Raw genomic sequence first — 115,343 nt, 5'->3', positions numbered from 1 at the left:
CGGCAGCAGGAACAGGTACGGGGCCACCCGGATGCCCCACGGCCTGCTGCGTCGGCGGGGCCCGCCCCCACCCCGGCCGGGGGTGAGGGCAGGCGCGACGCCGGGTGCGGCTGTCACCACGAGGTGACCTCGTCGAGGATCGACTGGGTCGAGGTCCTGAGGTCGGCCATCGCGGTCGGGAGGTCCTTGTTGCCCGCGACGACCTCGGAGATCTGGTTGACGAGCTCGGTGGCGGAGCCGGAGAAGGCCGGGCTCGCGTTCGACTCGTAGCCGAAGGTCGGCGTCCGGCCGAGGTCGAGGTTGAACACGTCCATCGCCGCCTGGCGGGACTCGGGGTAGGTGACGCCCGACTCCTGCAGGTCGACCCGGGTGGGCAGCGAGCCCGCCGCCTGGAGGAAGATCTCCTGGTTCCCGGTCTCGTTCATGAACCGGATGAACTCGGCCGCCAGGGCCGGGTTCTTGCTCTCGCGGAACGCCGCCATGTACTTGCCGCCGGGGAACCCGCCGCACTCGGCCTCGCAGGCGTTCGGCGCGACGGCCCACTCGAACTCGGCGTTCTCGTCGATGAGCCCGACGTTCCACGTGCCCGAGAGGTAGATCGGCGTCTCGCCAGCGAGGAAGATCTCGTTGGCGCCCTCGTACCGGCTGCCGCTGCCGAGCCAGAAGTCCCGGGGCATGTCGTCGACGGCCATCATGTCGACGAGCGGCTGCATCGCGGCGACGGCCTTCGCCTCGTCGAGGGCCACCCCGTCCGCGCTCAGCAGGGCCGTGCCGTACTGGGACAGGACCGTGGAGAGCCGGTGCCCCGACTTGTCCATCGCGAACGCGTAGGCGGTGCCGGTCGCGGCCTTGACCTTCGACGCGGCGTCGAGCATCTCCTCCCAGGTCCACGGGTCCTCGGGGTCGGGCAGCTCGACGCCCGCCTGGTCGAAGAGGTCGACGTTGACGAACAGGCCGTTGAGGGTCTGGTCGGACGGGACGGCGATGATGTCGCCGTCGTCCTCGACGACCGCCTGGAGCGGGCCCTCGAGGAACTCGTCCCTGTAGTCGGCGCCCAGGTACTGGCCCAGCGGGAGCAGGTCGGCGCGGAAGTCCTGGAGCGTCGAGAGCCGGGCGACGTCGGGGGCGTTCCCGCCGGTGAGCCGCTGCGTCACCGAGGTGACGAGGTCGGCGTACGGCAGGATCTCGAGGTTGACCGTGACGTCGTAGGTCTCCTCGAACGCCGTGATGAGCTCGCGGGTGGCCGCCTCGTCGGGGCCGTCGGTGAAGTAGACGTAGTTGAGCGTCTTGCCCGCGAACTCGCTCGGGTCGACCGACTCGACCTCGGTCGGGTCGGACCCTCCCGTGTCGGACGACCCGCCCTCGACCTGGCCCGGGGCGCACGCCGCGAGCAGCATGGCGCCGGACGCGGCGACGACTGCCACGACACCAGCTGTCGACCTGATTCTCATCGCATCCTCCTTGATGTGGGGCGGGGCCGGGTTTCGCCGAAGGACCGGACGGATGTCCGGCCGACTCCTGGGAGCCCCGCCGTCGGCGCCAATACAACCCAGCGGACCAGGGGCCCGCAAGACCCTCGCTGGCGGCCGAAAACCGAGACGGGACAACAGGTGACTCGTAAAACCAAGATGCGAGTAGGGCCCGTGGCCCACAAGTGCACGGACAACCACCTCGAAGCCGGTCGGGTGCACGTTTGCGCTGTCCGGCCTCCGCTCGCGGACGCGACGTCGCCGGATCGCGGGGCGTGCGGCGGCCCCGCGGCGGCCGTGGCGCGGCGCTGGTGCGGCCCTGGTGCGGCACGGGGCGGGAGTCCGGAGGCCGCTCCGGGCGCCGGCGCGACGGAGGAGCGCGGGGCGCCGCGGCGGTCACCGGCCGAGGGGACCTTGGCTACCGTGACACCATGCCGAGCCCGTCGATGCCACGCCCTGCGACCAGCAAGGACGTCGCACGCCTGGCGGGCGTCAGCCAGACGACGGTCTCCTACGTCCTGCGCGGCACGGGCCGCATCTCACCGCAGACCAGGAGGCGCGTCGAGGAGGCGTGCGAGACGCTGCACTACCGGCCGAACCTCGCGGCCCAGTCGATGCGGACCGGTCGCACCGGCCGGCTCGCCATCCTCACCGCGACGCCCGGCATCAGCCCCGGCGGGCTCCTATCGGCCGCGGCCGCCGCGACGGTCGCCGTCGCCGAGCGCTACGCCCCCGAGATCCGGGTCGTGGCGGTCGAGCCCGAGCTGCGCGCGGAGTCGGTCCACGACGTGCTCGGCTCCGGCTCCTTCGAGGGGATCCTCAGCTTCATCCCGCTCGACCTGGAGCACGACCCGACCCGCGCCCGCGTCGTCGTCATGTCCGAGGCGTTCGACGACCAGATGCGCGTGACCGACGAGCGGATCGGAGCCCAGCCGGTCCGGCGGCTCATGTCGGGGCTCGCCGCGCGCGGCCACCGGCGCTTCCTCCACCTGGCCGGCGACCTGGAGTACCTCTCCGCCCGCAAGCGGCGCGACGCCTACCTCGCGGCGGTCGCGGAGCTCGGGCTGACCGACCTCGGCGTCCACGAGTGCGGCTGGTCCGGCGAGCGGACCCTCGAGGTGGTGCGCTCCATCGGTCCGGACCTCGACCTCGAGGGCGTCGCCGTCGTCGCAGCGAACGACATCCTCGCCTCCGCGGCGATCCGGGGCCTCCTCGAGCGCGGCGTGCGCGTGCCCGACCACGCCGTCGTCACCGGCTGGGACGACATGCCGACGTCGGCCTTCCAGGTGCCGGCGCTCACGACCGTTGGCGTCGACTTCGCCGCGTTCGGCGCCTGGGCCATGCGGACGCTCATCGCGCGGGTCAGGGACGAGCCGGAGCCCGCGGACCCCGGGGAGCTCCAGCGCATCCACTGGCGCGAGTCGACCGGAGACGTGCCGGAGGGCGCGCCGCACCCTCCGACGTCGGGGTGAGCCGCTAGCGCAGGAACGCGGCGGCGACCCCCGAGTCGACCGGGACGTGCAGGCCGGTCGTCTGGACCAGGTCCGGACCGGTGAGCGCGACGACGGCGGCCGCCACGTGCTCCGGCAGCACCTCCTTCTTCAGGAGCGTGCGCTGGGCGTAGTACGCGCCGAGGTCCTGCTCGTCGACGCCGTAGACGGCCGCGCGCTGGGCGCCCCAGCCGCCGGCGAAGATGCCCGAGCCGCGGACGACGCCGTCGGGGTTGATCCCGTTGACCCGGATGCCGTGCTCACCGAGCTCGGCCGCGAGCAGCCGCACCTGGTGGGCCTGGTCGGCCTTCGTCGCGGAGTAGGCGATGTTGTTCGGGCCGGCGAAGAGCGAGTTCTTCGACGCGATGTAGACGATGTCGCCGCCGAGCCGCTGGGCGATCATCGCGCGGGCGGCCTCGCGGGCGACGAGGAACGAGCCGCGCGCCATGACGTCGTGCTGCAGGTCCCAGTCCCTTGTCGTGGTCTCCAGGAGCGGCTTGGAGATGGAGAGCCCCGCGTTGTTGACGACGAGGTCGACGCCGCCGAAGGCGAGGCAGGCCGCGTCGATCATCGCGGCGACGGCCGCCTCGTCGGTGACGTCGGCGGCGATCCCGACGGCGACGTCGCTCGTCCCGATCTCGGCGGCGGCGGCGCGCGCCTTCTCCGCGTCGAGGTCGGCGACGACGACGCAGGCCCCCTCGGCCGCGAGCCGCTCCGCGATGGCCTTTCCGATGCCGGACGCCGCCCCGGTCACGACGGCGACGCGGGTCGCCAGCGGCTTGGGCGCTGGCATGCGCTGGAGCTTGGCCTCCTCCAGCGCCCAGTACTCGATCCGGAACTTCTCCCGCTCGTCGATCGGCGCGTAGGTCGACAGGGCCTCGGCACCGCGCATGACGTTGATCGCGTTGACGTAGAACTCGCCGGCGACGCGCGCCGTCTGCTTGTCCTTGCCGAACGAGAACATCCCGACGCCCGGGACGAGCACGATCGCCGGGTCGGCGCCACGCATGGCCGGCGAGCCGGGCTCGGCGTTGCGCTCGTAGTAGCCGGCGTAGTCGGCCCGGTACGCCTCGTGCAGCTCCCTGAGCCGGGCGACGACGTCCTCCAGCGGCGCGTCGGCCGGCAGGTCGACGACGAGCGGCTTCACCTTGGTCCGCAGGAAGTGGTCGGGGCAGGACGTGCCCAGCTCGGCAAGCCGCGCCAGCTTCTCGCGGGAGAGGAAGTCGAGCACGACCTCGCTGTCCGTCACGTGGCCGACCTGCGGCCGGTCGGCCGACGCGAGGCCACGGACGACGGGCGCGAGGGCGGCGGCGCGACGGCGGCGCTCGTCGTCGGGCAGCGCCTCGAAGCCCGGACGGACGGGGCCGAACGGGTGCTCCCCGCGCTCGGCGAGTGCCGCGGTCGCGGCGTCGATCGCCTGCTCGGCGGTGCGGATGATCTCGAGGCTGCGGGCCTCGACCTCGTCGGAGTCCTCACCCCACGCGGTGATGCCGTGCCCGCCGAGGATGCAGCCGATCGCCTGCGGGTTGGCCGCCTTGATCGCGGCGATGTCGAGGCCGAGCTGGAAGCCGGGACGGCGCCACGGGACCCAGACGACCCGGTCGCCGAAGATCTCCGACGTGAGGCGCTCGCCGTCGGCGCTCGTGGCGATGGCGATGCCGGAGTCGGGGTGGAGGTGGTCGACGTGCGGGGCGTCGACGAGGCCGTGCATGGCCGTGTCGATCGACGGCGCGGCACCGCCCTTGCCGTGGAGGCAGTAGTCGAAGGCCGCGACCATCTCGTCCTCGCGCTCGACGCCGGGGTAGACGCCGGTGAGGGCGCGGAGGCGGTCGAGGCGGAGCACCGCGAGGTTCTTCTCGGTGAGCGTGCCGAGGTCGCCGCCGGACCCCTTGACCCAGACCAGCTCGACCGGCTCGCCCGTGACGGGGTCGGTCTCCACGCCCTTGGCCGAGGTGTTGCCGCCGGCGTAGTTGGTGACGCGGGGGTCCGAGCCGAGCCGGTTCGAGCGAGCGACGAGCTGCTCGCGGGGGGCGGGGGCTGGGGCACTGGGCTGCGTCATCGACGTCTCTCCTGCGGGGTCCCGGCGTGGCCGGAGGGGATTGTGAATCGTTTCAGCGTCACTGTAGCCCGGGACGAAGGTCCCGGTCAACGCCCCGCGGGTTCTGCCCTTCCCGGCTCGACCGTCGGTCCGTGCCGCCCGCACCGCTCCGCCTCGCCCCGCACCGCGACCTCACACGCCGCGTGCCGCGGCGACCTCCCGCCACCACCGCTCGCAACTATCGGAGCCGCTCGCGATACCGGGGCCGACCCTTTCGGGCGAGCCAGGCGGCCAAACCCCCCGTCCCCGCTCTGGCAACGGATAGACTCCAGGCCAGTTTCGAGTCATCGACCAGCACCGGACCCCGGGAAGGCACGACGTGGCAGCTGAACGACCGACGATCGCGATGATCGCTCGCGAGGTGGGCGTGTCCGTGCCCACGGTCTCCAAGGTGCTCAACGGGCGCACGGACGTCGCTCCCGCCACCCGCGCCCGCGTCGAGGAGGTCCTCGCGCGCCACCAGTACCGCAAGCCGACGGCACGCAGCCTGACCCGCAGCGGCCGGCTCATCGAGCTGGTCATCCACGAGGCCGACACGATCTGGGCGATGGAGCTCATCAAGGGCGTCGAGCGGGTCGCCGGGCCGGCGCGGATCGGCGTCGTCCTGTCCGAGCTGGGCGGCTCGCACCGGCCGCGTCAGGAGTGGATCGACGACGTCATGGCGCGCCGCCCGCTCGGCGTCGTCTTCGTCCTGTCCGAGCTGGACGGCCGCCAGCGCGAGCAGCTCGCGTCCCGCGGCATCCCCTACGTCGTCGTCGACACCCAGGGCGAGATCCCGCGCGGCGTCCACACGGTCGGCTCGAACAACTGGAACGGCGGCCTCATCGCGACCCGCCACCTCATCGCGCTCGGCCACCGGCGGATCGGCGTGGTCGCGGGGCCGCGCGACATTCTCTGCTCCCGGGCCCGCGTCGACGGCTACCGCTCGGCGCACGACGAGGCGGGCATCCAGCTCGACCCCGCCATCGCGCGCTGGGGGAACTTCCGCTCGGAGGCCGGGTACGAGCACGGCGGGGCCCTGCTCGACCTGCCCGAGCGGCCGACGGCGATCTTCGCCGGTTCGGACCTCCAGGCGCTCGGCGTCGTGCGGGCGGCCCAGGAGCGCGGCCTGCGCATCCCCGAGGACCTCTCGCTCGTCGGGTACGACAACCTCCCGATCACCGAGTGGCTCAACCCCCCGCTCACCACCGTCACCCAGCCGCTCCAGGAGATGGCCGGTCTCGCGACGCGCCTCGTCCTCGAGCTGGCGCAGGGCGAGACGCCGAGCTCGACGCACGTCGAGCTCGGGACGGAGCTGGTCGTGCGCGGGTCGACGGGGCCGGTGCCGGCGGCCTGACCGGCGCTCGGCCCCGCGGGGAGGACGACCGGGGCTTCCCCACCGAGTTCCCCGGCCCGGTCGGCCACGCCGCCGCGGGTCGAGGCCGACCGGGACCCGCGCGCCGGCGCCGGCGTGCTCGCTGCGCGGGGTCCACCCAGCTCACCGGCTACCCGACCCGGAGCACCACGACCTCCGTCGGCTCCAGCCGCAGCCGCTCCCCCGCCGTCAGCTGCCGCCCGGTGAGCAGGTCCGTCCCGCTCGCGTGCAGGGCGACGGTGACCGGCTCCGCGCCGTGGTGCAGGAGGAAGTCGACGCGGCCGCCGTCGGCGCGCACCCGGGTCGCCAGCTCGAGTCCCGGCACGTCGGCGTAGGGCCCGACGAGCCCGTGCCGGTCGAGCGCGCAGCGCACGATCGCCGCGATGCCGTCCTGCGCCAGCTCCGTCCCGACGTACCAGACCTGCCCCGGGGCGGCGCCGGCCGCACCACCGGCCGCCGGGTGCGTGCGCAGGGTGACGGCTGGCTCGCCGGCGTAGAAGTCGTCGCCGTAGCGCGCGACCACCTCGGCGCCCTCGGGCACGAGCACCTCGACGACCATCCCGCCGGTCGTCTCGAGGCCGGACCCGTCCGGCAGCACGCCGGACACCCGGGTGCGCACGCCGGGCTCCGCCGCGTCGGTCTCGGCCACCCGCACCCCGGCGAGGTCGGCCAGCGGGCCGGGGAAGTCGGCGAGGAAGCGCCGGTCGTCCTCGTCGCGCCGCCCGGACAGGTACCCGGTCACGACGGTGCCGCCGCGCTCGACGACCGAGGCGAGCGACGCCACCGCGTCGCCGCGGACCAGGTGCAGGAGCGGCGCGAGCACGACGTCGTACGCGCCGAGGTCCGCCTCGACGGGCACGACGTCGACCTGCGCGCCCGCCTCGAAGAGCTCACGGCCCCAGGACAGCAGCGTCGGCAGGTAGCGCACGAGGCGGTTCGGCCCGTCCGACATCTCGACCGACCACCACGACTCCCAGTCGACGACGAGCGCGACCCGCGCCGGGGTGCGCGCCCCCGTCACCTCCGCCCCCACGCGGCGCAGCCCCTCGCCGAGCGCGGCGACCTCGCGGAACACCCGCGTGTCGAGCCGGCCCGACCCCTCGAGCACCGCGCCGTGCGTCATCTCGCACGCCCCGCGGGACTGGCGCATCTGGAAGAACAGCACCGAGTCCGACCCGTGCGCCACCGCCTGCCACGACCACAGCGGCATGACACCGGGCCGCCGGACCGGGTTGACGTCGCGGGAGGCCGTCACGCTCGGCGTCTGCTCCATCAGCCAGAACGGCGCGCCGTCCTTGAGGCCGCGCACGAGGTCGTGCGTCAGCGCCGTCCGCCACGGCTCGTCGACGCGCGGCGGGTAGTTGTCCCACGAGGCGAAGTCGAGGTGCGGCGCCCACCGGTGGTAGTCGAGGGGCTGGAAGAAGCCCATGAAGTTCGTCGTCGCCGGCAGGTCGGAGTGCTCGCGGATCGCGGCCTTCTCCTCGCCGTACTGCCGGATCGCGTTGTCGGTGGTGAAGCGGTAGAAGTCGAGCGTGATGCCCTGGAAGGCGGTGTGGCCGCGCCCGCGCCAGTGCTCCGAGAGCGCGCTCGGTACCTGGATCTCGTCCCAGTCGGTGAACCGGTGCGACCAGAACGTGGTGTTCCACGCCTCGTTCAGCTCCTCGAGCGTTCCGTACCGCTCGCGCAGCCAGAGCCGGAACTCCGCGGCGCACAGCTCGCAGTAGCAGGCCCCGCCGTCGCCGCCGTACTCGTTGCCGATGTGCCAGGCGACGACGTTCGGGTGGCTCCCGTACCGCTCCGCGAGGCGCCCGGCCAGCCCTCGCGCGAGCCGGCGGAACTGCGGCGAGCTCCAGCAGGCGTTGTGCCGCTGGCCGAACACGTGCCGACGTCCGTCGAAGTCGACCCTGGTCACCTCCGGGTAGGCGCGCACGAGCCACGGCGTCAGCGCGCCCGTCCCCGTGCCGAGGACGAGGTGGCGACCCTCATCCGCCGCGCGCTGGACGATCTCGTCGAGCACGGTGAAGTCGAGGACGTCCTCCGCCGGCTGGATCACCGACCAGGCGAAGACGCCGACGGTGAGCGTCGTGATGTGCGCGGCGTCGAACGCCTCGTAGTCGGCGTCCCAGACGGCCTTGTCCCACTGCTCCGGGTTGTAGTCGCCGCCGTACGCGATGCCCGGGACGGCCGGCAGCCGCGCCGGGGTCGGCCCCGGGCGCGGCCGCCGCAGGGGCGGCACGAGCGCGGCGGAGGGCTGCGGGGCGGACGGCTGCGGGGCGGAGGAGGTCGTGGCGTCGGGGTCAGGCATGGCGGGTGAAGGTCTCCGTGACGAGGGTGAGGACGCTGCGGGCGTTGAGGTGGGCGAGCCGGACGAACGCGAACAGGAGGAGCAGGGCGAGGACGTCGCCGCCGAGCACCGCGAGCCCGACGCCGGCGACGACGAGCGCGAGCACACCGAGGCTCGCCGTCGGGCACCGGCCGAGGCAGTACAGCGCGATCCGGGCGGCGTCGAGCGTGCGGAAGGAGAAGAACGTCGTGACGACGAGCAGGTGCCCGGCCACGACCGTGAGGACGGCGAGCAGGAGGACCGCGGCCGGCCGCAGCGCGGCTCCGCCGGGGACGTGGTCGGCGAAGGCGACGTCGAGGACGAGGATCGCCGCGAGCGCAAGCGCCGGCGTCCACCACCGCAGGACGGGCCAGAACCCGCGGACGTAGCCGCGCCAGAACGCCGCCGCCGGACGCTGGTCGCGCTCGAGCGCCCAGGCCCGCGACGCGTACAGCCCCGCCGAGAGCGCCGGGCCGATCGCGAGGCCGGACAGCGCGTAGAGCCACACGTTCGTCGGGTCGGGGACGAGCAGCGTCCACACCACGATCGTCGGCGCGAGCGTCAGCAGGAGGAGCACCTCGAGCACGAGCGCGCGGTAGACGGCGAGGGCCGCCGTCGACAGCGGTCCACGGCCGACCTCGTCAGCTCCGTCGACACGCACGGTCACGACCCTGCCACCTCGCCGGCATCGCCCGCGCCGCCGAGCAGCCGCGCGTCGTCGTCCCACGGCAACCGCAGGTCGGGCGCCGCGGCCACCTCGACGAGCGCGATCCCGTGCGCCCCGACGGCGAGGTCGAGGTCGAGCGCGCCGCCGGCCGTCGTGACGCCGCGCGACGTCAGGACCGGCTCGGACAGCGCGTGCAGGTCGTCGAGCTGGGCCGGCGTCGGCTCGGGCGGGCTGCCGATCGCGCGCCACGCGGCGCGGACGTTGCCGCGCTCGTCGTCGACGTGGCGCTCGACGAGGCTCACCCGCCCCGGCAGCCCGGTGAGCGCGAGCCGGACGCGGTGCCCGCCCGTGTGCCAGGTGACGCCGTCCTGCGGCTGCCAGGCGAGGATCGCGAGGGACCCGTCGGGCCGCCGCGTGACGACGTGGTCGGGGCCCTCGGCGAGCACGTCGGCGCCGAGCCGGGCCAGGAAGGCGTAGAGGTGGAAGACGGGCTTGCGGAGCTGGCGGTGCCCGAGCAGCCCGAAGCCGCCGTGCAGGATCGACGTCGGGATACCGACCTCCTCGAACACGTCGCACAGCGTCCAGTAGGAGAACGACGCGGCGTGGGCGTCGCCGCGCAGCAGGACCGGGGCGAGGTAGGCGGCCTGGTAGGCCGTGTCGTGGATCGCGTTGTCCGGTCGGTAGGAGGAGGAGAACTCCGTGATGTGCAGCGGGAGGCCGGCCAGGGCGGTGCCGGCGAGCAGGTCGCGCGGCGTCGCGAACTGCTCGAGCAGGTGCTCCGGCGCGCGCAGGGTCTGGTTGACGCCCCACACCGGCAGGTGCTCGGCCGGCCCCGAGGTGTAGGCGTGCTTGGAGACGAAGTCGCACGGCACGTCGCGGGCGGCGACCATCTCGGCGAACCGGGGCAGCCACTCGTCCGATCCCGGCGAGATCGCCGGGCCGCCGACGGGCAGGTCCGCGTCGACGTCCTTGACCGCGCGCGCGGTGATCTCGTAGAGCCGGTGGTAGGCGGCCTCGTCGGCGTCCTTCCAGAAGACGCTGAGGTTGGGCTCGTTCCACACCTCGACGGGCCACGTGCGCACCTCGTCGATGCCGTAGCGCGCGACGAGGTGCCGCAGGAGCCCCTGGACGAGCTCGACCCACTCGGACTCCTCGCGCGGCGGCGTGATGTTGCCGCGCCACCAGAAGACCGTGTCCGGCCCCGAGGCGAGCGCGTGCGGCATGAAGCCGAGCTCGAGGAAGGGGCGGACACCGGCGTCGAGCCACGTGTCGATCACCTGGTCGACGTAGCCGAACGAGAGGTGCAGCCCCGAGCGGCCGTCGCGGTCGTACCGGGTGACGACGCCCATGTCGTCGTGCAGGATCCCGTGCGCCCGCGCGTACCGGAAGCCGATCTCCTGCTGCGCGACGCGGAGGCTGTCGCGGTAGTCGGCGTGCAGCACCTCGCGCGTGCGACCGGTGCCGATGCAGGAGCGCCAGGCGTCGGTGAGGACACGACGGGCCGGCGCGGTGGCGTCGACGACGCCGGGGTGGGTGGGGGTGGTCGGGCTCATGGGACTCGCGATCGTGGTGGGGGGACGGGCGCGGTGTCGCGGCGGGGACGGCGACGGCCCGCACCGCGCGAGGACTCGCGCGGTGCGGGCCGGGCCGATCAGCCCTGCGTCCGCTGGTAGGCGGTGTTGTAGGTGTCGATGAGCTGCTGCGCGCCGAGACCGTTGATCTCGGAGACGTACGCGTCCCACGTGTCGAGCGAGCGCTGACCCGTGATGAACGCGGCCGTCGCGGCCTGGACCGCGTCCTTGAGCTGGGAGTCGAGCAGCGACGAGCTCTCCAGCTCCAGGTCGTCGAGGCCCGCGGCCGGCTTGACCGGAAGGGTCTCCTTCTTGGCGAGGACGTCGTTCGTCCAGTCCTTGATCTCGTCCGTCATGACGGACTGGAGCAGGTCCTTCGTCGAGCCGTTCGCGAGGAGGAAGACGCCGTTGAAGAACCCGAAGTCGGCGTTGAGCTTCTTCGGGGCGTCCGGGTTGAGCGAGCTCCAGCCGATGTCGTCCATGAGGTGACGGGTGCCGTCGGCGTCCTTGGTGTAGGTGGTGCCCTCGACGCCCCACGCCGCGAACTCGATGCCCTCGTCGGAGTAGTACAGCCAGTCGACGAACTGCAGCAGCGCGAGGAGGTTCGGGCTGTCGGCGACCTTGCTCGAGAGCAGGAGGCCGGAGGAGAGCTGGCTGCCGGCGAGGTTGTTGCCGGCCGGGCCGTCCGGGATGGTGAGCAGGCGGACCGTCGCCTCGGTGTTGCCGGAGTCGGCGAGCTTGGTGCGGTACTCCGACAGCGTCTGGGTGTTGCCGGAGATGGCCGCGGACTTGCCGCTCACGAACTTCTGGACGGCCTGGTCGTCGCTCTGCGTGATCTCGGGGTCGAGCACGCCGGCCTCGACGAGGCTCGCCGCGTAGGTGACGAGCTCCTTGTAGGCGTCCGAGGTGCCGGTGAAGACGAACTCGCCCGAGTCGTGGTCGAACCAGGTGTTGTTGTAGTCCCAGCCGCCCGTCGTGCCGAAGTTGGGGGCCATCATGTTGAGGAAGGCGCCGAGCGTCGTCGAGTCCGTCCAGCGGTCCGACATCGCGTAGCTGAGGTCGGGGTTGGCCTCCTGGACCGTCTTGAGGTCCTCGAGGAACTCGTCCCACGTCGCCGGGTCGTCGGTGATCCCGGCCTTCTGCCAGAGGTCGTCGCGGATCGCGACGGTGTACTGGACGTCGGGGATCTCGCGCAGGCCGGGGAGCTGGTAGATCTTGCCGTCGGCCTGCTTGTGCGTGTCGAGCTCGTCCTGCAGACCCCAGTCGGCGACCTTCTGGGTGAAGTTCGGCATGTACTCGAAGTAGTCCGAGACGGGCAGGAGCGCGCCGCCGGAGACGAACTGCGTCTCCTGGCCCGGGTAGGTCACGGAGATGATGTCCGGCGCGTCACCGGCCGAGATGAGCAGGGCCTTCTTCTGGTCCCAGTCCGACAGCGGGACGTCGGTGCGGGTGAACGTGACGTTCTGGTTCGCCTCGATCTCGCTGAGCACGAGCCAGTCATTCTTCACCGGGTAGTTCGGGTGGTCCCGGTACAGGAGCCCGAAGTCGACCGGCTCCGTCGCCTTGAACGTGGTGCCGACACCGTAGTCCGTCATGGCGCCGACCATCTGGTCCTCGCCGATGAGGCCGGCGGCCTCGCCGGACCCGGTGTCGGTGCCGTCGCCCGAGCCACCGCTCGTCGACCCCTCGCCGCCTCCCCCGGTGGAGCAGGCTGCGAGCAGGACCGCGAGCGCGGCCGCGGCGGCCAGCCCGGTCGTGCGGATGGTTCTCATGTGAATCTCCTTCTGTGAACGCCGTCGTTCGACGATCTGGTGGACACCGTGGTGAGGGACGCCCCGGGGGCGCGCGTCGGTCAGCCCTTGACGGAGCCGAGCATCACGCCCGAGACGAAGTACTTCTGGATGAAGGGGTAGAAGCAGATGATCGGCAGCACCGTGAGGAGCATGGTGACCGACTGGATGTTGGCGCCGATCTGCACGGCGTCGGCCCCGGCGCCGCCGGTGACCTCCTGCGCGCCCGTCGCCGCGGCGATGAGGTTGCGCAGGTAGACCGTGACCGGGAAGAGCTCCTTGCGGTCCATGTAGAGGTAGGCGCTGAACCAGGAGTTCCACAGGCCGACCGCGTAGAAGAGCGTCATCGTCGCGAGCACGGCCTTCGAGAGCGGGATGACGACGCGGCCGAAGATCCCGTAGGTGGTGAGCCCGTCGATGGCGGCGGCCTCCTCCAGCTCCGCGGGGAAGTTCTCGAAGAAGGACTTCATGACGAGCAGGTTGAAGACCGACAGCGCCCCCGGCACCACGACCGCCCACATCGAGTTGCGCCAGCCGAGGAAGTTCGCGATGAGGATGTAGTTCGGGATGAGCCCGCCGCCGAAGAACATCGTGAACACCGCGAGGCCGATGAAGAACGTCCGGCCCTTGAGGCGGGGCCGGCTGATGGCGTACGCGTAGGTCGTCGTCAGCAGCATCGCGATGATGGTCCCGACGACCGTGTAGACGAGCGTGTTCTTGTAGTTCGTCCAGAACATCGGGTCGCCCATGACGGCCTGGAACGTCGTGGTGTTGAACCCGCGCGGCCACAGGTTCACCTGGCCGGCGGCGATGTAGCCCTCCGAGGAGAACGCCTTGGCGACGAGGTTGACGAACGGGTAGAGCGTCACGACGCAGACGAGGAGCAGGACGGCGACGTTGACCACGCGGAACGCGCGGTAGCCGGGGGTGTCCCTGACGGCGCCGCCCTGGGTCCGGACGGCCGCGATGTCCGGCGCGACGGCGAGGGGATCGGTCACCACAGCGATGCTCCAACCATCTTGCGCGAGAAGAAGTTCGCGGAGAGGACGAGGGTCAGGCCGATGAGCGCCTCGAACAGGCCGATCGCGGTCCCGTAGGAGAACTGCGCCGACTGGATGCCGACGCGGTAGAGGTACGTCGAGATGACGTCGCCGGTGGAGTAGATGAGCGGGTTCTGCAGGAGCAGCACCTTCTCGAACCCGACCGCCATGAAGGACCCGATGTTGAGGATGAGCAGCACCATCATGGTCGGGCGGATGCCGGGCAGGGTGATGTGCCAGGTCTGCTTCCACCGGTTGGCGCCGTCGATCCGGGCGGCCTCGTAGAGCTGCTCGTCGACGGTGGTGAGCGCGGCCAGGTAGAGGATGGTCCCCCAGCCGACCGTCTGCCACACCTCGGAGGACACGTAGATCGTCCGGAACCACTCGGGCAGCTGCATGAACGGGATCGCGTCCCCGCCGACCGCCCGGATGATCTGGTTGACCGTCCCGTCGATCGACGTGAGCTGGAAGACGATGCCGACGACGATGACGATCGACATGAAGTGCGGCAGGTAGGAGACCGTCTGGACGATCCGCTTGAACCGCCGCGACCGCAGCTCGTTGAGCAGCAGGGCGAGCACGATCGGCAGCGGGAAGCAGACGAGGAGCGACAGCCCGCCGAGGATGACGGTGTTCCAGAACACCTGCCAGAACTGCTGGTTGTGGATGAACTGCTCGAAGTAGTACAGCCCGACCCACTCGTCCCCGAAGATCGACCCGCCGGGGCGGAACCGGCGGAACGCGATGACGTTCCCCGCCATCGGCAGGTACCGGAAGATCAGGAGGAAGACGAGGGGGACGACGAGGAACGTGTAGAGCCGCCAGTCACGGCGCAGGGCGCTGCCCCAGCCGTTCTTGCGCGCTCGGTCGACATCGACCGACCGCGCCGTTCGAGCCGCTCGCGCCGTGCGCGCGGGCGGATCCTCCGTTGTGGTCATGCGGGACTCACCTCCTTGTGTCATGCCCGCGCGCCGAGGTCGGCATCGACCGCGACGGCGGAGGTGGACAGGTGGCGCCGGTCGAACCCGACCCGGCGCTCGGGACCCACGAGAACGAGTGGGATCGCGTGGTGGACGTCGGCGGCGGACCGAGCCACACGCAGCTCGACCTCCCCCGGCTCCACGATGCGGTGCCCCGCGAGCCCCGGGAAGGACGCGACGTCGGCGGGGACCGTGAACGTGACGCGGGCGCGCTCGCCGGGGGCGAGCGTCACGCGCCGGTACCCGACGAGCCGGACGTCGGGTCGGGTGACCTGGGCGACCGGATCGTGCAGGTAGAGCTGGACGACGTCGGCGGCCTCGCGCTCGGTCTCGTTCGCGAGCTCGACGCCGACCTCGACGTCGCCGGAGACCGACCACTGGATGGCCTCGCACGTCACCTCGCCCCAGGTGAGCTCGGCGTAGGACCGACCGAACCCGAACGGGAACAGGGGCGTGGGGTCGAGGTTGCTGACGTCGGTGCGCAGGCCGAGCGGCGGCGCGAGGTACGTGCCGGGCTGGGCGCCGGGCTCGCGCGGGACCTGCACGGGCAGGTGTCCCGACGGGTTGACGGCACCCGCGAGGACCTCGGCGATCGCCCGGCCGCCGCGCTCGCCGGGGAAGAACGTCTGGACCAGCGCCGCCCGCCCGGCGTACGCGCCGAGGGCGTAGGGACGACCGGACAGGACGACGAGGACGACGGGGGTGCCCGTGGCGAGCACCGCCTCGACCAGCGCGGCCTGCTCCCCCGGCAGCGCCAGGTCCGCGGCGTCGCACCCCTCGCCCGACGTGCCCCGGCCGAACAGCCCGGCGCGGTCGCCGACCGCCACGACGGCGACGTCCGCGTCCCGGGCCAGCTCGACGGCGCGCTCGAAGCCGTCGCGGCCGGGCGCCTGGACGTCGCAGCCGGGCGCGTGGGTCACGGGCCCGTCGTGGACGGCGGTCAGCTCGGACAGCAGCGACGGGATCTCGATGCCGAGACCGGCCTCGGGGTGGTGGACGCCGACGTGCGCCGGGAAGGAGTAGCAGCCGAGCATGGCGAACGGGTCGTCGGCGAGCGGGCCGACGACCGCGAGGCGAGCGCCCGGCGCCAGCGGGAGGACGTCGCCGGCGTCGAGCAGGACGACGGCCTCGCGGGCGAGCCGGAGCGCCAGCTCCTGGTCGGCGGGCGGGTCGAGGTCGACGACGTCCGGCGAGGCGGGCGCCCAGTCGGGGTCGAGCAGGCCGAGCTCGGCCTTCTGCCGCAGCACCCGGACGAGTGCGCGGTCGACCAGCTCCTCGCTCACGCGCCCGGCGCGGACCTCGGCCGCGAGCGGGCCGGTGTAGGCGAAGGGCGAGGGCAGCTCGACGTCGATCCCGGCGCGCAGCGCGAGGCCGGCGGCCTCGCCGTCGCTCCCCGCCACCCGCTGGAGCGTGCGGAGGAAGGCGACGGCGAAGTAGTCGGCGACCACGACGCCCTCGAAGCCCCACTGCTCGCGCAGGAGCCCGGTGAGCCGCGCCTCGTCGGCGGCCGCGGGGACCCCGTCGACCTCGGCGTAGGAGTTCATCACCGACCGCGCCCCACCCTCGCGCAACGCCATCTCGAACGGCGGGTAGAACACCTCCGCCAGCTCCCTCGGCCCCGCCGAGACCGGCGCATGGTTACGCCCCGCCCGCGACCCCGAGTAGCCCGCAAAGTGCTTGAGCGTCGCCACGACGCCGGTGCTCTCCAGCCCGTGCACGTAGGCCGAGGCGATGGTCGCGACGAGGTGGGGGTCCTCGCCGATCGTCTCCTCCACGCGCCCCCACCGGTAGTCGCGCACGACGTCGAGGACGGGCGCGAGCCCCTGGTGCACCCCGACCGAGCGCATCGCCCGACCGATCCGTGCCGCCATGTCCTCGACCAGCTCGGGGTCGAACGTCGCGCCCCAGGACAGCGGGATCGGGTACGCCGTCGCGCCCCAGGCGGCGAACCCGGCCAGACACTCCTCGTGCACCTGCGCCGGGATGCCGAACCGGCTGGCGGCCCGGACGGACTCCTGCGCCCGGGCGAGCGAGCGGGCGCCGAGGACGGGGTCGACGGGGGCGGTGCCGAACGGGCGGGTGAGCTGCCCCAGACCGTCGACGATCGCGTCGCCGAAGGACGGGCCGTTCTCCGTCATGTCACCCTGGTGGGGTGCGACGTCCTCACCGGAGGCATCCGCCCCGACCCACAGGCCGACGAGCTGCGCGAGCTTCTCCTCCAGCGTCATCGCCGCGACGAGCGCGCGGGCGCGCTGGTCGGGCGTGGCCGTGACGTCGTGCCACGGCCCGGTCACGAACCCGGGGGCTCGTTCCTCGTCCATCATCCTGCCGTCCACTCCCTCGTGGGTCGAAAGTATCGACGTAGTTTCGCTACCTGCTGATTTCGGAGGTTAGGGAACTAGTATGTAAGTTGTCAAGGGGCCGACACGGCCTGCAAGATCACGGCTAGATCACGATTCCGACCGCGACGCGCCGCCGCGCATCGCCGGACCGATAGTTTCGAGAGAGTGGAACCGTCATGGACGACGACCCCATCGCCACCCCCGCCATCGCACTGCGCAAGCTCGCCGCGGACCTCGGTCCGGCCGGCCTCGACCCGCACGCGCTCCTCGTCCTGCACCGCGGCCGCGAGCTGCTGCGGGGGTCCTGGGCCCCGTACCGGATCGACCGTCCGGCGCTCGTCTACTCGGTGTCGAAGACGTTCACGTCGCTCGCCATCGGCTGCCTCGTGGCCGACGGGCTGGTCGACGTCGACGCCCCCGTCGACACCTACCTCGACGCCCCCAACCCGTACGGCTGGACGGTGCGCGACCTGCTCACCATGAGCACCGGCCACTCGCGCGAGCAGACCCTCGACCTGCCGTTCGACGCGCGCGCGTTCCTCGCGACGGCGCCGGAGCTGCCGCGCGGCACGTTCGCCTACAACTCCCCCGCGAGCTTCCTGCTCGGCGCGATCGTCCGGGCGGTCACGGGCGGCGAGCTCACCGACCTGCTGCGACCGCGCGTCCTCGACCCGGTGGGGGTCGAACCGGTCTGGTGGCGCACGCTCGGTGGCGTGCAGCAGGGGTTCTCCGGACTGCACGTCCGCGCGACCGACCTCGCCCGGATCGGCCGCCTGCTGCTCGGCGACGGCGTGTGGGACGGGCGAGAGCTGCTGTCCGCCGACTACCTGGCGGAGCTGCGCCGGGCGCAGGTGCCGACGGTCGAGCCGGCCGCCGACGCGCAGAACGCGGACCTCGATCTCGGCGGCGAGCCGGACACCCACGACGACGACTGGGCGCTCGGCTACGGCTTCCAGGTCTGGCGCAGCCGGCACGGGTACCGGCTCGACGGCGCGTACGGGCAGTTCGTGCTCGTCGTCCCCGACCGCGACCTCGTCATCTCCTACCAGGGGGCGACCACGACGACGCAGGCGACGCTCGACCTGCTCTGGCGGTTCGTCGAGTCCGTCCCGGTGACGGGCGACGCGCCGGGCCCCGAGCGGGGGGCTGGCGACGCCACGGGCGACGCGCCGCGCGACGCGGCGGGCGAGGCGCCGCGCGACGCGGCGCAGGGCGCCGAGCCCCCGCTCGTGCTCGCGCTCGACTCGTGGGCGGACCGGGACGCGCTGACGTTCCCGGCCGACGGTGCGCTCGACGTCACCGGCTGGACGCTCACCGACCTCGCCGAGGGGGGCGGGGCCGAGGGGGGCGCCGACGCCGTCTGGGAGCTCGCGCTGCCGGCCGCCGGGCACGCCGCGGCGCGGGTCCGCGTGCCCGCCGACCGGTGGGCGCACACGGTCGTCGGGGCCGCCGCCGGACCGGACGCCGATGGCGTCGGCGCGGCGGGTGCCGCCCAGGGGGCCGAGGGTCCGGCGACCCGGGCGAGCGCGACGCCGGGCGCCGCGGCCGACAGCCTCGCGCTGGCGGTGCGGGGCGAGCGGCGAGCTGACGGCTCGGTCCGCGTCCACGTCGTCGTGCCGACGACGCCGCACCGGATCGTCCTCGAGCGCGGCGCCGCCGGCGACCTCACCGCGAGCTGGCACACGGCGCCGCTGTGGCGACCCGAGCTCGCCACGCTGCTCACGCCGCGCTGGCTCTCCGATGGCGCCGCCCCGGCGTGAGCCCGACCGACCCCCACACCGAGCACGACCCACCCGCACCGCGAGTTCGACCGAGGAGCACGTCCCGTGAGTTCCACCCCGTCCCGTGTCCACCCCGCCTGGCTGCCGCCCGAGGCGCTGGCGCCCCTGACGTCCGGCACGGCCGCCGTCGTCGGGGACGGGCCCTGCCTCGACACCGCGCGCCGCGAGCTCGCCGGCGCCCGGCCGGCGCCGGCGCGGGAGGCGGACGTCGTCGTCGCCACCGGCGACGCCTGCGCCGACGACCTCGGCCTGGCCGAGCTGCCCGCGCCGCCGCCGCGGGGCGCCGTCACCGTCCGGACCGGCGGGCGGCTCGTCGTCGTCGGTCACGACGGCGCCGCGGCGCTGCGCGGCCTGTACGCCGCGGCGCGGACGGCGGCGCGCGCCCGGCTCGCGGGCCGGAGCACGCCGGACGGGGTGAGCATCGACGCGCCGGAACAGCCGCGGCGGATGCTGGACCACTGGGACAACATGGAGGTCCACCCCGTCATGGGGCAGGTCGAGCGCGGCTACGCCGGCGGCTCGCTCTTCTTCGAGGCTGGCCGCGTCCGCGACGACCTCGCCCGCGTGCACGAGTACGCCCGGCTGCTCGCCTCGATCGGGATCGACGCGGTCGCGGTGAACAACGTCAACGTGCACGAGCGCGAGGCGCACCTGCTCACGGACGACCTCGCGGACGTCGCCCGCCTGGCCGACGTGTTCCGCGCCTACGGCATGGTCACCTACCTGTCGGTGTCGTTCGGCTCGCCCCGGCTGCTCGGTCACCTGGCGACGAACGACCCGCTGGACGAGGACGTGCGGGCGTGGTGGCGGCAGGCGACCGACCGCGTCTACGCGACCATCCCGGACTTCGGCGGCTACGTCGTCAAGGCGGACTCCGAGGGACAGCCGGGGCCGTTCGCCTACGGCCGCACGCACGCCGACGGCGCGAACCTGCTCGCCGAGGCGCTGCGTCCGCACGGCGGCACCGTCGTGTGGCGGGCCTTCGTCTACGACCACCGGCAGGACTGGCGGGACCGCTCGACCGACCGGGCCCGCGCGGCCCACGACCACTTCGCCCCGCTCGACGGCCGGTTCGCCGAGAACGTCGTCCTCCAGGTCAAGCACGGTCCGATGGACTTCCAGGTCCGGGAGCCGGTCTCGCCGGTCATCGCGGCGATGCCCCGCACGCGGGTCGCGGTCGAGCTCCAGGTCACGCAGGAGTACACCGGGCAGCAGCGCCACGTCGCCTATCTCGCACCGGCCTGGCGGGAGTACCTGGGCTTCCGGCTCGACGGAGAGCACACCGTCGCCCAGCTCGCGGCGGGCGAGACCTCCCCGGACCGGCCGCAGCCGGCCGGCGGCCTCGCGGCGGTGTCGAACGTCGGGACGGACGCGTTCTGGACCGGGCACCCCCTCGCGCAGGCGAACCTCTACGCGTTCGGGCGGCTGGCCTGGGACTCCTCGCTCACGGCGGAGGAGATCCTCGACGAGTGGGTCGCGCTCACGTTCGCGGGCGCCGACGACGCCGCGCTCACCCGGATCGCCGCGGCGCTGCACGCGATGATGGACGACTCGCTCGCGCGGTACGAGGCGTACACGGCTCCGCTCGGGATCGGCTTCATGGTGACGCCGGGCGTCCACTACGGGCCGTCGGTCGAGGGGTACGAGTACTCGCCGTGGGGGACCTACCACTTCGCCGACCGCGACGGGATCGGCGTCGACCGGACCGTCGCGACCGGGACCGGGTACACCGGCCAGTACCCGTCACCGTGGCGCGAGACGTACGAGTCGCTCGAGACCTGCCCGGACGAGCTGCTGCTGTTCTTCCACCACGTCCCCTACACGCACGTGCTGCACTCCGGGAGCACGGTCGTGCAGCACGTCTACGACTCGCGCGCCGACGCCGTCGAGCAGCTCGACGACGTCGAGGGCGCGTGGGCGTCGCTCGCCGACCTCGTCGGGACGGCCGTCCCCGAGGCGTACGACGCGCGGGTCCGCGAGCGCCTGGCCGAGCAGCGGCGCAGCGCGGTGGAGTGGCGCGACCAGCTCCGCACGTACTTCCACCGGGCCTCCGGCATCCCGGACGCGACGGGGCGCGCGATCTACTGAGGCGCGGGCGCGGCGCCGTCAGACCCCCGACTCGTCAGCTGCGGCGAGCTGCTCCTCGAGGTTGAACACCTCGGGCAGGTAGACGAACTCCTCGTCGGGGCTCCCGTCGCCGACGAACAGCCGGGCCATCTCGGCCTGCCAGCGCGCGTTCACCTCGGTCGCGGCCATCGCGGCCTGGGCGGCCTCCCGGTCCTGCGCCTCGAACTGCCCGACGAGCAGCCCGTCGTCGGACAGGAACAGGGAGTAGTGGCGCCAGCCCGCGTCACGCAGGGCGCGGAGCATCTCGGGCCAGACGGCGGCGTGCCGCTCCCGGTACGCCGCGAGGTGCTCGGGCGCGACCCGCGAGACGAAGCAGTAGCGAGGCATCCCGGCTCCTCAGACCCAGGGCGAGTCGATGTCGAACTCGCGCGCGACGGAGGCGATCTCCTCGCGCGTGAGCCCCTCGGCCAGACGTCCGGCGGCGAGGTCCATGTACTCGTACTTCGCGCCGGTCTCGGCGTACTCGATCCGGTCGACGGCCCGCGTCACCGACAGGTCCGACCGCGCCATGACGCCGTGCTTGCCCCAGAGCGTGATCTCGCGCTCGCGCAGGCCCGCGACGTTCGCCGCCATCATCTGCTCCGAGCCGGGGATGTAGAACGGCAGCACCTCGACGCCCTGGGAGAGCGAGACGATCGACTCCGGCTCCCAGCGCAGGATGTGCCGGTTGAGGTACTCGGTGTCCTGGTAGGCCGGGATGTGCGAGAGGTAGGTGAGGTGCGGCGGCTGCGCGTGGACCACGGCCTGGAACGCGACGCCCCGACGCGCGACCTGGTCCTCGTGCACGCCGAGGTGGGAGTTGAACTCGCTGGTCAGCCGCTCGAACAGCCGCTTCGGGGAGGTGTACATCGTGGCGTGCAGGCCGTCGTCGTGCACCTTGACGGCGGCGACGCAGGCCTCGGGGTCGGCGACGATCTGCCGCAGCCGCCGGCCGGAGCCGGTGACGAGCAGCGTCCCGCCGACGAGGTGCGGGGCCGCCAGCGGCAGCTCGATCTCCTCGGCGATCGGGAACCGGCGGCGCACCTCGGTGTCCCAGCCGAGGTAGACGGAGATGTTGCCGGCGCCGGCCTCGGCCGCGTCGATCTCGCTGATCCGGGCACCGGCCTCGCCCATGCTGTCGAGGGTCTCCCCGAGGCTGGGGCGGATCGGGTGGTCGTCGTTCATGGTCGCTCCTGGGTGGTCGCGGACGGGTGACGCCCGCGGGATGGCCGCGGGTCGTCGATCGGGTCGGTGGGGGCGCCGCCGTGCGCCCGGGTCTCGGCGTCGTCCCACGCCGCGGCGCCGGCGCCGCCGGTCGCGCCGGGGGTGAACGTGACGAGCGTGGTCGAGCGCTCGACGACGCGGCGCAGGTCGGCCAGCGTCCCCGCCAGGAGTCCGGCGGCGCGCGCCTGGACGAGGACGTTGCCCAGCGCCGCGCCCTCGGCGGGGCCGGCGACGACGGGCACGCCGAGCGCGTCGGCCGCGAGCTGCATGAGGTCCGCGTTGTGCACGCCGCCGCCGACCACGTGGACGACGTCGACCTCGCGCCCGGCCAGCGTCCCGACCTCGCGGACGCTGCGCCGGTAGGCGAGCGCGAGCGAGTCGAGGATGCACCGCACGACCTCGCCGACGTCGGACGGGACGGGCTGACCCGTCGCACGGGCGAGCACGGCGAGGCGGCCCGGCATGTCGCCGGGCGGCAGGAGGGTGGCGTCGTCGATGTCGACGACGGTCCGCAGGGGCCGCACCGCGCGGGCCGCGGCGAGGGCGTCGGCGAGCTGGACGGGCTCGCCGACGCTCGCGTACCAGCGCAGCGCCTCGGACAGGACCCACAGGCCCATGACGTTCTTGAGGTAGCGGACCGTGCCGTCGACGCCCGCCTCGTTCGTCACGTTCGCGGCGCGCGAGGCCTCGGTCAGGACGGGCTCGGGCAGCTCCAGCCCGACGAGCGACCAGGTGCCGCACGAGACGTAGGCGGCGCTCGGCGTGCTGAGCGGGACGGCGACGACGGCGGAGGCCGTGTCGTGCGAGCCGACCGTCCAGACGGGCAGCGTCGCCTGCCGCTCGAGCCCGAGCCGCGCCGCGATCGCCGGGCGGACCGCACCGAGGAGCTCGCCGGGTGCCACGAGGTCGGGCAGCAGGTCCGACGGCAGGCCGAACCGGGCGAGGAGGTCCGTCGACCAGGTCCGGGTGGCGGCGTCCAGCAGCCCGGTGGTCGAGGCGTTGGTGAGCTCCGCGCGCTCGACGCCGGTGAGCCAGGCGCCGAGAAGATCGGGCAGGAGGAGGACGCGAGCGCCACCGGCGGGGGTGCCGGCCGGGTGGCCGCCGCCGGTGGCGTCGCTGATCGGGGGGCGGGCGGTCGGCGCCGCGGCGCCCCCGTCCGTCGGGGTGCTCGCGACGCGGGTCGCGACGACGGGGTCGGCGAGGAGCTGGAACGCCGTGGTGAACGGCTGGACCTGGAGCCCGTTGACGGCGTACTGGTCGGGGGCCGGAACGCGGTCGAAGACGCGCGCGAGCACGGGCGTCGTGCGGGCGTCGCGGTAGCAGACGGGGGCGGCGAGGAGCCGCCCGGCGTCGTCGACGATCCCGTAGTCGACAGCCCAGGAGTCGATCCCGACGCCGGCGAGCCGGCCGAACCGGGCGACCGCGTCGCGCAGCCCGTCGAGGATGCCGCGCCACAGCGCCGGGAGGTCCCAGGTGAGGACCTCCGGGCCGTCGCCGCGGGTCGGCGGGAGGAGGACGGGCTCGTTCGCGAACCGCGCGACCTCGGTCAGCTCGACGCGCTCGCTCCCCGGCCCGCCCGTGACCTCGCCGACGATGACGCGACCGGACGTCGCGCCGAGGTCGACGGCGGCGAAGGCGCGGCAGGTCGGGGCGGGTGCGGCGGACGGGGCCGTCGGGCCCGGTGGGTCGGTCGGGCCCGGTGGGTCGGGATCGGCGGGGCGGTCGGTGGAGCCGTCGGACATGGGGGTCAGGCGCCCCAGCTCGCCTGCTGGCCGCCGACCCGCTCGGCCGCGATCCGCTCGGCGTAGCCGGAGGCGGCGTAGGCGCGCATCGGGTCGGGGTCGAGGCCCTTCTCCTCGCGGACCTGCGCGACGAGCGGGCGCACGTCGGTGGCGTAGGCGTCCATGAGGATCGCGTTGGCCCCGAGGACGTCACCGGCGACCTGCGCGTCGGCGAGGGCGTCGGCGTCGACGAGGAGCGCCTTGGCCGTCGCCTCCTGGACGTTCATGATCGACCGGATCTGGCCGGGGATCTTGTCCTCGATGTTGTGGCACTGGTCGAGCATGAAGTTGACGCCGACCGCGGGGTCGAGGGCGCCGGCCTGGACGATCTCGTGCATGATCCGGAAGAGCTGGAACGGGTCGGCGGCGCCGACGATGAGGTCGTCGTCCGCGTAGAAGCGGGAGTTGAAGTCGAACGCGCCGAGCCGGTCGAGCCGCAGGAGCTGCGCGACGATGAACTCGATGTTGGTGCCGGGGGCGTGGTGGCCCGTGTCGAGCACGACCATGGCCTGGTCGCCGAGCTCGAGGCAGTGGACGAGGGACGTGCCCCAGTCCGGGACGTCCGTCGTGTAGAAGTACGGCTCGAAGAACTTGTACTCCAGGAGGAGCCGCTCGTCCGGGCGCAGGGCGGCGTAGATCTCGGCGAGGCCGTCGGCAAGCCGGTCCTGCCGCGCGCGGATCGAGTCCTGGCCCGGGTAGTTGGTGCCGTCGGGCAGCCAGATCTTCAGGTCCCTCGAGCCGGTCTCGCGCATCACGTCGAGGCACTCGAGGTGGTGGGCGACGGCCTTGGCGCGGATGGCGGCGTCGGCGTTGGTGAGCGAGCCGAGGCGGTAGTCGTCGTCCTGGAAGACGTTGGAGTTGATGGTGCCGATCTCGACGCCGAGGTCGCGGGCGTACTGCGCGAGGGCGGCGAGGTCGTCGACGCGGTCCCACGGGATGTGCAGCGAGACGCGCGGGGCGGCACCGGTGAAGAGGTTGACCTGGGCGGCGTCCGCGATCTTCTCGAACGGGTCGCGAGGCGTGCCGGGCGAGCCGAACACCTTGAACCGCGTGCCGGAGTTGCCGTAGGCCCACGAGGGGACCTCGATGGCCTGGGCGGCGAGCGCGTCCTTGACGGCGTCGATATCCACGATGACGTACCTCGATCCGGGTCGGGCGGACGCTCCGCCGCGCGGGAAGCCACGCCCCGGTCGCCTGCTCGGGGGTCGAGCACTCGCCACGGGTCGGGTGTGTGTGAATCGTTTCATAGCGTACGGGTCGGCAGATTCTGGTGTCAACACGTCCCACGACTGGGCGGCGCCGGCCGGGGCGGTCTCGCCCGGCGCCGCCCCGTGGCCATCGGGGCCCCGTGGCCATCAGTGCCCCCGGTGGCCAGCAGGGCCCCCGTGGACACCAGGGCCCCGGTGGCCACCACCCGACCGCTTCACCCCCGACATCCGGCCCCACCGTGGCCACTGCGAGCCCCGCGGCCACCACCAGCGCGCCCCAACAGCCATGACCACCACCGGACCGGATCAACCCGGACACCCGGCCCCACCGTGGCCACTGCGAGCCCCGTGGCCACCACCGGACCGGATCCACGCGAACACCCGGCCCCACCGTGGCCACCACGACCCCCGTGGCCACCACCGGACCGGATCCACGCGAACACCCGGCCCCACAGTGGCCACCACGACCCCCGCGGCCACCACCAGCCCGGATCGACGGCCATGACCACCACCGGACCGGATCGACTCAAGCACCCAGCACCACCGCGGCCAGAAGGACCCCCATGGCCACCACCAGCCCGGCCCAGCAGCCACGGGGCCCCCGCATCGCGTCAGCCCCGGCAGCCGGCAGCACGGTGACCACCACGACCGCCGCGGCCATCGCCGGTGCGGATCGACCCGAGCACCCGGCCTCACGGTGGCCACCGCGAGCCCCGCGGCCACCGTCACGCCGCCGCGGCCACCGTCACGCCGCCGCGGGCACCTCGACCAGGGGCGACCTACCGCGCGGGCCGGAGTCGAACAGCGACCGCGCCCGACGGCAGCTCCCGACGGTCGACCAGCTCGAGCCGGATGCGCTCGCGCAGGCCGGCGAGCAGGGTCGGCCCGTGGCCGGCGAGAACCGGGTGGACGAGAAGCTCGTACTCGTCGATCAGCCCGAGGTCCGCCAGCGCCAGGGGGAGCGTCACGCCGCCGACCCACAGGTCCCCCTCGCCCGGAGTCTCCTTGAGCCGTCGAACCGCGAGCTCCAGGTCGCCGCGCAGCAGCTCGGCGTTCCAGTCGACGCGCTCCAGCGTGCTCGACACGACGTACTTCCTCGCCCCATCGATCGCGGCGGCGAACGGCAGGTCCCACTCCTGCATCCAGTCCGGCCAGTCACCCGTGACCGGCCGGCGCCAGGCCGACTCCATCATCTGGTACGTCACCCGGCCGAGCAGCAGAGCGTCGGCGCGCGCCATCTGGTCGGTCCAGTAGCGCATCGAATCCTCGTCCGGCGGGAGCCCCGCCTCGTGGTGACAACAGCCGTCGAGGGTGACGTTGATCGAGTACCGAAGCTGCCTCATCTGCGTAGGGTGCCACCGATCGTCCGCGCTCGACAGAGCCGGTCGACCGCCCGCCCGTCCGGGCCAGCCCAGCCGGGCCAGCCCAGCCGGGCCGGGCCGGCCCTGGCGGCCGACGCCACGGCGACCACGTCGCCGCGCCCGCCCGACGCGACCACGTCGCCGCACCCACCCACCGCGCCCGCCCGCGCACCGATCTCACCCGCCCCACCACAAGAGCCGGTCTCGTTGACGACTGTAACGATTCACTCCTACCGTGACCCCATGTCGACCTCGACCCCGGCCACCACCCGCACCATCCACCTCGCCGGGGACTCCACGGTCGCGCCAGGGCCGCTCGACGACACCGGCGTCGCCGGCTGGGGCGCGGCCCTGCACGAGTACGTCGACCTGCCCGTCGCCAACCGCGCGATCGGCGGCGCGACCACCGCGTCCTTCGTCGCCGACGGCCGGTGGCGAGCGACGCTGGACGCGATCGAGCCCGGCGACCTCGTCCTCATCCAGTTCGGTCACAACGACCAGAAGGAGGAGTCCCTGGACGCCGAGGGCGGCTACCGCGCCAACCTCGCCCGCTTCGTCGCGCAGGTCGGGGACCGCGGCGGACGCCCGGTGCTGCTGACCAGCGTCGAGCGGTGCCTGTTCACCGACGCGGGCGAGCTGCGCGTCTCGCACGGCCCCTACCCCCGCGCCGTCCGGCGCCTCGCCCGCGACGCCGACGTCCCCCTCATCGACCTCACCGTCTTCACCCGGTGGCTCTACCAGCACCTGGGTCCGGCCGGGAGCGAGCGGCTGTTCGGCCACCGCAACCCCGACGACGGCTCCCCCGACCACACCCACTTCGGCGCGGCCGGCGCGCGCACGGTCGCGGCCTACGTCGCGCAGGAGTTCCGCGCCATCCTCGGGCTCGACGACGACGTGGCCCCGCTCGGCTCCTGGACCCACCGGCCGTAGCCACCCGCGAGCCTCAGCACGAGCCACCCCGCGAGCCCCAACGCGACGCGCGCCGATACGATCACCTCGCACCGTCCGACCAGCCAGGAGCCAGCCATGAGGTCTCGCCCGTCAGTCACGGACGTCGCGCGCCTCGCCGGCGTCTCGGTCGGGACGGTGAGCAACGTCCTCAACCGCCCGGGCCGCGTCTCGCCGGCCACCCGGGAGCGCGTCGAGCGGGCGATCGCGCAGCTCGAGTTCGTCCCGAGCGGCTCCGCCCGCCAGCTCCGCGCCGGCGTGGCACAGAGCGTCGGCGCCGTCGTCCTCGACCTCGGCAACCCGTTCTTCACCGCCGTCACGCGCGGCATCGAGGACCGGCTCACGCCGGAGGGGATCGCGCTCATCGTCGCCTCGTCGGACGAGCTGCCGTCGCGCGAGTCCGAGCGGCTGGTGCTCCTGGAGCAGCACGGCGTCCGCGGCATCCTCGTCACCCCCTCGAGCGACGACCTCGACCAGTACGAGGCGCTCCGCCGCCGCGGGACCCCCGTCGTGCTCATGGACGCGGGGCTCGGCACCGGCTTCCCGACCGTCGCCGTCGACGACGTGCTGGGCGGCCGCCTCGCCGTCCAGCACCTGCTCGACCTCGGCCACCGCCGGATCGCCGTCGTCACGGGCCCGAGCACGATCCGCCAGTGCGTCGACCGCGTCGTCGGCGCCCGCCTGGCCGTCGCCGACGCGGGGCTCGACCCCGACGAGGTCCTCGTCGAGGTGCCCGTCCCCGCGCTCAACGCCGACGAGGGCGAGGAGGTGGCGCACCGCCTGCTCGCCCGGCAGGAGCAGTGGCGTCCCACCGGCATCTTCTGCGTCAACGACCTCCTCGCGCTCGGCGCGCTGCGCACGCTGCTGCGCGCCGGCGTCTCCGTCCCGGGTCAGATGGCGGTCGTCGGGTATGACGACGTGCCGTTCGCGAGCATGCTCATGGTGCCGCTCACCACCATCCGGCAGCCGACGCACCAGATCGGCTGGTCCGCCGCCGACCTCCTGCTCACCCTGAACGCGAGCGACGCCGGCGCGGACGACGCGGGCCGCCCCGCGCCCGAGGTCCAGTTCGCGCCCGAGCTCGTCGTGCGCCTCTCCTCCGACCCGTCCCGCGACCCCGAGCGCGCCTCGGAGCGCGACCCCGAGCGCGCGCCGACGCGCGACCGCGGGCCGGCCCAGGCCGACTGACGCCGGCGCCCACCACCGGACACCACGTCGGCGTCGATGCGCTATCGTGATTGAATCGATTTACACAGCCCGGTGACGAGGGAGGCTCGGTGACGGTCGAACGCCAGCCCGCAACGCTGCGGGACGTCGCGCGGCTCGCCGGCGTCTCCCCGGCGACGGTCTCCAACGTCATGCAGAACCGCCCGCGCGTGGCCGCCGAGACCCGCCGACGCGTCCGCGAGGCCGCCCGAGCCCTGCAGTACGAGCCGAACCCGCTCGCGCGGTCGCTGCGCTCCGGCCGGACCGGGACGGTCGCGCTCATCACGCCCGGGCTGCGCAACTCCTTCTTCGCCGAGCTCGCTAGCGAGCTGATCCGCGCCGCCGGCGCCTACGACCTGCGCGTCTCCGTCGAGGTGCTCGACGGAGACCGGCACCGCGAGGAGTCGACGCTCACCGGGGTCTGGACCTCCTACGCCGACGGCATCCTCTACATCCCGCAGGAGCTGAACGGGCACGAGATCGACTACGTCCTCGCCTCGCGGGCCGGCCGCCGGCCACCCGTCGTGCTGCTCGGCGAGCGCGGCGCCGACGCCGCGTGCCCCCAGGTCACCTACCGCAACCGCGACGCGAGCCGGGCCGCCGTCGAGACCCTCATCGCGGGCGGTGCGCGACGGATCGCGGCGATCGGCCCGCACGAGCGTCCGGGCTCGGCGACGCCGCGTTTCGAGGGCTACGCCGCCGCGCTCGTCGAGGCCGGGCTCGTCCCCTCCCCCGAGCTCGTCCGCGAGACGACGACCTGGCACCGCTCCGCCGGCATGGAGGCCGTGCGCGACCTGCTCGCCGACGGCGTCGAGTTCGACGCCGTCTTCGGGTTCAACGACATGATCGCGCTCGGCGCGCTCGCTGCCCTCGCGAACGCCGGTGTCCGCGTCCCGCACGACGTGCAGGTGGTCGGCTTCGACGACGTCGACGAGGCCACCTACAGCGTGCCGGGGCTCACGACCGTCGACCCCGGCAAGGCCGCCGCCGCCGACCTCGCCCTCGGCCTGCTCGACTCCCTGCTGCGCGGCGACGACGTGCCGGAGCAGGGGCACGTGAGCCCCGACTTCACCGTCGTCGTCCGCGACTCCACCCGGACCTGACGCCCACCACGCACCACACGCCCAGCACGACCCACCAGCCACCCGCACGACCCGCCGCACGGGACGACGACCGTCCCGCCCGCTCGGCTCGACCCACGACCACGGAGAAGGAACCCGCATGATCCGCCTCAGCCTCGATCGCGACCTCGTCACCCGGGACCTCGACGCGATGGTCCGCAAGACGATGTCGATGGACCTCACGTGGGACTGGCCGTGCGGCGTCGCCTACTACGGCGTGGCCGAGGCGTTCGGCGCGACGCAGGACTCCGAGTACCTCGACCTGCTGCGGGGGCGCGTCGACGAGCTCGTCGCGCTCGGGCTGCCGGGCTGGACCGTCAACACGTGCGCGATGGGGCACGCGCTGCTCACGCTCACCGAGGTGACGGGCGACGAGCGGTACTGGGCGATCGTCGAGAGCAAGCTCGACTACCTGCGCCACCGCGCCCTCCGGTTCGGCGAGCGCGTCCTGCAGCACACGGTCTCGGCGAGGAACGACTTCCCCGAGCAGGCCTGGGCCGACACGCTCTTCATGGCCGCGTTCCTCATGCTCCGCGCCGGCGTCCGGCTCGGTGACCGCGACCTCGTCGACGACGCCCTCAACCAGTACTACTGGCACGTGGAGTACCTGCAGGACCCCGCGACCGGGCTGTTCTACCACGGGTACGACAACGTCGCCGGCGACCACATGTCCGGCTTCTACTGGGCGCGCGCCAACGCGTGGGCCGCCTACACGATGAGCCAGGTCGGGTCGACGCTGCCCGAGCCCTACCTGTACCCGCGGTTCATGGACGTCGACTGCGCACTGCGCGACCAGCTCGCGGCCCTGCGCGCCCTGCAGACGCCGGACGGCCTGTGGCGCACGGTGCTCGACGACGCGGAGTCCTACGAGGAGCTGTCGGCCGCCGCCGGCATCGGCGCCGCCATGCTCGCCTCGGGCAACCCGCTCCACACCTCGACCGTCCAGCGCGCGCTGGACGGCGTCCTCGCGAACGTCTCCCCCGACGGCCGGCTGCTCAACACCTCGGCCGGGACCGCCGTCATGCGCGACCTCGACGGCTATCGGTCGATCTCGCGCAAGTGGACGCAGGGCTGGGGGCAGGGCCTCGGGCTCACGTTCCTCGCCGGCGCCCTGCGCGCCGAGCGCGCCGACACGGCCGAGCGGGCCGACACGGCCGCCGCCGAGGGAACGGCTGCCGCGGACGAGCCGGCCACCGGCCTCGTCGCCGCACCGGTGGACTAGCAACGGTGGACTAGCACCGCTGGAGCACGACGCGGGGTGGCCGCCCCCGAAGGACGGCCACCCCGCGTCGCGCGCGCTCCGGGCGGCTACCTCCGGCGGTTGAACGCGACGTCGACCGCCACCGCGATCACGATGATCGCGCCCTTGAGCACGCCCTGCCAGTACGTCGCGACCTGGAGGATCACGAGCGCCGACGTGAGGCTGGTGAGGATGAAGACGCCGATCAGCGTGCGCGGGATCGATCCGAAACCGCCGCTCATCCGCGTCCCGCCGATGATGACGGCGGCGATCGCGTCGAGCTCGACCCCCGGCAGCGCCGACGGCGACGCCGTGCCGAGGCGCGACGTCAGCAGGATGCCGGCCAGCCCGGCGAGCAGCCCGGCGACGACGTAGACGACCACGAGCACGCGGTCGGTCCGGATCCCCGACAGGCGCGCCGCCTCGAGGTTGCCGCCGACCGCGTACACGTGCCGGCCGAACCGGGTGAAGCTGAGCACGAGGTGGACGACGAGCGCGGCCCCGAGGAACCAGAACACGACGGAGCTGAACCCGCCGACGTTCCACGACGTCAGGCCCGTGAGCCACGACGGCAGGTTGCTCACCGACTGGCCGTTGTTCACCAGCAGCGCCACCGAGCCGAGGATGGTGAAGCTGCCCAGCGTCACGATGAACGGGTTCACCCGCCCCTTGGCCACGAGCGTCCCGTTGACCAGCCCGATCCCGGTGGCCACGGCGAGCGCCAGCAGCATCGCGAGCGGACCGGACGGGGCGGCGAGCGCGACCACGAGCCCCGCGACGACCGCGTTGCGCGCGATCGAGAGGTCGAAGCCGCCGGTGAGCATCACGACGGTCTGCCCGCACGCGAGGATGCCGACGATCGCGGCGCTCTGAAGGATGTTCTTGATGTTCGCCTCGGACAGGAACTCCGGACGCAGGACGGCGAAGACGACGACCAGGAGGGTGAAGAAGACCAGGAGACCCGACTGCCTGATCGTCCGGGAGAAGGTCAGCCGCCAGGCGTCCCCACGCGAGGGCGCGGTCGAGACAGCGGAGCCGGTTGTGGTCATGAGTTGTCCTTGTCTGGAGCGAGGGAGGAGATACGGGCGGCGAGGACGGCCTCCTCCGTCGCCTCGGCCGATGGCAGCTCGGCGACGGCCCGGCCGTCGGCGAACACCACCACCCGGTGACTCATCGCCTGCAGCTCGGCATGGTCGGAGGAGACGAGCACGACCGAGGTGCCGTCAGCCACCTTCTCCGCGATGAGGTCGTAGATCTCGCGGCGGGCGCCGACGTCGACGCCGAGAGTCGGCTCGTCGAGCACCACGACCCGCGGGTCGATGCCGGCCCAGCGCGCGATGAGAACCTTCTGCTGGTTGCCACCGGACAGCGTGCCGATCGGCTGGGACAGGTCGTTGGCGCGCACCCGGTAGGCCTCCGCGAGCGCCGTCCCGGCTCGCCGCTCGGCGCGCCCGCTCAGCACCCCGAGACGACGGCTCAGCCGCGGCCAGAGCCCCACGGCCGCGTTGCGCCAGACCGAGAGCTCGGGGAACGCCCCCTCCGCCCGGTCCCCGGACACGTACGCGATGCCGCACCGGATGGCGCCGGCGACGTCACCGGGCGGGACGCGCCGCCCGGCGACGGTGACGGTGCCCGTCGAGCGCTCGATGCCCGCGAGCGCGCGGGCGACGACACGCTGTCCGGCACCCGCCGCGCCGGTGAGCCCGACGACCTCGCCGCGGCGCACGGAGAGCGAGAAGGGCGCGGTGCTCCTCGTCCGCACGTCCACGGCCTCGAGCGTCACGTCCTCGCCGGGCGCCGGCAGGCTCGGGAAGAGGTCGTCCATGGCCCGCCCGGCCAGCAACGGGATGATCTCGTCCGGCACGCAGCGCGCACCGTCGAGCTCGCCGACCTTCTGGCCGTCGCGGAGCACGACGACGCGGTCGCAGATCTGGGGGATCTCGTCCAGCCGGTGGGAGATGTACAGGATCGCGATCCCCCGGTCCCGCAGGTGCCGGATCGTCGTGAACAGCTCCGCGACCTCGGTCGGTTCGAGAGCAGCGGTCGGCTCGTCGAGGATCATGACGGACGTGGCGAGCGAAGCGGCTCGCACGATCTCGACGCGCTGGCGGTCGGCGAGCGAGAGGCTGTCGACGGTCGCGTCGAGCGGCAGGTCGAGGCCGACGCGCTCGACGACCTCACGGGCACGCTCCCGGATCCCGGCGGTGGTGACGACGCCGTGGCGGCGCGGCTCGTCCCCCAGGATGAGGTTCGCCGCCACCGTCAGGTTGCCGGCGAGCATCGAGTGCTGGTGCACGGTCGCGACCCCGGCGAGCAGCGCCTCGCGCGGCGAGGAGAGCGTGACCTCCTCGCCCCCGAGGCGGACCGTCCCCGCGGAGGGTCGGTACACGCCGGCGAGCACCTTGATGAGCGTGGACTTGCCGGCGCCGTTCTCGCCGAGCAGCCCCACCACCTCACCGGGACGGATGCTGAGGCTGACGCCTCGCAGGGCGCGGAAGGAGCCGAAGGTGACCACGAGGTCGCTGACGCCGACCGCCTCCTCCCCGTCCACTCGGGTGGGAGCGTCCATCACCACTCGCCCGGGTAGTCCGCGGCGTTCTCCTGCGTCACCTGGACGAGCCCGACGGGCAGGGTCGGCCGGCCGTTGATCTCCTCGATCCCCGCCACCTCCTCGCCGCGCAGGATCGCGACGAGCGCCTCGAGCGCGTCGGCGCCGTCCGTGCGGGGCGAGACCCAGACGGTCCCGGCGAGCGTGCCGTCGACGATCGCCTCGACGCCGGACTTGGACCCGCCGATGCCGTACACGTCGATCGTGTCGGCGAGCCCGGCCTCGCCGACGGCCTGGGCCGCAGCGACCGCCGTGTCGTCGTACTGGGACGCGATGAGCGTGAGGTCGGGGTTCTGCTGGACGATCGTCCGGGTGAGCTCCATCGCCGTGTTGGCGTCGAGGTTGTCGGACTGCTCCGCGACGATCGTGATGCTCGGGATGGCCGCGACCACCTCCTTGAAGCCGGAGGTGCGCTCGATCTGCGGGGTGGAGCCGAGCGGCTGCATGAGCAGGGCGACCTTGCACGGGTCGATCCCCTCGCAGGCGTTCACCACCATCTCGCCCTGCTGCCGCCCGATCTCGACGTCGTTGAAGCCGACGTGGATCTTCGGCGAGGCGCCGTCCACCCCGCCGTAGGTGGTCTCGAGCGCGCGGTTGGACGTGATGAGCGGGACACCGGCGTCCTCGGCGGCCGTCGCCGCGCCGAGCAGGGAGGTCGTGTCGACCGGCGGCAGGACGATGCCGTCGACCCCGCTGACCAGCAGCGAGTTGACCTGCTCGAACTGGGTGTTCGTGTCGTTGCGGGCATCGGTGAAGGTCACCGAGACGCCGAGCTCCTCGGCCTTCTCCTCGACCCCGTTGACGTACGCGGTCCAGTAGGTGACCGACGCGTCGGGCATGGCGAAGCCGATCGTCAGGTCGCCGTCGCTCCCGCCGCCCCCGTCACCCGAGGAGCAGGCGGCGAGGACGAGGGCGAGGCAGGTCGCGCCGACGAGCTGGGCGCGGCGCGGGGTGGTGCGGTTCATGGATCTCTCCTTCGAGACGGTCGAGGTTCCGGGACGGGTCGTCTCGGAGCCGGTACTGCGGGGACGGGCCGGCGGTCGCTCACGACCGCTCGCGAAGCACACGCGTGCCCCACGGCGCGAGCGCGAGCCGCTCGCCGGCGGCGAGCGACTGCCCGGTGAGAAGGTCCTCGAGGGCGGTGGGAGCGACGGCGTCGCCCTCGTCCCAGGACCAGTTGAGGACGACGTGGATCCGGTCGCCGTCCCGGTTCAGGGCCGACGAGCGGCGCACGCCGGGGGTCGCCTCCCACGCGGAGACACCGGTCGCCCAGGTCACCAGGTCACGGGCGAGCGCGTCGTTGGGGACGACGCCGACGGTGGTGACGCGGCCGCTCCCCGACTGCCGGGTGGTGACGGCGGCCCAGCGCCCGTAGTGGCGGTGACCGACCCGGGCGAGCACGTCCGCGTCCGCGACCTCCAGGCACTCGAGCCAGTCGACGGCGGCTGCGTCCTCGCTCACCCAGGGGGCGCCGGCCTCACCGACGACGCGGACGGGCGATCGCAGGTTGGCGTACTCCTGGTAGCTGACCCCGGCGACCTCGCTCAGCAGGGAGGGCTTCGGCGTGACGCGGATGCAGGCGTCCGTGTCGGCGACGCCGGTGCGCGGGCCGATGACGAGGTGGCCACCGGCGCGGACGTACCGGTCGAGCCAGGTGAGCAGCGCGTCGCTGGCGACGTAGAGACCGGGGACGACGAGGACGGGGTGAGCTGCGACGGCCGCGTCGGGCGCAAGGAGCTCGGCGCCGTCGGCACCGACGACCTGCGTGTCGTGCAGGAGCCGGACCTGCGCCCCTGCCTCGTGGGCGCCGCGGTAGAACGCCTCGAGGATCGAGGCGTAGGCCCGTTCGTTGCGCTGGTTGTGCGGGTCGGCGTCGGAGTCGGAGACGTGCGGCTGGAAGGCGAGGCCCCACTTCGACGCCACCGAGTAGAGGATCGTCAGGTCGTGCTCGGGCGTGAGCCCCACCACGGCCGGACCGGCCGTCGCGAGCTGGCGGCCGACCTCGGCGACCTCGCGGTAGATCCGCCCCGGACGCTGGTCGTGCGGAAGAACACCGCCCCAGTAGGTCTCGGTCCCGTAGTGCAGCGACTGCCAGTGCCAGTACTCGATCATCTCGGCGCCCCGCGCGACGAAGGACCACGCGCACTGGGCGAGCTGGCCGTCGTAGGCGGGGTAGTTGGTCGCGGGGCCGCCGATCGGACCGGCGTCCGTCTCGAAGACGAGGAACGGCTCCTGGCGCGTCGCGAACACGCGGTCCGCCGCGAGCGAGACCGACCAGGCACCGCTGGTGAGCCACGACTGCTCCCCCGGCCCGGCGCTCGGCGCGGCCAGGTCGTCCTGCATGAAGTAGTAGGGGTTGGCCGCGGTGACGTCCAGCGACGCGGCGAGCTCCTGCTCGTGGAACGCGGGCCGGTCGAGCGAGAGGCAGGTCGTGACGAACTGGTCCTCACGGATCAGCGGATCGACGATCTCCCGCTGCCACGCGATGTACTCACGAGTGATGGCAGCCTGGAACGAGCGCCAGGCCAGGTCGTACTGCGGCTGGCCGTTGCCGTCGGGCAGCCACAGGTCCTCCCAGGTGGAGAGCCGGTGCGACCAGAAGGTCAGGCCCCAGGCGCGGTTGAGCTCCTCGACCGTTCCGAAGCGACGACGCAGACGGTCCTTGAACTCCTCAACGACCGCGGGGCTGTAGATCTGGTGGAGGCCCGGCTCGTTGTGGACCTGGAAGCCGATCACGGCCGGGTGGGACGCGTAGCGGCCGATGACGGCGCGGATCACCCGCTCGGCGTGGAACAGGAAGGCGGGGTGGGTGTAGTCCATCTCCTCGCGGGTTCCCCACGGGGTCCGCGAGCCGTCCTGGCGCCGGATCGCGATCTCGGGGTACTTGCGCGCCAGCCACATGGGGACGGCGAAGGTCGGGGTGCCGAGGACCACCGCGATGCCGCGCTCGTGCGCCCCGTCGAGGACGGGCTGCATCCAGTCGAGGTCGAACGTGCCGTCCTCGGGCTCCCACGACGACCAGGTCGCCTCGCCGACCCGGATCACGGAGAAGCCGGCGTCGACCATGAGGTCGAGGTCGGCCTGGAGGCGCGGCGTCGGCTGGTACTCGTGGTAATAGGCGGCGCCGAAGAGCACGCGGTCCCGGGCTCTCGAACGGGCAGGGGTGGCATGGGCTTCCACGAACGTCGCAGTCACGTCGACGGCTCCTCATCGATCCGTCACCGCTCCGTGTGAGCGGTCACATGGAGACCATATGGTCGTCCAACATGACTGTCAACAGGGCGGGAGGCCAGCGGAAGGAAACAATGTGACCGGTCTCATCTGACGACCGGAGGAGTGCTAGTCTCGTGGCATCGCGACCGATCAGAGCGAAGGAGCACGATGGCGGGAGCCACCATGGCGGACGTCGCCCGCGCCGCTGGCGTGTCGAAGCAGACCGTCTCCCGCGTCATCAATGCCCACCCCAGCGTCACGGAGGCGACGCGGACGCGCGTGAAGGACGCGATCGACCGCCTGGGCTACCGGCCCAACGTCGCCGCGCGCCAGCTCGCGATGCGCGACTCCATGACGGTCGGGGTGCTCACCGCCGACCTCGCGCTGTACGGGCCGGCCCAGCTCGTCCAGGGGGTCGAGGAGGCCGCGCGGGCGCGCGGCTACTTCACCTCGATCGCGGGTATCGCCAGCACGCCGTCGAGCGGGACGGACGAGATCCTCGAGCGGTTCTTCGCTCAGCGGTTCGACGCCGTCATCCTGCTCGACGTCAACGACCAGCTTCTCGCGAGGACCAGCGGGCTCTCCGGGACACGGCACGTGATCTCCGCGCCGCTCGGGTCGACCCACGACGACTTCTGGCAGCACGACCGGACCGCCGTCCGCGAGGCGACCGAGTACCTCATCTCGCTCGGGCACACGAGAATCGCCCACATCGGCGGCCCGTCGATGTGGCCGTCGGCTCGCGAGCGGGAGCGCGGCTGGCGCGACGCGCTGGATGCCGCCGGCCTGCCGGCGATCCCGGTGGTCCGCTCGACGTGGTCGGCCGAGGGCGGGAGCAGCGCCGGCGAGGAGCTGGCGGCGAACGGCGCGGTCACCGCGGTGGTCGCGGCCAGCGACGACATCGCGCTCGGCGCGATCTCCGCCCTCACCCGTCATGGCAGGAGGGTGCCGGACGACGTCAGCGTCATCGGCTTCGACGGCACGCCCAGCTCCGCGTTCTTCGTCCCGTCGCTCACGACGGTGAGCTGCGACTTCCGCGCCCTCGGCGCGCGCTACGTCGACGCGCTCTCCGTCGAGCTGGGCGAGGAGGTCGGCCCGCACGAGGAGTCGTGGACCGAGCTCGTGGTGCGGGGCTCGACCGCCCGGCGGCTCGAGCGGGTCTAGGCGGGCGGCCCTCGGGCGCCGCGGGTCGCGCGGGGCTCCCGAGCCGCCGAGCCTCAGAAGGCCGAGGGGCAGCTCATGCCCGGCGGCGGAACGGCGCCGTCGATCAGGTAGTCCTCGACGAACCCGTCGACGCACCACGAGACACCGCCGTAGACGGCGTGGCCATCACCCTCGTAGGTGAGCAGCGTCGCCGACTCGAGCTGACGCGAGAGCGAGACCGCCCACGCGTACGGCGTGGCGGGGTCGAACAGCGTGCCGACGACGAGGATCGGCGCGGCACCGGTCCCGCTGACCGGCACGCGCTCGTCGCGGGCCTTCGCCGGCCAGGTCGCGCACTGGATCTCCGCGATGCTGCCAGCGCCGAACACGGGCGAGCCCGCCGCCAGCTCGCGCGCGTGCGTCACGGCCTCGTCGAAGGTCCCGACCGGGTAGTCGACGCAGTCGATCGCGGAGAACCAGAACGGGTAGTTGAGGGCGCCGCCGTACCACTCGCCCTGGAGCTCGTCGAGCGCCGAGCCGTCGGGGTCGGAGTCCGCCACCGCGTCGGCCAGGTCCTCGACGACGACGTCCCAGTCCCACGGCGCGTACAGCGCCGACGCCAGGGCGGCGACGAGCTCCTGGCCCGTCAGCTCGCCGTCCTCGGCGTCCGACGGCACCGGGGAGACGTCCAGCTCGTCGATCCAGTCGAGCACCTGCGTCTCGGCCGCGCGGGGGTCGGCGTCGAGCGGGCAGTCCGCGTCCTCCCGGCACGTCGTGACGAACCGGGCGAACGCTCGCTGGAAGGTCCAGGTCTGCTGCGCCTGCAGGTCGGTGTAGCCGACCGACGGGTCGATCGCGCCGTCGAGCACCATCCGCCCGACCCGCTCGGGGTAGGTGTCGGCGTACACCGCGCCGATGAGGGTGCCGTAGGAGTAGCCGAGGTAGTTGAGCTGCTCGCCCGTGAGGGCGCGCAGCGCCTCGAGGTCCGCGACGGTGTCCGCGGTGCTCACGTGGTCGAGCAGCGCACCCGACCGCTCGCGGCACAGCTCGCCGAGCGCCGTGAACCCGGACTCGACCCGGGCGAGGCCCTTGGGGGTGTCGAGGTCGAGATCGACCCACGACGGGTCGTCCTCGCCGTCGAGCAGGCAGACGACGTGCGTCGAGGCCCCGACGCCGCGCGGGTCGAAGCCGACGACGTCGTACCGCTCCAGCAGGTCGTCGCCGAAGAAGGACCCGACCATGGTGACGAGGTCGATGCCGGACTCCCCCGGCCCGCCCGGGTTGATCCACAGCGTCCCGAGCCGCTCCTCCTCCGGGCCGCCGGCCGGCAGCCGCCTGAGCGCGATCCGCACCTGGTCGCCGCCGGGGTCGGCGTGGTCGAGCGGGAGCAGCACCTCGGCGCAGTCGAACCGGGCGTGGTGGTCGCAGGGGCGCCAGTCGATCGCGGTGGAGCTCGGCCCGGGGTCGAGCACGACGGGCGCCTCGGCGGCATCGCTCGGGTCGTCCGGGTCGGTGGTGTCGTCGGCGTCCGACGGGTCGGTGCTCGACCCGTTCCCGCCGGCGAACGGGTCGATCAGTCCCGGGACGCAGGCCGTGAGTCCGAGGCAGACCCCGAGCGCGACGATGGCGGCGAGGACGCGCGACGACGAGGTCCTCACCGGGTCACCCGTCGGCGGGCGTGAGGGTTGGCACGGGCGCGACCGGCTGGAGCATCGGCGCCTGCGACCGGCAGCCGGCCATCGCTCCGGCGAGGGCCAGGAGCACCCCGGCCGTGGCGAGCGCGCGCGCCGCCCCGGCCCGTCTCCCGGTCCGCCCACGTCCGTCCACCATCGGCGCTCCCTGCCCGTTCCCGTGTCGCTTCCCTAACCGCGCGGCCACCGCCCGAGGGCCGCCAGCGTCGTCGTCGACCATCATGGCAGCCGTCCTCAGCCCTGCGGTCGCAACGAGACGGTCATCGCCTCGACCGCGAGCAGCGGCGCGACGTTCCCGGCCAGCCGGGTCCGGGCGGTCTGGATCGCGTCCATCCGGCGGAGCGTCTGCTCCGGCCCCGAGGACGCGGCGGCGACGCTGCGGACGTCGGCGGCCTGCTCGGTGTTGACCAGCGGGACGTCGGCGCCGACCTGGACGGCGAGCACGTCGCGGTAGAAGGAGAGCAGGTCGGTCATCGCCCGGTCGAGTCCGTCGACGACGGCGCGGCGCGAGCGGCGCTTCTGGTCGTCCTCGAGCTGACGGATCTGGGCGCGGACCGAGGGCGGGAGCGTCCCCTCGCCGTCGGCGCCGAGCGCGCGCAGCAGCTCGGCCTTCTCGGCCGCGTCACGCTCGGTGGCGGCCGCGGTCGCCTGCGCCGTGGCGACCTCGACCAGCTCACCCGCCGCGATGACGGCGTCCCCGACGCCGCGCACGCTCGTCGCGATCTCGAGGGCGCGGGCGCGCCGCTCGCGGACGGACTCGTCGAGCGCGAGGCGCGTGGCGAGACCGATGTGGCTCTGCGCGGCGAGCGCGGCGGTGAGCGCCCGGTCCTGGGAGACGGCGTGGCGCCGGACGAGCAGGTCGGCGACGGCCTGCGCCGGCGGCACGCGGAGCGCGACGTGCCGGCAGCGGGAGCGGATCGTCGTGATGACGTCCTGCTCGCTCGGCGCGCACAGCACCCACACGGTCCGCGGCGGCGGCTCCTCGATGGCCTTGAGCAGGGCGTTCGCACTGCGCTCGACGATCCGGTCCGCGTCCTCCACGACGATGACGCGCCAGCCCGACTCCGCCGGGGCGCGCTGCGCGAGCGTGACCAGCTCGCGGACCTCCGCGACCGTGATGACGGTCTTGTCCGTCGCCACGACCGTCGCGTCGGGATGGGTGCCGCGCAGGACGCGGGCGGCAGCGGCGTCGGCCACGTCGGGACCCTGGCGGTCCCGGACGGAGTCGGCGATGAGCTCGGCGGCGAACGCGCGCGCCGCGACGGAGCGACCTGAGCCGGGCGGGCCGGTGACGAGCCACGCGTGGGTCATCGCGGCGGGGTCGGCGACCGCGCGGCGCAGGACCGCGACGGCCGCGTCCTGACCGACGACGTCGGACCAGATCGCGGCGTCCGGCTCGTCGAGGTCGTCGACGACGCCGCCCGGGGCGCTCACGGGGCCACCGTCGACGCGTCGAGCCGCCCGCCGGGACGCGGCGCAGCGCCCGGCTCGCCGCCGGTACCGCCGCCGGCACCGTCGACCGGGTCGCCAGCGGCGCCCGCCGCGCGTGCGCGAGCCCGGTCGAGCAGCGGCGCAACGGCGGCGCGGACCTGCTCCGCGATCTCCTCGATGCCGGCCGAGGCGTCGAGGACGCGCCAGCGCTCCGGCTCGGCCGCAGCGAGCGCGAGGTAGGCCTCGCGCGTGCGGCGGTGGAACTGCTCGCCGCTGCGCTCGAGCCGGTCCGGCGCGAGGCCGGTCGCCGAGAGCCGCTGGGGCAGGAGGGCCGGGTCCAGGTCGAGCAGGATCGTGACGTCCGGCAGCAGCCCGTCGACGGCCCAGAGCTGCATGTCGCGCAGCCGCGCGAGGTCGAGCTCCCGGCCCCCCGCCTGGTAGGCGAGCGAGGAGTCGAGGTACCGGTCCGTGATGACGACGGCGCCGCGCTCCAGCGCCGGTCGGACGAGGCTCGCCACGTGGTGCGCCCGGTCGGTCAGGTAGAGCAGCACCTCGGTCCGGGGGTCCACGTCCTCCCCGTGCAGCACGAGCTCGCGCATCGTCCGACCGAGCTGGGTGCCGCCGGGCTCGCGCGTCCGCACGACCTCCCGGCCGAACGCCTGCTCCAGCCACTCGCCCAGCAGGCGCGACTGCGTCGACTTGCCCGACCCGTCACCGCCCTCGAACGACACGAACACGCCCCGCGCGGGCAGGCCGGTGGTCGCGTCGTCGTCCGGCGTCGTGCTCATGGCTTCACCCTACGGTCGCCCACCGACAACGACGCGCTGCGTCCACAGCCGCCTCGGCCCGGCCGGCGACCGCACCCGTCCGTCCCGCGACGGGCGCGACTACTCACCGGGGTAGACGACCCCGAGCTGCGCGCGGACCTCGTCCATGATCTCCATGACCTCGACGGTCGCCTGCCACGACATGAGCCGCGAGCTCAGCTCGCCGGCGGCGAGGCAGCGCGCCACCTCGGCCGCCTCGTACTGGAAGCCGCCGGGGACCCGGCCGTGCACCGAGGCCGTGGTCCCGTCGTGCCGGACCAGCTCGACGTCGGACGGGGCGTAGAAGGTCCGCTCGACGTCGATGCGGCCGAGCGTCCCGGCGACGCTCGCGTCGTTCGCCAGCGCCGTCTCCAGGTTGGCGTGCGCGACGGCGACGGCCCGGTCGCCGTAGCGCAGCACGACCGTCTCGGCCGCGTCGACGCCGAGGTCCGTGAGGGTGCCGAACGCGTGGATGGAGTCGGGGACGCCGAGCAGCGCGTGCGCGAAGGAGAGGGGGTAGACGGTCAGGTCGAGCAGGGCGCCGCCGGCGAGCTCGGGGAGCCAGAGGCGGTCGTTGCCGCCGACGAGCATCTGCCCGTGCAGCGCGTCGACCGAGAGCACCTCGCCGATGACGCCGGCGTGCACCGCGTCGACCACCGCGCGGTAGTGGGGCAGGAACCGCGCCCACATCGCCTCCATGACGAACAGGTCGCGGCTCGCCGCGAGGTCGAGGACCTCGCGCGCCTCGGCCGCGTTCCGCGTGAACGCCTTCTCGACCAGGATCGGCTTGCCGGCCTCGAGGGCGAGGAGCGCGAGGTCACGGTGCTCGCTGTGTGGGGAGGCGATGTAGACGGCGTCGAGGTCGGGGTCGGCGACCAGCTCGGCGTAGCTGCCGTAAGCACGCGGGACGTCGAACTCGGCGGCGAACGCCTGGGCGCGGCCGAGGTCGCGGGAGCCGACGGCGTCCACCGTCGAGGCCGTGTGCCCCGGGACGTCGGTGGCGAACTTCCGCGCGATGCCGCCCGGGGCGATGATGCCCCAGCGGATGGCGGGGGCGTCGGCGGGGTCCGGGTAGGAGCTCGGCTGGGTGAGGGCGGGCGCGGCGTCGGTGCTCATGCTCCGAGCCTAGGTCCAGCGCCGGGACGAAGAGCGGCGGACCCCAGGCGGTGGCGCCGTGGCCACGGCCCACGCCGAGGCCACGCTCACGCCGGATGCTCGGAGCTACCCGGTCCCACGGTGGCCACGGTGTCCGCCGAGACCACGCCTGGCCCGGCAACGGGAGCAACCGACGCCGCGGTGGCCACGGTCACCGCCGTGGCCACGCTCACGCCGGATACCCGAAGCAACCCGCTCCCACGGTGGCCACGGCGAGCACCAGCGGCGGCGCCGACGCGCCCCCGGGACCGCCGCTACTTCTTCTTCGCGGTGGCGCGCGAGCGCGTCGTCGTCGAGCGGGTGGCCCGCTTGACCGGCCCCTTGGCGCGCTTGTCGGCGAGCAGCTCGTACGCCCGCTCGGGCGTCAGGTCCTCGACCGTGTCGCCGCGCGGCACCGTGACGTTCGTCGTGCCGTCGGTGATGTACGGGCCGAACCGGCCGTCCTTGACGACGACGGGCTTCTCGCTCACCGGATCCGTGCCGAGCTCGCGCAGCGCACTGGCCGCGGCGGCGCGCTGACCGCGCCGCTGCTTGGGCTGGGCGTAGATCGCGAGCGCCTCCTCGAGGGTGACGTCGAAGAGCTGCTCCTCGCTCTCGAGCGAGCGCGAGTCCGTCCCCTTCTTGAGGTAGGGGCCGTACCGGCCGTTCTGCGCCGTGATCTCGTCGCCGGACTCGGGGTCGACGCCCACGACGCGGGGCAGCGTGAGGAGCTGCAGCGCCTGCTCCAGCGTCACGGTGTCGAGCGCCATCGACGCGAACAGCGAGCCCGTGCGCGGCTTCGGCTTCGCCGGGGCCTTCTTGCGCCCCTTCGCCGGAGCCGCACCGCCCTCCGCAGCACCCTCCGCGACGGCCGGCGCGTCGTCCGGGATCACCTCGGTCACGTACGGGCCGTACCGCCCGTTCTTCGCGACGATCGCGTACCCGGTCGCGGGATCGACGCCCAGCTCCCGGTCGGAGTCGTTGCGCGTGAGCAGCAGCTCGCGCGCCTTCTCGGCCGTGAGCTCGTCGGGAGCGACGTCCTCGGGGACGGAGGCGCGCAGCGGCTCGCCCGCCTCGCCCGTCCCCTCGAGGTAGGGCCCGTACCGACCAACGCGCAGCGTGATGCCGTCGCCGACGGGGATCGAGTTGATCCCCCGGGCGTCGATCTCGCCGAGGTCGTCGACGAGCGGCTTGAGCCCCGGCGTCCCCGACGCCCACGGGCCGAAGTAGAACTCGCGCAGCCACGCGACGCGGTCCTGCTCCCCCCGCTCGATGCGGTCGAGGTCGGACTCCATCGCGGCCGTGAAGTCGTAGTTGACCAGCGGCCCGAAGTGGTCCTCGAGGAGCCGGACGACCGAGAACGCGAGCCAGCTCGGCACGAGCGCCTGCCCGCGGCGCAGCACGTAGCCGCGGTCGACGATGACGGAGATCGTCGCGGCGTACGTCGAGGGCCGGCCGATCCCGCGGTCCTCCAGCGCCGCGGTGAGCGAGGCCTCGGTGTAGCGCGGCGGCGGGGACGTCTCGTGGCCGTCGGCCTCGAGGCCGTCGACGCCGAGCGCGTCGCCCAGCTCCAGCTCCGGCAGGCGCGACTCCCGGGCCGCCCCGGTGCCCGAGCCGGCCCCCTCGGCCTGCGCCGATGCCGGGTCGCGGTCGTAGCGGCTGGCGTCGCGGCCCTCCTCGTACGCGGCGAGGAACCCGCGGAAGGTGATGACGGTGCCGGACGCGCTCAGCTCGGCCGGCGTGCCGACCGCGAAGGTCCCCGAGATCTCGGACGCGACCGGTGCCGTCGTCGACGCCGCGACCTTGACGGACGCCGTCGAGCCGCGGGCGTCGCCCATCTGCGAGGCGACCGTGCGCTTCCAGATGAGCTCGTAGAGCTTGAACTCGTCGCCGCGCAGCTCACCGGCCACCTGCGCCGGCGTGCGGAAGTGGTCGCCGGCGGGGCGGATCGCCTCGTGCGCCTCCTGCGCGTTCTTCGACTTGTTCGCGTAGAACCGCGGCGCCTCCGGCACGTACTCGGCGCCGTAGAGGTCGGCGGCCTGGCGGCGCGCCGCCGTGATCGCCTCGTTGGACAGCGTCACCGAGTCGGTGCGCATGTAGGTGATGTAGCCGCGCTCGTAGAGCGACTGCGCCGTGCGCATGGCCGCGCGCGAGTTGAGCCGCAGCTTGCGGCTCGCCTCCTGCTGGAGCGTCGAGGTGGTGAACGGCGGCGCCGGGCGACGCGTGTACGGCTTGGTCTCGACGGAGGACACCGCGAACGACGCCGGCTCCAGCGCCGTGACGAGCTCACCGGCCGCGACGGCGTCGAGGTGGACCGTGTCCGGGGAGCGCAGCGCGCCCGTGTCGTCGAAGTCGCGGCCCGTCGCGACGCGGCGGCCCGCGAGCGAGGTGAGCCGCGCCGTGAAGGCGTTGCCGGCCGTCGAGCGGCCCGTGTCCCGCGGGGCGACCAGGTCGGCCGAGACGTCCCAGTAGGTCGCGCTGCGGAACGCCATCCGCTCGCGCTCGCGCTCGACGACGAGCCTCGTCGCCACCGACTGCACGCGACCGGCGGACAGGCCGGGGCCGATCTTGCGCCACAGCACGGGCGAGACCTCGTAGCCGTAGAGCCGGTCGAGGATGCGGCGCGTCTCCTGGGCGTCGACGAGGCCGGTGTCGAGGTCCCGGGTGGCCGTGAGCGCGCGCTCGATCGCCTCCTTGGTGATCTCGTGGAACACCATCCGCTTGACCGGAACCTTGGGCTTGAGCACCTCGAGCAGGTGCCACGCGATGGCCTCGCCCTCGCGGTCCTCATCGGTGGCGAGGTAGAGCTCGTCCGCGTCCTTGAGCTTCTTCTTGAGCTCGGCGACCTTCTTGCGCTTGTCGGCGTCGACGACGTAGTAGGGGTCGAACCCGTTCTCGACGTCGATCGCGAACTTCCGGTACGGACCCTTCTTCATGTCCGCCGGAAGCTCGGAGGGCTGGGGCAGGTCGCGGATGTGCCCGACGCTCGCCTCGATCTCGTAGCCGGAACCGAGGAACCGCGAGATCGTGCGGGCCTTCGTCGGCGACTCGACGATGACGAGCTTGGTGGGCGTGCTGGCCAAGGACATACCTTCCATCGACCGGCGGATCGGCCGGTGACTGGTGCGTGCTACGTGTTCGAGGCGTCCCGCGCGAGCGGCGGGACTCGGACGCTCGCGCGGCGGTCGCCGCGGCGGAGGTCCTGCGCGGACGATACCCCGGTTCCCTGGACCCGGCGCAACCGCCGGCCGAAACCTGTGGACGGACCGGCGACGTCAGCGTCGGGCGAGGAGCTGCCACCAGACGAAGAACGCGGCGGCCCCGCCGGTCCCCGCGCACGCGCCGACGTAGGCGGCCCGTCGGGTGACGGGTTCCAGCAGCGCGCTGCCGCTCGACAGGTCCCCGCCCGCCCGGGCGAACGCCACCGACAAGGCGACGAACCCGACGGTCAGGCCCGCCACCGCCGCGACGCCGAGCAGCCAGGACACGAGGATCCGCAGCGGGTTCACGACCACGTCCGGGACCGCGCGCCCCCGGTTCGGGATGAGCACGAGCAGCGACCACGCAGCCACGACCGCGAACGCCGCCACCGCGTCGGACGGGCGGTGCCAGGCGAGCGCCAGCGTCGCGATGCCCGTCGCGCCCGCGTAGAGGACACCGAGCAGCGCGACGAGCGGCCGCCACGACCGTCCGACGACGATGAGCAGGATCGCCACGACCGAGGCCGCGACGGTCGTGTGCCCGCTCGGGAGGGAGTTGCCGTAGGTGGCCTGCGGAAGGTCGTCGATCGGACGCTCGATGACCCCCTTGAGGAGCTGCGTCGTGAGGTTCGCGCCGACCACGACGACGACGGCGCGCACCGCGTCCCCGAACGCCTTCCGGGCCAGCGCCAGGACGACCGCGACGATCGTGGCGCCGACGAGGAACAGCGGCGACACGACGCCCAGCACCACCTTCGCGTACGGCTCGACCTGCTCGCGCCCCAGGGTCGAGCCGAGGAACGCCGCCTGGTCGACCATCCGCCAGGCCGGGGTCAGCACGAACAGTCGGACCGAGGCGACGACCACGGCGATCGACAGGATCAGCCCGGCGACGCACCAGAGCCAGCGCGTCTCGGTCCTTGGCACGTACCGACCGGTCGCGAACGGCGACCCGACCGGCTGCCCCGGCGATCCCGGCCCGCCCGACGGCGCGGCGGGTCGGGGGGCGTAGCCGCCGGGCTGGTAGGCCGGAGGTGTGGCCGGGGAGGTCGGGTCGCTCACGGAACTACCGTAGGTGCGCCGACCGACACGTTCCCGGTTCCTCGCGAGTTCTCCACAGGCCCCGACCGCCGCGTCGTCACTCGACCGGTTCGACGTCACCCTGCCAGCGGGGCAGCCGCAGCCGGCCACCGTCCGTCCACTGGTCGGCCAGCACCTCGCCGCCCAGCTCCGGACGGACCCAGGTCGCCGTGCGCGCATCGGCCCGCGGCACGGCGTCGAGCCCGCCGGCGAACGGCGGCTCCGCGACCTCGAGCCGGCGCAGCCGCGCGAGCAGGCGCTCCAGCGCGGCGGTGGAGAAGCCCGTCCCGACCTTGCCCGCGTACCGCAGGCGACCCCCGTCGTCCCGCGTCCCGACGAGCAGCGCGCCGATCCCGCCCGCGCGGCGACCCTGACCGGCCGTGAAGCCACCGATGACGACGCGCACCTCGAGCAGGTGCTTCACCTTGACCCAGCTCCCGCTGCGCCGCCCGGGCTGGTAGCGGGAGTCGCGGCGCTTCGCGAGCACCCCCTCCCCGTCGAGCTCCCGGCTCTCCCGCATCGCTGCCGCCAGGGTGTCCGCGAGCGGCTCGGTCTGCACCCAGGCCCCGGGCCCCGTCGCCGCGAGACGGCCGGGATCGGCCGGCGGCAGGTCCAGCGCGGAGAGCACCTCGAGGCGGGCGTCCAGGGGGTGGCCGACGAGGTCGACGCCGTCGAGCTCGAGCACGTCGAACAGCATGAGCCGCAGGCGGTCGCCGTTGAACGTCCGGTTCTGCAGCGTCTGGAAGCTGGGCCGACCGGCCTCGTCGAGCGCGACGACCTCCGCGTCGAGGATCCCCACGTGCCCGGCGAGCGCCGGCGGCACCGCGGCGACCGGCCCGAACTCGGCCGTGACGTCGCGGCCCGATCGGGTGACGAGGGCGACGGCGGTCGCCTCCTCGTCAGCTCCGCCCGACGGGCCGACGTCCGCCGCCCCGGCCGCCGGGCCGACGACGACGAGCACCCGGTACCCGTCCCACTTCGGCTCGAACCGCCACCGCGTCCCGGCGTCGGGGGCGGCGAGCTCGGCCTCGCGGGCCGGGTCGAGCGTCGAGGCGAGCATCGGGTCCGGGAGCGCGGGCATGCGCGCGAGGGTGGGCGGTGGCGGTGTCGAGGGCACCACGGGCTGGCTCGGTCGCGGCCGGCGCGCCGCCCGCGGCCGGGCCGGCCCCGGCGAGGCGGCGCCCGGCGAAGGCGCTCCCGACGACTCCCCCGCCGGCAGCAGCGGCGCGAGCAGGTCACCGTCCCGCGCCACCCGCTCCAGCACCTCGGCCATCGTGAGCTGCGGCAGCCCCTCGCCCTCGGCCGCGGCCTCGATCTCGGCCCAGGTCCGTGGCGCCGCCACCCACGGCCGCGCCCGCCCGCGCACCGAGTAGGGCGAGACCGTCGTCTTCGCCGGGTTGTTCTGCGAGTGGTCGACGAAGACCTTGCCGTCGCGGATCGCCCGCTTCATCGAGGTGACGACGAGGTCGGGCAGCTCGGCGGCCAGCGCCCTGGCCAGCTCCGCCGAGACCTCGCGGGCCTGCGCCGAGGAGATGGCGTGAGCGCCGCCGAGGCCGGCGTACAGGTGGAGCCCCTTCGACCCCGACGTCACGGGGAAGACCGCGAGGCCGGCGCCCTCGAGGATGTCGCGGGCCGCGAGCGCCACCCGCGCGACGTCCCGCATCGTCGTGCCGGGGCCGGGATCGAGGTCGACGACGAGCCGGTCCGGGTCGGCCGTCGCCTCCTCCAGGACGTACGGCGAGCCGCCCGGCCGCTGGTCGCGCGCCGCCTCCGGCAGGCGCCACTGGGGGACGTGCAGCTCGATCGCGGCGAGCTGCGCCGCCCACGCGAGCGCCGCCTCCTCCTCCACGAGCGGGTAGGTCGCCACCCGGTGCTGGTGCTCGACCGCCGCGCGCGGCACCCAGTCCGGCGTCCCGGAGTCGAGGTTCTTGGTGAAGAAGGACTGCTGCTCGGTCCCGTTCGGCCACCGCTTGCGCGTGACGGGCCGACCCGCGAGGTGCGGCAGCATGACCGGGGCGATCCGGCGGTAGTAGTCGACGAGCTCGCCCTTGGTCGTCGGCCCGTGCTCGTCGTCGCCCGGGAAGAGGACCTTGTCCGGGTTGGTGAGCCGCACGCGGCGACCGCCCACGTCGAGCGTCTGCGCGTCACCACCGGACCTCGCCGCGGCCGAGCTGGCGGCCATGGCTCAGGACGCCTTCGGCTTCTTGGCCGGGGTCTTCCTCGTCGAGGTCTTCGCGGTCGAGCTCTTCGCAGTCGAGGCTGTGCCGGTCGAGGCGGCCGGCTTCTTCGACGCGGCCCTGCCCATCGTCGAGCCGGACGACCCGGACCCGCCCGCCTTCTTGCGCTCCTCGACGCTGCGGCGCAGGGCGGCGACGAGGTCGACGACGTCGCCCATCTCCTCCTCCTGCTTCTCCTCGGTCGCGAACGCCTCGCCGCCCTTGAGCTTGGCGTCGATCAGCTCGCGGAGCTCGTCGGTGTAGGTGTCCGGGTACTCGGCGGGGTCGAAGTCGCCGGCCATCGACTCGACGAGGGCGGTCGCCATGGCGAGCTCCTTGGCCGTGACGTCCGGGGCGTCGGCCAGCGCGGCGGTCGCGTCGGTCTCCAGCGCGCGCACCTCGTCCGCCCAGTGGATCGCCTGGACGACGAGGACGCCCTCGCGCACCCGCATGATGCCGAGCCGGGCCTTGCCGCGCAGCGCGAACGACACGACGGCGACGCGGCCCGTCTCGCCCAGCACCCGCTCCAGCAGGGCGTAGGCCTTCGGGGACCGGCCGGCGGGCTCGGCGTAGTAGCTCGTCTCGAACAGGATCGGGTCGACCTGCTCACCCGGGACGAACGAGAGCACCTGGATCTCGCGCTTGGCGGCCGTCGGGAGGGTCGCCAGGTCGTCCTCGGTCACGATGACGCGCTCACCCTCGTCGTCGTAGGCCTTCGCGATGTCCTCGTAGGAGACGACCTTCCCGCAGACCTCGCAGCGCCGCTCGTACCGGACACGGCCGCCGTCCTCGACGTGCACCTGGTGGAAGGAGACGTCGTGGGAGGAGGTGGCCGAGTACAGCTTGACGGGCACGCTGACCAGGCCGAACGCGATGTCGCCGCTCCACAGGGGTCTCATCGGGCCATCTTGCCCCGCCCGGGCGTCCCTGGCGAGGGTCGGGGGCGCGGCTCGGGCAGGATGACGACCATGACGGACGCCGAGATCCCCCTGCCCGGCGGCGACGTCACCGACGGGGTCGTCCGCGTCGGCGACACGGTGCGCCGGCCGATCGGCGACCACTCCGCCCTCGTGCACCGCGTCCTGCGCCACCTGGAGGACGCGGGGTTCGCCGGTGCGCCGCGACTCCTCGGGGTCGACGACCGCCAGCGCGAGATCCTGACCTTCGTCGACGGCGAGGTGGCCGGCCGGCCGTGGCCGGCCTGGGTAGCCGACGACGCGCGAGCCGAGTCCGTCGCACGGCTGCTGCGCCGGCTCGACGACGCGATGGTCCCGTTCGGCCTGCCGTCCGACGTGCCGGTGGATGCCCCAGAGCGACCGGGGGTGCCGCCACGGCCGGGGCCACCACCCACGTTCCTCGGCCACCGGGACGTGACGCCGGAGAACACGGTGTTCCGCGAGGGGACGGCCGTCGCGCTCATCGACTTCGACCTGGTTCGGCCCTCGACCCGCGTCGACGAGGTGACGAACCTGCTGCTCTGGTGGGGCGCGTGGATGCCGCCCGAGGACCGCGCGGAGGTCGTGCGCGACGTCGACGCCGCCGCGCGCGGCCGCCGGCTGCTCGACGCCTACGACCTGGAGGAGGACCTGCGCCGGTGGGTGGTGCCGGTCTCCGTCTCGACGGCCCAGCGGTCCTGGCACTCGATGCGCGAGCGGGCCGAGACCCTCGGCGGCGGGTGGGCCCGCATGTGGCGGGCGGGCGTCGGCGACCAGATCCGGCGTCGAGAGCGGTGGCTGCGCGAGAACGAGGCGGTGCTCACGGCCGCCGTGATGGGCTGAGACGGCGACCGCTGCGCGCGGATCGGTGCACGACCCACTCGCGCGCGCCGCGCGTCACCGCTGGTCAGCGCGGCGGGGTGAGCGACGAGGGGGCGTGGCGGGGGCGACGATCCGCAGAGAGCGGACGGCTCCGGCCGCCGGAGGCTCAGGCAGGCTGCGTCGGGTAGCGGCGCACCCGGCGGACCGCGATCGCGTACGCGATGTCGCGGTACTGCGCGCCGCGGTGGAGGTAGCCGCGCAGGTTGGTCCCGCTCGCCCGGTGCCGCAGGTCGCACGGGACCTCGACGACGGCGAAGCCCTGCTCCAGCAGGTCGATCGTCATGCCGGTCTCGACACCCCAGCCGCGGGCGAGCGGCAGCGCCGCCTCGAACGCCTCGCGCGCGAGGCACCGCTGCCCGGACAGGGGCGCGCGCGGCGTCCAGCCCGAGACCTTGTGGATCGCCCGACGGGCCAGCCCCAGCACGATCCCGTGGCCACCAGCGCCCTCCTGGGCCGGCAGGACCGCGATCGAGAGGTCGGCCTTGCCGGCGAGGACCGGCGGGACGAGCGGCGCAGCGTTGACGGCGGTGTCGCCGAGGTCGGCGTCGAGGAAGAGGAGCAGCCGGGCGGGCTCGCCGTCGGCGTCGCGCATCGCGGCCACCGCCGCCCCGGTCTCCATCGCCGCGGCCTTGCCGCGGTTCTGGGAGTGACGCACGACGACGGCGCCCGCGGCGCGGGCCACGTGCTGGGTGTCGTCAGCCGACCCGTCGTCCACCACGATGACGAGGTCGACGTTGGGGATCGCCCGCGCGGCGCGGACGGTGGCGGCGATGCGCTCGGCCTCGTCCTTGGCGGGCAGGACGGCCGCGACACGGCGCGACCGGACGGCAGCCGAGGACGCCTCCTCGTCTGCCCCCCGCTGGCTCGCGGGCCTCGCACGCACCACGCGCAAGGGGTCCCGAGCCGCGCCCTCAGCGTTCACAGGCCTTACCTTACGTCTATCCGGACTTGTGCGGCTTTTGACCCGCGGTGTGAGATGCCCGAACCGTCTCGACCGACGCGACGACCCGCCGCGCGTCAGCGCAGGCGAACCTGGCGCGAGACGAGGCCGTTGCGCGCGCCCCGCTCGGCCGCGGTGAGCTGGTCGGTCGTCGCGAGGGCGTCGGCCAGGCGCTCGGCGAACGCGGCGACGGGGGCGGTGAGCTCGTCGGCCTCCGTGCCGCGGGCCAGCTCCCAGACGGGGACGAGCACGCCGCAGGTGCGGAAGGCGCCGATGAGGCGCGTGCCATCCTCGAGCGCCGAGGCGCGCCTGGCGTGCAGGCGGGCCAGCGCGTCGAGGGTCGCCTCGTCCTGCGCCGGGACGATCCAGCGGAGGAACTCCTTGCCGTTCATCCGGCACCAGTAGGCGGTGCCGAGGCCGGCCTCGGGCGCGGTCGCGAGCGCCGGGAGGGGGACCTCGACCGTCGGGACCATGAGCTCGTTGGCGTTGTCGAGGGCCGCGGCGATCTCGGGGTCGCCGTCCGCCTCGTCGCCGACCCAGTAGCCGAAGGAGTCCTGGACCTGCGCCGCGAAGTCGCCGGGCTCCAGGACGTCCTGCAGGCGCGGGCCGGGGCCGGGCAGCTCGGAGAGCTGGAGCACGTCGCCCGGCTCGAGGTCGAGGGCGTGCAGGAGCGTGTTCGCGACGTCGCGGCTCACGTCGCCGCTCGTGCCGACCGTCTGGAGGCCGATGAGCAGCTCGCCGTCCTGGCGCCGCAGGGCCGGGACGAGGTCGGGCAGGAGGCTGACGACCGTGACGTCACGGGCTCCGTGCTCAGCGGTCGTCCTCACGCGGGCGGTCCCGGCCGGGATGATCTCGCGCAGCGCGACCCAGTCCGACTCGCCGGGGAGCCCCTCGAAGGGGCGCGCGACGAACTCGACGGCCTCGCGCCGGGGAGCCGCGGCGGCCGCCTCGGGGGACGGGGAGCCGGCGTGGTCGGAGCGCGGGGCGCGGCCGGCCGGACGGGTCGTCCGCGCGGACGCGGACGCGGGGCGCGAGGAGGGACGGCGGTTCTTCTTGGCCATGGTGCCCAAGACTAGTTGTGCGGCCGCACGACCGAACGCGCCGCCGGAACGACAGGTTGTCCACACCCCCTCGCGCGGGCGCCGCCCCTGCTGGCAGGATCGGGCCATGCACGAGCGCGCCGGCCAGCTGGCTCTTCCCGAGGACCTCATCGACGTCGACCGTCTCGTCGGTCTGTACTACGACGGCGTGCCGGACATCGACGATCCGGGGCAGCAGGTCGTCTTCGGCACGTCCGGCCACCGCGGCACGAGCCTGACCACGTCGTTCACCGAGACCCACGTCGCGGCGATCACGCAGGCGATCGTCGAGTACCGCCGCGCCCAGGGGATCGACGGCCCGCTCTACGTCGGCCGGGACACGCACGCGCTGTCGCACCCGGCGGAGAAGACGGTCGTCGAGGTGCTCGTGGCGTGCGGCGTCGAGGTCCGGGTGGACGCGCGCGACTCCTGGACGCCGACGCCGGCCGTGTCGCACTCGATCCTCACGCACAACGGCGCCGGCACCTCCGAGGGGGTGCGGACGTCCGGCCCCGGGATCGCCGACGGCATCGTCATCACGCCGTCGCACAACCCGCCGACGGACGGCGGCATCAAGTACAACGCGACGGACGGCGGCCCCGCCGGCGGGGACGTCACCGGCTGGATCGCGCGCCGGGCCAACGAGATCGCCCGCGCCGGCCTCGCCTCCATCGAGCGGGTGCCGTACGAGCGGGCGGTGACGTCGGAGCTGGTCGTCAAGCACGACTACCGGTCCTCCTACGTCGACGACCTCGACGCCGTCATCGACATGGAGCTGATCGCCAGGGCCGGCGTGAAGATCGCGGCCGACACGCTGGGCGGCGCGGCGATCGAGTACTGGGGTGCCATCGCCGAGCGCTACGGGCTCGACCTCACGGTCATCCACCCGGACTACGACCCGACGTTCTCCTTCATGACGCTGGACTGGGACGGCAAGATCCGGATGGACTGCTCCTCCCCGTACGCGATGGCGTCGCTGCGCGGCCTCATGGACGCCCCCGAGGGCGACGACCTGCGGATCGCCTACGACCTCGCGACCGGGAACGACGGCGACGCCGACCGCCACGGCATCGTGACGCCCGACGGCGGGCTGATGAACCCCAACCACTACCTCGCGGTGTGCATCGACTACCTGTTCCGCAACCGCGAGCAGTGGCCGGCGACGGCGGCGGTCGGCAAGACGCTCGTGTCCAGCTCGCTCATCGACCGCGTGGCCGAGGGTCTCGACCGTCGGCTCATCGAGACCCCGGTCGGGTTCAAGTACTTCGCCGACGGCCTGCTGTCCGCGCAGATGGGCTTCGGCGGCGAGGAGAGCGCCGGGGCCTCGTTCCTGCGCAAGGACGGCACGGTCTGGACGACGGACAAGGACGGCTTCATCCTCGACCTGCTCGCGGCGGAGATCATCGCGCGGACGGGCGAGTCGCCGTCGGCGTACCACCGCCGGCTGGTCGCGTCGTACGGCGAGAGCTGGTACGCGCGCGTCGACGCGCCCGCCACCCGCGAGGAGAAGGCCAAGCTCAAGGACCTCTCCCCCGCCGCCGTCACCGCGACGACGCTCGCCGGGGAACCGATCATCGACCGGCTCGTCACGGCGCCCGGCAACGGCGAGCCCATCGGCGGCCTCAAGGTGACGACGCAGAACGCGTGGTTCGCCGCGCGCCCGTCCGGGACCGAGGACGTCTACAAGATCTACGCGGAGAGCTTCGTCTCGCCCGAGCACCTGCTCGAGGTCCAGGCGGCTGCCCGCGAGGTCGTGAACGACGCGATCGGCGCCTGAGCGCCCGCGGGCTCGTCCCGCGCGTGCGCCGGTTCGGGCGGTCGGACGCCTGGTTCGCGCCGCGCGCCCACCGGGTTCGACCCGCGGACGTGACGTTCGCCATCGTCACCACTCGTAACGATTCGACCGAGACCCGGCGGATGGGAGAATCAGGACGTGCTCGCCCCCTACCGTGACGTCCTCTCGCGGCCGAACGCGTGGAAGTTCTCCCTCGCCGGCGTCCTCGCGCGCCTGCCGATCTCGATGGTCGGGATCGGCATCGTGCTGCTCGTCAGCGACCAGCGCCTCTACGGCTCCTACGCGCTCGCCGGGCAGGTCAGCGCGGTCTACGTCATCGCCCAGGCCGTCGCCGCCCCGCAGATCGCGCGGCTCGTCGACCGCTACGGCCAGGCCCGGATCATGCGTCCCGCCATCGCCCTCTCGATGACGGCGCTCGCCGCGCTCGCGGTCGCCGGCGCGCGTCTCGCGCCGCCCGTGCTGCTCATGGTGCTGGCCGCGGTCGTCGGCCTCACGATGGGCAGCATCGGCTCGCTCGTGCGGACGCGGTGGAACGCGGTCGTGCGCACGCCGAAGGAGCTGCACACGGCCTACAGCCTGGAGTCGGTGTTCGACGAGGTCGTGTTCGTCATCGGCCCGGTGCTCGCCACCATCCTCGCGACGTCCTTCCACCCGACGGTCGGGATCGCCGTGGCGATCACGGCGGCCGTCGTTGGCGGCTACCTCTTCCTCGCGCAGCGCGCCAGCGAGCCGCTGCCGACCGGGCGCGCCGTCGATCCCGAGCACCGGGGATCGCTGCTGCGCTCGCCCGCGCTGCTCGTCATCATCGTCGTGTTCGTCTGCATGGGGACGATCTTCGGCGCGACGGACGTCTCCACCGTCGCCTTCGCCGAGGAGGTCCACCGCAAGGACCTCGCCGGCGTCATCCTCGCGTGCTTCGCGTTCGGCTCCGGCATCGGCGGCCTGCTCTACGGCGCACGGCACTGGCGCAGCCCGCTGTGGGCGCGGTTCGCGATCGGGAACGTGGCGCTCGCGGCCGGCGTCTCGCTGTTCTTCTTCTCCTCCTCGCTGTTGACGCTCGCGGGGACGATGGCGGTGGTCGGCCTCGTCATCGCTCCGACCCTGGTCAACGGGAACGCGCTCGTCCAGGAGATCGTGCCCGGGCCGCGCCTCACCGAGGGGCTCACCTGGATCGGGACCGCCCTCGGCGTCGGCGTCGCGACGGGGTCGGCCATCGCCGGCCCGCTCATCGACGCCCACGGGTCGCACGCCGGCTTCCTCGTCTCGACGGGCGCCGGCGTCCTCGCGACGCTCGTGACGGTCACCTCGATGGCCGCCCTGCGTCGCCGTCGGGCGGCTCGGGCGAACGTCGCCGCCGTCCTCGATGCGGTCGAGCCGTCCGACGGGGTCGAGCCGGTTGGTCCGGTGGGGCCGAGCGGTTCAGCAGACGTGGTGGGGCCGACCGGTCCGGCCGACGCGGTCGAGCCGGCAGACGCGGTCGAGCCGGTCCTCGGCGCGGCCGATCTGCCTGACGCGTCGCCCGATGCCGCGCCGGGCGACGCCCGCCCCTAGCCGCCGACCCCGCCCTGCCCCGCCAAGGGCCGCCCGCGGCTGCCGGGACGAACCTCCGGGCGGTCGCCCGCGCGACCGCCCGGCCCGTCTCGGCACCACGGCTCAGGACGAACCGGACCCGGCTCCCCACCCCGATACCCTCGGGGGCATCCGGGAATGACGGGGCGCGTGCGTCCGTTGTACCCGGTGGAACCACGCGCCCGGGCTCGGGCGCACCATCGACCCGAGGAGCACCATGGCCACCGTCAACCTGGGTGAGCAGACCTTCATGCCGGCGATCGAGAAGAACGGCACCGTGATCGTCGACTTCTGGGCGGAGTGGTGCCCCCCGTGCAAGCGGTTCGCCCCCACCTTCGAGGCCGCCTCCGAGAAGCACGGCGACATCCTGTTCGGCAAGGTCGACACGGAGGCCGAGCAGAACCTCGCCGCCCAGGCCGGGATCACCAACATCCCGACGCTCATGGCGTTCCGCGACGGCATCCTCGTCTACCGCGAGGCCGGCGCGCTGCCGCCGCCGGCGTTCGAGAAGCTCATCGCGGAGATCGAGGCGCTCGACATGGACAAGGTCCGCGCCGACATCGCCGAGCGCGAGGCCGCTGAGGCCACCGAGGCCTGAGCCTCCCCAGCGGACACGCGACGAGCGCGGGGTCCGGCACCTGATCGGGTGCCGGACCCCGCGCTCGTCCCATGCTCGGCCGATGTCGATGCGCGACGTCGGGTGCGCGACCCGATGCGCGACGGCACCTCACGCCGCACTGCCGGACGCACGACGTCACGGCTCCGACGGTCCGGCTCCCGACGCCACGCATCCCGTTCCCGAGGCCCAACGCCGGACGCGCGCCCCGCGGGTGTGAACCCGCGAGGCGCGCGCCTCGGTCATCGCGTCATCGCGCCCGCATCACCTCTGCTGGAGCGACCGACGTCGCGCGGCGAGCGCCGCCCCGACGCCGACGGCCGCGAGGGCCACGACCACGATCGGCAGCACCGACGCACCCGTCCCCGGCATCGAGCCGCCGGGCTTCGTCGACGTCCCGCTCGGCGTCGGCGACCCACCGTCGGTCGGCGTGTCCGTCGGGGTGGGCGAACCGGTGTCCGTCGGGTTCGGGTCCTGCGCCGGCACGATGGTCAGCGGCAGGTTCGCCGTCGTCCCCGACTCCGTCGCCACGACCGTGAGCGTCGATCCGCCCCCGGCCAGCGCCCGAGCGGCGAGCGGCGCGGGCGCCGTCCCCTTCGGGATGGTCACGGAGATCGCGGCCTTGCCGTCGACGACGTCGAACGTGCCCAGCTCCGCGCCGCCGAGCGACACGGTGACGGACGTGTTCTCCGGAGCACCGAGCGACGTGAGGTTGAGCGAGCCGACCTCGAACTCGAGCGTCGAGCCCTCCTCGACCTCGCCGAGCTCCGGGGCGGTCACGCCCTGGCGGGCGAAGTCCGGGTCGATCGGGGCGTCGGCGCTGTTGTCCCTGAGGTACTGGATCCACGCGTCACGGTCGATGAGACCCGAGTCGCGCGTCCCGGTGCCCTCGGCCAGCGTGCGGAAGTTGTCGCCACCCTCGAGCAGGAAGCTGAACGACCCCACGCGGTACTCGGCCTCGAGGTCGAGCGCCACACCGTCGACCGTCACGGACGTGATGTGCTTGCCCTGGTCGTCCAGGTCGCCGAACAGCACGCCGTCACCGTCGGGGTCCGGGTCCCAGGTGTAGGACACGTTCTCCGACAGGCTGAGCTGCAGGTACGGCCGCGAGGGCACGTTCCCGTTGCCGTCGACCTGCCACTGCTCCTCCAGCGCGTCCACGAGCTGCTGCCCGGTGAGCGTGGTGGTCCAGAGGTTGTTGACGAACGGCAGCACCGCGTTGGCCTCGGCGTAGGTGATGACGCCGTCCTCGCCGTAGAAGAGCTCGGCGCGCAGGCCACCCGGGTTGACGATCCCGATCGTCGCCCCGCCTCGGTCGGCGTCCGACAGCGTCGCGACGAGCGAGTCCGCCACGAGGTCGCCGAGCGCCGACGCGGCGGCGCGGTTGTCCCGGCCGCTCGTCGGGAGCGGGCCGGGGCCGACGTACCGGCCGTCGACGTAGGAACCGCCCGAGAACGCCGTCGTGATGTCGGCGCTCACCTTGCCGATCGGCTGGCCGCCGATCTCCGAGGCGTAGGCGATCGCCGCGTCGACGATCTGCTTGACCTCCGCCACCCGCGGGAACGCGGAGACCAGAGCGGCCTCGGACGTCGTGGTCCGCGGGATGTTGCGGGCCTCGTAGGCGACGACCTCGCCGGTGGTCGGGCTGACCACCAGGTCGACGCGGCCGAGGTACTCGCCGTAGGAGCCGGTCTGCAGGATCGGACGGGTCTTCCCCTCGACCCCGGGAACCGGGGCGTCCCACGCGTACTGCTTGTGCGTGTGACCGGTGAAGATGACGTCCACCGCGGCGTCGGTCTTGGTGACGATGTCGGCGAACGCACCGCCCGCGTCGACCTCCTGCTCCAGCGTGGCGCCGTCCGGCGTCCCGGCGCCGGCACCCTCGTGGTACTCCGCCACGATGACGTCGACCTCGGGGTGCGTGGTCGCGAGCTCGCCGACCACCCGGTTGACCGCCTCGACCGGGTCACCGAAGGTCAGACCCTCGATGCCGCCGGGAGAGACGAGCGCCGGGGTCTCCTCGGTGATGGCGCCGATGACGGCGACCGTCAGACCGTTGACCGTGTGCAGCGAGTACTCGGGCAGCACCGTGTTGCCGTCGGCGTCATAGACGTTGGCGCCGAGGTAGGGCCACTGCGCGTTGTTCCCGCCGTCGATCACGCGATCGATCAGGTCGTCGATCCCCTGGTCGAACTCGTGGTTGCCCACCGCGGACGAGGCCAGCCCGAGCGCGTTGAGCACGTCGATCGTCGGCTGGTCCTGCGCCACCGACGAGGTGAACAGCGACGCACCGATGTTGTCGCCGGCCGAGAGGAACAGGTCCTCGCCGGCGTCGGCGCGGATCGCGGCGCGCTGCTGCTCGACCGTCCCGGCGAACTGGACCGTTGCCCCGTCGTTCACCGGCCCGATCCGACCGTGGAAGTCGTTGATGTTGAGGAACGACGCGTTGACGTACTCGGACTCGATCGCGATCGGGACCCGGATCTCGGTGCCCGAGGGGGCCGCCGTGACGACGAGCTGGCGATCGCCGCCGGCCGCCGTCGCCGGGATCTCGACGTCGACCGACGCCGACCCGTTCGCCACCGGGAAGGTGCCGAGCACGTCGAAGCCGAGCGTCACCGTCACCTCCGTGTTCTGCGGCGAGCCGAGCGAGGTCAGGTCGAGACCGCCGACCGTGAAGGCCACGCGGTCCCCCGCCGCCGCGTCCTCGAGCGCCGGCACCTGGGTGGCGCGGCGGGCGAAGCTCGGCGAGACGGGCTTGTGCGCCTTCAGGTAGTCGATCCACGCGTCGCGGTCGACCAGGCCGGAGTCCTTCGTGTCCGTGCCCTGCGTGAAGATCCGGAAGTTGTCACCGCCGGTCGCGAGGAACGAGAAGGTGCCGATCCGGTAGCTGGCCGCGGGGTCGTAGGGAGCTCCGTCGATCGTGATCGACGTGATCCGGTCGCCCTCGGCCCGGCTGTCGTCGTACGTGTAGGACACGTTCGACGAGAGCCCGAGCTGCAGGTACGGCCGCGACGGCACGTTGCCCGCCGCGTCGCGCTGCCACTGCTGCTCCAGCATCGTCTTGAACTGGTCGCCGGTGAGCGTCGTCGTCCACAGGTTGTTGACGAACGGCAGCACCGCGTTGGCCTCGGCGTAGGTGATGACGCCGTCCTCGCCCCGGAACAGCTCGGCCCGCAGGCCACCCGGGTTGACGACGCCGATCGTCGCGCCGCCGAGACGCTCGTCGGACAGGGTCGCGACGAGGGAGTCGGCCACGAGGCCGCCCAGCGTCGACTCCTTCGCCCGGTCGTCCCGACCCGTCGTCGGGAGCGGACCGGAGCCGACGTACGTGCCGTCGACGTAGGAGCCACCGGCGAACGCCGTCGTGATGTCGGCGCTCACCTCACCGATCGGCTGGTTGCCGATCTCGGCGGCGTGCGCGATCGCCGCGTCGACGATCCCCTTGACCTCCGCGACCCGCGGGAAGGCCGAGACCAGCGCGGCCTCCGCCGTCGTGGTCCGCTTGACGTTGGTCGCGGTGTAGTCGACGACCTCCCCGCTCGACGTGTCGTAGGTGAGGTCGACGCGGCCGAGGTACTCGCCGTAGGAGCCGGTCTGCAGGATCGGACGCGTCTTGCCCGCAACGCCCGGGACGGGAGCGTCCCACGCGTACTGCTTGTGCGTGTGACCGGTGAAGATGACGTCCACCGCGGCGTCGGTCCCGGTGACGATGTCGGCGAACGCACCGCCCGCGTCGACCTCCTGCTCCAGCGTCGCCCCGTCGGGGGTGCCGGCGCCGGCGCCCTCGTGGTACTCCGCCACGATGACATCGACCTCGGGGTGCGACGTCGCGAGCTCGCCCACGACCCGGTTGACCGCCTCGACCGGGTCACCGAAGGTCAGACCCTCGATCCCGGCCGGGGTCACCAGCGCCGGCGTCTCCTCGGTGATCGCGCCGATCACGGCGACCGTCAGGCCGTTGACCGTGTGCAGCGAGTACTCCGGAAGGACGGTGTTGCCGTCGGCGTCGTAGACGTTGGCCCCCAGGTAGGACCACTGCGCGTTGTCACCGCCGTCGATCACCCGGTCGATCAGGTCGTCGATCCCCTGGTCGAACTCGTGGTTGCCCACCGCGGACGACGCGAGGCCGAGCGCGTTGAGCACGTCGATCGTCGGCTGGTCCTGCGCGACGGAGGAGGTGAACAGCGACGCACCGATGTTGTCACCGGCGGAGAGGAAGAGCGCCTCGCCCCCGGCGTCCTCGATGTCCTTGCGCTGCTCCTCGACGGTGCCAGCGAACTGCACGGTCGCCCCGTCGCCAACCGGCCCGATCCGACCGTGGAAGTCGTTGATGTTGAGGAACGACAGGTCGACGTTCGGGTTGTCATCGGCGGCCTCAAGGCCGACGATCACCGGGTCGTGGTCGGAAGAGCGGTAGGCGTTCGGCTCGTAGTAGATCGCGCCGTGGTAGTTGTACCGGCTGTACTCCAGCGCCAGCGGCTCGCCCGAGTTGATCTGCCAGATGTCGGCGCCCGTCGCGCGGCCCAGGGCCACGTCGTTGAGGAGCACGTGGTCGAGCGACCCGGACAGCCCCTGGAAGCTGTAGGAGGACTCGTCGAGGTCGAAGTGCTGCTCGACGTCGGCGTACCCGGCCGTGTAGAGGACCTGGAGCGGGTCCTCCTGCCCGTAGGAGTTGAAGTCGCCGAGCAGCACGACGGCGTCACCGTCGTCGGTCTGGTCCGCGACCCAGTCGCGCAGCGCGGTCGCCTGCAGGACTCGCGAGCCGTTCGACGCACCCTGGCCGTTGCCCGTGTCCGTGTCCCCGGGGAACGGTCCGGCCGACCCCTTGGACTTGAAGTGGTTGACGACGACGAAGACCTCGTCGGCCGCCGTGCCACCGACCGGCACGAAGGTCTGGCCGATGGGCTCGCGGGCGTTGACGAAGGGCTGGCCCGACCCGCTCAGGTTGCCCAGCGCCCGGGCGTCGCCGACGGGCGTGACCTCGGCGGGCTGGTAGATGATCGCGTTCGTGATGACGTCCTGCTGGGCCGTGCTCGGCAGGTCGGCCGAGGACGGGACGTAGGCCCACCTCGTCGTGCCGGCCCGCTCGTTGAGCGCGTCGACCAGGGTCGCGGTCGCCTCGTCGGGCGTCTCGCCGAGCTTCGCGGAGTTCTCGATCTCCATGAGGCCGACGACGCTCGCGTCGAGCGCGTTGATCGCCTCGACGATCTTGACCTGCTGCCGCGCGAGGTTGTCCGCGTCCCAGGCCCCACGGGCGTTGCAGCCGGTGTTGACCGTGATGGGGTTGCCGTCGCGGTCGGGGTAGGCCTGGCAGCCGGCGACGTCCTTGCCCAGGGTGGTGAAGTAGTTGAGGACGTTGAAGGAGGCGACCGTGATGTCGCCGCCGACGGCCGCGGGTGCGGGCGTGCGGGTCTGCTCCCAGGTCACGGGGTAGTCGCCCGGCTCCTCGGCGGTCACCTGCGTCGTGGGGTTGAGCTTCCACGCGTTGTTGCGCCAGTCGACGATCACCGGGGCGACGAACGTGATCGCCGCACCGACGCGGAGCTGGTTGTCGGCCGCGATGTACGTCGGCTTCAGCGCGCTGTTGGCGGGGGAGAGGAAGTTCGTCGACGCACCGTCGTCGACGGCGACGGCGCGCGCCGCGTTGTCCGCGACCACGGCCGCGGCCTCGGGGGTACCGGGAGGCGCGATGTCGGTCGGCTGGAGCAGCGGCTCGGTGCCGGACGCGATGCCGATCTCGCCGTACTGGTTGGTCGAGTACGTGTTGCTGATCGTGTAGTCGCCGTCGGGCTGGAGGAGCATCGACTCGATGGCCTCACGCTCGGGGTTCGTCGCCGGCCACGCCATGGCGAGCGGCTTGGGCGCCTCCACGACGTCGGACAGGATGCTGACGCCGCCGGATGCGACCGTGATCTGGCCGAGGCCGTTGTACTCGCCGACCTGACCGGTGACCTCGACGTAGTCGCCGAGCTCGACGTCACCGACCGTCGCGGAGGAGAAGACGAAGATCGCGTCGGAGACCGTGCGGTCCTCGGTGTCGTCGCCGCCCGTCCCGGGGGTCTGGATGACGTAGCCGTTGAAGCCGCCGGTCGGGTAGTGCGCCGTCACGACGCCGCGCGTCGTCACGGTGCGCGCCGTGAAGCCGGCCGCGCGGATGTCCGCGATCGGGGCGTCCTGCGGCTCCGGCTCCGGCGGCACCACGACGTCGCCGCCCTGGGGGGTCGGCGGGTTCGCGACCGTGAAGTCGGCCGCGTTGTTGGCCGTGTTGGTGCTGTCCGCGTCGCGGGTGATCGACGTGGTGTTCGACGGGGCCGGCGCCGCACCGGTTCCCGCGTAGGCGGCACCGGTCCCGAAGCCGACGAGGTCGACGACCCGCGCGTCGCTCGCGCACGCCGTGGTAGCGCAGCTCAGCGCCGTCGTTCCCGTCGCGAGCGCGACGTTGCCGTTCGTGCCGGAGAGGTTCACGGTGCCCGACGCGTCCGGCGTCGGGAGCGCCGCGCCGACGGCTCCGCCCGAGGCGCCCTGGACGAGGTAGTAGCCCCCGGCCTCGAGGACTCCGGTGAGCGGGATGATGCCGCTCCAGTTGGTGCCGGCGGCCGAGGCGTACTGGACGGACCAGCCCGAGAGGTCGACGTCCGACGTGCTCACGTTGCGCAGCTCGATGAAGTCGTGGGTGAGGACGGCGTTGGCGTTGCCGCCCCCGCCGTAGACCTCGTTGATGACGACGGGCGCGGAGGTCGACACGGAGAACAGGCCGATCCCGGGGACGTCGTCGTCCTCGGTGGTGGGCTCATCCGCGGGTGCGTCCGTCGGGGTGCCGGTCGACTCGTCGGACGAGCCGTCGCCAGCGCCGTCCGCGGGCAGGTCCGCGGGTGTCGGCAGGGTGGGGGTGGAGGACTCCGGCGTGGCCGGGTTCTCCGGATCGGTGGTCTCCGCCGAGGCGGAGACCTCGGGCGCCTCGACCGCGTCGGGAGCTGATGGCTCCGCTGCGGCGGGTACGGCAGCGGCCAGGGCGGAGGCGGCGACGAGCGCGCCGCTTCCGGTGGCCGCGATCACGCGCACCAGGGTGCGGCGACGTGACTGTCGACTCATGGTCAGGAACCTCTCGGATCAGGATGCCCCCTGACCCGATCGACCGTAGAGCGTTCCCCTGACCCGGGGGAACCCTTTGGTGGCGCTCCGGCAACAATCGCATGAACTCTGCCGTCTGCCACGCACGATCCCGCGCGAAAACGCGCGGCGCACGCAGGCGCGACGAGCCGGGCGCGGGTCGCTGAACGATGACCGCGCCCGGCTCGGCGAGCTCAGTCCTCCCGGTGCGCGAGGTAGTACGCGACGAGCTCGCGCGTCGAGGCGTCCTGGCCGGCGAGCGCCGCCTCGTCGCCGCCGAGCGCGGGCGCGATCTCCAGCGCGAGCTTCTTGCCGAGCTCGACGCCCCACTGGTCGAAGGAGTTGATGCCCCAGACCACGCCCTGGACGAACGTGATGTGCTCGTACAGCGCGACGAGCTGGCCCAGCGCCGCCGGCGTGAGCGCGGGGGCGAAGATCGAGGTCGTCGGCCGGTTGCCGGCGAACGTCCGCGCGGGGACGAGCGCACCGGTCGTGCCCTCGGCCTCGACCTCAGCCGACGTCTTGCCGAACGCGAGCGCCTTCGTCTGCGCGAGGAAGTTGGCGAGGAACAGCTCGTGCACGTCCTGCCCCCCGTCCTCCAGCGGGTACGCCGGGTTCACGAAGGCGATGAAGTCGGCCGGGATGAGCAGCGTGCCCTGGTGGATGAGCTGGTAGAACGCGTGCTGGCCGTTCGTCCCGGGCTCGCCCCAGAACACCTCGCCCGTCCCCGTCGCGACCGGCGAGCCGTCCCAGCGCACCGACTTGCCGTTCGACTCCATGGTGAGCTGCTGCAGGTAGGCGGGGAACCGGTGGAGCTGCTGCGCGTAGGGCAGCACGGCGTGGGTCTGCGCGCCGAGGAAGTTGACGTACCAGATGTTCAGCAGCCCCATGAGGACGGGGACGTTGTCCTCGAGCGGCGTCGTCGCGACGTGGTCGTCGACCGCGTGGAAGCCCGAGAGCAGCTCCCGGAACACGTCGGGCCCGAGCGCGATCGCGAGCGTGAGCCCGATGGCCGAGTCGACCGAGTAGCGCCCGCCGACCCAGTCCCAGAACCCGAACGCGTTGGTCGGGTCGATGCCGAACGCTGCGACCTTGTCCAGGGCGGTGGACACCGCGACGAAATGGTGCGCGACGGCCTCCGCCCGCGCCCCGTCCGCGTCGCCGAGCGCGCCGCGCTCCGCCAGCCCGGCCCACAGCCAGTCCCGCGCGAGCCGCGCGTTCGTCAGCGTCTCCAGCGTCGTGAACGTCTTGCTGGCGACGACGAACAGCGTGGTCTCGGGATCGAGGTCCGCGGTCTTCTGCGCGAGGTCCGTCGGGTCGATGTTGGAGACGAACCGCGCCTCGATGCCGGCCGTCGCGTACGGCTGGAGCGCCTCGTAGACCATGACGGGGCCGAGGTCCGAGCCGCCGATCCCGATGTTGACGACGTGCGTCACGCGCTTGCCCGTCAGGCCGCGCCACTGCCCGTCGCGGACCCGCTCGGCGAAGGCGTCGATGCGCGCGAGCACCTCCTGGACGTCGTGGTCGACGTCCTGCCCGTCGACCACGAGCCCCGGCTCGGCGCCAGCCGGACGACGCAGCGCCGTGTGCAGCACGGCGCGGTCCTCCGTCGTGTTGATGTGCTCGCCGACGAGCATCGCGCGGTAGCGATCGAGCACCCGGGTCTCCTCCGCGAGCGCCACGAGCGCGGCGAGCAGCTCGTCCGTCAGGAGGTTCTTCGACAGGTCGACGTGGAGGTCGGCGAGCTGCTTGGTGTAGCGGGTGGCCCGGGTGGGGTCGGCGGCGAACCAGGCGCGCAGGTCCGGGGCGAAGGAGGCCTCGAGGTCGGCCAGGCGGGCCCAGGCTGCGGTGGTCGTGGGATCGATCGGAGCGCTCATGTCCGTAACGCTAGTGGCCTCCACCGACGGTGACCTCCGACGTACGACCTACCTGTGGACGAGCGCCCGGGGGCTGTGGACGAGCCCCGCCACCGTCGTCGCGCGGCACCGGACGAACCGCCGTCGCCCGCGTCCCACCCGGATCGGCGCGGCGGGCCGGAACGAGCGACGCGGCGGGGTCGGGGATCACTAGGGTGTTCTCGGCCATCGACCCGAAGGACACCGCCATGTCGCAGCAGACAACGCCCCCGTGGGGCACCCGCCCGGGCATCTTCTCCTGGAACCTCTACGGCGACGGCCGTCACATCGCGGGCGGGCAGGTGGTCGGGCCGCACCAGCGCCTGAGCTGGCCGCGCACCATCGGCATCGGGATGCAGCACGTCGTCGCCATGTTCGGAGCGACCTTCCTCGTGCCGCTCATCACGGGCCTCCCGCCGGCGACGACGCTGTTCTTCTCGGGCATCGGCACCTTCCTGTTCCTGCTCATCACGCGCGGTCGCGTGCCGAGCTACCTCGGCTCGAGCTTCGCGTTCATCGCGCCGATCGCGGCGGCGAACGAGCAGGGTGGGATGGCGGTGGCGCTCGGCGGCGTCGTGGTGGCGGGCGTGCTGCTCGCCCTCGTCGGGCTGCTGGTCAACTGGATCGGGCACTCCTGGATCGACCGGGTGATGCCGCCGATCCTCACGGGCACGATCGTCATGCTCATCGGCTTCAACCTCGCGCCGGCCGCGTGGAACAACGTGCAGGTCGCGCCCGTGACGGCGATCGTCACGATCCTCGCCGTCATCCTCGCGACGGTCCTGTTCAAGGGCATCCTCGGGCGGCTGTCGATCCTGCTCGGCGTCCTCGTCGGCTACGCCTGCGCGCTCGTCCGGGGCGAGGTCAGCTTCGACCTCGTCCGCGAGGCCGGCTGGGTCGGGCTGCCGCACTTCCAGACGCCGCAGTTCTCCGTGGCCGTGCTCGGGCTGTTCGTCCCCGTCGTCCTCGTCCTCATCGCCGAGAACATCGGCCACCTCAAGTCCGTCGCCGCGATGACCGGCGAGGACCTCGACCCCATGACCGGGCGCGCCCTGTTCGCCGACGGCCTCGCCACGACCCTCGCCGGCGCTGGCGGCGGGTCCGGCACGACGACCTACGCCGAGAACATCGGCGTCATGGCGGCCACGCGCGTCTACTCGACGGCCGCCTACCTCGTCGCGGCGATCACGGCGTTCCTGCTCTCGCTCTCGCCCAAGTTCGGTGCGCTCATCGCGACGATCCCCGGGGGCGTGCTCGGCGGCGCCGGCACCGTGCTCTACGGCATGATCGGCATCCTCGGCGCGCGCATCTGGGTGCAGAACAAGGTCGACTTCGCCGACCCGGTGAACCTCACGACGGCCGCCGTCGCGCTCATCGTCGGCATCGCCAACTTCACCTGGGGCTGGGGTGCGCTCACGTTCGAGGGCATCGCGCTCGGCTCGTTCGGCGCGCTCGCGATCTACCACGCGATGCGGTGGATCGCGCGGTGGCGCGGCACCCACCAGGAGCCGGCGTCGCCCGCCTCGGTCCCCGCGGACGAGGCGGTCTGACCGAGCCGGCGCCGCGGCGCAGAGGCTCAGCACGGACGGGTCGGGCCTGCACTCGCGCGAGTGCGGGCCCGACCCGTTGCGTCTGCCCCGTGCCGTCGCTCCCGCGGCGGACGACGGCGCCGGATCAGCCGGCCGCGGATCAGCCGGCGGCGACCTCGACGGGCCGGCTCTCGCCGGCGACGGCTCCGGCGTTCTCCGCGTCCGTCGCCGCGGCGAGCACGGTCGTCGGGGCGCCGTGCTGGACCTCGATCCGGCGCGGCTTGGCCTCCTGCGCCACCGGGATGGTGAGCGTGAGGACGCCGTCGCTGTAGGAGGCGCTGATCTGGTCGAGGGCGAGGCCGCGACCGACGGTGAGCTGGCGGGCGTACGTGCCCGACGGGCGCTCCTTGGCCAGCCACTGGACGTCGCCGGTCTCGGGGGTCGTCCGCTGAGCGCGGATCGTCAGGGTGCGGTCCTCGACGTTGACGTCGATGCTGCCGGGGTCGGCCCCGGGCAGGTCCATCGCCAGGACGTAGTGGTCACCGGACCGGTACAGGTCCATCGGCATCTGGGTGCTCGCGCGCTCGGCGGTGAGCATCTGGCCCATGAGTCGGTCGAGCTCACGGAACGGGTCGTACGTGCGTGCCATGTCTCCACTCCTTCAGGTCGGGGGGACCGGGTTCGGTCCCGCTCACACCCACAGTTCTAGCACTCTCGCCCGACGAGTGCCAGTCAAAGTTGAGTCGGGTTCGCTCAAGGCGAACCGGGGCCGCTCGACTCCCCTGACGGCCATCAACCACGTGACATCGCACGGAGCATGCTGTAGAGTTGACTGTTCGCCTGCGGCAGCGTCCCACCCTTGGGGCAGCAGCCGCGCGACCCCGGCCCCCGCCAGCGGCCGGGCGCGCAACGAGAGCGCGCCGCCGCGGCCCGAGACCGGGTCACTCGATCAAGGAGCAGTACCCATGTCCATCTCTCACTTCGACAACCACACCATCGACCAGGCCTTCCCGGCACGCGATGCCGAGACCGCCCGCGCCGTCCGCGAGACCGAGGCCCTCGTCGCCGCCATCGTGCGCGGCGAGATGTCCTCGCCCGACGCGTTCGCCCGCCCGGTGCCGGTCGCGTTCCTCGACGACGGCCGTCGCGTCTTCCTCCTGGTCGACCGCGGCCGGACGACCTCGCGCACCGATCGCGAGCGTCCGCTCGACAAGCCCCGCTCGTGGGGCATCGAGGTCGCGACCGACGGCGACCTGGTCGACAACACTCCCAGCCACGTCGCGGTCCGCTCGACCCGGCGACTCACGCCGCAGGCGGCCGCCGACGCCGTGCGCTACGCGCTGGCGACCACCGCCTGACGGACCGCGTCACCGGGCCCGGCCCGGTGGACCGTCCGCTCGCTCGGCGTCGTCGGGTTCGCCCGGTGTCACCGGGCTTGCGCCGCGTCTCGGGCTCGCCCGGCGTCGTCGATCCGTCCGGCCGACCCACTCGGCTCGGCCGGGCGGCCCGCTCGGTGTCCCAGCGGCCGGCCCCGCACCGTCGGCTCGCTCGGCGTCGGTGTCGTCCGAGCGGTGAGCTCGGTCGGCGGCGTCGCCGGATCTCAGGCGTCGCCGGATCTCAGGCGGCGCCGGATCTCAGGCGGCGCCGACGGCCGACGACGTCACGTCGCTCGTCCCAGCGGACTCGTCGGTGCCCGAGCCGTCGGCTCCGCCCGGGCTCGGCACGTCGCCGGGACGCTGACCGTCCTGCTGACGACCACCGCCGGCCATGCCCGAGGCCTCGGAGCTGCCGCGTCCGTCCTCGTAGGCGATGATCGCGTCGGCCTCGGACCGCAGCGTCTCCTCGGCGACGAGGCCCGACGGCGCCACGGCCGCGAACCAGGCCTCGACCGAGGCGGCGAGCACGCCGGAGTCGAGGAGCGAGGTCGTCAGCTCGGCCTTCTTCTCCTCGATGAGCGCCGACCACTCCTCGCTGCTCTCCATCGCGGTCGCGAGTGCGCTGCCACCGCCCATGCCGCCACCCGGTGCCGTGCCGCCGAAGCCCGTCCCGGGCGCCTCGCCGTCGACCCCGGTCGGAGGCTCGAAACCCTCGGGCGGCTGGACCCCGTCGGGAAGCTCGGCGCCGTCGGGAAGCTGCATGCCGCCCGGCGGCTCCATCCCGCCCGGTCGTCCACCCGCGGCGCCGTCGGGCCCGCCGGCGGCCCCGTCCGTCCCGTCGGCGCCGTCGGCGGCTCCGCCGGGCGCGCCGCCGGGGAAGCCACCGGCACCCCCCGCGCCTCCGCCCCCGAGCTGGACGCCGAACGCGCGGTCGTGGTCCCAGGCGACCACCGTGAACATCCGCGTCTCCGAGTCCCAGAACAGGTAGCCGTTGTTCCCCGGTCCGTCGATCGTGTCGAAGTTGCCCATCAGCTCCTCGAGGGCGAGATAGGTCGCGAACGAGTCGAGGTCCACCAGCTCGGGCAGCCGCTCGGCCAGCTCCTCCTCCGAGCCGTTCGCCAGGAGGTCGAGCAGCTCGGCCAGCGGCGCATAGTCGTCGGGCCCGGCCTTGACCTCGAACGACTCCGAGTAGTCCGCGTCGTCGCCCAGGTAGGACCAGCTCGCCGTCGACTCGATCTTGTAGAGCACCGAGTCCTCCCCGGCGTCGGGGAACTCGTCCGCCACCCACGCCTCGTCGAGGTTCTGGACCGTGAGGCGCAGGACCGCGTCGTCGCCGTTGACCGAGAACGCCGTCGCCACCGCCTTCTCCGTCGCGAGCCCGGCATCGGCCAGCAGGTCGAGCGCGACCGCCTCGTTGAAGGAGGACTCCGAGCCGTTCGGTCGCACGGCGAAGTCGGTGTAGCCGTCGAGACTCTGCCCGTCGACGTACTTGTCGAGCCGGATCCGCCACGGCAGCGACGTCGGGTCGGACTCGGCCGTCACGCCCTGGAGCGAGGAGTTGCCCTTGAGCTTGATGCCGACGTTCTCGAACGTCTGCCCGTCGATCGTCACGGTGGCGCTCGCCCAGTCCTTGGCCGAGGAGTCCTCGTACGTCGCGAGCAGCCCGGCGAGCACGTCGGGGTCGATCTCGACCTCGATCGTGTGCACGGAGCTCGCGTCCCAGACCGTGCCAGCGGTCGCGGCGGCGGCGGACGACGCGGAGGCGGCTTCCGTCTGGCCCGTCTGCTGGCCGACCGCGCAGCCGCCGAGGACGAGCGCGGCGGCGGTCACGGTGGCAGCGGCGCGGGCACCGATCCTGCCGCGCACGGGGAACCGGAAGGGTGAGGCGGGGGAAGGCGTCATGTCGACACTGTGAACACCACACCTTGGCCGGACGCCTGGGAGACCTGTGGACAGCCTGTGCGGGCATGCTGAGGTCATGGAGATCGAGCGCGTCGTCATCCCCGCCGCCGGTGACCCCGGCTTCACGAACAACGTCTGGATCGTCGGCGACCCGCGTGGCTCGGGCGGCGAGTGCGTCGTGATCGATGCCTCCCACGACGCCGACGCGATCGCCGAGGCCGTCGGGGACCGGACCGTCGTGGCGATCGTGCTCACCCACGGGCACGGCGACCACGTCGGTGCGGCGCCCCGGTTGCGCGACCTGACCGGCGCGCCCGTGCTGCTGCATCCCGCCGACCGCTTCCTCTGGGACGTCGCGCACCCGGACGCGACGCCCGACGGCGACCTCACCGACGGCCGCGACCTCACCGTCATCGCGGTCTCCGACGGCGTGGTCGAGGTGCGCCACACTCCCGGCCACACGCCGGGCGCGTGCGTCGCCGTCGTGTGGCCCGACCTGACGGACGACAGCGCGGAGCACGACGTCGTCGACGTCAACCCGCCGCTCGCCGTGCTGAGCGGCGACACCCTGTTCGAGGGCGGGCCGGGGGCGACGCGCTGGGACTACTCGAGCTTCCCCACGATCATCGCCTCGATCCGCGACCGCATCCTCACGCTGCCGCCCGCGACGCCCGTCCACCCCGGGCACGGCCCGAGCACGAGCGTCGGTCGCGAGGCCGCCGACGTCGAGGAGTGGATCGCCCGCGGCTGGTGAGGCGGGTGCCGTTCGGGAACCGTCCGCTCTCCGCGGATCGGACGCGACCTCATCCGGCGAGGTCCGGTGTCGCCGCAGGTGACGGCGGCGCAACGCTCGAGGCGAGGTGGTGGCCGGTGCGCGGATCCGCAGAGAGCGGACACCCTGCCCGCGTGCGCTCTGCTGTGAGCAGAGGGGCGGGCCGCGGGTCACCGGCGCTGGCTACCATCGCGTATGGCCGGAGCACCGCACGAGTCGACCGCCCCCAGCACGACGACCGCCGCACCGCGACGCGACCCGCGCCCCCTGCCGCTGTGGCGTCACCTGCTCGGTGAGGAGCTCCGGCGACGGCGACGGGAGCGCGGCGAGACCCTCGGCGACACGGCCGCCAGCGCCGGCATCTCACCGCAGTACCTGTCGGAGATCGAGCGCGGGGTCAAGGACCCGTCCTCCGAGATGATCGACGCGGTCGCGGGCGCCCTCGGCCTCTCGCTCGGCGACCTGGCCGGCTCGGTCGCGACGACCCTGCGCGAGGAGGACCGGCGACGCGACGCGGCCCGGCTCACTGCGACGCACCCCGACACGACGTACACGACGCGGCTGCGCGCCCGGACGCAGCAGGCGCCGTCGTCCTCCCCCGGCGCGTTCCTCCTCGCGGCCTAGCCTCGAGGACACCGGCGTCGCAGCTCACCGCTGCTCGATGACGTGGTCGAGCAGTCCGTACGACACCGCCTCGGCCGCGGTGAAGACCCGGTCGTGGTCGGTGTCCGCCCGGAGCCGCTCCACGTCCTGACCGGTGTGCCGGGCGAGGACCAGCTCGAGCTCGGCGCGGATCCGCACGGCCTCGTCGGCCTGGAGGATGAGGTCGGGGATCGTCCCGCGGCGGCCGGAGCTGCTCGGCTGGTGCAGGACGACGCGCGCGTGCGGGAGGGCCGATCTCCGGCCGGCCGTTCCCGAGGCCAGGAGCACGGCGCCGACGCCGACCGCCTGGCCGACGCACGTGGTCGCGACGTCGGAGCGGACGTACCGAATGGTGTCGTAGATCGCCAGCATCGCGCTGGGATCGCCGCCGTCGGAGTTGATGTAGACCTGGATCTCGGTGTCGGGGCTCGCGGACTCCAGGTGGAGCAGCTGCGCGATGACGGTGTTCGCGACACCCGCGTCGATCGCCGTGCCGAGGTAGATGATCCGCTCGGTCAGCAGGTGGGAGTAGACGTCCATGATCCGGTCGCCGCGCGGGTCGCGGGACAGGACGTTGGGGATCGTGTAGCTGCCGCTCATGCCACGTCACCGCCCCGCGCAGCCGCCGGCGCCGTTGACACCCCGAAGCCGGCCGTCCGACCGGTGACGGGCGGCACGACCTCGTCGAAGCTCGTCACGATCGCGTCGACGAAGCCGTACTCCCTCGCCTCCTGGGCCGTGTACCAGTGGTCGTGCAGGGAGTCCTCGTAGACCCTCTCGACCGGCTGGCCGGTGTCCTCGCTGGTCAGCCGCAGGACCGTGTCGCGGGTGTGCCGCAGGTCGTCGGCCTGGAGCTCGACGTCGACGGTCGAGCCGCCGATGCCGGCCGAGCCCTGGTGCATGAGGACGCGGGCGTGCGGCAGCGCCCGGCGCTTGCCCGGCGTGCCCGAGGTCAGGAGGAACTGCCCCGCGCTGTAGGCGATGCCGAGCGCGAGCGTCGAGACGTCGTTGGGGACGAGTCGGATGAGGTCGCGGATGGCCAGCATCGCGGGGACCGACCCGCCCGGTGAGTGGATCCACAGCGCGATGTCGCTCACCGGGTCTGCGGCGGCGAGCGCGACGAGCTGGGTGGCGAGCAGCGTTCCGTTGTCGTCGTCGAGGGGGCCGTCGAGCACCAGGACCCGGCGCTCGAACAGCTCGCGCCGGACGGACTCGGAGAACACGGGAGGGGAGGAGGTCTCGCTCATGTGGCGATCCTGACGCCGGGTCGCCGGGCGAGCAGGTCCACGCTGCCCAGGGCGGAGCGGCTGTCAGCAGCGGGGGTGTTCCCGGCACCCCGCGGGTCGTCGCCGCGGGCCGTCCTCGCGGGTCGTCGGGGCGAGCCGTCAGGGCGTCGGGTGCCGCGCGTCGTAGCGCAGGAAGCCCCGCTGCCAGGCCGCGAGCGCGAGCACGATCGCGACGCAGGCGAGCCCGCCGCCGAACGCCGTCAGCGCCTCGCCGAACCGCTCGGCCGAACCGCCGAGCACGAGGTCGCCGAGCCGCGGCCCACCGGTGACGACGACGATGAAGATCCCCTGCAGCCGCCCGCGCAGGTGGTCCGGCGTCGCGGCCTGGAGCACGGTCTGGCGGAACACGGCGGAGATCGCGTCGCACGCACCGGCACCCACGAGGCACAGCCCGCCGACGACGAGCCCCCACACCACGACCCCCGGCCGCTCGCCCGAGGACCGCCCGAGCAGGAGCAGCACGATGCCGAACGCGCTCGTGCACAGGCCGAACGCCACGATGGCCACGACGATCGCGACGCCCTGCCGACGCACCCGCGTAAGGCCGCCGGAGAACGCGCTGGCCAGCAGCGAGCCGATCGCGATGGCGGCGGTGAGCTGCCCGGCCGTCGTCTCGCCGCCCCCGATGAGGACGGCACCGACCGCGGGGAAGAGCACGCGCGGCATCGCCGTCACCATGGCGACGATGTCGAGCACGAACGTCATCCGGATGTTCGGCCGGTCGGCGAGGAACCGGAACCCCTCCCACACCGCCCGGAACCCGACCCGCCGGCTGGGCTCGTCGGCCGCGTCGGCGACCTCACTCACGTCACCCGCGTCACCGGCGTCGTTCGTGTGGTGCCCGACGGTGGCCCGCTCGGGCGGCATCGGCGGCAGTCGGACCAGCGCGTAGAGCGCGAACATGAACAGGGCGAGGTCGACCGTGTAGGTCCAGCCGTAGCCGACGAACGCCGCGAGGAAGCCGCCGAGCATCGGTCCGACCGTGAGCGCGATCGACCCCGTCATCGTCCCGAGCGCGTTCGCCGCCGGCAGCAGGTCGTTCCCGACGAGCCGCGGGATGATCGCCATCCGCACGGGCGCCGACATCGAGGCCCCCGCCGCCGTGACGGCCGCGAGCACGTAGAGGACGACCGTCGAGGTGAGCCCGAGGATCGAGTGCAGCACGAGACCGCCGGTGCCGACGACGGTGACGCCCGCCGCGGCCAGCGCGACCTTCTTCCGGTCGAACGCGTCGGCGAGCGCGCCGCCGTACAGGCCGAGCAGGATCGTCGGGACGAGGGCGAAGATCCCGAGCAGCCCGACCGCGAACGTCGAGCCGGTGAGGTGGTAGACCTCCAGCCCGACGGCCATGACCGTGACCTGCGCGCCGATCTGGGAGAGCCCGAGCCCCCACCACAGCCGCGCGTACGCCGGCGACGCCCGCAGCGGGCGGGTGTCGACGAGCAATCGGGGCACCCCAGCACGCTAGTTCAGCCGCGGGCGGGATCGCTCCGTCGTCTCGCGATTCCGCTGACCGAGACCGCGGGCCGCCGCGTCGTCAGGTGACGGTCGTCCCGAAGGCGAGGCCGAGCAGGTAGGTGACGGCGGCGGCACCCCAGCCGATCGCGAGCTGACGCAGGCCGCGGCGCAGCGGCGGACCGCCGGAGAGGATGCCGACGATCCCGCCCGTCACGAGCAGCGCGACACCGACCAGCCCGGCGGCGAGGAACACCGCCGGCAGTCCCGACATGCCGAACAGGTAGGGCAGCACCGGGATGATCGCCCCGGCAGCGAACAGGCCGAAGCTGGAGAACGCCGCGGTCCACGGCGAGCCGATCTCCTCGTACTCACCGGTGAGGTGACGCGGCTGGACCGCGTCGGGCCGGTAGTTGCGGATCGAGCGCTCGGCGTGGATGCGGGCGTCCTGCGGCGACTCGCCGCGCGCGCGGTAGACGAGGGCGAGCTCGTTGTCGTCGATGTCGAGGTGGGGGTACATCGTGCGGGCGAGCGGGTCGGGGGTCGACGCCTCGAGCAGCTCGCGCTGGGACCGGACGCTCACGTACTCGCCCGCACCCATCGAGAGCGCGCCGGCCAGGAGGCCGGCCAGACCGGTGACGAGGACGACGCCGGGGGCGACCCCCGTCGCACCGATCCCGAGGACGAGAGCGAGGTTGGAGACGAGACCGTCGTTCATCCCGAAGACGGCGGCGCGGAAGCCGCCCGACATCGAGGCCCGCCCGCGGGCCGCCAGCGTCCGGACGACCTCGGCGTGGATGCGCTCGTCCGCGACCATCTGGGGCGTGGCGTCACGCTCGGTCGCGTACTCCGACCGGGTCTCGGCGCGCTGGACCAGGGCGAGGACGAAGACGGAGCCGAACCGGCGGGCGAACCAGCCGAGGACGCGGGTGCGGATCGGCAGACGGGTGGGCTTGGCGCCCGCGGGCCCGAGGAGGTCGAGCCAGTGCCGCTCGTGCCGCTTCTCGGCCTCGGCGAGCGCGAGGAGGATGTCGCGCTCCTCGCCCTCGCGGCGGCTGGCGAGGTCGCGGTAGACCGCCGCCTCGGCGCGCTCGGCGGTGAGGTAGCCGCGCCAGCGCCGGACGTCGGCGGACGACGCGGCCGTCCGCAGCCCCTCGGCGCTCGGGTTGGGGGTGGGGTCGGGCAGGTTCGGGGAGTCCGGGACGTGCTCGGGGACGCGGCGGGGGCTCGCGGTACTCGCCGCGGCCAGCGGGTCGGGGGCACCGTTCGTGCTGGGGGCGCCGGTGAGTTCCTCCGGAGTCGGGGAACCCGCGCCCGGCTCTGGGGAGGTCATGTCGGCCAGCATGACTGCCCAAACCGGTGAAAAGCAACGTATAGGGCCGCCGAACTCGACCATGAGTGCAGGCAAAGACGTCGGGGGCGACGACGGGCGCCGTCCACAGGGGCTCGGGCCGATGTCGGTGTCCGGGGATACCGTGCTCACGTGTTCCTCCTCGACCCCGCCGACGTCGCGTCGCCGATCGTCTACTCGCCGACGGACATCGAGTCCGCGCGGTGCCCCTACCTGCTGCTGCGCACGCTCGACGCCAAGCTCGGTCGCGCCCCGGAGCTCCAGGAGCCGGACGACCCGATGATGCGCCGCGCGGCCCGGCTCGGGGAGGCGCACGAGGAGCGGGTGCTCGCGGCGTACGTCGAGCGGTTCGGGCTGCACGTCCCCGGGGCGCCGGGCGGCGTCGCCGTCATCGGTCAGGCGTCCGCGCCGGTCGACGGGGAGACGGACGACGAGCGCCGGCGCCGCTACCGGGACGGCCTCGGCACCGACCGCGAGGAGACGATCGCGGCGCTGCGCGACGGCGCGGACGTGGTGTTCCAGGCGACGTTCTTCGACGGGCGCCTGTCCGGGCGCGCCGACTTCCTCGTCCGCGAGGACGTCGCGGGGAGCGACGACGCGACCCCGCGATACCGGTGGCAGGTGGTCGACACGAAGCTCACCGAGCGTTCGCGCGCCTCGGCCCTCCTGCAGCTCGCGGCGTACGCCGACCAGCTCCTCGCGCTCGGCTTCGAGGTCGCGCCCGAGGTGGTCATCCACCACGGCTCGGGCACCCGGACGGGTCACCGGCTCGCCGACCTCATCGAGGTGTTCCGCGCGGAGCGCGTCGCGGTGGAGGCCCTGCTCGACGCGCACCAGGGGCTGGCGGGGCCGGCGTCGTGGGCCGAGTGGGGCGACCCGCTCGGCGAGCCGGCCGAGCTGGCCGTCCTCGCCGAGCTGTCCTCCGGCGTCGAGGTGCTGCGACGCGCGTGCGGCCGGTGCGCCGCCTGCCGGCCGGAGGTGGAGCTGACGCGGGACGTCGCGCTCGTCCACGGCATCCGCACGCTGACGCGCACGCGCCTGTGGGCCGAGGGCGTCCGCACGATCGACGACCTCGCCACGCTCACGCGCCCCCTGCCGACGCTCAAGCCGGCGGTGCAGGAGCGGCTCGTCCGCCAGGCGCGGCTGCAGCGCGGCCAGCTCGCGCGCGAGGCGCTGACCCAGGCCAACGGCGAGCGCGCCGGGGCGCCCGGAACGCTCGTCGAGCACGAGGTGATCGACGCCCACCTCCTCTCGCTCCTGCCCGCACCGAGCGAGGGCGACCTGTTCTTCGACTTCGAGGGCGATCCCCTGTGGACGGAGTCGGGTGCGATCGAGGGCGGCCTGGAGTACCTGTTCGGGCTCGTCGACGCCCGCGAGGACTACCTCGCGTTCTGGGCGCACGACCGCGCCGCCGAGAAGCAGGCGCTCGAGGACTTCCTCGCCTACTTGCGCGAACGCCGTCGCGCCCACCCCGACCTGCACGTCTACCACTTCGCCGCCTATGAGCCCCAAGCGCTGACGCGGCTGGCCGAGCGGCACGACGTGGGTCGCGGGGAGGTCGCGGCGCTCCTGCGGGACGGCGTCTTCGTCGATCTCTACCCCGTCGTCCGGCACACGCTCGCGATCTCCCAGCCCTCCTACGGGCTCAAGTCGCTCGAGCCGCTCTACCTCGGGACGCGCGACGCCGACGGTCTCGCCGACGGCGCGGCCTCGACCGAGGTCTATGCCGCCGCGTGCGCGGCCCGGGCGGCCGGAACGCCCGACGAGGCGGCGCGCGCCGACGAGCTCCTCGGACGGATCGAGGAGTACAACCGGCTCGACTGCGTCTCGACCAAGCGACTCCTGGAGTGGCTGCGCTCGCTCGCCCCCGCGGCCGGACGGCGTGCGCCCGCGCTGTCCTCGCTCGTGGAGGAGGACGACGTGGACGGGACGCCGCGCACCTTCCCGTTCCCGCTCCGGCGCACGACGCGGCACCTCGCCTGGCAGCTCGCCACGGCGGCCGGGCCCGCGCCGCGCGACGCCGACCACGAGGCCCTCGCACTCCTCGGCGCCGCGCTCGAGTACCACCAGCGCGAGGAGCTGCCCTACTGGCGCGCGCACGGCGAGCGGCTCGCCTTCCCCGTCGACTACTGGGCCGACCAGCGCGACGTCCTGACGCTCGACGGCGGCGCGGCCGCGGGCGACCCAGCCCTCGACGGCGGCGTGGCCCCGGGTGGCCCGGCCCGGGGGACGACGGCGGGTCCGTGGGAGCCCCGGCGGACGCGTTTCGCGCGTGAGCTGCGCGTGCGCGGAACCCTCGGGGCGGGCACGACGCCGGAGAGCTGGGGCGACATCGTCCTGCTCTACCGCGCTCAGGACGTGCCGGGGATCGCACCCGAGGCCGGCGCCCTCCACCTCACGACGACCGCGCGCGCCACGGAGGCGTCGACGGACGGGGACGTGGCGACGCTGGTGCTGGAGGAGTCGGCCCCGGCCGCGTTCGTCGCGCGGGTCGGTGACGCGCTGCCGGTCGCGGTCGTCCCGGGCGCGCCCATCCCGACGACGAACATCCACCGGGCGATCGTGTCGCTGGCGGAGCGGGTGGCCGAGGCCAGGGGCGAGCTCGGGCCGGACGCGGGGCTCGATCTGCTGCGTCGGGCGCTGCCGCGGCTGTCGGCAGCGTCGGGCCTGACGGAGCTGCCCGTCGCCGACCCGGCCGACCCCGTCCCGGCGATCACCGCGGCGACGGCGGCCCTCGACCGCTCGGTGCTCGCCGTCCAGGGTCCGCCGGGGACGGGCAAGACGTACGTCGGCGCCCGCGTCATCGGCGCGCTCGTGCGGGAGCACGGGTGGCGCGTCGGCGTCGTCGCCCAGTCGCACGCCGTCGTCGAGCACCTGCTCGACGAGATCGTCACAGGCGCCGGCGTGCCCCCGGAGCGCGTGGCGAAGTACGTGCGCGGGGAGCCCGAGCGCGCCTGGACGGTGCTGCGGCAGGGCGAGCAGGCGGCGTTCCTCGAGCGCTACCGCGACGGCTGCGTGCTCGGCGGGACGCTCTGGGACCTGACCAACCGCCGCCGGGTCGGCGAGAAGCAGCTCGACCTCCTCGTCGTCGACGAGGCCGGCCAGCTCGCCCTGGCAAACGCGGTCGCGGCCTCGACCTCGGCGCTGCGCCTGCTGCTCCTCGGCGACCCGCAGCAGCTCCCGCAGGTGACGCAGGGCGTGCACGCCGAGCCGGTCGACAGCTCGGCGCTGGAGTGGGTGGCTGGCGGGTCGCGCACGCTGCCGGCGGACCGCGGGTACTTCCTCGAGCGGTCCTGGCGGATGCACTCGGCGCTCACCCGGGCCGTGTCGGAGCTGTCCTACGACGGGCGGCTCGGCTCGGCGCCGGTCACGGACACGCGCTCGCTCGCGGGGCTCGCGCCCGGGGTGCACTCGATCGTGCTCGACCACCACGGCAACGCGACAGCCTCGCCCGAGGAGGCGGCCGAGGTCGTGCGCGTCGTGCGGGACCTGCTCGGGCGCGCGTGGACGGACCCCGCCTCCCCCGCCGGGTCACGCGAGCGACCGCTCGGGCAGGACGACGTGCTCGTCGTCGCGCCGTACAACGCCCAGGTGTCGCTCGTGCGCTCGATGCTCGACGCGGCGCGCCTCGACGCGGTCCGCGTGGGGACGGTCGACCGGTTCCAGGGGCAGGAGGCGGTCGTCGCCGTCGTGACGCTCGCGGCCTCCTCGGGCGCGGAGGTGGCGCGCGGGCTCGGCTTCCTCCTCGACCGGAACCGGCTCAACGTCGCCGTCTCGCGTGCCCAGTGGGCGGCCGTGGTGATCCGCGCCCACGGCCTGACGGACGTGCTGCCCGTCGACGGGCAGGCCCTCGCGGATCTGGGTGGCTTCCAGCGCATCGTCGGCCCCTGACGCCGGCCTCGTTCCCGGCGCGCTCCGACCTGGAGCTCCCGGCAGGCCCTCGCCGTCCGACCGCCCCACCCCGAGACGCGGGACGACCCCCGTGCAGCTAGGGCACGGGGGTCGTCTCGGACCGCGCGGGGTCGCGCTCGGCGACTACCCCTTGACGGAACCCGCGAGGAGACCGCGCACGAAGTAGCGCTGCAGCGCGATGAACACGACGATCGGGACGATCATCGAGATGAACGCGCCCGCGGTGAGCAGGTGCCACTGCCCCCCGCGCGAGCCGGCGAGCTCGGCGATCGCCACCGTGATCGGCCGCGACTCCGTGTTGGTGAACGTGAGCCCGACGAGCAGGTCGTTCCACACCCACAGGAACTGGAAGATCCCGAACGACGCGATCGCCGGGACCAGCAGCGGCAGGAGTACCTGGAAGAAGATCTTCACGTGCCCGGCGCCGTCCACCCGCGCGGCCTCGACGAGCGCCGGCGGGATGTCCTTCATGAAGTTGTGCAGCAGGAAGATCGCCAGCGGCAGCCCGAACATGGCGTGGGAGATCCACACCGTCCAGAAGGACCCGCCGATCCCCGCCTGGTTGTAGGCCTTGAGCAGCGGGACGAGCGCCACCTGGATCGGCACGACCTGGAGCGCGAAGATCGCGACGAACAGGACGTTGCGCCCGGGGAACTCGATCCACGCGAACGCGTAGGCCGCGAGCAGCGCGATGGCGATCGGGATGAGCACCGCCGGCAGCGTGATGACGATCGAGTTGATGAAGAACTTGCCGAGGCCACCGGACCCGGACAGGGCCGCCTCGTAGTTGTCCAGCGTGAACGGCCCGGTCAGCCCGAGCCACCAGCCCGAGCGGGAGAGCTCGACCTGTGGCCGGAAGGACGTGACGAGCAGGCCGAACGACGGCACCGTCCACAGGATCGCGATGACGATCGCGATCCCGGACGCCCACGGCGACGACAGCCTCGACGCGGCCGACTCGGCGCGCTCGCCGACCGCCGCCCCGCGCCGACGCCGGCCGCCGCTACGCAGCGGCTCCACGACTGCAGACTCGCTCATCGGATCTCCTCCACCTTGCGCATCTGCCCGACGTTGTAGATGACGATCGGGATGACGAGAACGAACAGGATGACGGCGAGCGCGGCCGCGAGGCCCTGGTTGGCCTGCCGGAACTGCTGTGTGTAGAACTCGTTCGCGACCACGGAGGTCCCGAACTGCCCACCGGTCATCGTGCGGACGACGTCGAAGACCTTGAGCGTGCCCATGGCGATCGTCGTGATGACGACGACGAGGGCCGGCCGGATCGACGGGACCGTGATGTAGCGGAACATGCCGATGCCCTTGAGGCCGTCGAGCCGAGCCGCCTCGATGATGTCGTCCGGGATCGCCTTGATCGACGCGGACAGCACCGTCATCGCGAACCCGGTCTGGATCCAGATCATCACGACGATGAGGAAGAACGTGTTCCACGGCTGCGTCGAGAGGAACTGCTGCGGCTCGCCGCCGAGCCACACGATGACCTGGTTGAGCAGGCCCGTCTGCTTGACGCCGGGCTGGTTCGGCTTGAACTCGTAGACGAACTTCCAGATGATCGACGCGCCGACCATCGAGATCGCCATCGGCAGGAAGACGAGCGCCTTGGCGAGCTTCTCGAACCGGGTGCGGTCGACCAGGACGGCGTAGATCAGGCCGATCACCGTCGCGATGATCGGGACGAGGATGACCCACAGCGCGGTGTTGCGCAGGACGAGCTGAAGGTCGGACGTGCCGAACGTCTGCGCGTAGTTGTCGAGGCCGACCCAGGTGCGGCCGGTCTTGTCCTTGAACGAGTTGATGACGGTCAGGATGCCGGGGTAGACGAGCCCGACGGTGACGAGGATGAGCGCCGGACCCGCGAACGCGGCGGCGACGAGCCAGCCGGGGATGCGCTTGGGTCGATCGACGAGGAACAGAATGAGACCCATCACGACGACGAACGCCACGATGGCCAAGGCCATCACGAGGAGCTTTCCGCCGGTCGTGCTGGGGGTGAGCAACCAGTCCATCAGGACCCCCTTCTGACGACGGGCAACGATGCCCGCCGTCGCGGTTGAGAGATCGGGTCGTGGGTGACGCGAGCGGCTCGACGCGGCGACCCGCACGCCGCAGCCGCGTAGCGGCGGGGGCCCACCCGATGCCTCGGGTGGACCCCCGCACTGCTGTGAGGCGCTGGCGGGCCGATCAGCCCTTCGGCCAGGACGCCTCGATCGCGTCGACGACCTGCTGCGTCGACTGGCCGGTGAACCAGTTCACCATGCCCGTCCAGAACGTCCCCGCGCCCACCTCGCCGGGCATGAGGTCGGAGCCGTCGAACTCGAGCACCGTGTTCGGGTCGGCCAGGACCTCCCACGCCAGCTTGTCGAACTCGGAGGCCAGGTTGTCCGGGTCGAGGCCGTTGTTGGCGCTCACCCAGCCGCCGCCCGGCGTCGCGATGGCCTTCTGGTTGGCCCAGTCGGCCGAGGACAGGTAGGTCTGGAAGGCCTGGACCTCGGGACGGTCGTTGAAGGCGGCGACGAACTCGGCGCCACCGAGGACCGGCTTGATGTCCGTCTGGTCGGTCGGCAGGTAGAACGCCCACACGTCGCCGTCCGGCGCGACGACGGTGCCCTCGGGCCACTGCGTCGCGTAGAAGTTGGCGGCGCGGTGCATCCAGCACGCCTGGTCGAGGATGCCGTAGCCGGCCGTCGTCCACGACGTCGTGGCGATCGAGTCGACCCCACCGAGGCCCGCGTTGACGAAGTCGGGGTTCTGGAGGATCTCACCGGCGGTGTCGAACGCCTTGACGATCTGCGGGTCGTTGAACGGGATCTCGTGCGTGTACCACTGGCGGTAGACGTCCGGGCCCGCCGTGCGGAGCACGACGTCCTCGATCCAGTCCGTCGCCGGCCAGCCGGTCGCGTCACCGGACTCGATGCCGGCGCACCACGGCATGGCCGTGCCGTCGGTCTTGGCCTTGTCCGCGATCGTCTGCGAGAGCGTGATCATGTCGGTCCAGGTCTCGGGGACCTCGTAGCCCGCGTCCGCGAACATCGAGGGCGAGTACCAGACGAACGACTTGGCGTTGGCGCCGAGCGGTGCGGCGTAGAACGTGCCGTCGACCGTGCCGTAGCCCTTCCACGCCTCGGCGAAGAACTCGTCGACGTTCTTCGAGGTCGCGTCGGGCGCCGGGACGAGCGCGTCCGGGTACGTCGTCACGATCGTGTTGAGGAGACCGGGCTGCGGCAGGTACGCGATGTCCGGCGCCGTGCCGGCCTGGATGCGGACCAGGAGCTGCGCCTCGAACTCGCGGGACCCCTCGTAGTCGACCGTGACGCCGGTGCAGTCCTCGAACGGCTTGTAGGACTCGATCTGCTGGTCCGACTCCGGCTCGACGATCGACGTGTACACCGAGACGGACGTGCCGTCGAGGTCGCCGAACTCGTCGAACACGGAGCAGTCGATGGCGGACTCGGCGGTACCGCCACCGTCCGTGCCGTCGCTGCCACCGGTGGTCGAGTCGCCACCTCCGCCGCCGTTGTCGGTGCCGCAGGCACCAAGGACGAGCGCGAGCGCGCCGACGGCCGCAAGGGCTGCCCCGCGCCGCGCACGCGAGCGGGAAACCGATGTGGTCATGAATTACCTCCACGACTATGGGGATGACGTCGGAGTCCAGAAACCCTGGCCCCGACAGCTGCTCGGTGAGGAGCGCTGAGGGCTATATAGCCCATAGTCGACGCGCGTCCGCAACCGCCGAATCGATTCGACGACCATCACAGTTTGGTCACGGAGTGAGGGCTGTTGCAGTCCTGAACTGGTGGTTTGCCGCGCTATGCCTGCTGGATGGTCGCTGGACGCGGGGATTGATCGAGGTCTTGTTGCAGGGTCGGCGGCTGCTGAAATCGACGCGCGTCCGCGTCATCGGTTCGGCACCCGGTTTCCGTCGGGGTCGACGGGCGTCGACGGGGGCGACGGGCGCGACCGCGCGGGAGCCGCCCTGGGGGTGGACGGGCGCGACGGCGCGGGTGGGCACGGCGGGCTGCTCGAGAGGCGACCCGCGCTACCGGACGTCACCGTCGACGTAGCGCCACTCGCCGTCGACCCGCTCGAACCGGCTGGTCTCCTCCAGGACGCCGCGACCGGTCGGGCTCCGGTACGACGCGCGGAAGTGCACCGTGCCGACCGGGCCGTCCGGCCCGCCGTCCGTCGCGCTCACGATCTGGAGCGCGACCCACGCGAGGTCGTCGTCGAGCACCAGGTCGGCCGGGCGTGTGCGGGGATGCCAGGTGCGCAGGACGTGGTCGACGTCGCCGCGGGCGTAGGCGGTGAACCGCGACCGCATGAGCGCCTCGGCCGTCGGAGGGGTGGCCGCGCCGGCGAGGACTGGCCCGCAGCACTCGTCGAACGGGCGACGGCTCCGGCACGGGCAGGGGTCGGCCTTGGCCTTGGCCTGACCGTCGGCGGCAGGGCGGTGGGCGTCGACGGGTCGGCGCTCGTCGGCGGGTCGGTCCGGCATGGGGCGGCTCCTCTCGGCACCCCCATGCTCTCGCGGGCCCGAGCCGAGTACCGCCGTGTCCACGCCAGGGCCGGGTCGCGGCGTCGCCCCGGTCCACCGGTAGCCACGGGCACGGCCATGTCCACGCCAGGGCCGGGTCGAGGCGGCCACCCGGCGGCCCGGTGGCCACGGGCGACCGCCCCTGACGATCCACCGCCCCCGGCTCGCCAGTAGCCACGGGGACGACCATGTCCACACCAAGACCGGGTCGAGGCGGTCACCCGGCTACCCGGTGGTCCCGGGCGACCAACACTGACGATCCACCGCCTCCGGCCGCCCGGTGGCCACGGGCGCGGCCGTGTACACGCCAGGACCGGGTCGCGGCATCGCCCCAGTCCCCCGGTGCCCACGGGTATGGCCGTGTCCACACCAGGACCGGGTCGAGGCGGCCACCCGGCGGCCCGGTGGCCACGGGCGACCAACACTGACGATCCACCGCCTCCGGCCGCCCGGTGGCCACGGGCGCGGCCGTGTCCACACCAGGACCGGGTCGAGGCGACCCCCGCCTCTCAGTGCCCGGCGACGTACGCGACCGGCTCGGGCAGCCCGGTCTCGGCGCGAACCCGGCGCGAGATCCCCTCGATCGCCTTGAGCGCGGAGACGACCTGCTCGGCCGACACCGGGAACGGCATCGCGTGGATCGTCTCGCCCTCCGCGGTCGCCGCCGCGGCGACCGCGGCCAGCTCCGGCGAGTCCGGCGTCAGACCGACCTCGGTCAGGGTGTTCGGCAGGCCGACCCTCGTCGTGAAGACGATGAAGTCCTCGATCTCCTCGGTCGGGGCGCCCTCGAGCACGAGCTGCGTCAGCGTGCCGATGTTGACCTTCTCCCCGTGCGTGAGGCCGTGCGTCTGCGGGGCGGCCGTGAGCCCGTTGTGGATGGCGTGCGCGGCGGCGAGACCGCCGGACTCGAAGCCGAGCCCCGACAGCAGCGTGTTCGCCTCGACGACCTTCTCCAGCGCGGGGGTGACGACGCGGGCGCGCACGGCGTCGAGCGCCGGCAGCGCGTTCTCCCACAGCAGCTCCCAGGACAGGCGCGCCAGCGCGGTGCCGGTCGCCGTCGGCCGACCCCCGGCCATCGTGTCGCCGGTTCCGGCCGCGACGGCGCGGGCCTCGACCCAGGTCGCCAGCGCGTCGCCGATCCCGCCGACCAGGAACCGCGCCGGGGCGTGCGCGACGACGGCCGTGTCGATGAGGACGAGGTGCGGGTTGCTCGGGAAGAAGCGGTACTCCTCGAACTCGCCGTCCTCGGTGTAGATGACCGACAGCGCCGAGCAGGGCGCGTCGCTCGACGCTGCGGTCGGAACGGACGCCCAGCGGATGCCGGCGAGGTGACCGGCCGCCTTCGCCGCGTCGATGACCGACCCGCCCCCGAGCCCGACGACGACGTCGTGGCCGTCCGTCGTGATCCGCTCGACGAGCGAGTCGACGGCGGCCGCGGTGGCGTAGGTGCCGAACCCGACGCGGACGACGGGCAGGCCGGCGGCCTCGAGGCTCTCCGCGACCGTGGAGCCGACCAGCTCCCAGACGCGGTCGTCCGCCACGACGAGCGGTGACGTCCCGATCTTCGCCAGGTGCTCGCCGAGCGAGCCGAGGACGCCGGCGCCCTGGACGTAGCGGGAGGGGCTGGCCAGAACCATGGTGGACATGGGGTCTCCTTCGGTGTCGGGCGCCACCTGACGCACGCACTCCGCCCCGGCGGCACCGTCTCGATCTCTGACCCCTCCACCCTGCCTCGTCCTGCGCTCCCGCGCGAGGGACCTTTGGGGTGGAGCGGTCGACGGCGACGTGAACGGCCGGCGCCCGCGACCGCGGCGGGTCCCTCAGCCGCGCTCGCCCGAACGGCCCCCGGCCCGCAGCCGCCCGTAGCGCCGCCAGGTGTCGGCGACGAGGGCGAGATCGGCGTCGTCGAGCAGCTCGTCCGAGCGGTCCATCGCCTCGACGTAGTACAGCGCCGGGACGCCGAGCCGCCACTGCTCCTCGACGTAGCTGCGCCACTCGGCCCGGCTCGGCATCGGCCACTGGTCGGTGTCGACGAGGCGGCCCGAGTGCGCCGCCCGCGCCACCCGCGCGCGGAACCGGAGCTGCTCGACGACCGGCACCGCCCGACCCAGCTCGTCCCTCTCGAGGACGTCGTTGAGCCGCACCATGTCGGTGACGTCGGCGAACCGGGGGTCGAGCGCGTGCGTCACGACGAGCGCGTCGGGCTTGGCCCGGTGGGCCGCGCGGTGCAGCGTCGTCAGCAGCTCGTGCAGCGCGGCGACGCCCCAGACGCCGCCGTCGTCGCGTCCGTCGCCCAACGTGACGAGCGAGACGCCCGACGGGGCGCGCTGGGTGAAGTCGACCTTGAACCCGTCGGCATCGAGGCCGTCCGGCGAGAGCAGGTCGGTGACGATCCGGGCGAGCCGCGCGAGGTAGTCGGGGTTCGACGGGTCGACGCTGACGGGTGTCCCGTCGGGCCCCAGGACGCACTCGCGCGCGGGGACGCCCTCGGGGTCCCACGCCTTGAACCAGAGCAGCACCCGCTGGCCGTCCTCGTGCCGCCGACGGATCCAGCCGCGCAGGTCGGGCCACTTCTCCGCGTCGACGGTGCAGGCGCCGTACTCGGCCTGCCACCGGTCGTCGACGACGATCGTCCCAGGCACGATCCCGTGCTCGCGCGCCCGCGCCAGCCACGCGTCGTAGAGGTCCTGGCGCGCGAGGTCCGGGGCCGTCGCCACCGAGGTGACGGCCGTGTCGGCCGCGGGCGCCTCGGCGTCCCGCGCCGCCCGCGCGCACTGGCTCCCCCAGCCGCACAGGATGGGCGCCGCCCACCACTCGGGGGCGTCGGGCGCCGTCGGCGCTCCCGCCACCGGAGACCCGGCCGACCCCGTCGACGTCACCGCGCGCAGGTCGTCGACGACCTCCCAGACGGATCGAGCCGGCCGCAGCCGGAGGGTCGGCGAGCTCCACGTCCCACGGACGCGCGTGTGTCCCTCGTACGCGAGCCGCAGCCACCAGCCCCCGTCGAGCGGCTCGTAGAGCACCCGGGTGAAGCCGGCGTCGGCCACGTCGACGACCACCTCGGCGCCGAGCCAGGACCCGTCGGGCGTCGCGGTCGGCGCGTCGGGAGCCGGGTCGGGCGAGAAGGCGAACGCGAGCGGCGGCGGGGAGAACACGCCGTGCAGCCGGCCGGGCAGCGCGTCGCCGAGGATGCCGAGCGCGGCCGGGACCGACGCTGGACGCACGACCCGCACGGGCTCGGCGACCGCCGGCGAGAACACCGAGGCGAAGGTCGCGGGCGAGCGCAGCTCACCGCACGAGCCGTTCCTGCCGACGACGTGGCCACCGCCGAGCGTGACGTCGGTGATCCAGCCGTCGCCCTCGACGACGACCCGGACGTGCACGGCGTCGGCGCGCGCCTCGAGGTGGAGGGTCTTGCGTCGCCAGGCCGCGGTCGGGAGGTCGAGGGTCACCGTGACGGCGTCGACGTCACCGTCGCCCCCGGTCACCCGAGCCACCTCCGGCACCCCGATCGGCTCGACCCCGGGGGCCGCGAGCAGGGTCTCGTCCGGCACGTCGCGCCGGTGCACCGAGGCCAGGAGCGTGAGGTCGAGGACGACGGGACGCCCGTCCCCGGCCCCGTCGCGACCCTCGGCGTCGTGCTCCGGACGCGACCGCAGGACGGCCCGCGACCCGTCGACGGCGAGGACGTAGCCGGGCGCGGTGACGACGGTCTCGCCGCCGTCACCGCGCCCGAGCGTCAGGCTCAACCCTTCACCGCGCCCGAGATGAGGGCCTTGACGAAGTGCCGCTGGAACAGGAGGAACACCAGGATCGTCGGCGCCATGATGAGCAGCGAACCGGCGTTGAGCAGCACGACGTCGGTCGTGTACTGGCCGACGAAGTTCTGCAGCGCGCCGGCCATGGTGCGCTGGCTCGGGTCGTCGATGAGGACGATCGCCTGGAGGAACGTGTTCCACGTCCACAGGAACAGCAGGAGGCACATCGAGGAGATCGCCGGCACCGCGAGCGGGACCTGGATCCGGGTGAAGTCCTGCCAGCGGTTGGCCCCGTCGATCGCCGAGGCCTCCGACAGCTCCTTCGGCATCGTGATGAAGTGCGCCCGCATCCAGTACGCGGCGAACGGCATGAACGTGCCGATGAGCACCACGATGAGGCCGAGCCGGGTGTTGATGAGGCCCATCGACTGGAGCTGGTAGTACAGCGGGACGATCGTCGCCTCCTTCGGCAGCGTGAGGCCGAAGATGAGGACGAGCAGCACGACGCTGCCGCCCAGCACCTTGAGCTGGCCGAGCGCGAAGCCGGCCATCGTCGCGCACAGCGCGGCGATCGGCACGACCCCGATGACGAGGATGACGCTGGAGACGAGTAGCGGCGTCACCTCGGCGACGCGCCAGGCGTCGACGAAGTTGTGCCACTGCGGGTCGCTCGGCCACGAGATGCCGAGCGGGAGCGAGCCCTGCGGCTGGAGGGCGGCCGAGAGCATCGACAGCAGCGGGAAGATCGAGAAGATCATCGCGAGGATGAGCAGGATCAGCCCGGGGATTCGTTCGCGCACGTTCGTCTGCATGGCCTACTTCTCCTGGAACAGCCGCTGGAGCGGCACGATCACGACGACGATGAGGACGGTCAGCACGATGGCGAGCGCGCTCGCGAGCCCGACCCTGGACTCCGTGAACGCGAGCTGGAAGATCTGCACGCCGGGCACCATCGTCGAGGTGCCGGGACCACCGCGGGTCGACATGTAGACGACGTCGAAGCTCGCGAGCGCCGCGATCATCGTCATGGTCACGCAGACGCCGATCTCCTGGCGCAGGCCCGGCAGCGTCACCGAGCGGAACGTCTGGAAGAAGCCGGCGCCGTCGAGCTTCGCCGCCTCGTAGATCGCGAGGTCGATCTTGCCGATGCCCGCCATGAGCAGGATCGTGCAGAAGCCGAGGTTGAGCCAGAGGCCGATGAGGCCCACGGCCGGCAGCGCCCAGGTGAAGTCGCCGAGCCAGGCCCTCGTGAGGCCACCGAGCCCGATCCCGGACAGCAGCTGGTTGACGGCGCCCGTGCTCGAGAGCATCCACACCCAGGCGATGGCGGCGGCCGCCCCGGGGATGATCTGCGGCAGGAACAGCAGCGTCCGCGCCGTCGTCGCGAGTCCCTTGAGCCGGATCTCCTGGATGAGGGCCGCGATGACCAGACCGAGGACGACCGGGATGATCGTGAAGAAGATCATGAGGAAGAACGAGTGGCCGACCGAGCTGATGAGCTGGGGGTCGGTGAGGACGCGCACGTAGTTGCCGAGGCCGACCGGCGTCGCCGTCGTGTAGCCGTCCCAGTCGAAGAAGGAGTACTGGACGGTCGCGAACAGCGGCCAGAGCACGAACAGGCCGTAGAACACGAGCGCGGGGAGCAGGAACAGCCAGCCGCTCAGCCGCCCCCGCTCGGACGCCGACCTGCGGCCGCCCCGGCCGCGCGCGGTGAGCGCGCGACCGGAGGCAGCAGCGTTGAGCTCGGTGGTCGTCACCGACCGAGCTCTTCCTCGTACGCCTTCTGGATCGCCGGAAGGACGTCGGTCGGGGAGCTCTTGCCGCCGAACAGGTTCTGGATCTCCTGGTTCTGCGTCTGCGTGATCCCGGGGGTCGCGTTCTGGATGAACTGGACCTGGCCGTCGGCCTCGACCAGCGCGACGAACGACGCCTGGACGGCCTCGTTGAGCGAGCCGGGCTCGGTCGTCGGCGCCGCACCCTCGCCGCTCGGCGCGAAGCCGTTGTCGACGAGGATCTGACGCGCCTCGTCGCTCAGCAGGAAGTTGAGGAACGCGGCGGCGGCGTTCTTGTTCTCCGCCTTGGCCTTCGCGGGGATGCCGAAGTTGGAGACCGGGTCGGACATCGCGAGGAACTGTCCCTCGGTGAGCGCCGGCGGCGCCGCGAACGTCACGTCGTCCATCTGGCCGGCGATGCCGGACGCGTCCCAGTTGCCGGAGGCGAAGAACAGCCCGTCGCCGGACGCGAACCTGGCGAGGGCGCCGGCGGCGTCCGTCCCGTTCGCGTCGTCGTTGAAGTAGCCGGCCCTGATCCACTCGTCGAGCGTCGCGACGGCCTCGTCGCCCTCGGGGGTCGCGATCGTCGCGTCGGGCGCGTTGTAGACCCACTGGTTGATCGCGTCGGCCCCGACGCGCCCGTTGAGCAGGAACTGCAGCGTCGTGAGACCACCGCCGGTCGCGTTGCCGGCCATGATGCCGGTGACGCCGGCGGCCTTGGCCGTCGCGAGCTGCTCCTCCCACTCGGCGACCGTCGTCGGCGGGGCGTCGATGCCGAGCTGGGCCATGAGGTCCGTGTTGACGTAGAGGCCGGTCGTCACGAACCCGCTGGCGAGCGAGAACTGGGAGCCGGTGCCGCGCACGCCGTCCTCGTCGACCGTGTACATGGCGAGCTGGCCCGACGGGAGGTCGGTCCAGCCGTACGCCTCGGCCCACGGGTCGAGGTTGGTGAGCAGCCCGTTGTGGGCCGTCGACCCGAGCGAGTTGATCCGGGCGAGGTCCGGCGGGTCCTCCGAGGAGAGCACGCGCGGGGCGTTCTGGGCCTGGACGTTGTCCGGGTCGAACCGGGTCGTGATCGTGACGTTCGGGAACTTGTCCTGGAACGCGGCGATCAGGGCGTCGTCGATCGTCTTGAGGCCGGCGCCGTCGTAGAGGACGAGCTCGACCGGCTCGTCGCCGAGCTCCGTCGAGACCTCGGGGGCATCGCCGTCGCCGGCCCCCGAGGAGCCGGTGCCGCCGCCCGAGCCGGTCGGCGCGCAGGCGGTGAGAGCCAGGACCCCGGCGAGCACGCCGCCGAGACCCAGCCGAGTGATACGGGAAGTACGCATGGGTGTCTCTTCCTTGAGCAGGAGTGTTACAGGGTGGGTCCGCCGCCTCGCGGGTCACCGGACCCGTCGAAGCCACGCCGTCGCGTCGTGCGGCAGCGTCGCCGCGAGGAGCTGGATGCTGGAGAGGGTCACCTCCCAGCCGTCGTCGATCGGCACGGGCGCGCCGGAGAGGTTGAGGACGCACCGGACGGGGGCGCCGTGCCGGTCGAGGCGCTCGAAGTCGAGCACCGCCGGGTCCGACGCGCGCCAGGCCAGCGCCGCCTCCGGCGCTCCCTGGGCGCGGCGCAGGCGCAGGGCCGCGCGGAGGAGGTGGAGCGTCGAGCCGGGGTCGGCCTCCTCGGCCGCGACCGTGAGGTCGGCCCAGTCGGCCGGCATCGGGAACCAGGTGTCGTCGTTCGTGCTGAACCCGAACGGCGGGCGGTCGCCGGACCAGGGCATCGGGACGCGGCTGCCGTCGCGACCTCGGATCGTGCCGCCGGAGCGGCGGTGGACCGGGTCGCGCAGGCTCTCCACCGGGAGGTCGGCGACGTACGGCAGGCCCAGCTCCTCGCCCTGGTAGAGGTAGCAGCTCCCGGGCAGCGCGAGCATGAGCAGCAGCGCGGCGCGGGCGCGGCGCCGGCCCAGCTCGAGGTCGGTCGGAGCCGTGGCCGGGTCGACCATGTGCACAGCCGTCGTGTCGGGCCGGCCGAGGCGCGTGGCCAGCCGGACCTCGTCGTGGCTGGACAGGCACCAGGTGGGCGGCGCCCCGACCTCGGCGTGCAGGCGCAGGGTCTCGTCGATGACGGCGCGCAGACCCGGTCCCCACGGCTCCTTGAGGAACTGGAAGTTGAACGCGGTGTTGAGCTCGTCGGGACGGACGTAGTCGGCCAGCCGCTCGGAGGAGCTGACGACGGCCTCGGCGACGAACATCCGGTCCTCGCCGTACTCGCGGGCGACCGAGCGGAACCGGCGCATGATGTCGTGGATGCCGGGGGTGTCCCACTGCGGACTGTCGACCCACGCCGAGGAGCGGAAGACCGACGGGTCGCCGTAGGCCGCGAGGTCGTAGTCCGGGAGGCCGGCCTCCTTGGCCATGGCGGGGGCGGCGTCGACGCGGAGCCCGTCGACGCCGAGGTCGAACCAGAACCGCATGATGTCGTCGAAGTCGGCGCGGACCTGCTCGCGGGACCAGTCGAGGTCCGGCTGCTCGGGTGCGAAGGTGTGGAAGTACCACTGACCGGGGGAGCCGTCCGGCTCGGTCACCCGGGTCCAGCCCGAGTCGCCGAACGCGCTGATCCAGCCGTTCGGCGGACGCTCGCCGAGCTCGCCCCGGCCGTCGCGGAACAGGTAGCGCTCGCGCTCGGTCGAACCGCGGCCGGCGGCGAGCGCGGCCTGGAACCAGGGGTGCTGGTTGCTCGTGTGGTTGGCGACGAGGTCGACGATCAGGCGCATGCCGCGGGCGTGCACGTCGTCGATGAGCGCACGCGCCTCGTTCAGCGTGCCGAGCATGGGGTTGATGTCGCAGTAGTCGGAGACGTCGTAGCCGCCGTCCGCCATCGGCGACGGGTTCCACGGGCAGAGCCAGATCGCGTCGGCCCCGAGGTCGGCGATGTGGTCGAGCCGCTCGCGCAGGCCACGCAGGTCCCCGATGCCGTCGCCGTCGCCGTCCGCGAAGGACGTGGGGTAGACCGCGTAGACGACGGCGCCGCGCCACCACAGGGCCGGGGAGGTCGCGTCCGCCGGCGTCGAACCGACGGGCGTGGACCCGGAAACGCTTCCAGCCGCGGGCGTTCCGCTCACCGTCGACACCACTGTGGAACTCCTCCGTCGGACCTCGGGATCGGAAGCGTTTCCGATCCGTACCCGCCTAGAGTGCATCCTGACGTGCTTGGTGTCAACGGGTTCGTCGGGATCGGGCCGGCGCGCCCGTTCCGGCGTGTTGCGCGTAGCGCCGTTGTATCCGGAAGCGTTTCCGGCAGATCACCGCTCGGGACGCTACGATCCCCGCATGACGACGAAGCCGGAACGCGCCGACCGGGGCGTGACGCTCGCCGACATCGCACGCGAGGCCGGCGTCTCCCTCGCGACCGCATCCCGGGCGATGTCCGGAGCACGCGGGGTCTCCGCCGCGACCACCCGGAAGGTGCGCGCGGTGGCGGAGCGCCACTCCTACGTCGTCTCACCCGAGGCGTCGGGCCTCTCCCGCGGCTCGACCGGGCGGATCGGGGTCCTGACGCGCCACATCGCGCGCCCGTTCTACGCGGAGGCGCTCGAGGAGATCGAGTCGGTCCTCGCCGACCACGGCCTCGACACCGTCGTCTACTGCGTGCGGACGCCCGAGGACCAGCACAGCTTCTTCGAGCGGCTCCCGGCGCGACGCAAGGTCGACGGGCTGCTCGTCCTCGCGCTGCCGCTGAGCCCGCACGAGAAGGAGCGACTCGACCTGCTCGACGTCGCCGTGGTCGCCGCCAGCGGCCAGACCGCCGACTACCCGTACGTCAGCATCGACGACGCCGAGGCCGGCCGGCAGGCCATGGACCACCTGCTCAGGCTCGGGCACCGGCGCATCGCCATGATCGACGCGATCGATCCCAACGCGAGCGAGTGGCCGATCGAGCTCCGCTCGCTCGCCTACACGCGCTCGCTCGAGGCCGCGGGGATCGAGCTGGAGGAGGACCTCTTCGTGCGCGTGCCGTGGGGCGCCGAGGGCGGGGCCGAGGGGATGGAGCGCCTGCTCAGCCTGCGGGAGCCGCCGACCGCCGTGTTCATCCACTCCGACGACCTCGCGTACGGCGCGCTCCGCGTCCTGCGCCGCGCCGGGCTGGAGGTGCCGCGGGACATGTCCGTCATCTCGATCGACGACGCGCCGATGTCCGAGCTGCTCGACCTCACGACCGTCCGCCAGGACGCCCGGCTGCAGGGGCGGCTCGCGGCCGAGACGCTGCTGGCGATGCTCGCCGACGAGCCGTACCAGCGCGCGCGCCTCACCCCGACGCGGCTCGTCCCGCGCGGAAGCACGGCGGCGCCCGCGCGATGACGCGGTCGTCGTCGCGCCCTCCCGTTCCGCCTGATGCCGCATGGCTCCCTGCTCGACACCCTGCTGATGCCCGCCGCCCCCGCCGAAGGACCCCCGTGACCGATCCGCTCGCCCCCCGCCTCCACGTCCGCCCGCCGTCGGGCTGGCTCAACGACCCCAACGGCATCGGGTTCTGGGACGGCCGCTGGCACGTCATGTTTCAGTGGAACCCGAACGCGCCCGTGCACGCCGACGTGCACTGGGGCCACGCCAGCTCCGCCGACCTCCTGACCTGGCGCGACGAGGGGCTAGCTCTCGCCCCGCGGCCGGGCTCGATCGACGCGACCGGGGCGTGGAGCGGCGTCGCCGTCGTCGAGGACGGGGCTGTCGCTGTCGGTGGGGCCGGCGGCGCGGGCGGCGACGGACGTGGCGCGGGCGGCGACGGTCGCGGCGACGACGGGGACCCGGCCCGGGTCGAGAACGTGGCGCTCGTCTACACGGCGTGCCGATCGGACGCGCGCGACTCGGGCGTCGCGGTGTCCCGTCGCGCGGAGGGCGCGCGGTTCGCCGCACCCGATGCGTGGGTCGCGCCGCACCCCGATGGCTGGCGCGACGTGCGCGACCCGTTCGTCCTCGACATCGCGGGCGAGCGGTACGCGATCCAGGGCGCTGGCCGGCTCCCGCGCGGCGGGGCGGTCCTCGTCTACCGCGTGCCCGAGCTCGACACCCCGTGGGAGCTGCTGGGCGAGCTGTCCGTCGCGGAGGACCTGGCCGACGGGCTGCCGCGCGACGGCGACGCGTGGGAGTGCCCCCAGCTCGTGCGCGTGGGGTCGGACTGGGTGCTCGTCGTGTCGTGGTTCACCCACGAGGCGGGCGGGGTGCGGCAGGGCGTGACGGCCTACGTCGGGTCCGTCGCAGTCGACGACGCCGGCGTGCCCCGGTTCGTCGCTCGGACCGGAGCGCCGCTGGACCTCGGGTCCGACTTCTACGCTCCGCAGCTCGTGGTCGACCGGCGGGACGGGATCGACCGCGTCCTGGTCTGGGGCTGGTCGTGGGAGGGCCGCGGGGTGGGCGCGGACCTGGTTCCACGTGGAACGGCGACGGCCGGGAGGTGTGGCGTCGTCGATCCCGCGACGAACCTGACGACGGACGACGAGGTGGCCGCGCGCGGGTGGGCCGGGACGCTGACGTTCCCGCGGGAGCTCGACGTGGTGGACGGCGTCGCACGGCAGGTGCCGGCGCGCGAGCTCGCCGGGCTGCGCGGGAGCGCGGTCGAGGTGGTGCGCGCCGGCGACGGGTGGGCAACCGTCGGGCTCGGACCCGCGTTCGGTGCCCGGCTGGTCGACGGCGCGGCGTGGGAGCTGGTGCTTGCGGGGTCGGACGGGGAGCGCTGCGCGCTGGCTGGGGTGAGCGCCGGGGGGATGACGGTGCTGGTGGACGGCTCGATCGTCGAGGTGTTCGACGAGGCAGCGACGCACACGCGTCGGGTGTACCCGCGGGACGGGGAGTCGTGGGTGCTGCGCGCGCGGACGGCCGAGGCGGTCGGGGGCGAGAGCGGGAGCGCGCCGGAGGTGTGGGAGCTGCGGGCACCCGCGGAGGCGTAGCGGTCAGAGCGAGGGGTCGGGACGTCGTCGATCCCACAACTGCATCCAGCAGAGCACCCGACCCGATATCGTCGCTGGTCAGCAAGTGTGCTCCCCGCGAATGCGGGGATGGTCCCTGCTTCGGGTCCACGACGGGGCCCCTTCCTGCGTGCTCCCCGCGAATGCGGGGATGGTCCCCGGCGCCTGTGCGTCCTGCACTTCTCGCTCACGTGCTCCCCGCGAATGCGGGGATGGTCCCGAGGCGCTCAAGGCGCTCGGCAACGGCGTCGTGTGCTCCCCGCGAATGCGGGGATGGTCCCTTGTACGAGCTGACGCTCGCCTGCCCTCCGGAGTGCTCCCCGCGAATGCGGGGATGGTCCGCTGCGCCGTCAGGGCGGCCCCGACACCGTCGAGTGCTCCCCGCGAATGCGGGGATGGTCCGAACGGCAAGCCGCGACGCACCTGGCTCCAGCGGTGCTCCCCGCGAATGCGGGGATGGTCCGAACTGGGAGTACTCGTTGACGGCGTCGGTGATGTGCTCCCCGCGAATGCGGGGATGGTCCCGCGCGCTTCGCGGCGCGGGTCGTGTCCGCGGGGTGCTCCCCGCGAATGCGGGGATGGTCCGAACTCGGCCTTGGCCGCCGGCGGGGTCTTGTCGTGCTCCCCGCGAATGCGGGGATGGTCCCAGCCGATCGAACTGGACGTAGTCGCTCTCGCTGTGCTCCCCGCGAATGCGGGGATGGTCCTCACCTACACCGACTCTCGCGGGCTCACCGGCGTGCTCCCCGCGAATGCGGGGATGGTCCGCACCCGACGTCGGACCAGATCCGCTGGCTCGGGTGCTCCCCGCGAATGCGGGGATGGTCCGTCGGGGACGACGTGCTGGGGTGGGCCAAGGGAGTGCTCCCCGCGAATGCGGGGATGGTCCCATTGGCCGGACGAGCGCCTTAAGCGTGTGGGCGTGCTCCCCGCGAATGCGGGGATGGTCCGGTCGTCGACCTGGAGATCCGCCGGGCGAAGCGGTGCTCCCCGCGAATGCGGGGATGGTCCCGCCTCGCCCCAGCACTCGCGGTGGCCGTCGCCGTGCTCCCCGCGAATGCGGGGATGGTCCGACGCCGGCCCACATCATCCGGATCCGGACACGGTGCTCCCCGCGAATGCGGGGATGGTCCCACCTGGCCCAACACCCCGCCGACCGACCCCGAGTGCTCCCCGCGAATGCGGGGATGGTCCCGCCGTCGCCCGCGAGGCCGCGCTCCTGCCCCAGTGCTCCCCGCGAATGCGGGGATGGTCCCGTTGCACGCATGTCGAGCAACGTCCTGCATCTGTGCTCCCCGCGAATGCGGGGATGGTCCCGGCGCCGTCGACGACAGGAATGTGCACATGTCGTGCTCCCCGCGAATGCGGGGATGGTCCGGCGCGGAAGGAGGCGAACCCGCTCGCCCCCGAGTGCTCCCCGCGAATGCGGGGATGGTCCCTGCGATGATGAGGCACTGGAAGCACTACGACAGTGCTCCCCGCGAATGCGGGGATGGTCCCACCACCAAGCTTCTCAACGCCGTCGCGGAAGCGTGCTCCCCGCGAATGCGGGGATGGTCCCTGGTGGAGGACGCGGCTCGTGTTGCCGGCGGTGTGCTCCCCGCGAATGCGGGGATGGTCCGGGCGTGGCGGGGATCCGGCGCGGCGACATCTGGTGCTCCCCGCGAATGCGGGGATGGTCCCTCCATGCGGGCATCGCGCCCACGTCGAGGGTCGTGCTCCCCGCGAATGCGGGGATGGTCCGCTCGCGACCGGCGACACCGCCGACAGCTACCTGTGCTCCCCGCGAATGCGGGGATGGTCCCACCTCGGACGAGAACCGGTCGCCAACCCACGGGTGCTCCCCGCGAATGCGGGGATGGTCCCGACGTCCTCATGGGATCGGGCGAGTCCGTCCCGTGCTCCCCGCGAATGCGGGGATGGTCCCTCGACGTCCAGCGACATCGCCGACGCCCAGTCGTGCTCCCCGCGAATGCGGGGATGGTCCCCGGTACAGACCCGTCTCGCGCGGCATCACGAGGTGCTCCCCGCGAATGCGGGGATGGTCCCAGCAGGCTCACGAGTCACCCCCCGGGCGGAGCGTGCTCCCCGCGAATGCGGGGATGGTCCGCCATCGTCGCCCTTGACGAGCATGCGGCCGAGGTGCTCCCCGCGAATGCGGGGATGGTCCCGGGCCCGCGTCGAACGACACTTGCTCGCCGGTGTGCTCCCCGCGTATGCGGGGATGGTCCGCTCTGATGGCCTGGACTCGGAAGCTCTCGTCCGTGCTCCCCGCGTATGCGGGGATGGTCCGCCGGAGCCGGAGCTGTGCCCGGGGTGCCTGGAGTGCTCCCCGCGTATGCGGGGATGGTCCCCACCCGCGATCAGCATGGACGCGTGGAAGTGTGTGCTCCCCGCGAATGCGGGGATGGTCCGGCGGGGACGCGCTCGTAGCTCGTCCGTCCTCGGTGCTCCCCGCGAATGCGGGGATGGTCCGCGCGAGCTGCTCGCTGGCGTGTCCCTCGGGGAGCGCTCCCCGCGAATGCGGGGATGGTCCGGGGCGGAGGAAGTGAGGGCGTCGGGGCGGACCGTGCTCCCCGCGAATGCGGGGATGGTGCCGCCGCGCCGTGGCCGCCGACCCGGACGACGTCGTGCTCCCCGCGAATGCGGGGATGGTCCCCCGCGCAGGACCACCGCTCTCGGCTTGAGCGCGTGCTCCCCGCGTATGCGGGGATGGTCCCGGGCGCGCGGCACTCACCGCGACCGAGGCGCCGTGCTCCCCGTGTATGCGGGGATGGTCCGCCGACGACGTCTCCAGGCGCTCACCGCGATCGGTGCTCCCCGCGTATGCGGGGATGGTCCGTCGGTCGCGCGGGGGGTGACGGCGGCGTCGCGGTGTTCCCCGCGTATGCGGGGATGGTCCCTTCTTCCAGCAGCGCACGCTCACCGGGGATGGTCCGAAGTGGTTGGTGGTCCTTGGTGGGCTCCTCGTGTGCTCCCCGCGTATGCGGGGATGGTCCCCCGGAGTCGAGGACGCGGCGCAGGGTCCGATCGTGCTCCCCGCGTATGCGGGGATGGTCCCCGCACGATCGCCACCCGCGCCGACTTGCGCGTGTGCTCCCCGCGTATGCAGGGATGGTCCGCTCTCCGCCCTCCAGGAGATCGTCGACGGGACGTGCTCCCCGCGTATGCGGGGATGGTCCGTCGGGACACGGCCGACCTCCAGAGGTTCGCTCGTGCTCCCCGCGTATGCGGGGATGGTCCGTTCGCGCAGGCTATCGCGACGCTGGAGGCCGAGGTGCTCCCCGCGTATGCGGGGATGGTCCCGACACCGGATGCTGGGCCGCCGGGAACCGGCTGTGCTCCCCGCGTATGCGGGGATGGTCCGACGTGAACGCCGTCGCCGGAGACCGAACGCTCGTGCTCCCCGCGTATGCGGGGATGGTCCCTGGGGGTTGATGCCGCGGTCCGTGAACCAGGCGTGTTCCCCGCGTATGCGGGGATGGTCCGTTCGCGCAGGCTATCGCGACGCTGGAGGCCGAGGTGCTCCCCGCGTATGCGGGGATGGTCCCTTCGTCGCGCGCGCCGGAATGAGGGTCGTCTCGTGCTCCCCGCGTATGCGGGGATGGTCCGAGCCCCGAGCCGTAGGAGGCCCTGATGCGTGTGTGCTCCCCGCGTATGCGGGGATGGTCCCCTGCTGGCCGCGGGCGCGCGGGAGGTGTGGATGTGCTCCCCGCGTATGCGGGGATGGTCCCGTGCCAGTAGGTGTCGGGGCGTAGGCGGTTGCGCTCCCCGCGTATGCGGGGATGGTCCCGACCTGCGCGAGCAGCAGAAGGCCGACACAGCGTGCTCCCCGCGTATGCGGGGATGGTCCCGACCTGCGCGAGCAGCAGAAGGCCGACACAGCGTGCTCCCCGCGTATGCGGGGATGGTCCCGACCTGCGCGAGCAGCAGAAGGCCGACACAGCGTGCTCCCCGCGTATGCGGGGATGGTCCGTCCGTCCGGTGGGTGCCCGAGTGGGAAGCACGGTGCTCCCCGCGTATGCGGGGATGGTCCCACTCGCCCGACCGACTCGCCCTGGTCGGACTTGCGCTCCCCGCGTATGCGGGGATGGTCCCACCATGACCACACCCGCCCCCTACTCGTGCGCGTGCTCCCCGCGTATGCGGGGATGGTCCCGATGCGATCGCGGCGTTCGCGCGGCACCCAGGGTGCTCCCCGCGTATGCGGGGATGGTCCCCACTGTGCGAGCATCCGGAGCTGCTCGATGTTGTGCTCCCCGCGTATGCGGGGATGGTCCTCGTGGGTGGCGATGGTGCCGCTCCGTCACGTGTGCTCCCCGCGTATGCGGGAATGATCCCTCCCCGACCTCGCTGTTGCCGGCCAGCGCGATGCCCAGCCGGCTGATCGCACTCCCGCAGTGCTCCTGCACCCCGGACCGAGCCCTAGCGCCCTCGTAACCGCCGCGCCGCGTGGCTCCAGTTCCGCGGGGCCCGGGCAGCCCCGTCCGCGCGCACCGGCTCGACCTGTACCGACCCCGCTCCGCCACCCAACGTCCTCGACGCTCCTGCCCCGGACCCGTCGGGGCGTTCCATCAGCATGAGGCCGTCGAAGTCCACCGGCTTCCAGTCGTGCCCGTGGACCCGGAACGCCAACCTCTGCTCGTTCCGTGCCGAGTGCACCAGGATCGCTCGCCCCCGGCCGACACCGTCGACGATCCGTTCCCACAGCAGATCCCGAACACGAGCTGAGACCCGCCCGACGAACACCCCCGGCGCGATCTCGAACAGCCACCGTGTCAGCACTCCGCGCAGTGACGGTGGGACCGCCGTCAGGACGATGACGGTCACCAGTCCACCAACCCGCCCGGGCCATCGTCACCGTAGTTCACCCCGGCCGGGACGACGCCGCTCCCACCGTCCCAGAGCGCGACGATCTCGGCCCAGGCCTCGGCTTCCGGATCATCCTGGGAAGCCCCCAGCAGGCGACGAACATCGCGGACGCACTGCTCCAGCACTCGCTCTTCGACCAGGACATCACGCATCATCCGTCGAGCAAGTGCCCCGATGTCGTCGGCATCCGTCGCGACGGCGGCAACATCGAATGCGACGGGGATCGACGTGTAGGCCTTGTAGAGGTCAGCGACGTCGTGCACGAAGGCGAGATCGCCTCCGCTGTGGACGAAGCCAAGCCCGGGCGAGCAGCCCAACGCGACGATCACCGAGTGCACCACCCCGTAGAGCGCGGCGTTCGCCGCCGAGAGCGCCTTGTTGACCGCATCGGAGGCGTCGAAGTCGTCAGGCCGGTAGTCACGTCTCTGCCAGGCAATGCCCGTCCGGTCCGAGTGCTCCCGGTAGACCCGCTTGACCCGAGCGCCCTCCCGCCCGCGTAGCTGCTCCATGCTGAGCCGCGCGACGTCCTCGCCGGGAAACCGGATCTCGTACATGGCCCTCGCGACGGCCAGCCGTGACCTCGTGTTCGTGACGAGGCGGGCCTGCGCCTCGAGGAGGCTGCTCGACCTCGACAGGCCACGCCCGGCCGCGTAGAACCGCACCCCCTTCTCACCGACCCAGACGATCGTGCTCCCCGAGTCCGCGAGGAGCATGACGGCGTGGTGAGTGAGCCGACAGCCTGGACCGATGAGCAGACAGGTCAGCTGTGCCGCCGGGACGTGAACGACTCCGCGGTCCGAGGTGATCGTGACCGCACTGTCCTGACGGCTCAGGAGCGCGTGCTCGACGTACAGGAACGTCACCCGGTCAGCGACTCGGACCAGCTCCGACGGCGACGGCGGCCGGGCCCCCGGGATCGTCATGGCACCGCGGACACCGGGGCCAGGGTGAGCAAGCCGCAGCCGTACGCCTTCGCGTGGCCGATCCCCTCGACGAGGCGTCGCCGCAGCTCGGCGGCCTCGGAGACCTGCAGCACACCCTCGAACGTCGCGGTGCCAACAGTGACGGTCCGCCCTTGCCGCGGAAACTCGAGCACCCGCCGATCGACGAGCTCGACCCCCGTTCCCGGTGCCGTGACCATGACTCCCCACCCGTCACACCTGCTGCGGAACCATTCGAGCTGCTGAGTCGCCGTCACGTGGGCGACACGCTGCTTCCGCGGTCCGCGATCACTTCCGGGCCGCGGGGGGATCAGCGCGTCATGGACGGGGTTCGCGGTCAGCCGGAACGCGAACACATCCCCCTCGCTCACTGCCTCCAGGACCGGCGCGTAGTCCCTTGTGCGCCAGCTGTCAGCCAGGGGCCAGCCGTACTCCTCCAGCACGCTCGTCGGGTCGGGCTCCACGTCACTGACGACGTACAGCCGGGTCCCGGCGGGCGTGCGATCTATCCTCCACAGCGGCCTCGACGGCCTCTGCGAAGGCGTGAAGCACGCATTGACGGCACCGTGGATCCGATGGGGCGAGGCCAACAGCCGGGCCGTGCCTCGTCGACGGGGATTCAGGTCGATCCTGGTGAGAAAGTGGCTCATCTCGTCTCCCACCAGGCCATCGGGTCGTGCGAGGTCTGCTGACGCGGACGACGTGTGCTCGCCGTGCGCACACCGCCGACGCTCGACTCCGAGCCGTCGTGGCGATCCCGCGCGTCGGGGTTGCCGACGCCGCACGTGCCGTGGTGCACGCCGCGCAGCGCGTACCGACGGTGATGCGGATCGAACGAGAGGGGTTCGTCTTGCATCGTGTCGTTGGCGAGGTGCTCGGGCCCAGCATCGACGATCAGGTCCAGCTCCATCTGCGCGGGCTTGGTCCGCCGATACCAAGCCGCTGCCTGCCAGGGAAGCGACTCGAGCGCCGGTACCAGCTGCTGATCGGTGGTGCCAAGGACCAGCGGGCGCGCCGGGGGGCACGACCGCCGACCGAGGAACAGCGGAAACGCCGGCCGGCGCAGCGCCTCCGCGAGCGCTTCGATCAGCTCACGCCTTCCCTCCACACCGACGACGAACACCGCGTCGGACAGGTAGAAGCGGTAGGTGAGCGGCAGGCTGTAGCTCTCGTCCAGCGCCCGCGCTGTCTGGAAGTCACGGACGACCCGACCGGGCTGGTCACAGCGGACACCGAAGCGAAGCTCGAGCAGATCCTCGATCGGCTCGGAACGTCGCTTGCCCAGGGCGGCGGCCAAGAGCCCGATGACGGCGCTCTTGGATGGCGCAGGCCCGGTCGACCGGTAGGCAAAACGCGATCCGGTCCCCCATGACTGCAGCGGACCCGCAAGCTGGAGCAGCAGCGTCGTCACGCCGGCTCCGCAACCCTTGCCACCGCAATCCCCGCGACCTCGCGCGGGAGCGTCGCGAAGGACCCTCGCGTCCCGACGGAGGCGAGCGCCTCACCGACCGCACCGACACCGACGACCCAGCTCCGCACGGGCTCCACACCGTAGGCATCGGCTACCTCGCCCGCGAACTCGGCGAGACGAGCCGCCCCGAGCAGCGCGTATCCCTTCGACGAGGAGATCGGCTCCTCGAAGGCTCCGACGTACGACACGGCCTGGTCCTCGCGCAGCGAGACCACGACCGCCTCGGGGAGCGTGTTGTTGGCGAACGTGTTCTGCTTGCCCGTCGGCATCGAGCGCACGAACGCCGTGAGGAATGCCACGATCCCCTCCTCGGCCAGCTCGCGGCTCCCCAGGGCCGCGACGAGTGCCTCGACGTTGATCGTCGCGTACCGGTAGAGCGTGGCGGACGTGAACTCGATGGTGCCGATCATCCCGGCGCCCGCATCCCCGTCGCCGGAGCCCTCGTCCTCGCTGCGCTCCTTGAGGTCGTCGACGGCGGTGAAGTAGTCGAACTCGGTCCCCGCGGCATGGATGCTGAGCGCGTGAGCGACCTGGCACGTCGCGTCGACGTTGAGGTCCGTGTCGTTGGCGACCATGCGACCGAACAGCGCGAGATCGACGGAGTTGCCCTGCTGCAGGACGCGCTTGGCCTGCTTCTTCGACTCGGCGGTTCCGAGGGTCGCCTTCGCTCCCGCGACATCGCCGGCCGCCTCGAGCGCCGCGACTGCGAGCTCCGCCAGGGCCGACGCCTGCTGCGCAGAGACGAGGACGAGGAACTCCGTGTCCTGCCGCTCGCTGTTGCGCGCCTTCGTCAGCTTGAGCCCGGTCGCCGCCACGACGGCGACGGCCAGCTCCTCGACCTGCTCGCGCTGGAGGCCGGCACCAGTCTGCGATCGAGAGATGCCGCTCGACACCATCTCCACCACCCGCTTCGTCCGGACCCCGCGATCCTTCTCCGGGAGCAGATCCTTGAACGCCTCCCGCGTGGCGCGCTTCCAGGCCTGCGACGAGACGCGGGCCCGCCGGACCCCGCCGTAGACGGCCGACTTCGGGCTACCCGTGTCGTCACGGTTGATGCAGCTCGGGGGCACGCTCTGCAGGACGTGCACGTCGAGGTAGGTACGGGTCGTCATGCTGACTCCTCGGAGGTCGGGTCGGTGGCACTGCTGGTGTTCGTGGTGACCGCGTCGTCGGACGACGACGGCGGCAGTCCGCTGTACTGTCGCGCCCAGCGCAGCCGCGCGCGGTCCTGGTTGGTGACGGACCAGAGGTCGGCGAGGTCCTCGGCGAGCAACCCGTAGTCGAGCCCGAGATCCTCGGCCCGCAGGAGCTGGACGAGACCACGCAGGTGCCGCGCGGACTCCTCCGCGGTCGGGGCCGTCACCATCGCGTCGAAGCGCCGACGAACGCCCTTGTCATCCTCCCTCTCCCCGCGCTTGCGGGCGAGGCGCGCGAAGGCACGACCAGGCCTGACGCCCGGAGCGTGTGCGCGCTTGACCCGTCCCTGCCGGTGCGTCGCGAACAGCGTGACGGCGTGGTGTGCGGCAAGCTCGGCCGCGCTCGGCTCGTCTCGTGCCGGGTCGAAGGCGCGGGATGGCACGAGCCCGATCGTGTCGACCCAGACGTCAGGAACGGAGCCCGGGTAGGCGGTTGCGGCCCGGCGCAGGATGGCCATCGTTCGAACCGCTGATGCGACGTCCTCGTTGCTCCGGAGTTGCAGCGTCGCGATGTGATCGGCTACGGCGTGACCGAATGGTGTGCGAGGGCGAGCTCCCGGCGCTGAGTCAGTCCCAGCAGCACCGGGGGGTTCCTGGGCGGACGGGTTCTCGGTCGTCTCGGTCATGGCGTCTGCTCCTGACTCACGTCGGTCCTCTCACTCGGCGGATAGGCCCGCGGTACCGCGGCGCGCAGCATGCGCTGGAAACGGTGGTAGACCGCACCCACGTCCTCCCGCGCCCCTGACGGCCCCGTTCCCCGCCAGGCCTTTTCGGGTACTCCGACGACCAGCTCCTCGCCGATCTCCACCAGAACGCCGCGCACTCGACGGTGCCAGACCTTCTCCGCGACGAGCGGGTCGTGTGCCGCGACGAGGTCACGGCGCAGCCACTCCCGGTAGGGCTGATCGAGTGCGCTGTAGCCGATCTCGTAAGCTCGGTCGCCTGGTCCGGACGTCTCTTCGCGCCCGGCTCCCGAGGCCCGCGCCAAGCCGCGGGCGAGCTCGGCGAGCGCCCCGACGCCCTTCTTGGCCGACTCGACCGCGTCGATCGCTACCTGACGCAGCTCCTCCTGCTCGGGGCGCAGGATGATCGCGGGGAGGTCGAGCGAGTCCTCGACCACGTCGTCGACGACGCTCTCCTGAGCCCCGTACTCGAGGCCGACGGCGCGGTAATGAACGAGACCGTCCCGGAGTGCACCCTCGAGCGCCAGCCGACCGGCGTGCTCGACGATCTGCGACGACGCCGGTGGCGGGTCATCCTTGCGAGACGTCGTGACCGGGACCCGGACTCCCGGGAGCACGCTCTCGATCCCTCGCCAGAGCGCGAGTCCTGGCTGGTGCTTGCGTGTCATCTGAATGTCACGGTGGTACTTCGCCGTCTGCGGTCTCGAGAACCGCCAGAGCGTCATCGGCTCCCGGTGCACCATGTCCTGACGCTCCTGAAGAATGAACCTGTCCCCGTAGGTGACGAGGACGCCGGACACCCCTGTTGCGTCTCCACGCAGCAACACGCGCCGGGGTTGCCAGGTGTAGGCGTCGACCGGGCCAGCGGGTCGGGTGAGAAGGTCCGGCGACGGATCGAGCGTCTGCGGCGGACGCTCCCACGGCGGGAGGTCGGCGACACGGATGTCGTCGCCGAGGAGGACGGCCCAGAGGTTGAGCAGCAGCGTCTCCGCGAGCGTGTCGCCGGCCAGGTGGACGAGACCGAGCTGGCCGGTCCAGCCGACGCCCTCGGGATAGACCTTGCCTCCCTTCGCCCGTGGATGTCCGACGACGCCCGTCTTGATCCCTGACGAGTCGTACGCCTGGAGGTGGACGAGCCAGCGCCCCGCCTCGCCGGGCTCGACGCGTTCGGCGGCACGCGCGGATCGCATCGAGAGATACGGGCGTCCGGCGGGCATGTCGGCGATCAGCTTGCTCAGCTCACTCACCTCGCCCTTGACGGTCCGCATTCCCGCCACCTGGAAGAACGGGGTTGCAGGGTGAAAAAGATCGAATCGATCGCGGTGCTTCTCCAGATACGACCGCACGGCCGGGACCACGGTCTCCACCCACTGGCCCCGGAGTATCGAGACCATCTCGGGAACCTGCGCCACCGTCTCCGGCGCGAACGGCTCGAGCGCGCGCTGGACGATCGCCAGCAGCAGGCGGAGCATGGCGGCGTCCTGCGTAGGCAGCTCGCCCGCCAGGCGGACGACGACCGGCGCCTGCTCCATCACCTCCAGGAGCGAGAGCTCGCGCGTCACACCGTCGACATCGAGCACCCGGACCCAGGGCTCGCTCACCAGGTCGTACCCGTGCGCACCCGTCACTTCTCGACTCCCAACCCGACCTCGGCGTCGTAGGTCACGATGAATGGGCCCATCCTGCCAGTCAGCTCCGGACTCAGCAGAAGAATGAGCTGTCCGCCAAGGACGGGACTTTTCTGCCACTCACGAAAGTAGTTCTCCGACAGGTCATTAAGGACCTGGTCGGTCCAGCTCTCGTTACCGACGACCCATCCCGGCACTCGTACCATCGAACGCGCGAGCAGACGTTCGGTCTCACGATTGGGAGGGACGTCCCGATGAAGCGGGCGGTCGTCCTCGAACTGCGGCAGCAGCCGAAGTCCGTCCTGGTCATTGACAAGAAGGACGACCTCGAAACCACCGTCGGCCTGCCGCACCTGCTTGGCGATCCCGGTGCTGGTCTCAGCCTCACCCGTCTCATTGGCGAGGAGACCGAGAAGGGAGCTGGCCTCGCCCGGGGCGCGAAGGCGGTAGACCGTCGCATTGTGCTCGGCGTCCGACTGCGCCTTGCGGAAGTCACGCTCGGCCTCGGTCATGGCGTTCTGCCAGGTCGCGGGGCCGAGGGGTTCGGCGCCGTAGCAGCGACGCACCAGTACCGGCACGTCGGTCGGCAGGTCGAGCGGACGTCCGTCGTACTCGGCGAGCAGGGCCGCCGTGCGCAAGAGGTGGTGCGCGCCGTACACCGCGGTCGACCCCCGCTCAGGCGTGGGCACGACATCCGCCGACGGTGAGGGCTCGAGCCCGGCAACCAGGCAGCGTGGCCGCGACGCCGCGGCGGGACGCGACCGACCCGCGTGGCGCTGGAGCCGACCGATGCGCTGGAGCACGAGGTCGATCGGGGCGAGGTCCGTCACGAGCAGATCGAAGTCGACGTCGAGCGACTGCTCGGCGACCTGGGTGGCGACGACGATGCGACCTGCCCGGTCGCCGTCGTCGCCGGGCCCGAATGTCTCGCGCAACCAGTCGTCGTTGCGGAGTCGGTCGAAGGCGACGAAACGCGAGTGGGTCAGCGAGACCGACTCTCCCCAGACGCGTCGCAGCTCGCGGTAGGTCTCGACGGCGCGGCGAACCGTGTTACGTACGACGAGAACACACCCGCCGGCGGTGAGGACTGGTTCGACGGCCTTGACGAGGGCGGCATGGTCGCCCGAGAGCCATTCGACGTCCACCCCGCGAGCGGCCCCCGGCGGCGCGTTCCGGGTCGTCACGACGCCGCCGGCGAGCGTCGTCAGACGCGGATAGTCGTCGAGCTCCGGAATCTCTGGCATCGGAGATGCGGCCCGCCGGAAGCGGGGCTGCACCAGTCCAGCGGCGTCACGTGGAACCGCCGACTCCTCGGCGAGCGCGGAGACGCGCGCTCGACGGCCCTTCTCGTATGCCTCTACGAGCTGCCGTCGCTGATCGGGGGCTAGCGTCGCCGACATCGCGATCACCGGAACTCCGTACCTGGCCAGCCACTCGAGGGCGCGCGCGAGGTAGACGAACATCCAGGTATCTGCGGCGTGGATCTCGTCGAGCACGACCACCTGGCGCGCGAGCCCGAGGTGGCGCAGGACGACGTGACGCGAGGAGAGCGCGGCGAGCAGCTCATGGTCGATGGTCGCGATGACGGAGTCGGCGAACGACGCCTGCTTCCTCCCGGAGGTCCAGTGGTGCGCCACGACACCGCCAGGGGCACCGTGGCGCCCGGCCCACACCGGCGCGTCCACATCGCGGCCGATGTCGACGTAGTGGTCGGACGCCAAGGGGGCGTCGTCGTCAAGGTTCTCGGCGGATCGCGCCGTCGTCGTCGGCCGTCTCCTCGGCAGCCCACGGTATGCCTCGTTGAGCGATGCGGTCCCGTGCCGGAGCGCGACGCCCCGGTCGCCCTCGTCCTCACCCGGGAGGTTCTCCCACCACCGCAGGACGCGGAGGAACATGGCGTCGGCGGTCGCGCGTGTCGGCAATCCGTAGAACACCCCGGAGAACCCGAACCGGGCTGCCAGCACCTCGGCCGCCAGCAGGGATGCCTCCGTCTTCCCGACGCCCATGACCGCCTCGATGAGCAGCAGGCCGGGTTCCGGCATCGCGCGGGCCGACTCCACCGCGAGCAGCTGGACGTCGTTCGCGTCGAAGTCCACGCCGAACCGAGTCCGGAGAAGATCGGACGGGTCGGCGGTCAGGCTCTCGGCGGTCGCTCGCCACGGTCGCGGGAGCGCCAGCGCGTCCCAGCCGCGTCGAGCCCGCACGTTCGGGTCGTCGTCGCTGTCGCGCCAGGCGGGGACGAGGGGGAAGTACTCGGCGTTCGACGCGATCCAGTCCGCCATGACAACGAGCGCGGAAAGGAGCATCTGACTGGCGTCCGAGAGTCGGACCGTTCGCAGGGACTCGACGGCGTCCTCGAGGCCTAGCCGGGTGATGACGTGGTCGACGAGCGCGAAACGCGCGTCATCCCACTCTCCGTGACCCAGGTATCGGGTGGCCGCGCTCGCCACGTGCAACTCGCCGCCGGTCGGGGGAACGCCGTGATGGCCGCCAACGATGACACCGAACGCGCGCGCGTTCGCGGCTGGGACGCCCCGGGCGGCGAGGAACCGCTCAACGATCACCTGGCCGGCGAGAGCGTGGGGGAGCTTCCGCGAGTCCTCGTCGCATGCGGCCAACGACCAGGTGAACCCGCCGCGATGCACCATCTCGGCCTTCATCTCCGGCACCTGGCCAGCGAACGCGCGCGTCGCCTTGCCGATGTCGTGGAGCGCACCGGCGAGCGCCGCGACCTCGCGGGCGACATCCTGATCGCCCCCGCAGTCCGCCGCAACGACGGAGCCCGCCGGCTGTCCGAGCCACTCGTCCCAGATGAGCCGGACGACAGCGCCCGTGTCGGTCAGATGGGTGTGAAGCGGTGACCAACAACGCTGCCCACCTTGCTCAGGTTTGGGTGCCTTTGCCCACACGAGCCGCCATGGATCACTTTCAGAGGTCGATGCGGGGGCCACGGCCAAACGATAGCGAGTGCCTGCCACTTTCGCACTCGGAACCGACCAGCGCTCATGAGCATGACCGCGAGGCGGCACGCCGCGCTTCGGCACACCAGGTCACGGTGCCTTCAGTCGGTCCCCGAGACTCTCGACGCACGACGACACGACGGCGGGGGCGCGGGCAGGACAAGGCTCGTCCTGCGGGGCTGGCGGGGGCTCCGTCGCCCGACAAGGACGGGGAAGCGGCGCCGCCGCGCCTCCTACGGCTCGCGCTCGCGGCCTGCCGTCCGGTCGCACCTCGGGACACCCGCCAGGTGGCTCCACGAGATGGCCGTCGAGAGCTCCACGCGGGAGCTGAGACCCGTCTTGCGGAACGCGGCCGCGAGATGGTTGTCGACGGTCCGGATCGACAGCCCGAGCAGCGACGCGATCTCTCGGGTCGACCGGCACTCGCTCAGCAGGCCGATCTCGACCTCGCGCGGCGTCAGGGCGTCCACCCGGCCCGCGCCCAGCTTCTCCCGCGAGCACAGCGCGTCCGGATAGCGGCCTCGGAACCTGCGGTGCAGGACCAGGACGGCGTCGAGCTCGTCTCGGCTCGGTCGCTCGAACGCGCGCCGCCGCACCACCTCGAGGACGAGGGCCAGGAACCCGGCCGGACTGGTCCCCTCCTCGACCCGCCGCACCTCGTCCTCGACCTCCGCGAGCCGTGGCGCGGCGCTCCGAGCGTCGTCGGCCATGCGCGCGAGCAGCGCTGCCGCGCCTGCGACGTCGTCCCCCGCCAGGGCGATCGCGAGCTCCGTGTCGAGCGCCGATGCCCACGGCACCCCCGTCCTCGGATCGCCGGGGCCGCCGGAGCCACCCCTGACGTCCGCGACGGCGGCGAGCGACGGCCACTCGCCCTCGGCGAACGCGACGAAGGTCGCCAGGTTGAGGAAGCCGGACCAGAACGGACTGCTCCGGTCCAGGGCGGGGTAGGCGTGCAGGACCCGTTCCACGAGCCCCATGTGCAGGCGCCCCTCCCCGGCCCAGAAGAGCACCAGCGCCGCCACGTAGCAGTCGACCAGCACGCGGGAGCCGTCCAGGGACCTGAAGGCGTCCGCGACGTCCCTCAGCCCGACCCGGATCGCGCCCTCCCCGTCGCGCCGCGCCAGACGCCGGACGGCCTCCGGTGAGGACGACAGCGACGACTCGGCCGACGACGCACCCCACCCGGACCCGGCACTCGCTGCCGGGTCTGCGCCCGCCAGCCGCCCCAGGCCTTCCCACAGCCCGTCACGGATCTGCCACTCCTCCGACGGGACTCCCTCGGCGAGTCCCGCGACCTCGGCCGCGTCCTCGCGACGGGCCCACCCCAGGTAGCGGCGGAACAGCCCGGTGGCGGGTGACGCGACACCGCCGCCCACCGGTCCGAAGATCGCATCGCCCCGAACCGGCGGGCTCGGCAAGCCGCCCGCCCACGCCGACCGGCCTCCGCCCACGCCGCCACCGCCACCGCCACCAGGGTCGGCCGACGTCGGGCGCAGCCCCTCGTCGAGCGCGTCGACGCACGCCACGTCGATGTCGCGCAGAGCACGTCCGACCCGCCTGCCGCCCGACCGGTCGGACATCGTGACGCGCCACGAGGAGCCCTCGGCCGCGCTGCGGAACCGCCGCAGGTACCGGGACCGGAGGTGGTCGACCAGGATCGGGGGAACGAACTCGTCGGCGAGACAGCCCTCGCACGCCGGGAACGTCGCGAGACCGCCGTCGAGGCCCGCGGGACCCGCCTGACTGCGGACGTTCGGCCGCCCGGCGTCGCGCATCCACGAGACGGGGCACGCGTCGCAGGCACTCGCCGGCCCGGCCCGGCGGAGGAACACCAGCGCCTCGTCCGCGACCGGCTCGACGTGCGACCACCAGCGCGCGTCCCCGATCCGCCACGTGCCCCCGGCGGTGGTCAGCGACTCCTCCAGCAGGAGTCCGCGGAGCATCGCCTCGGCGAGCGCGACGACCCCGCCCGTCGCGCGGAAGACCTCCGACGCGACCTCGATCAGGCTCCCGTCGCGACGATGGCCGGGCAGCATCGTCTTCACGAGCTCGAGGGTGTCCGCGTAGGTGAGGCGCGCGAGCTGCACGCGGACGTAGCCCCTGCCGCGACCCGGCAGCGAGGTGGGGGCGACGCCGTCGACCAGCGTCACGGTCATGACCGTCGTGATGTGCTCCCGGCGCGTGACCTCGTCGAGCTCGACGGCGTCCGCGCCCAGCTCCTCGACGTCCTCGACCACGAGGACCGACGCACCCGATCGCCGCCACGCCGCGGCGAGCTGGTCCGCTCGGCGCACGAGGCCGTTGCGCCTGGCCCGGTCACCGGGCTCTCCGGGCGCCGCGGCGAGCTCGCGCCACGTCATGACGCTCACGCCGCGCAGCTCCAGCAGCTCGATGACGGCGTCCACGATCTCGCCGCAGCCCCACGGCCTGGCGATCTGCACCGACACCCCGCGCAACAGAAGCCGGACGGTCCGCAACGTCTCGTCGGCGTGGATCACGAGGCCGCGCCGCCCGGCAGGAGAAGCCGTGGAACGACCCCCGGGCGGCACCCCAGCCGCGTCGTCACCCACCGCCTCGACTCGCGCGCCCCACGCGCCCGCGGGCGGGCACAGGCTCGCCGATCACTCCCCATCGGAACTCCCCATGTCCTGCACCACCCGCCAGAGCACGGTCGTGCGCCGGCGATCGCACCCCCACGCGATCGCCGCTGTCGGCCCTGTCGCCGCTGTCGGCTCTCGCGCCACCCGCCGCAGCACATGGTCGCCTACCTCGCCGCGGCACGACGGCGGGCCGGCGCCCCGTCCGGACGCCCCCGTGCCGCAGGACCCCTGGTCCTGCGGCACGGAGAGCCGGGGTCAGAGTCCGAACGTCCTCCGGCTACGACGCACCAGCACGATCGCTCCGCCGAGCACGAGCGACAGCACCGCGATCACCGAGGCCGCGACGAGCGCCGAACCGGTCGAGGCGAGGAGCCCAGCGAGCGAGGAGCCCGGCTGGCTCGCGGCGTCCAGGGGATCAGAGCCGTTCTTGACCTCGTCACCGTCGGAGACGCCGTCGCCGTCGGTGTCGGGGTTGTTCGGGTCGGTGCCGTGGTCCTCTTCCTCGCCGTTGGTGAGGCCGTCGCCGTCGGCGTCGTCGTCACCGTCCAGGACGCCGTTGCCGTCCTCATCGGGGTTGAGCGGGTCGAACCCGTTGTCCACCTCGAAGCCGTCACCCATCCCGTCACCGTCGGTGTCGGGGTTGTTCGGGTCCGTGCCGTGGTCCTCCTCCTCGCCATTGGTGAGGCCGTCGCCGTCGGCGTCGTCGTCACCATCCAGGACCCCGTTGCCGTCCTCATCCGGGTTGAGCGGGTCGAACCCGTTGTCCACCTCGAACCCGTCACCCATCCCGTCACCGTCGGTGTCCGGGTTGTTCGGGTCCGTCCCGTGGTCCTCTTCCTCGCCGTTGGTCAGGCCGTCACCGTCGGCGTCGTCCTCACCATCCGGGACCCCGTTGCCGTCCTCGTCCGGGTTGAGCGGGTCGAACCCGTTGTCCACCTCGAACCCGTCACCCATCCCGTCGCCGTCGGTGTCCGGGTCGAGCGGATCGGTGCCGTGGTCGATCTCGTCACCGTCGGTGAGGCCGTCGCCGTCGGTGTCGGGGTTGTTCGGGTCCGTCCCGTGGTCGATCTCGTCACCGTCGGTGAGGCCGTCGCCGTCGGTGTCGGGGTTGTTCGGGTCGGTGCCGTGGTCCTCTTCCTCACCGTTGGTGAGGCCGTCGCCGTCGGCGTCGTCGTCACCATCCGGGACCCCGTTGCCGTCCTCGTCCGGGTTGAGCGGGTCGAACCCGTTGTCGATCTCGAACCCGTCACCCATCCCGTCACCATCGGTGTCCGGATCGAGCGGGTCGGTGCCGTGCTCTTCCTCCTCGCCGTTGGTCAGGCCGTCGCCGTCGGCGTCGTCGTCACCATCCAGCACGCCGTTGCCGTCCTCATCGGGGTCAAGCGGGTCGAACCCGTTGTCGACCTCGTACCCGTCACCCATCCCGTCACCGTCGGTGTCGGGGTTGTTCGGGTCCGTCCCGTGGTCCTCTTCCTCGCCGTTGGTCAGGCCATCGCCGTCGGCGTCGTCCTCACCATCCAGCACGCCGTTGCCATCCTCGTCGGGGTTGAGCGGGTCGAACCCGTTGTCGACCTCGAACCCGTCACCCATCCCGTCACCGTCGGTGTCCGGGTCGAGCGGGTCGGTCCCGAGAGCGTCCTCCTCGGCGTTGGTCAGCCCGTCGCCGTCGTCGTCAGCCGCGGGATCGAGGACGACGAAGCTCACCCACGTCTCGGTCGTGCTGTAGTTCTCCTCGCCCGAGACGAACTCGATCCGGAACGCGTACGTTCCGGCCGACAGCGTCGAGGTGCAGTACGTCCCGACGATCCCGTGACCGCTCGGGGCCACGTTGAACCCGTTGAGCAGGCGCCCCGCCTCGTTGTAGATGGCCCAGGAGCTGCCGGGGACGTCCTTGGTCGCGTCGTCGGCGTTCGTCGCGGTCATGTCGATGCAGACGTTGCTGCCCTCCCAGATCGGCGTCACGCCGTCGTTGACGACCGTCGCGATGTCGATCGTGTACGAGGGGTCCCAGAACAGGGAGATGTCGCCCGTCGCCCAGCCGTTGATGCTCGTCCAGTCGGCGGCGGTCCCGAACTGCGTCACCAGGTCGGCGGCGATGTCCGGATCCACCTCGCTGGCGTTGCCGTACCGGTAGGCCGCCGTGACGGTCCGTGACGTCGCGTCGTTGACGAACGACGAACCGCCGGCGCCACCGCCGCCGTGGCTCGTGCTGAACTCGCCGCCGCCACCACCGCCACCGCCCGCGTAACCGCCACCGCCGCCACCGCCGGCTCCCGCGTAGCTCCACCCGCCGCCAC

Annotated in this window: 78 protein-coding genes and 1 CRISPR repeat array (2 of these 79 only partly in view); of the genes, 20 read left to right on the top strand and 58 right to left on the bottom strand. The window is 72.9% G+C overall.

What is annotated here, in order from left to right:
* Both EDD28_RS07930 and EDD28_RS07925 read right to left on the bottom strand, forming a co-directional pair.
* Nucleotides 1–117, bottom strand: partial view of a carbohydrate ABC transporter permease gene (locus tag EDD28_RS07930; protein WP_245967965.1) — the start only. 813 nt of this gene lie to the left of the window's left edge; only the first 117 of its 930 coding nucleotides appear in the window; it begins with the start codon at nt 115–117; its stop codon lies off the left edge, out of view.
* A complete protein-coding gene (locus tag EDD28_RS07925) occupies nt 114–1,451 on the bottom strand; it encodes an ABC transporter substrate-binding protein (RefSeq protein WP_123739111.1) in 1,338 nt (445 codons plus the stop codon). The genes EDD28_RS07930 and EDD28_RS07925 overlap by 4 nt, the downstream gene beginning before the upstream one ends.
* A gap of 449 nt (nt 1,452–1,900) precedes the next feature.
* On the opposite strand from EDD28_RS07925, the gene EDD28_RS07920 reads away from it, so the two are divergent.
* Nucleotides 1,901–2,941, top strand: coding sequence for a LacI family DNA-binding transcriptional regulator (locus tag EDD28_RS07920; RefSeq protein WP_123739110.1), 1,041 nt, complete (start codon nt 1,901–1,903; stop codon nt 2,939–2,941).
* A 4-nt stretch (nt 2,942–2,945) separates the two neighbouring features.
* On the opposite strand, the gene EDD28_RS07915 is transcribed toward EDD28_RS07920, so the two are convergent.
* Nucleotides 2,946–5,018, bottom strand: coding sequence for a bifunctional aldolase/short-chain dehydrogenase (locus EDD28_RS07915; protein ID WP_123739109.1), 2,073 nt, complete (start codon nt 5,016–5,018; stop codon nt 2,946–2,948).
* 385 nt (nt 5,019–5,403) lie between these two features.
* Between EDD28_RS07915 and EDD28_RS07910 the strand changes: the two genes are divergently transcribed.
* Nucleotides 5,404–6,393 (top strand): LacI family DNA-binding transcriptional regulator, encoded by a 990-nt coding sequence (locus EDD28_RS07910; protein ID WP_123739108.1) that lies wholly within the window; start codon nt 5,404–5,406, stop codon nt 6,391–6,393.
* A 148-nt stretch (nt 6,394–6,541) separates the two neighbouring features.
* Here the strand turns inward: EDD28_RS07910 and EDD28_RS07905 are convergent, their stop codons facing one another.
* The 7 genes from EDD28_RS07905 to EDD28_RS07875 form a co-directional block, all read right to left on the bottom strand.
* Entirely contained in the window at nt 6,542–8,716 is a 2,175-nt protein-coding gene (locus EDD28_RS07905) for a beta-galactosidase (protein ID WP_123739107.1), read from the bottom strand.
* On the bottom strand, nt 8,709–9,401 hold the full coding sequence (locus EDD28_RS07900; protein ID WP_123739106.1) for a DUF624 domain-containing protein: 693 nt from the start codon (nt 9,399–9,401) through the stop codon (nt 8,709–8,711). The genes EDD28_RS07905 and EDD28_RS07900 overlap by 8 nt, the downstream gene beginning before the upstream one ends.
* Entirely contained in the window at nt 9,398–10,954 is a 1,557-nt protein-coding gene (locus EDD28_RS07895) for a GH39 family glycosyl hydrolase (RefSeq protein ID WP_123739105.1), read from the bottom strand. The genes EDD28_RS07900 and EDD28_RS07895 overlap by 4 nt, the downstream gene beginning before the upstream one ends.
* 98 nt (nt 10,955–11,052) lie before the next feature.
* Nucleotides 11,053–12,744, bottom strand: a complete 1,692-nt coding sequence (locus tag EDD28_RS07890) for an ABC transporter substrate-binding protein (protein WP_123739104.1) — start codon at nt 12,742–12,744, stop codon at nt 11,053–11,055.
* Between the two features lie 80 nt (nt 12,745–12,824).
* Nucleotides 12,825–13,760 carry a carbohydrate ABC transporter permease gene (locus EDD28_RS07885; RefSeq protein ID WP_245967963.1) on the bottom strand — a complete coding sequence of 312 codons (936 nt, stop codon included), beginning with the start codon at nt 13,758–13,760 and terminating at the stop codon, nt 12,825–12,827.
* A complete protein-coding gene (locus EDD28_RS07880) occupies nt 13,757–14,740 on the bottom strand; it encodes an ABC transporter permease (protein WP_123739102.1) in 984 nt (327 codons plus the stop codon). The genes EDD28_RS07885 and EDD28_RS07880 overlap by 4 nt, the downstream gene beginning before the upstream one ends.
* 20 nt (nt 14,741–14,760) lie before the next feature.
* A complete protein-coding gene (locus tag EDD28_RS07875; protein ID WP_211339138.1) occupies nt 14,761–17,103 on the bottom strand; it encodes a beta-xylosidase/alpha-l-arabinosidase in 2,343 nt (780 codons plus the stop codon).
* A 197-nt stretch (nt 17,104–17,300) separates the two neighbouring features.
* Here EDD28_RS07875 and EDD28_RS07870 point away from each other — a divergent pair, with 197 nt between their 5' ends.
* Nucleotides 17,301–18,884, top strand: coding sequence for a serine hydrolase domain-containing protein (locus EDD28_RS07870; protein ID WP_123739100.1), 1,584 nt, complete (start codon nt 17,301–17,303; stop codon nt 18,882–18,884).
* 66 nt (nt 18,885–18,950) lie between these two features.
* Nucleotides 18,951–20,993 carry an alpha-glucuronidase gene (locus tag EDD28_RS07865; RefSeq protein ID WP_123739099.1) on the top strand — a complete coding sequence of 681 codons (2,043 nt, stop codon included), beginning with the start codon at nt 18,951–18,953 and terminating at the stop codon, nt 20,991–20,993.
* Between the two features lie 18 nt (nt 20,994–21,011).
* On the opposite strand, the gene EDD28_RS07860 is transcribed toward EDD28_RS07865, so the two are convergent.
* From EDD28_RS07860 to EDD28_RS07840, 5 genes are all read right to left on the bottom strand, one after another.
* On the bottom strand, nt 21,012–21,359 hold the full coding sequence (locus EDD28_RS07860; RefSeq protein WP_123739098.1) for an L-rhamnose mutarotase: 348 nt from the start codon (nt 21,357–21,359) through the stop codon (nt 21,012–21,014).
* Nucleotides 21,360–21,368: 9 nt separating this feature from the next.
* The gene (locus EDD28_RS07855) at nt 21,369–22,196 is read right to left on the bottom strand and encodes a class II aldolase/adducin family protein (RefSeq protein ID WP_123739097.1); all 828 of its coding nucleotides are present in this window, start codon (nt 22,194–22,196) and stop codon (nt 21,369–21,371) included.
* Nucleotides 22,193–23,977 (bottom strand): rhamnulokinase, encoded by a 1,785-nt coding sequence (locus EDD28_RS07850; protein WP_123739096.1) that lies wholly within the window; start codon nt 23,975–23,977, stop codon nt 22,193–22,195. Before EDD28_RS07850 ends, EDD28_RS07855 begins: the two co-directional genes overlap by 4 nt.
* Before the next feature lie 5 nt (nt 23,978–23,982).
* Nucleotides 23,983–25,146, bottom strand: coding sequence for an L-rhamnose isomerase (gene rhaI, locus EDD28_RS07845; protein ID WP_245967962.1), 1,164 nt, complete (start codon nt 25,144–25,146; stop codon nt 23,983–23,985).
* Between the two features lie 857 nt (nt 25,147–26,003).
* The gene (locus EDD28_RS07840; protein WP_123739094.1) at nt 26,004–26,567 is read right to left on the bottom strand and encodes a dihydrofolate reductase family protein; all 564 of its coding nucleotides are present in this window, start codon (nt 26,565–26,567) and stop codon (nt 26,004–26,006) included.
* A 261-nt stretch (nt 26,568–26,828) separates the two neighbouring features.
* On the opposite strand from EDD28_RS07840, the gene EDD28_RS07835 reads away from it, so the two are divergent.
* The 4 genes from EDD28_RS07835 (at nt 26,829) to EDD28_RS07820 (ending at nt 31,082) form a co-directional block, all read left to right on the top strand.
* Nucleotides 26,829–27,515 (top strand): rhamnogalacturonan acetylesterase, encoded by a 687-nt coding sequence (locus EDD28_RS07835; RefSeq protein ID WP_123739093.1) that lies wholly within the window; start codon nt 26,829–26,831, stop codon nt 27,513–27,515.
* A gap of 96 nt (nt 27,516–27,611) precedes the next feature.
* Nucleotides 27,612–28,721 carry a LacI family DNA-binding transcriptional regulator gene (locus EDD28_RS07830; protein WP_123739092.1) on the top strand — a complete coding sequence of 370 codons (1,110 nt, stop codon included), beginning with the start codon at nt 27,612–27,614 and terminating at the stop codon, nt 28,719–28,721.
* Between the two features lie 89 nt (nt 28,722–28,810).
* Nucleotides 28,811–29,842, top strand: coding sequence for a LacI family DNA-binding transcriptional regulator (locus tag EDD28_RS07825; RefSeq protein ID WP_170169394.1), 1,032 nt, complete (start codon nt 28,811–28,813; stop codon nt 29,840–29,842).
* Between the two features lie 118 nt (nt 29,843–29,960).
* Complete coding sequence (locus EDD28_RS07820) at nt 29,961–31,082, top strand: glycoside hydrolase family 88/105 protein (RefSeq protein WP_123739090.1); 1,122 nt, start codon at nt 29,961–29,963, stop codon at nt 31,080–31,082.
* Between the two features lie 86 nt (nt 31,083–31,168).
* On the opposite strand, the gene EDD28_RS07815 is transcribed toward EDD28_RS07820, so the two are convergent.
* From EDD28_RS07815 to EDD28_RS07800, 4 genes are all read right to left on the bottom strand, one after another.
* Nucleotides 31,169–32,149 (bottom strand): ABC transporter permease, encoded by a 981-nt coding sequence (locus tag EDD28_RS07815; protein ID WP_123739089.1) that lies wholly within the window; start codon nt 32,147–32,149, stop codon nt 31,169–31,171.
* Nucleotides 32,146–33,669: a sugar ABC transporter ATP-binding protein gene (locus tag EDD28_RS07810; protein ID WP_123739088.1), complete on the bottom strand. Its 1,524-nt coding sequence runs from the start codon at nt 33,667–33,669 to the stop codon at nt 32,146–32,148. Before EDD28_RS07810 ends, EDD28_RS07815 begins: the two co-directional genes overlap by 4 nt.
* The gene (locus EDD28_RS07805; RefSeq protein WP_123739087.1) at nt 33,669–34,673 is read right to left on the bottom strand and encodes a sugar ABC transporter substrate-binding protein; all 1,005 of its coding nucleotides are present in this window, start codon (nt 34,671–34,673) and stop codon (nt 33,669–33,671) included. The genes EDD28_RS07810 and EDD28_RS07805 overlap by 1 nt, the downstream gene beginning before the upstream one ends.
* Nucleotides 34,674–34,752: 79 nt before the next feature.
* On the bottom strand, nt 34,753–36,843 hold the full coding sequence (locus tag EDD28_RS07800) for a beta-galactosidase (protein WP_123739086.1): 2,091 nt from the start codon (nt 36,841–36,843) through the stop codon (nt 34,753–34,755).
* Between the two features lie 246 nt (nt 36,844–37,089).
* Here EDD28_RS07800 and EDD28_RS07795 point away from each other — a divergent pair, with 246 nt between their 5' ends.
* Nucleotides 37,090–38,085, top strand: coding sequence for a LacI family DNA-binding transcriptional regulator (locus tag EDD28_RS07795; protein ID WP_123739085.1), 996 nt, complete (start codon nt 37,090–37,092; stop codon nt 38,083–38,085).
* Between the two features lie 53 nt (nt 38,086–38,138).
* Here EDD28_RS07795 and EDD28_RS07790 read toward each other — a convergent pair whose 3' ends face one another.
* The 9 genes from EDD28_RS07790 to ku all read right to left on the bottom strand — a co-directional run bounded on the left by EDD28_RS07790 (nt 38,139) and on the right by ku (nt 50,521).
* Nucleotides 38,139–39,722 carry an alpha/beta hydrolase gene (locus tag EDD28_RS07790; protein ID WP_170169393.1) on the bottom strand — a complete coding sequence of 528 codons (1,584 nt, stop codon included), beginning with the start codon at nt 39,720–39,722 and terminating at the stop codon, nt 38,139–38,141.
* A gap of 4 nt (nt 39,723–39,726) precedes the next feature.
* The gene (locus EDD28_RS17310) at nt 39,727–39,894 is read right to left on the bottom strand and encodes a hypothetical protein (protein WP_170169392.1); all 168 of its coding nucleotides are present in this window, start codon (nt 39,892–39,894) and stop codon (nt 39,727–39,729) included.
* 95 nt (nt 39,895–39,989) lie between these two features.
* Nucleotides 39,990–41,189, bottom strand: coding sequence for a DNA polymerase III subunit delta' (locus EDD28_RS07785; protein ID WP_123739083.1), 1,200 nt, complete (start codon nt 41,187–41,189; stop codon nt 39,990–39,992).
* Nucleotides 41,186–41,974, bottom strand: a complete 789-nt coding sequence (tmk, locus tag EDD28_RS07780; RefSeq protein ID WP_123739082.1) for a dTMP kinase — start codon at nt 41,972–41,974, stop codon at nt 41,186–41,188. The genes EDD28_RS07785 and tmk overlap by 4 nt, the downstream gene beginning before the upstream one ends.
* 99 nt (nt 41,975–42,073) lie before the next feature.
* Nucleotides 42,074–43,108 carry a Gfo/Idh/MocA family protein gene (locus tag EDD28_RS07775; RefSeq protein ID WP_123739081.1) on the bottom strand — a complete coding sequence of 345 codons (1,035 nt, stop codon included), beginning with the start codon at nt 43,106–43,108 and terminating at the stop codon, nt 42,074–42,076.
* A 293-nt stretch (nt 43,109–43,401) separates the two neighbouring features.
* Nucleotides 43,402–46,215 carry a type I DNA topoisomerase gene (gene topA / locus EDD28_RS07770; protein ID WP_123739080.1) on the bottom strand — a complete coding sequence of 938 codons (2,814 nt, stop codon included), beginning with the start codon at nt 46,213–46,215 and terminating at the stop codon, nt 43,402–43,404.
* A 186-nt stretch (nt 46,216–46,401) separates the two neighbouring features.
* Nucleotides 46,402–47,388 carry a phosphatase PAP2 family protein gene (locus tag EDD28_RS07765; protein ID WP_123739079.1) on the bottom strand — a complete coding sequence of 329 codons (987 nt, stop codon included), beginning with the start codon at nt 47,386–47,388 and terminating at the stop codon, nt 46,402–46,404.
* A gap of 76 nt (nt 47,389–47,464) precedes the next feature.
* Entirely contained in the window at nt 47,465–49,588 is a 2,124-nt protein-coding gene (gene ligD, locus EDD28_RS07760) for a non-homologous end-joining DNA ligase (protein ID WP_123739078.1), read from the bottom strand.
* Nucleotides 49,589–49,591: 3 nt separating this feature from the next.
* Complete coding sequence (ku, locus tag EDD28_RS07755; protein WP_123739077.1) at nt 49,592–50,521, bottom strand: non-homologous end joining protein Ku; 930 nt, start codon at nt 50,519–50,521, stop codon at nt 49,592–49,594.
* A gap of 69 nt (nt 50,522–50,590) precedes the next feature.
* On the opposite strand from ku, the gene EDD28_RS07750 reads away from it, so the two are divergent.
* Nucleotides 50,591–51,400, top strand: coding sequence for a phosphotransferase (locus EDD28_RS07750; RefSeq protein ID WP_211339137.1), 810 nt, complete (start codon nt 50,591–50,593; stop codon nt 51,398–51,400).
* A 145-nt stretch (nt 51,401–51,545) separates the two neighbouring features.
* Here the strand turns inward: EDD28_RS07750 and EDD28_RS07745 are convergent, their stop codons facing one another.
* Both EDD28_RS07745 and EDD28_RS07740 read right to left on the bottom strand, forming a co-directional pair.
* Entirely contained in the window at nt 51,546–52,325 is a 780-nt protein-coding gene (locus EDD28_RS07745) for a glycosyltransferase family 2 protein (RefSeq protein ID WP_425469967.1), read from the bottom strand.
* Between the two features lie 131 nt (nt 52,326–52,456).
* Nucleotides 52,457–53,440 carry a DUF5926 family protein gene (locus EDD28_RS07740; RefSeq protein WP_170169390.1) on the bottom strand — a complete coding sequence of 328 codons (984 nt, stop codon included), beginning with the start codon at nt 53,438–53,440 and terminating at the stop codon, nt 52,457–52,459.
* A 106-nt stretch (nt 53,441–53,546) separates the two neighbouring features.
* Here EDD28_RS07740 and pgm point away from each other — a divergent pair, with 106 nt between their 5' ends.
* The 3 genes from pgm (at nt 53,547) to EDD28_RS07720 (ending at nt 57,420) form a co-directional block, all read left to right on the top strand.
* Nucleotides 53,547–55,235 (top strand): phosphoglucomutase (alpha-D-glucose-1,6-bisphosphate-dependent), encoded by a 1,689-nt coding sequence (gene pgm / locus EDD28_RS07735; protein ID WP_123739074.1) that lies wholly within the window; start codon nt 53,547–53,549, stop codon nt 55,233–55,235.
* Between the two features lie 156 nt (nt 55,236–55,391).
* A complete protein-coding gene (locus tag EDD28_RS07730; protein WP_211339136.1) occupies nt 55,392–56,804 on the top strand; it encodes an MFS transporter in 1,413 nt (470 codons plus the stop codon).
* A 235-nt stretch (nt 56,805–57,039) separates the two neighbouring features.
* Entirely contained in the window at nt 57,040–57,420 is a 381-nt protein-coding gene (locus EDD28_RS07720; RefSeq protein WP_123739073.1) for a thioredoxin family protein, read from the top strand.
* A 282-nt stretch (nt 57,421–57,702) separates the two neighbouring features.
* On the opposite strand, the gene EDD28_RS18140 is transcribed toward EDD28_RS07720, so the two are convergent.
* Together EDD28_RS18140 and pgi are read right to left on the bottom strand one after the other, a co-directional pair.
* On the bottom strand, nt 57,703–64,533 hold the full coding sequence (locus tag EDD28_RS18140; protein WP_211339135.1) for an ExeM/NucH family extracellular endonuclease: 6,831 nt from the start codon (nt 64,531–64,533) through the stop codon (nt 57,703–57,705).
* A gap of 212 nt (nt 64,534–64,745) precedes the next feature.
* Nucleotides 64,746–66,428, bottom strand: a complete 1,683-nt coding sequence (pgi, locus tag EDD28_RS07710; RefSeq protein ID WP_123739072.1) for a glucose-6-phosphate isomerase — start codon at nt 66,426–66,428, stop codon at nt 64,746–64,748.
* A gap of 227 nt (nt 66,429–66,655) precedes the next feature.
* On the opposite strand from pgi, the gene EDD28_RS07700 reads away from it, so the two are divergent.
* Nucleotides 66,656–67,996 carry a uracil-xanthine permease family protein gene (locus EDD28_RS07700; RefSeq protein ID WP_123740001.1) on the top strand — a complete coding sequence of 447 codons (1,341 nt, stop codon included), beginning with the start codon at nt 66,656–66,658 and terminating at the stop codon, nt 67,994–67,996.
* A 139-nt stretch (nt 67,997–68,135) separates the two neighbouring features.
* Here the strand turns inward: EDD28_RS07700 and EDD28_RS07695 are convergent, their stop codons facing one another.
* Nucleotides 68,136–68,624, bottom strand: coding sequence for an Hsp20/alpha crystallin family protein (locus EDD28_RS07695; RefSeq protein WP_123739070.1), 489 nt, complete (start codon nt 68,622–68,624; stop codon nt 68,136–68,138).
* Between the two features lie 316 nt (nt 68,625–68,940).
* Here EDD28_RS07695 and EDD28_RS07690 point away from each other — a divergent pair, with 316 nt between their 5' ends.
* On the top strand, nt 68,941–69,333 hold the full coding sequence (locus EDD28_RS07690; RefSeq protein ID WP_123739069.1) for a hypothetical protein: 393 nt from the start codon (nt 68,941–68,943) through the stop codon (nt 69,331–69,333).
* A gap of 276 nt (nt 69,334–69,609) precedes the next feature.
* On the opposite strand, the gene EDD28_RS07685 is transcribed toward EDD28_RS07690, so the two are convergent.
* Nucleotides 69,610–71,253: a CotH kinase family protein gene (locus tag EDD28_RS07685; RefSeq protein WP_148059568.1), complete on the bottom strand. Its 1,644-nt coding sequence runs from the start codon at nt 71,251–71,253 to the stop codon at nt 69,610–69,612.
* A gap of 76 nt (nt 71,254–71,329) precedes the next feature.
* Here EDD28_RS07685 and EDD28_RS07680 point away from each other — a divergent pair, with 76 nt between their 5' ends.
* Both EDD28_RS07680 and EDD28_RS07675 read left to right on the top strand, forming a co-directional pair.
* Nucleotides 71,330–72,007 (top strand): MBL fold metallo-hydrolase, encoded by a 678-nt coding sequence (locus EDD28_RS07680; protein WP_123739067.1) that lies wholly within the window; start codon nt 71,330–71,332, stop codon nt 72,005–72,007.
* Between the two features lie 213 nt (nt 72,008–72,220).
* On the top strand, nt 72,221–72,649 hold the full coding sequence (locus EDD28_RS07675; protein ID WP_123739066.1) for a helix-turn-helix domain-containing protein: 429 nt from the start codon (nt 72,221–72,223) through the stop codon (nt 72,647–72,649).
* 24 nt (nt 72,650–72,673) lie between these two features.
* Here EDD28_RS07675 and EDD28_RS07670 read toward each other — a convergent pair whose 3' ends face one another.
* From EDD28_RS07670 to EDD28_RS07655, 4 genes are all read right to left on the bottom strand, one after another.
* Complete coding sequence (locus EDD28_RS07670; RefSeq protein WP_123739065.1) at nt 72,674–73,267, bottom strand: ClpP family protease; 594 nt, start codon at nt 73,265–73,267, stop codon at nt 72,674–72,676.
* On the bottom strand, nt 73,264–73,914 hold the full coding sequence (locus EDD28_RS07665) for a ClpP family protease (RefSeq protein WP_123739064.1): 651 nt from the start codon (nt 73,912–73,914) through the stop codon (nt 73,264–73,266). The genes EDD28_RS07670 and EDD28_RS07665 overlap by 4 nt, the downstream gene beginning before the upstream one ends.
* Before the next feature lie 138 nt (nt 73,915–74,052).
* Nucleotides 74,053–75,408, bottom strand: coding sequence for an MFS transporter (locus EDD28_RS07660; RefSeq protein ID WP_123739063.1), 1,356 nt, complete (start codon nt 75,406–75,408; stop codon nt 74,053–74,055).
* 82 nt (nt 75,409–75,490) lie between these two features.
* A complete protein-coding gene (locus tag EDD28_RS07655) occupies nt 75,491–76,741 on the bottom strand; it encodes a VIT1/CCC1 transporter family protein (RefSeq protein WP_123740000.1) in 1,251 nt (416 codons plus the stop codon).
* A gap of 150 nt (nt 76,742–76,891) precedes the next feature.
* Here EDD28_RS07655 and EDD28_RS07650 point away from each other — a divergent pair, with 150 nt between their 5' ends.
* Nucleotides 76,892–80,650, top strand: coding sequence for a TM0106 family RecB-like putative nuclease (locus EDD28_RS07650; RefSeq protein ID WP_123739062.1), 3,759 nt, complete (start codon nt 76,892–76,894; stop codon nt 80,648–80,650).
* 144 nt (nt 80,651–80,794) lie between these two features.
* Here EDD28_RS07650 and EDD28_RS07645 read toward each other — a convergent pair whose 3' ends face one another.
* From EDD28_RS07645 to EDD28_RS07600, 10 genes are all read right to left on the bottom strand, one after another.
* Nucleotides 80,795–81,709, bottom strand: a complete 915-nt coding sequence (locus tag EDD28_RS07645; protein WP_123739061.1) for a carbohydrate ABC transporter permease — start codon at nt 81,707–81,709, stop codon at nt 80,795–80,797.
* Nucleotides 81,706–82,695, bottom strand: a complete 990-nt coding sequence (locus EDD28_RS07640) for a carbohydrate ABC transporter permease (protein ID WP_123739060.1) — start codon at nt 82,693–82,695, stop codon at nt 81,706–81,708. Before EDD28_RS07640 ends, EDD28_RS07645 begins: the two co-directional genes overlap by 4 nt.
* A gap of 175 nt (nt 82,696–82,870) precedes the next feature.
* Nucleotides 82,871–84,301 carry an ABC transporter substrate-binding protein gene (locus tag EDD28_RS07635; RefSeq protein WP_123739059.1) on the bottom strand — a complete coding sequence of 477 codons (1,431 nt, stop codon included), beginning with the start codon at nt 84,299–84,301 and terminating at the stop codon, nt 82,871–82,873.
* 424 nt (nt 84,302–84,725) lie between these two features.
* Nucleotides 84,726–85,181, bottom strand: coding sequence for a YchJ family protein (locus EDD28_RS07630; protein ID WP_123739058.1), 456 nt, complete (start codon nt 85,179–85,181; stop codon nt 84,726–84,728).
* Between the two features lie 548 nt (nt 85,182–85,729).
* Complete coding sequence (locus EDD28_RS07625) at nt 85,730–86,866, bottom strand: glycerol dehydrogenase (RefSeq protein WP_123739057.1); 1,137 nt, start codon at nt 86,864–86,866, stop codon at nt 85,730–85,732.
* Between the two features lie 174 nt (nt 86,867–87,040).
* Nucleotides 87,041–88,969: an alpha-amylase family protein gene (locus EDD28_RS07620; RefSeq protein ID WP_123739056.1), complete on the bottom strand. Its 1,929-nt coding sequence runs from the start codon at nt 88,967–88,969 to the stop codon at nt 87,041–87,043.
* On the bottom strand, nt 88,966–89,790 hold the full coding sequence (locus tag EDD28_RS07615; RefSeq protein WP_123739055.1) for a carbohydrate ABC transporter permease: 825 nt from the start codon (nt 89,788–89,790) through the stop codon (nt 88,966–88,968). The genes EDD28_RS07620 and EDD28_RS07615 overlap by 4 nt, the downstream gene beginning before the upstream one ends.
* A 3-nt stretch (nt 89,791–89,793) precedes the next feature.
* Nucleotides 89,794–90,735, bottom strand: a complete 942-nt coding sequence (locus tag EDD28_RS07610) for a carbohydrate ABC transporter permease (RefSeq protein WP_123739054.1) — start codon at nt 90,733–90,735, stop codon at nt 89,794–89,796.
* Nucleotides 90,732–92,078 carry an ABC transporter substrate-binding protein gene (locus tag EDD28_RS07605; RefSeq protein WP_123739053.1) on the bottom strand — a complete coding sequence of 449 codons (1,347 nt, stop codon included), beginning with the start codon at nt 92,076–92,078 and terminating at the stop codon, nt 90,732–90,734. Before EDD28_RS07605 ends, EDD28_RS07610 begins: the two co-directional genes overlap by 4 nt.
* Nucleotides 92,079–92,132: 54 nt before the next feature.
* Nucleotides 92,133–93,857: an alpha-amylase family glycosyl hydrolase gene (locus EDD28_RS07600; RefSeq protein WP_245967960.1), complete on the bottom strand. Its 1,725-nt coding sequence runs from the start codon at nt 93,855–93,857 to the stop codon at nt 92,133–92,135.
* A 208-nt stretch (nt 93,858–94,065) separates the two neighbouring features.
* Between EDD28_RS07600 and EDD28_RS07595 the strand changes: the two genes are divergently transcribed.
* Nucleotides 94,066–95,094 carry a LacI family DNA-binding transcriptional regulator gene (locus EDD28_RS07595; RefSeq protein ID WP_123739051.1) on the top strand — a complete coding sequence of 343 codons (1,029 nt, stop codon included), beginning with the start codon at nt 94,066–94,068 and terminating at the stop codon, nt 95,092–95,094.
* Between the two features lie 95 nt (nt 95,095–95,189).
* Nucleotides 95,190–96,677 carry a glycoside hydrolase family 32 protein gene (locus tag EDD28_RS07590; protein WP_170169389.1) on the top strand — a complete coding sequence of 496 codons (1,488 nt, stop codon included), beginning with the start codon at nt 95,190–95,192 and terminating at the stop codon, nt 96,675–96,677.
* 87 nt (nt 96,678–96,764) lie between these two features.
* Nucleotides 96,765–101,035: direct repeats of the CRISPR family, unit length 28 nt; unit sequence GTGCTCCCCGCGAATGCGGGGATGGTCC.
* Nucleotides 101,036–101,120: 85 nt separating this feature from the next.
* Here the strand turns inward: EDD28_RS07590 and cas2e are convergent.
* The 10 genes from cas2e to EDD28_RS18075 all read right to left on the bottom strand — a co-directional run.
* Nucleotides 101,121–101,480, bottom strand: coding sequence for a type I-E CRISPR-associated endoribonuclease Cas2e (gene cas2e, locus EDD28_RS07585; protein ID WP_245968047.1), 360 nt, complete (start codon nt 101,478–101,480; stop codon nt 101,121–101,123).
* A gap of 41 nt (nt 101,481–101,521) precedes the next feature.
* Complete coding sequence (gene cas1e / locus EDD28_RS07580; protein ID WP_123739048.1) at nt 101,522–102,490, bottom strand: type I-E CRISPR-associated endonuclease Cas1e; 969 nt, start codon at nt 102,488–102,490, stop codon at nt 101,522–101,524.
* Nucleotides 102,487–103,158 carry a type I-E CRISPR-associated protein Cas6/Cse3/CasE gene (gene cas6e, locus EDD28_RS07575; RefSeq protein WP_123739999.1) on the bottom strand — a complete coding sequence of 224 codons (672 nt, stop codon included), beginning with the start codon at nt 103,156–103,158 and terminating at the stop codon, nt 102,487–102,489. The genes cas1e and cas6e overlap by 4 nt, the downstream gene beginning before the upstream one ends.
* Nucleotides 103,155–103,919, bottom strand: a complete 765-nt coding sequence (cas5e, locus tag EDD28_RS07570; RefSeq protein ID WP_123739047.1) for a type I-E CRISPR-associated protein Cas5/CasD — start codon at nt 103,917–103,919, stop codon at nt 103,155–103,157. The genes cas6e and cas5e overlap by 4 nt, the downstream gene beginning before the upstream one ends.
* On the bottom strand, nt 103,916–105,091 hold the full coding sequence (gene cas7e, locus EDD28_RS07565; protein ID WP_123739046.1) for a type I-E CRISPR-associated protein Cas7/Cse4/CasC: 1,176 nt from the start codon (nt 105,089–105,091) through the stop codon (nt 103,916–103,918). Before cas7e ends, cas5e begins: the two co-directional genes overlap by 4 nt.
* Nucleotides 105,088–105,801, bottom strand: a complete 714-nt coding sequence (casB, locus tag EDD28_RS07560; protein ID WP_123739045.1) for a type I-E CRISPR-associated protein Cse2/CasB — start codon at nt 105,799–105,801, stop codon at nt 105,088–105,090. The genes cas7e and casB overlap by 4 nt, the downstream gene beginning before the upstream one ends.
* Nucleotides 105,798–107,486 (bottom strand): type I-E CRISPR-associated protein Cse1/CasA, encoded by a 1,689-nt coding sequence (gene casA / locus EDD28_RS07555; protein WP_170169387.1) that lies wholly within the window; start codon nt 107,484–107,486, stop codon nt 105,798–105,800. Before casA ends, casB begins: the two co-directional genes overlap by 4 nt.
* Nucleotides 107,483–110,530: a CRISPR-associated endonuclease Cas3'' gene (locus tag EDD28_RS07550; RefSeq protein WP_123739044.1), complete on the bottom strand. Its 3,048-nt coding sequence runs from the start codon at nt 110,528–110,530 to the stop codon at nt 107,483–107,485. Before EDD28_RS07550 ends, casA begins: the two co-directional genes overlap by 4 nt.
* A gap of 149 nt (nt 110,531–110,679) precedes the next feature.
* The gene (locus tag EDD28_RS07545; RefSeq protein ID WP_123739043.1) at nt 110,680–112,893 is read right to left on the bottom strand and encodes a helix-turn-helix transcriptional regulator; all 2,214 of its coding nucleotides are present in this window, start codon (nt 112,891–112,893) and stop codon (nt 110,680–110,682) included.
* A gap of 408 nt (nt 112,894–113,301) precedes the next feature.
* Nucleotides 113,302–115,343: the 3' portion of a thrombospondin type 3 repeat-containing protein gene (locus EDD28_RS18075; RefSeq protein WP_170169386.1), read on the bottom strand. Its footprint extends 736 nt past the window's final position; the window shows 2,042 of its 2,778 coding nt (coding positions 737–2,778); its start codon lies beyond the right edge, outside the window — the gene reads right to left on this strand; it ends in the stop codon at nt 113,302–113,304.

Origin of the sequence: Salana multivorans, from assembly GCF_003751805.1 — a bacterium.
Taxonomy (GTDB): Bacteria; Actinomycetota; Actinomycetes; order Actinomycetales; family Beutenbergiaceae; genus Salana; species Salana multivorans.
Note: the sequence above shows the minus strand (reverse complement) of the source record. Positions and strands in the feature narration are given on the sequence as shown.

Excerpts from the sequence above, each read along its gene's own strand:
- EDD28_RS07925 (WP_123739111.1), bottom strand. The coding sequence starts at position 1,451 with ATGAGAATCAGGTCGACAGCTGGTGTCGTGGCAGTCGTCGCCGCGTCC.
- EDD28_RS07920 (WP_123739110.1), top strand. The coding sequence starts at position 1,901 with ATGCCGAGCCCGTCGATGCCACGCCCTGCGACCAGCAAGGACGTCGCA.
- EDD28_RS07915 (WP_123739109.1), bottom strand. The coding sequence starts at position 5,018 with ATGACGCAGCCCAGTGCCCCAGCCCCCGCCCCCCGCGAGCAGCTCGTC.
- EDD28_RS07910 (WP_123739108.1), top strand. The coding sequence starts at position 5,404 with ATGATCGCTCGCGAGGTGGGCGTGTCCGTGCCCACGGTCTCCAAGGTG.
- EDD28_RS07905 (WP_123739107.1), bottom strand. The coding sequence starts at position 8,716 with ATGCCTGACCCCGACGCCACGACCTCCTCCGCCCCGCAGCCGTCCGCC.
- EDD28_RS07895 (WP_123739105.1), bottom strand. The coding sequence starts at position 10,954 with ATGAGCCCGACCACCCCCACCCACCCCGGCGTCGTCGACGCCACCGCG.
- EDD28_RS07890 (WP_123739104.1), bottom strand. The coding sequence starts at position 12,744 with ATGAGAACCATCCGCACGACCGGGCTGGCCGCCGCGGCCGCGCTCGCG.
- EDD28_RS07880 (WP_123739102.1), bottom strand. The coding sequence starts at position 14,740 with ATGACCACAACGGAGGATCCGCCCGCGCGCACGGCGCGAGCGGCTCGA.
- EDD28_RS07875 (WP_211339138.1), bottom strand. The coding sequence starts at position 17,103 with ATGGACGAGGAACGAGCCCCCGGGTTCGTGACCGGGCCGTGGCACGAC.
- EDD28_RS07870 (WP_123739100.1), top strand. The coding sequence starts at position 17,301 with ATGGACGACGACCCCATCGCCACCCCCGCCATCGCACTGCGCAAGCTC.
- EDD28_RS07860 (WP_123739098.1), bottom strand. The coding sequence starts at position 21,359 with ATGCCTCGCTACTGCTTCGTCTCGCGGGTCGCGCCCGAGCACCTCGCG.
- EDD28_RS07855 (WP_123739097.1), bottom strand. The coding sequence starts at position 22,196 with ATGAACGACGACCACCCGATCCGCCCCAGCCTCGGGGAGACCCTCGAC.
- EDD28_RS07850 (WP_123739096.1), bottom strand. The coding sequence starts at position 23,977 with ATGTCCGACGGCTCCACCGACCGCCCCGCCGATCCCGACCCACCGGGC.
- EDD28_RS07840 (WP_123739094.1), bottom strand. The coding sequence starts at position 26,567 with ATGAGGCAGCTTCGGTACTCGATCAACGTCACCCTCGACGGCTGTTGT.
- EDD28_RS07835 (WP_123739093.1), top strand. The coding sequence starts at position 26,829 with ATGTCGACCTCGACCCCGGCCACCACCCGCACCATCCACCTCGCCGGG.
- EDD28_RS07830 (WP_123739092.1), top strand. The coding sequence starts at position 27,612 with ATGAGGTCTCGCCCGTCAGTCACGGACGTCGCGCGCCTCGCCGGCGTC.
- EDD28_RS07820 (WP_123739090.1), top strand. The coding sequence starts at position 29,961 with ATGATCCGCCTCAGCCTCGATCGCGACCTCGTCACCCGGGACCTCGAC.
- EDD28_RS07815 (WP_123739089.1), bottom strand. The coding sequence starts at position 32,149 with ATGACCACAACCGGCTCCGCTGTCTCGACCGCGCCCTCGCGTGGGGAC.
- EDD28_RS07810 (WP_123739088.1), bottom strand. The coding sequence starts at position 33,669 with ATGGACGCTCCCACCCGAGTGGACGGGGAGGAGGCGGTCGGCGTCAGC.
- EDD28_RS07805 (WP_123739087.1), bottom strand. The coding sequence starts at position 34,673 with ATGAACCGCACCACCCCGCGCCGCGCCCAGCTCGTCGGCGCGACCTGC.
- EDD28_RS07795 (WP_123739085.1), top strand. The coding sequence starts at position 37,090 with ATGGCGGGAGCCACCATGGCGGACGTCGCCCGCGCCGCTGGCGTGTCG.
- EDD28_RS17310 (WP_170169392.1), bottom strand. The coding sequence starts at position 39,894 with ATGGTGGACGGACGTGGGCGGACCGGGAGACGGGCCGGGGCGGCGCGC.
- tmk (WP_123739082.1), bottom strand. The coding sequence starts at position 41,974 with ATGAGCACGACGCCGGACGACGACGCGACCACCGGCCTGCCCGCGCGG.
- EDD28_RS07775 (WP_123739081.1), bottom strand. The coding sequence starts at position 43,108 with ATGAGCACCGACGCCGCGCCCGCCCTCACCCAGCCGAGCTCCTACCCG.
- topA (WP_123739080.1), bottom strand. The coding sequence starts at position 46,215 with ATGTCCTTGGCCAGCACGCCCACCAAGCTCGTCATCGTCGAGTCGCCG.
- ligD (WP_123739078.1), bottom strand. The coding sequence starts at position 49,588 with ATGGCCGCCAGCTCGGCCGCGGCGAGGTCCGGTGGTGACGCGCAGACG.
- ku (WP_123739077.1), bottom strand. The coding sequence starts at position 50,521 with ATGAGACCCCTGTGGAGCGGCGACATCGCGTTCGGCCTGGTCAGCGTG.
- EDD28_RS07750 (WP_211339137.1), top strand. The coding sequence starts at position 50,591 with ATGACGGACGCCGAGATCCCCCTGCCCGGCGGCGACGTCACCGACGGG.
- EDD28_RS07740 (WP_170169390.1), bottom strand. The coding sequence starts at position 53,440 with ATGGCCAAGAAGAACCGCCGTCCCTCCTCGCGCCCCGCGTCCGCGTCC.
- pgm (WP_123739074.1), top strand. The coding sequence starts at position 53,547 with ATGCACGAGCGCGCCGGCCAGCTGGCTCTTCCCGAGGACCTCATCGAC.
- EDD28_RS07720 (WP_123739073.1), top strand. The coding sequence starts at position 57,040 with ATGGCCACCGTCAACCTGGGTGAGCAGACCTTCATGCCGGCGATCGAG.
- EDD28_RS18140 (WP_211339135.1), bottom strand. The coding sequence starts at position 64,533 with ATGAGTCGACAGTCACGTCGCCGCACCCTGGTGCGCGTGATCGCGGCC.
- pgi (WP_123739072.1), bottom strand. The coding sequence starts at position 66,428 with ATGAGCGCTCCGATCGATCCCACGACCACCGCAGCCTGGGCCCGCCTG.
- EDD28_RS07700 (WP_123740001.1), top strand. The coding sequence starts at position 66,656 with ATGTCGCAGCAGACAACGCCCCCGTGGGGCACCCGCCCGGGCATCTTC.
- EDD28_RS07695 (WP_123739070.1), bottom strand. The coding sequence starts at position 68,624 with ATGGCACGCACGTACGACCCGTTCCGTGAGCTCGACCGACTCATGGGC.
- EDD28_RS07690 (WP_123739069.1), top strand. The coding sequence starts at position 68,941 with ATGTCCATCTCTCACTTCGACAACCACACCATCGACCAGGCCTTCCCG.
- EDD28_RS07685 (WP_148059568.1), bottom strand. The coding sequence starts at position 71,253 with ATGACGCCTTCCCCCGCCTCACCCTTCCGGTTCCCCGTGCGCGGCAGG.
- EDD28_RS07680 (WP_123739067.1), top strand. The coding sequence starts at position 71,330 with ATGGAGATCGAGCGCGTCGTCATCCCCGCCGCCGGTGACCCCGGCTTC.
- EDD28_RS07675 (WP_123739066.1), top strand. The coding sequence starts at position 72,221 with ATGGCCGGAGCACCGCACGAGTCGACCGCCCCCAGCACGACGACCGCC.
- EDD28_RS07670 (WP_123739065.1), bottom strand. The coding sequence starts at position 73,267 with ATGAGCGGCAGCTACACGATCCCCAACGTCCTGTCCCGCGACCCGCGC.
- EDD28_RS07665 (WP_123739064.1), bottom strand. The coding sequence starts at position 73,914 with ATGAGCGAGACCTCCTCCCCTCCCGTGTTCTCCGAGTCCGTCCGGCGC.
- EDD28_RS07655 (WP_123740000.1), bottom strand. The coding sequence starts at position 76,741 with ATGACCTCCCCAGAGCCGGGCGCGGGTTCCCCGACTCCGGAGGAACTC.
- EDD28_RS07645 (WP_123739061.1), bottom strand. The coding sequence starts at position 81,709 with ATGAGCGAGTCTGCAGTCGTGGAGCCGCTGCGTAGCGGCGGCCGGCGT.
- EDD28_RS07640 (WP_123739060.1), bottom strand. The coding sequence starts at position 82,695 with ATGGACTGGTTGCTCACCCCCAGCACGACCGGCGGAAAGCTCCTCGTG.
- EDD28_RS07635 (WP_123739059.1), bottom strand. The coding sequence starts at position 84,301 with ATGACCACATCGGTTTCCCGCTCGCGTGCGCGGCGCGGGGCAGCCCTT.
- EDD28_RS07630 (WP_123739058.1), bottom strand. The coding sequence starts at position 85,181 with ATGCCGGACCGACCCGCCGACGAGCGCCGACCCGTCGACGCCCACCGC.
- EDD28_RS07625 (WP_123739057.1), bottom strand. The coding sequence starts at position 86,866 with ATGTCCACCATGGTTCTGGCCAGCCCCTCCCGCTACGTCCAGGGCGCC.
- EDD28_RS07615 (WP_123739055.1), bottom strand. The coding sequence starts at position 89,790 with ATGCAGACGAACGTGCGCGAACGAATCCCCGGGCTGATCCTGCTCATC.
- EDD28_RS07605 (WP_123739053.1), bottom strand. The coding sequence starts at position 92,078 with ATGCGTACTTCCCGTATCACTCGGCTGGGTCTCGGCGGCGTGCTCGCC.
- EDD28_RS07595 (WP_123739051.1), top strand. The coding sequence starts at position 94,066 with ATGACGACGAAGCCGGAACGCGCCGACCGGGGCGTGACGCTCGCCGAC.
- cas1e (WP_123739048.1), bottom strand. The coding sequence starts at position 102,490 with ATGACGATCCCGGGGGCCCGGCCGCCGTCGCCGTCGGAGCTGGTCCGA.
- cas6e (WP_123739999.1), bottom strand. The coding sequence starts at position 103,158 with ATGAGCCACTTTCTCACCAGGATCGACCTGAATCCCCGTCGACGAGGC.
- cas7e (WP_123739046.1), bottom strand. The coding sequence starts at position 105,091 with ATGACGACCCGTACCTACCTCGACGTGCACGTCCTGCAGAGCGTGCCC.
- casB (WP_123739045.1), bottom strand. The coding sequence starts at position 105,801 with ATGACCGAGACGACCGAGAACCCGTCCGCCCAGGAACCCCCCGGTGCT.